The 115343-nt window shown below is 63.4% G+C and carries 102 protein-coding genes, 3 tRNA genes and 3 pseudogenes (2 of these 108 running past the window's edge); 83 read left to right on the top strand and 25 right to left on the bottom strand.

The annotated features are described in order from the left end of the window. From MMB49_RS05685 to MMB49_RS05645, 9 genes and pseudogenes are all read left to right on the top strand, one after another. Positions 1 to 1364: pseudogene (locus MMB49_RS05685) on the top strand (type I restriction endonuclease subunit R, EcoR124 family); it begins 1905 nt to the left of the window's first position. Positions 1365 to 1517: 153 nt separating this feature from the next. Continuing rightward, positions 1518 to 3005 (top strand): argininosuccinate lyase, encoded by a 1488-nt coding sequence (gene argH / locus MMB49_RS05680; RefSeq protein ID WP_013363574.1) that lies wholly within the window; start codon positions 1518 to 1520, stop codon positions 3003 to 3005. A 133-nt stretch (positions 3006 to 3138) separates the two neighbouring features. Next, positions 3139 to 3726: an HD domain-containing protein gene (locus tag MMB49_RS05675; RefSeq protein WP_047272337.1), complete on the top strand. Its 588-nt coding sequence runs from the start codon at positions 3139 to 3141 to the stop codon at positions 3724 to 3726. Then, on the top strand, positions 3726 to 4505 hold the full coding sequence (locus tag MMB49_RS05670; RefSeq protein ID WP_047272335.1) for a putative ABC transporter permease: 780 nt from the start codon (positions 3726 to 3728) through the stop codon (positions 4503 to 4505). The genes MMB49_RS05675 and MMB49_RS05670 overlap by 1 nt, the downstream gene beginning before the upstream one ends. Before the next feature lie 136 nt (positions 4506 to 4641). After that, positions 4642 to 5964, top strand: coding sequence for a tyrosine--tRNA ligase (gene tyrS, locus MMB49_RS05665; RefSeq protein WP_003818368.1), 1323 nt, complete (start codon positions 4642 to 4644; stop codon positions 5962 to 5964). A gap of 134 nt (positions 5965 to 6098) precedes the next feature. After that, positions 6099 to 7910 carry a tetratricopeptide repeat protein gene (locus MMB49_RS05660; RefSeq protein ID WP_047272334.1) on the top strand — a complete coding sequence of 604 codons (1812 nt, stop codon included), beginning with the start codon at positions 6099 to 6101 and terminating at the stop codon, positions 7908 to 7910. Positions 7911 to 7915: 5 nt separating this feature from the next. Next, positions 7916 to 8950: an HAD-IIA family hydrolase gene (locus MMB49_RS05655; RefSeq protein WP_080829331.1), complete on the top strand. Its 1035-nt coding sequence runs from the start codon at positions 7916 to 7918 to the stop codon at positions 8948 to 8950. A gap of 80 nt (positions 8951 to 9030) precedes the next feature. Continuing rightward, entirely contained in the window at positions 9031 to 9159 is a 129-nt protein-coding gene (locus MMB49_RS05650; RefSeq protein ID WP_003813489.1) for a hypothetical protein, read from the top strand. A 48-nt stretch (positions 9160 to 9207) separates the two neighbouring features. Further along, a complete protein-coding gene (locus MMB49_RS05645) occupies positions 9208 to 9966 on the top strand; it encodes a TlyA family RNA methyltransferase (RefSeq protein WP_047272332.1) in 759 nt (252 codons plus the stop codon). Positions 9967 to 10001: 35 nt separating this feature from the next. Here the strand turns inward: MMB49_RS05645 and MMB49_RS05640 are convergent, their stop codons facing one another. The 3 genes from MMB49_RS05640 to MMB49_RS05630 all read right to left on the bottom strand — a co-directional run bounded on the left by MMB49_RS05640 (position 10002) and on the right by MMB49_RS05630 (position 13121). Continuing rightward, positions 10002 to 10676, bottom strand: coding sequence for a hypothetical protein (locus tag MMB49_RS05640; RefSeq protein WP_047272330.1), 675 nt, complete (start codon positions 10674 to 10676; stop codon positions 10002 to 10004). Between the two features lie 147 nt (positions 10677 to 10823). Next, positions 10824 to 11477: a potassium channel family protein gene (locus tag MMB49_RS05635; protein ID WP_003818088.1), complete on the bottom strand. Its 654-nt coding sequence runs from the start codon at positions 11475 to 11477 to the stop codon at positions 10824 to 10826. A 180-nt stretch (positions 11478 to 11657) separates the two neighbouring features. Then, complete coding sequence (locus tag MMB49_RS05630; RefSeq protein ID WP_047272328.1) at positions 11658 to 13121, bottom strand: TrkH family potassium uptake protein; 1464 nt, start codon at positions 13119 to 13121, stop codon at positions 11658 to 11660. 248 nt (positions 13122 to 13369) lie between these two features. Here MMB49_RS05630 and MMB49_RS05625 point away from each other — a divergent pair, with 248 nt between their 5' ends. From MMB49_RS05625 to MMB49_RS05595, 7 genes are all read left to right on the top strand, one after another. Beyond that, positions 13370 to 14356 (top strand): NAD kinase, encoded by a 987-nt coding sequence (locus tag MMB49_RS05625; RefSeq protein WP_003813479.1) that lies wholly within the window; start codon positions 13370 to 13372, stop codon positions 14354 to 14356. Further along, the gene (gene recN / locus MMB49_RS05620) at positions 14349 to 16115 is read left to right on the top strand and encodes a DNA repair protein RecN (protein ID WP_021648511.1); all 1767 of its coding nucleotides are present in this window, start codon (positions 14349 to 14351) and stop codon (positions 16113 to 16115) included. The genes MMB49_RS05625 and recN overlap by 8 nt, the downstream gene beginning before the upstream one ends. A 58-nt stretch (positions 16116 to 16173) precedes the next feature. After that, a complete protein-coding gene (locus tag MMB49_RS05615) occupies positions 16174 to 16833 on the top strand; it encodes an HAD family hydrolase (RefSeq protein ID WP_013363566.1) in 660 nt (219 codons plus the stop codon). Between the two features lie 120 nt (positions 16834 to 16953). Further along, the gene (locus MMB49_RS05610; protein WP_003813473.1) at positions 16954 to 17328 is read left to right on the top strand and encodes a GntR family transcriptional regulator; all 375 of its coding nucleotides are present in this window, start codon (positions 16954 to 16956) and stop codon (positions 17326 to 17328) included. A gap of 95 nt (positions 17329 to 17423) precedes the next feature. Beyond that, on the top strand, positions 17424 to 18383 hold the full coding sequence (locus MMB49_RS05605) for an ABC transporter ATP-binding protein (RefSeq protein ID WP_047272325.1): 960 nt from the start codon (positions 17424 to 17426) through the stop codon (positions 18381 to 18383). Then, entirely contained in the window at positions 18367 to 19107 is a 741-nt protein-coding gene (locus tag MMB49_RS05600; protein ID WP_047272323.1) for an ABC-2 transporter permease, read from the top strand. The genes MMB49_RS05605 and MMB49_RS05600 overlap by 17 nt, the downstream gene beginning before the upstream one ends. Position 19108: 1 nt before the next feature. Continuing rightward, positions 19109 to 19819 (top strand): ABC-2 transporter permease, encoded by a 711-nt coding sequence (locus MMB49_RS05595; RefSeq protein ID WP_022174071.1) that lies wholly within the window; start codon positions 19109 to 19111, stop codon positions 19817 to 19819. A gap of 33 nt (positions 19820 to 19852) precedes the next feature. Here MMB49_RS05595 and thrC read toward each other — a convergent pair whose 3' ends face one another. Then, on the bottom strand, positions 19853 to 21340 hold the full coding sequence (gene thrC, locus MMB49_RS05590; protein ID WP_003821592.1) for a threonine synthase: 1488 nt from the start codon (positions 21338 to 21340) through the stop codon (positions 19853 to 19855). A gap of 195 nt (positions 21341 to 21535) precedes the next feature. Here thrC and MMB49_RS05585 point away from each other — a divergent pair, with 195 nt between their 5' ends. From MMB49_RS05585 to MMB49_RS05540, 10 genes are all read left to right on the top strand, one after another. Next, positions 21536 to 22834 carry a glutamate-5-semialdehyde dehydrogenase gene (locus MMB49_RS05585; protein WP_047272320.1) on the top strand — a complete coding sequence of 433 codons (1299 nt, stop codon included), beginning with the start codon at positions 21536 to 21538 and terminating at the stop codon, positions 22832 to 22834. Next, positions 22831 to 23382 (top strand): hypothetical protein, encoded by a 552-nt coding sequence (locus MMB49_RS05580; protein ID WP_047272318.1) that lies wholly within the window; start codon positions 22831 to 22833, stop codon positions 23380 to 23382. The genes MMB49_RS05585 and MMB49_RS05580 overlap by 4 nt, the downstream gene beginning before the upstream one ends. A gap of 92 nt (positions 23383 to 23474) precedes the next feature. Then, a complete protein-coding gene (gene nadD, locus MMB49_RS05575; protein WP_225840986.1) occupies positions 23475 to 24137 on the top strand; it encodes a nicotinate-nucleotide adenylyltransferase in 663 nt (220 codons plus the stop codon). Between the two features lie 134 nt (positions 24138 to 24271). Beyond that, on the top strand, positions 24272 to 25294 hold the full coding sequence (locus MMB49_RS05570) for a ribose-phosphate diphosphokinase (protein ID WP_013390004.1): 1023 nt from the start codon (positions 24272 to 24274) through the stop codon (positions 25292 to 25294). A gap of 61 nt (positions 25295 to 25355) precedes the next feature. Further along, positions 25356 to 25426, top strand: a tRNA-Gln gene (locus tag MMB49_RS05565). 77 nt (positions 25427 to 25503) lie between these two features. Continuing rightward, positions 25504 to 26886 carry a bifunctional UDP-N-acetylglucosamine diphosphorylase/glucosamine-1-phosphate N-acetyltransferase GlmU gene (glmU, locus tag MMB49_RS05560; protein ID WP_047272314.1) on the top strand — a complete coding sequence of 461 codons (1383 nt, stop codon included), beginning with the start codon at positions 25504 to 25506 and terminating at the stop codon, positions 26884 to 26886. A 4-nt stretch (positions 26887 to 26890) separates the two neighbouring features. Continuing rightward, positions 26891 to 27328 carry a ribosome silencing factor gene (gene rsfS, locus MMB49_RS05555; RefSeq protein WP_047272312.1) on the top strand — a complete coding sequence of 146 codons (438 nt, stop codon included), beginning with the start codon at positions 26891 to 26893 and terminating at the stop codon, positions 27326 to 27328. Positions 27329 to 27347: 19 nt separating this feature from the next. Next, positions 27348 to 28043 carry a histidine phosphatase family protein gene (locus tag MMB49_RS05550; RefSeq protein WP_003821339.1) on the top strand — a complete coding sequence of 232 codons (696 nt, stop codon included), beginning with the start codon at positions 27348 to 27350 and terminating at the stop codon, positions 28041 to 28043. A 136-nt stretch (positions 28044 to 28179) separates the two neighbouring features. Continuing rightward, positions 28180 to 28623, top strand: coding sequence for a PH domain-containing protein (locus MMB49_RS05545; protein WP_003813451.1), 444 nt, complete (start codon positions 28180 to 28182; stop codon positions 28621 to 28623). Between the two features lie 60 nt (positions 28624 to 28683). Then, positions 28684 to 29946, top strand: coding sequence for an alpha-amylase family protein (locus tag MMB49_RS05540; protein WP_003818123.1), 1263 nt, complete (start codon positions 28684 to 28686; stop codon positions 29944 to 29946). Between the two features lie 319 nt (positions 29947 to 30265). Here MMB49_RS05540 and MMB49_RS05535 read toward each other — a convergent pair. The 3 genes from MMB49_RS05535 to MMB49_RS05525 all read right to left on the bottom strand — a co-directional run bounded on the left by MMB49_RS05535 (position 30266) and on the right by MMB49_RS05525 (position 32687). After that, positions 30266 to 30338 (bottom strand) — tRNA-Ala (locus tag MMB49_RS05535). 284 nt (positions 30339 to 30622) lie between these two features. Next, a complete protein-coding gene (locus tag MMB49_RS05530; RefSeq protein WP_047272310.1) occupies positions 30623 to 31855 on the bottom strand; it encodes a hypothetical protein in 1233 nt (410 codons plus the stop codon). Between the two features lie 136 nt (positions 31856 to 31991). Beyond that, positions 31992 to 32687, bottom strand: coding sequence for a nitroreductase family protein (locus MMB49_RS05525; protein ID WP_047272308.1), 696 nt, complete (start codon positions 32685 to 32687; stop codon positions 31992 to 31994). A 252-nt stretch (positions 32688 to 32939) separates the two neighbouring features. On the opposite strand from MMB49_RS05525, the gene MMB49_RS05520 reads away from it, so the two are divergent. After that, complete coding sequence (locus MMB49_RS05520) at positions 32940 to 33833, top strand: DUF1287 domain-containing protein (protein WP_047272306.1); 894 nt, start codon at positions 32940 to 32942, stop codon at positions 33831 to 33833. A 127-nt stretch (positions 33834 to 33960) separates the two neighbouring features. Further along, positions 33961 to 34365, top strand: coding sequence for a pyridoxamine 5'-phosphate oxidase family protein (locus MMB49_RS05515; RefSeq protein ID WP_003813438.1), 405 nt, complete (start codon positions 33961 to 33963; stop codon positions 34363 to 34365). Positions 34366 to 34531: 166 nt separating this feature from the next. Here MMB49_RS05515 and MMB49_RS05510 read toward each other — a convergent pair whose 3' ends face one another. Continuing rightward, positions 34532 to 35353: a winged-helix domain-containing protein gene (locus tag MMB49_RS05510; protein ID WP_047272304.1), complete on the bottom strand. Its 822-nt coding sequence runs from the start codon at positions 35351 to 35353 to the stop codon at positions 34532 to 34534. Positions 35354 to 35646: 293 nt separating this feature from the next. On the opposite strand from MMB49_RS05510, the gene MMB49_RS05505 reads away from it, so the two are divergent. Both MMB49_RS05505 and MMB49_RS05500 read left to right on the top strand, forming a co-directional pair. Then, positions 35647 to 36666, top strand: coding sequence for a VanZ family protein (locus MMB49_RS05505; protein ID WP_047272302.1), 1020 nt, complete (start codon positions 35647 to 35649; stop codon positions 36664 to 36666). A 46-nt stretch (positions 36667 to 36712) separates the two neighbouring features. Beyond that, the gene (locus MMB49_RS05500; protein WP_003813432.1) at positions 36713 to 37315 is read left to right on the top strand and encodes an NAD(P)H-dependent oxidoreductase; all 603 of its coding nucleotides are present in this window, start codon (positions 36713 to 36715) and stop codon (positions 37313 to 37315) included. Here MMB49_RS05500 and MMB49_RS05495 read toward each other — a convergent pair. From MMB49_RS05495 to MMB49_RS05485, 3 genes are all read right to left on the bottom strand, one after another. Continuing rightward, on the bottom strand, positions 37291 to 37842 hold the full coding sequence (locus tag MMB49_RS05495; protein WP_047272301.1) for a putative ABC transporter permease: 552 nt from the start codon (positions 37840 to 37842) through the stop codon (positions 37291 to 37293). The two genes, MMB49_RS05500 and MMB49_RS05495, sit on opposite strands and share 25 nt — an antisense overlap. Positions 37843 to 38144: 302 nt before the next feature. Further along, positions 38145 to 39038 carry a hypothetical protein gene (locus tag MMB49_RS05490; protein ID WP_047272299.1) on the bottom strand — a complete coding sequence of 298 codons (894 nt, stop codon included), beginning with the start codon at positions 39036 to 39038 and terminating at the stop codon, positions 38145 to 38147. After that, positions 39023 to 39499, bottom strand: a complete 477-nt coding sequence (locus MMB49_RS05485; RefSeq protein WP_047297685.1) for a hypothetical protein — start codon at positions 39497 to 39499, stop codon at positions 39023 to 39025. Before MMB49_RS05485 ends, MMB49_RS05490 begins: the two co-directional genes overlap by 16 nt. 17 nt (positions 39500 to 39516) lie before the next feature. On the opposite strand from MMB49_RS05485, the gene MMB49_RS05480 reads away from it, so the two are divergent. Further along, positions 39517 to 40389 (top strand): MFS transporter, encoded by an 873-nt coding sequence (locus tag MMB49_RS05480; protein WP_229940982.1) that lies wholly within the window; start codon positions 39517 to 39519, stop codon positions 40387 to 40389. Between the two features lie 284 nt (positions 40390 to 40673). Here the strand turns inward: MMB49_RS05480 and MMB49_RS05475 are convergent, their stop codons facing one another. Beyond that, entirely contained in the window at positions 40674 to 41636 is a 963-nt protein-coding gene (locus MMB49_RS05475) for a hypothetical protein (RefSeq protein WP_047272297.1), read from the bottom strand. A 484-nt stretch (positions 41637 to 42120) separates the two neighbouring features. On the opposite strand from MMB49_RS05475, the gene MMB49_RS05470 reads away from it, so the two are divergent. After that, on the top strand, positions 42121 to 42519 hold the full coding sequence (locus tag MMB49_RS05470) for a VOC family protein (protein WP_041775380.1): 399 nt from the start codon (positions 42121 to 42123) through the stop codon (positions 42517 to 42519). On the opposite strand, the gene MMB49_RS05465 is transcribed toward MMB49_RS05470, so the two are convergent. From MMB49_RS05465 to MMB49_RS05455, 3 genes are all read right to left on the bottom strand, one after another. Beyond that, positions 42435 to 43133: a hypothetical protein gene (locus MMB49_RS05465; RefSeq protein WP_003821602.1), complete on the bottom strand. Its 699-nt coding sequence runs from the start codon at positions 43131 to 43133 to the stop codon at positions 42435 to 42437. The genes MMB49_RS05470 and MMB49_RS05465 overlap by 85 nt on opposite strands. Positions 43134 to 43533: 400 nt before the next feature. After that, positions 43534 to 44229, bottom strand: a complete 696-nt coding sequence (locus tag MMB49_RS05460) for an SOS response-associated peptidase (RefSeq protein ID WP_047272296.1) — start codon at positions 44227 to 44229, stop codon at positions 43534 to 43536. A gap of 104 nt (positions 44230 to 44333) precedes the next feature. Continuing rightward, positions 44334 to 44906 (bottom strand): ATP-binding protein, encoded by a 573-nt coding sequence (locus MMB49_RS05455; protein ID WP_229940966.1) that lies wholly within the window; start codon positions 44904 to 44906, stop codon positions 44334 to 44336. 104 nt (positions 44907 to 45010) lie between these two features. Here MMB49_RS05455 and MMB49_RS05450 point away from each other — a divergent pair, with 104 nt between their 5' ends. From MMB49_RS05450 to MMB49_RS05440, 3 genes are all read left to right on the top strand, one after another. Then, a complete protein-coding gene (locus MMB49_RS05450) occupies positions 45011 to 45973 on the top strand; it encodes a GNAT family N-acetyltransferase (RefSeq protein WP_080829344.1) in 963 nt (320 codons plus the stop codon). Further along, positions 45957 to 46142 carry a hypothetical protein gene (locus MMB49_RS05445; protein ID WP_003820255.1) on the top strand — a complete coding sequence of 62 codons (186 nt, stop codon included), beginning with the start codon at positions 45957 to 45959 and terminating at the stop codon, positions 46140 to 46142. Before MMB49_RS05450 ends, MMB49_RS05445 begins: the two co-directional genes overlap by 17 nt. A gap of 110 nt (positions 46143 to 46252) precedes the next feature. Continuing rightward, a complete protein-coding gene (locus MMB49_RS05440; RefSeq protein ID WP_047272292.1) occupies positions 46253 to 46681 on the top strand; it encodes a hypothetical protein in 429 nt (142 codons plus the stop codon). Positions 46682 to 46765: 84 nt separating this feature from the next. Here the strand turns inward: MMB49_RS05440 and MMB49_RS05435 are convergent, their stop codons facing one another. Further along, entirely contained in the window at positions 46766 to 46966 is a 201-nt protein-coding gene (locus MMB49_RS05435; RefSeq protein WP_229940967.1) for a hypothetical protein, read from the bottom strand. Further along, positions 46953 to 47027: pseudogene (locus MMB49_RS09660) on the bottom strand (virulence protein); the annotation flags it as partial. The pseudogene MMB49_RS09660 and the gene MMB49_RS05435, both read right to left, overlap by 14 nt. A 568-nt stretch (positions 47028 to 47595) precedes the next feature. Between MMB49_RS09660 and MMB49_RS05430 the strand changes: the two are divergent. Together MMB49_RS05430 and MMB49_RS05425 are read left to right on the top strand one after the other, a co-directional pair. Continuing rightward, positions 47596 to 47838 (top strand): annotated as a pseudogene (locus MMB49_RS05430) (NUDIX hydrolase N-terminal domain-containing protein); the annotation flags it as partial. A gap of 533 nt (positions 47839 to 48371) precedes the next feature. Then, the gene (locus MMB49_RS05425; RefSeq protein WP_229940969.1) at positions 48372 to 48515 is read left to right on the top strand and encodes a hypothetical protein; all 144 of its coding nucleotides are present in this window, start codon (positions 48372 to 48374) and stop codon (positions 48513 to 48515) included. 193 nt (positions 48516 to 48708) lie between these two features. On the opposite strand, the gene MMB49_RS05420 is transcribed toward MMB49_RS05425, so the two are convergent. Both MMB49_RS05420 and MMB49_RS05415 read right to left on the bottom strand, forming a co-directional pair. Then, on the bottom strand, positions 48709 to 49206 hold the full coding sequence (locus MMB49_RS05420; RefSeq protein ID WP_014760290.1) for a GNAT family N-acetyltransferase: 498 nt from the start codon (positions 49204 to 49206) through the stop codon (positions 48709 to 48711). A gap of 35 nt (positions 49207 to 49241) precedes the next feature. After that, on the bottom strand, positions 49242 to 49880 hold the full coding sequence (locus MMB49_RS05415) for a GNAT family N-acetyltransferase (RefSeq protein ID WP_047272289.1): 639 nt from the start codon (positions 49878 to 49880) through the stop codon (positions 49242 to 49244). A 206-nt stretch (positions 49881 to 50086) separates the two neighbouring features. Here MMB49_RS05415 and MMB49_RS05410 point away from each other — a divergent pair, with 206 nt between their 5' ends. From MMB49_RS05410 to MMB49_RS05315, 20 genes are all read left to right on the top strand, one after another. Beyond that, entirely contained in the window at positions 50087 to 50446 is a 360-nt protein-coding gene (locus tag MMB49_RS05410; protein WP_047272287.1) for a DUF488 domain-containing protein, read from the top strand. 71 nt (positions 50447 to 50517) lie between these two features. Continuing rightward, on the top strand, positions 50518 to 51369 hold the full coding sequence (locus tag MMB49_RS05405; protein ID WP_003820246.1) for a deoxyribonuclease IV: 852 nt from the start codon (positions 50518 to 50520) through the stop codon (positions 51367 to 51369). A 138-nt stretch (positions 51370 to 51507) separates the two neighbouring features. Further along, positions 51508 to 53028, top strand: a complete 1521-nt coding sequence (locus MMB49_RS05400; protein WP_013389981.1) for a DUF3375 domain-containing protein — start codon at positions 51508 to 51510, stop codon at positions 53026 to 53028. A gap of 1 nt (position 53029) precedes the next feature. Then, complete coding sequence (locus MMB49_RS05395; RefSeq protein WP_013389980.1) at positions 53030 to 54073, top strand: DUF4194 domain-containing protein; 1044 nt, start codon at positions 53030 to 53032, stop codon at positions 54071 to 54073. Positions 54074 to 54075: 2 nt separating this feature from the next. Then, positions 54076 to 57666, top strand: coding sequence for an ATP-binding protein (locus tag MMB49_RS05390; protein WP_013389979.1), 3591 nt, complete (start codon positions 54076 to 54078; stop codon positions 57664 to 57666). 92 nt (positions 57667 to 57758) lie between these two features. Then, positions 57759 to 59333, top strand: coding sequence for a S10 family peptidase (locus MMB49_RS05385; protein WP_047272281.1), 1575 nt, complete (start codon positions 57759 to 57761; stop codon positions 59331 to 59333). A gap of 120 nt (positions 59334 to 59453) precedes the next feature. Next, entirely contained in the window at positions 59454 to 60290 is an 837-nt protein-coding gene (locus MMB49_RS05380) for a histidine phosphatase family protein (RefSeq protein WP_014760283.1), read from the top strand. 163 nt (positions 60291 to 60453) lie between these two features. After that, positions 60454 to 61404: a magnesium transporter CorA family protein gene (locus MMB49_RS05375; protein ID WP_003813378.1), complete on the top strand. Its 951-nt coding sequence runs from the start codon at positions 60454 to 60456 to the stop codon at positions 61402 to 61404. A gap of 10 nt (positions 61405 to 61414) precedes the next feature. Further along, on the top strand, positions 61415 to 62344 hold the full coding sequence (locus MMB49_RS05370) for a transporter substrate-binding domain-containing protein (RefSeq protein ID WP_047272279.1): 930 nt from the start codon (positions 61415 to 61417) through the stop codon (positions 62342 to 62344). A 124-nt stretch (positions 62345 to 62468) separates the two neighbouring features. Next, positions 62469 to 65447, top strand: coding sequence for a leucine--tRNA ligase (leuS, locus tag MMB49_RS05365; RefSeq protein ID WP_047272278.1), 2979 nt, complete (start codon positions 62469 to 62471; stop codon positions 65445 to 65447). 185 nt (positions 65448 to 65632) lie between these two features. Beyond that, positions 65633 to 66448: a ComEA family DNA-binding protein gene (locus MMB49_RS05360; RefSeq protein ID WP_047272448.1), complete on the top strand. Its 816-nt coding sequence runs from the start codon at positions 65633 to 65635 to the stop codon at positions 66446 to 66448. A gap of 179 nt (positions 66449 to 66627) precedes the next feature. Beyond that, positions 66628 to 68541, top strand: coding sequence for a ComEC/Rec2 family competence protein (locus tag MMB49_RS05355; protein ID WP_229940971.1), 1914 nt, complete (start codon positions 66628 to 66630; stop codon positions 68539 to 68541). After that, the gene (holA, locus tag MMB49_RS05350; protein ID WP_047272274.1) at positions 68489 to 69466 is read left to right on the top strand and encodes a DNA polymerase III subunit delta; all 978 of its coding nucleotides are present in this window, start codon (positions 68489 to 68491) and stop codon (positions 69464 to 69466) included. The genes MMB49_RS05355 and holA overlap by 53 nt, the downstream gene beginning before the upstream one ends. A gap of 219 nt (positions 69467 to 69685) precedes the next feature. Continuing rightward, the gene (gene tsaE, locus MMB49_RS05345) at positions 69686 to 70231 is read left to right on the top strand and encodes a tRNA (adenosine(37)-N6)-threonylcarbamoyltransferase complex ATPase subunit type 1 TsaE (protein ID WP_047289290.1); all 546 of its coding nucleotides are present in this window, start codon (positions 69686 to 69688) and stop codon (positions 70229 to 70231) included. A 59-nt stretch (positions 70232 to 70290) separates the two neighbouring features. Further along, positions 70291 to 71157, top strand: a complete 867-nt coding sequence (tsaB, locus tag MMB49_RS05340) for a tRNA (adenosine(37)-N6)-threonylcarbamoyltransferase complex dimerization subunit type 1 TsaB (protein ID WP_013389971.1) — start codon at positions 70291 to 70293, stop codon at positions 71155 to 71157. After that, on the top strand, positions 71157 to 71738 hold the full coding sequence (gene rimI / locus MMB49_RS05335; protein ID WP_047272272.1) for a ribosomal protein S18-alanine N-acetyltransferase: 582 nt from the start codon (positions 71157 to 71159) through the stop codon (positions 71736 to 71738). The genes tsaB and rimI overlap by 1 nt, the downstream gene beginning before the upstream one ends. Next, positions 71735 to 72778 carry a tRNA (adenosine(37)-N6)-threonylcarbamoyltransferase complex transferase subunit TsaD gene (tsaD, locus tag MMB49_RS05330; protein ID WP_047272271.1) on the top strand — a complete coding sequence of 348 codons (1044 nt, stop codon included), beginning with the start codon at positions 71735 to 71737 and terminating at the stop codon, positions 72776 to 72778. Before rimI ends, tsaD begins: the two co-directional genes overlap by 4 nt. A gap of 233 nt (positions 72779 to 73011) precedes the next feature. Further along, positions 73012 to 73087: transfer RNA gene (locus MMB49_RS05325), tRNA-Asn, on the top strand. A gap of 923 nt (positions 73088 to 74010) precedes the next feature. Continuing rightward, positions 74011 to 74415: a M23 family metallopeptidase gene (locus MMB49_RS05320; RefSeq protein ID WP_225840983.1), complete on the top strand. Its 405-nt coding sequence runs from the start codon at positions 74011 to 74013 to the stop codon at positions 74413 to 74415. A 110-nt stretch (positions 74416 to 74525) separates the two neighbouring features. Next, positions 74526 to 76340 (top strand): AMP-dependent synthetase/ligase, encoded by a 1815-nt coding sequence (locus MMB49_RS05315; protein ID WP_047272267.1) that lies wholly within the window; start codon positions 74526 to 74528, stop codon positions 76338 to 76340. 146 nt (positions 76341 to 76486) lie between these two features. On the opposite strand, the gene MMB49_RS05310 is transcribed toward MMB49_RS05315, so the two are convergent. Beyond that, entirely contained in the window at positions 76487 to 78085 is a 1599-nt protein-coding gene (locus tag MMB49_RS05310; RefSeq protein WP_047272265.1) for a substrate-binding domain-containing protein, read from the bottom strand. A 182-nt stretch (positions 78086 to 78267) separates the two neighbouring features. Further along, complete coding sequence (locus tag MMB49_RS05305) at positions 78268 to 79488, bottom strand: NADP-dependent isocitrate dehydrogenase (protein ID WP_003813356.1); 1221 nt, start codon at positions 79486 to 79488, stop codon at positions 78268 to 78270. A 159-nt stretch (positions 79489 to 79647) separates the two neighbouring features. Between MMB49_RS05305 and MMB49_RS05300 the strand changes: the two genes are divergently transcribed. From MMB49_RS05300 to MMB49_RS05210, 19 genes are all read left to right on the top strand, one after another. Then, positions 79648 to 80769, top strand: a complete 1122-nt coding sequence (locus MMB49_RS05300; protein WP_003813354.1) for a GuaB3 family IMP dehydrogenase-related protein — start codon at positions 79648 to 79650, stop codon at positions 80767 to 80769. Positions 80770 to 80924: 155 nt separating this feature from the next. Continuing rightward, positions 80925 to 81419, top strand: coding sequence for a hypothetical protein (locus MMB49_RS05295; protein WP_013363520.1), 495 nt, complete (start codon positions 80925 to 80927; stop codon positions 81417 to 81419). A gap of 75 nt (positions 81420 to 81494) precedes the next feature. Then, positions 81495 to 83519, top strand: a complete 2025-nt coding sequence (locus MMB49_RS05290; RefSeq protein ID WP_041775377.1) for an AMP-dependent synthetase/ligase — start codon at positions 81495 to 81497, stop codon at positions 83517 to 83519. Next, complete coding sequence (locus MMB49_RS05285) at positions 83520 to 84008, top strand: peptide deformylase (RefSeq protein WP_003816508.1); 489 nt, start codon at positions 83520 to 83522, stop codon at positions 84006 to 84008. A gap of 200 nt (positions 84009 to 84208) precedes the next feature. Then, positions 84209 to 85033 carry a 30S ribosomal protein S2 gene (gene rpsB / locus MMB49_RS05280; protein WP_003816510.1) on the top strand — a complete coding sequence of 275 codons (825 nt, stop codon included), beginning with the start codon at positions 84209 to 84211 and terminating at the stop codon, positions 85031 to 85033. Between the two features lie 76 nt (positions 85034 to 85109). Beyond that, entirely contained in the window at positions 85110 to 85961 is an 852-nt protein-coding gene (gene tsf, locus MMB49_RS05275; RefSeq protein ID WP_003813341.1) for a translation elongation factor Ts, read from the top strand. 280 nt (positions 85962 to 86241) lie between these two features. After that, on the top strand, positions 86242 to 86844 hold the full coding sequence (locus tag MMB49_RS05270; RefSeq protein ID WP_047272260.1) for a hypothetical protein: 603 nt from the start codon (positions 86242 to 86244) through the stop codon (positions 86842 to 86844). 112 nt (positions 86845 to 86956) lie between these two features. Then, entirely contained in the window at positions 86957 to 87703 is a 747-nt protein-coding gene (gene pyrH / locus MMB49_RS05265) for a UMP kinase (RefSeq protein WP_003813336.1), read from the top strand. A gap of 80 nt (positions 87704 to 87783) precedes the next feature. Continuing rightward, entirely contained in the window at positions 87784 to 88338 is a 555-nt protein-coding gene (frr, locus tag MMB49_RS05260; RefSeq protein ID WP_003813334.1) for a ribosome recycling factor, read from the top strand. A 116-nt stretch (positions 88339 to 88454) separates the two neighbouring features. Then, positions 88455 to 89441: a phosphatidate cytidylyltransferase gene (locus tag MMB49_RS05255; protein WP_003813332.1), complete on the top strand. Its 987-nt coding sequence runs from the start codon at positions 88455 to 88457 to the stop codon at positions 89439 to 89441. 70 nt (positions 89442 to 89511) lie between these two features. Continuing rightward, the gene (gene rlmN, locus MMB49_RS05250; protein ID WP_013363517.1) at positions 89512 to 90702 is read left to right on the top strand and encodes a 23S rRNA (adenine(2503)-C(2))-methyltransferase RlmN; all 1191 of its coding nucleotides are present in this window, start codon (positions 89512 to 89514) and stop codon (positions 90700 to 90702) included. Positions 90703 to 90851: 149 nt separating this feature from the next. After that, positions 90852 to 91625 (top strand): imidazole glycerol phosphate synthase subunit HisF, encoded by a 774-nt coding sequence (hisF, locus tag MMB49_RS05245; protein ID WP_003813327.1) that lies wholly within the window; start codon positions 90852 to 90854, stop codon positions 91623 to 91625. A gap of 81 nt (positions 91626 to 91706) precedes the next feature. Further along, entirely contained in the window at positions 91707 to 92123 is a 417-nt protein-coding gene (hisI, locus tag MMB49_RS05240) for a phosphoribosyl-AMP cyclohydrolase (RefSeq protein WP_003819257.1), read from the top strand. Beyond that, on the top strand, positions 92123 to 93736 hold the full coding sequence (gene trpE / locus MMB49_RS05235; RefSeq protein ID WP_022174122.1) for an anthranilate synthase component I: 1614 nt from the start codon (positions 92123 to 92125) through the stop codon (positions 93734 to 93736). The genes hisI and trpE overlap by 1 nt, the downstream gene beginning before the upstream one ends. A 492-nt stretch (positions 93737 to 94228) precedes the next feature. Then, positions 94229 to 95536 carry an ABC transporter substrate-binding protein gene (locus tag MMB49_RS05230; RefSeq protein WP_047272258.1) on the top strand — a complete coding sequence of 436 codons (1308 nt, stop codon included), beginning with the start codon at positions 94229 to 94231 and terminating at the stop codon, positions 95534 to 95536. Positions 95537 to 95712: 176 nt separating this feature from the next. Beyond that, complete coding sequence (locus tag MMB49_RS05225) at positions 95713 to 96684, top strand: carbohydrate ABC transporter permease (RefSeq protein WP_013363513.1); 972 nt, start codon at positions 95713 to 95715, stop codon at positions 96682 to 96684. Next, complete coding sequence (locus MMB49_RS05220; RefSeq protein WP_047272256.1) at positions 96684 to 97634, top strand: carbohydrate ABC transporter permease; 951 nt, start codon at positions 96684 to 96686, stop codon at positions 97632 to 97634. The genes MMB49_RS05225 and MMB49_RS05220 overlap by 1 nt, the downstream gene beginning before the upstream one ends. Positions 97635 to 97885: 251 nt before the next feature. Next, the gene (gnpA, locus tag MMB49_RS05215; RefSeq protein WP_047272254.1) at positions 97886 to 100141 is read left to right on the top strand and encodes a 1,3-beta-galactosyl-N-acetylhexosamine phosphorylase; all 2256 of its coding nucleotides are present in this window, start codon (positions 97886 to 97888) and stop codon (positions 100139 to 100141) included. A gap of 228 nt (positions 100142 to 100369) precedes the next feature. Then, complete coding sequence (locus tag MMB49_RS05210; protein ID WP_017143424.1) at positions 100370 to 101311, top strand: ROK family protein; 942 nt, start codon at positions 100370 to 100372, stop codon at positions 101309 to 101311. A 142-nt stretch (positions 101312 to 101453) separates the two neighbouring features. On the opposite strand, the gene MMB49_RS05205 is transcribed toward MMB49_RS05210, so the two are convergent. Next, on the bottom strand, positions 101454 to 102608 hold the full coding sequence (locus MMB49_RS05205; RefSeq protein WP_047272251.1) for an ROK family protein: 1155 nt from the start codon (positions 102606 to 102608) through the stop codon (positions 101454 to 101456). Positions 102609 to 102897: 289 nt separating this feature from the next. Between MMB49_RS05205 and MMB49_RS05200 the strand changes: the two genes are divergently transcribed. The 3 genes from MMB49_RS05200 to galE are packed head-to-tail and all read left to right on the top strand — an operon-like array spanning position 102898 to position 106568. Further along, positions 102898 to 103986: a phosphotransferase enzyme family protein gene (locus MMB49_RS05200; protein WP_003813305.1), complete on the top strand. Its 1089-nt coding sequence runs from the start codon at positions 102898 to 102900 to the stop codon at positions 103984 to 103986. Further along, positions 103986 to 105500 (top strand): UDP-glucose--hexose-1-phosphate uridylyltransferase, encoded by a 1515-nt coding sequence (locus MMB49_RS05195; protein ID WP_047272249.1) that lies wholly within the window; start codon positions 103986 to 103988, stop codon positions 105498 to 105500. Before MMB49_RS05200 ends, MMB49_RS05195 begins: the two co-directional genes overlap by 1 nt. Positions 105501 to 105545: 45 nt before the next feature. Beyond that, entirely contained in the window at positions 105546 to 106568 is a 1023-nt protein-coding gene (gene galE / locus MMB49_RS05190; RefSeq protein ID WP_003817513.1) for a UDP-glucose 4-epimerase GalE, read from the top strand. A gap of 410 nt (positions 106569 to 106978) precedes the next feature. Here the strand turns inward: galE and MMB49_RS05185 are convergent, their stop codons facing one another. After that, positions 106979 to 108580, bottom strand: a complete 1602-nt coding sequence (locus MMB49_RS05185; RefSeq protein ID WP_003813299.1) for an ABC-F family ATP-binding cassette domain-containing protein — start codon at positions 108578 to 108580, stop codon at positions 106979 to 106981. A 231-nt stretch (positions 108581 to 108811) separates the two neighbouring features. Between MMB49_RS05185 and MMB49_RS05180 the strand changes: the two genes are divergently transcribed. Next, entirely contained in the window at positions 108812 to 109561 is a 750-nt protein-coding gene (locus MMB49_RS05180) for a M15 family metallopeptidase (RefSeq protein ID WP_047272246.1), read from the top strand. 28 nt (positions 109562 to 109589) lie between these two features. On the opposite strand, the gene MMB49_RS05175 is transcribed toward MMB49_RS05180, so the two are convergent. Beyond that, on the bottom strand, positions 109590 to 111029 hold the full coding sequence (locus tag MMB49_RS05175) for a sensor histidine kinase (protein ID WP_047272244.1): 1440 nt from the start codon (positions 111027 to 111029) through the stop codon (positions 109590 to 109592). Next, positions 111026 to 111691, bottom strand: coding sequence for a response regulator transcription factor (locus tag MMB49_RS05170; protein WP_003813292.1), 666 nt, complete (start codon positions 111689 to 111691; stop codon positions 111026 to 111028). Before MMB49_RS05170 ends, MMB49_RS05175 begins: the two co-directional genes overlap by 4 nt. A gap of 617 nt (positions 111692 to 112308) precedes the next feature. Between MMB49_RS05170 and MMB49_RS05165 the strand changes: the two genes are divergently transcribed. The 3 genes from MMB49_RS05165 to uvrA all read left to right on the top strand — a co-directional run. Then, the gene (locus MMB49_RS05165) at positions 112309 to 112536 is read left to right on the top strand and encodes an ABC transporter permease (protein WP_226800939.1); all 228 of its coding nucleotides are present in this window, start codon (positions 112309 to 112311) and stop codon (positions 112534 to 112536) included. Positions 112537 to 112589: 53 nt separating this feature from the next. Further along, positions 112590 to 113231 carry a hypothetical protein gene (locus tag MMB49_RS05160; RefSeq protein WP_013389956.1) on the top strand — a complete coding sequence of 214 codons (642 nt, stop codon included), beginning with the start codon at positions 112590 to 112592 and terminating at the stop codon, positions 113229 to 113231. Positions 113232 to 113534: 303 nt separating this feature from the next. Beyond that, a protein-coding gene (uvrA, locus tag MMB49_RS05155) for an excinuclease ABC subunit UvrA (RefSeq protein WP_165442597.1) crosses the window boundary here: on the top strand, positions 113535 to 115343 show its 5' portion. The gene runs 1125 nt beyond the window's last position; only the first 1809 of its 2934 coding nucleotides appear in the window; its start codon is at positions 113535 to 113537; the stop codon falls past the right edge of the window.

Here is a 115343-nt window from a genome sequence, read left to right as displayed (position 1 = left end):
AAGAAGATGCGCTGACTGAAATCATCACCGATTACAACGAGGCGTTCGGCAAAGAGTTCATCATCCCCACATGGCCGGCGATGAAGAAGGACATTTCATCGCGTTTGTCGCACAAAAGCCCATATGGCAGCATATCGACGAACCGCAGCCAGCAGCTCGATTTGCTCATCGTCGTGGACCAGATGCTCACCGGATTTGACTCAAAATGGGTGAATACGCTGTATCTCGACAAGATCATCGACTACGAAAGCATCATCCAGGCGTTCAGCCGCACGAACCGCCTGTTCGGGCCGGACAAGCCGTTCGGAGTCATCCGCTACTACCGCAAGCCGCACACCATGTACGGCTTCATCGAAGCGGCGGTGAAACTGTACTCCGGCGACAGGCCGCTTGATTTGTTTGTGCAGAAACTGCCCGCGAACGTGAAATCCATGGATACACGGTACTTGGAGATTCTCGACGTGTTCACGGATAACGGGGAATCGGACCTCATGCAGCTGCCGGAATCGGTGGAGGCCAGACGCAAGTTCGCCAAGGAGTTCGTAGAGCTGAATCGTTACCTTGAAGCGGCGAAAGTGCAGGGTTTCGACTGGAACACCACGGAATACAAGGTCGATGGCACGGATGCCGACGATGCGGATGAGAACGATGGCGGGAACGGCGAACCTGATATCGTGCGTCCCCAAATTGACGAACGCACATATCTGATTCTCGCCCAGCGGTATAAGGAGCTGTTCGATGATGACAGCTGCACCGGAGAACCGGACGATGACGGGAGATGTGACCCCGAAGCGCCTTATGAGCTGGAAGGGTATCTCACCGAAATCGACACCGGACTGATCGACACCGACTACATGAATGCCAACTTCGTCAAATGGCTCAAGGCACTCAAGGAGGACAGTCCGGAGTTGGCGGAGATGTCCGCACAGCTGCACCGATCCTTCGCTGCGCTTTCGAGGGACGAACAACGACTTGCTGAGCTGTTCCTGCATGATGTGGAGCGTGGCGATGTGGAAGTCGAGGAAGGCATGACGCTGCGGGACTATATCACGCGCTATGCCAAACGAGAGAAAGATGAGCAGATCGACAAGCTCGTGGATCATCTCGGCGTTGACAGGTCGTTGCTTGAAGAACTTACCGTCAGATATATCAATGAGAAAAGTCTGAACGCATTCGGCCGATTCGACGCCCTGCGTGACACCATCGACGTGCCACGGGCGAAATCGTTCTTCGAGCGATGCATGAATGTGACGCTGCCGAATTTCAAAGTGAAAGTACAGGCATCGAAACTGTTGAAACAGTTCGTGCTCGAAGGCGGGTTCGACATCGACGAGGAGGTCTCGCACTGGCGATTCGCCCTCTGACGGTTTTGTAACGCTGTACGGTGCCATTCCTGCTGGTGCTTGTGTATATCTGGCCGCTCGACCGGAGAGCCGCCACGGGAATGTATCACAACGCTGATAGTCTGGCAGACAGTCGAAACCGCACGAATATGCCCATTCTCCAAGGAGTATCGCATGGCTGAAAACACCGAATACCTCGCCCTGTGGGGCGGCCGCTTCACTTCCGGACCGTCGCCCGAGCTGGCCCGTCTGTCGAAATCCACGCAGTTCGACTGGCGACTCGCCGATGACGACATCGCCGGTTCCCGCGCCCACGCGCGCGCCCTCGGCCGCGCAGGCCTGCTGACCGCCGATGAGCTCAGCCGCATGGAAGCCTCGCTTGACGAGCTGCAGCGCCGCGTCGACTCCGGTGCGTTTGCGCCCATCGAAGACGACGAGGACGAGGCCACCGCGCTGGAGCGCGGCCTGCTGGAGATCGCAGGCGACGAGCTCGGCGGCAAACTGCGCGCCGGCCGTTCCCGCAACGATCAGATCGCCTGCCTGATCCGCATGTGGCTGCGCCGCCACTCCCGCGTCATCGCAGGTCAGCTGCTTTCCCTCGCATCCGCGCTGATCGACCAGTCGGTCAAGGCCGGTGGCACCGTCATGCCTGGCCGCACCCACATGCAGCACGCCCAGCCCGTGCTGCTCGCGCATCAGCTCATGGCACACGTGTGGCCGCTGCTGCGTGACGTGCAGCGACTCGTGGATTGGGACAAGCGCATCGACGCCAGCCCGTACGGCTCCGGGGCGCTCGCCGGCAACACGCTCGGACTGGAGCCGGTCGCGGTCGCCCGAGAACTCGGTTTCGGCAAGGTTACCGAGAACTCCATCGACGGCACCGCCTCGCGCGATCTGGTGGCCGAATTCGCGTTCGTCGCCGCCATGGCCGGCGTCGACATCTCGCGTCTGAGCGAGGAGATCATCATCTGGAACACCCAGGAATTCGCGTTCGTGCGTCTCGATGACGCCTACTCCACCGGCTCCTCGATCATGCCGCAGAAGAAGAACCCCGACATCGCCGAGCTCGCCCGCGGCAAGTCCGGCCGTCTCATCGGCGACCTGACAGGCCTGCTCGCCACGCTCAAGGGCCTGCCCACCGCGTACGCCCGCGACCTGCAGGAAGACAAGGAGGCGGTCTTCGACCAGGTCGATACGCTGGAGGTGCTGCTGCCCGCCTTCACCGGTATGATCGCCACCATGAGCTTCGACCACGACCGTCTTGCGGCCGAAGCGCCGACCGGATTCGCGCTCGCCACGGACATCGCCGAATGGCTCGTCAAGAATGGTGTGCCGTTCCGTCACGCGCATGAGCTTTCCGGTGCATGCGTCAAGCTCGCCGAAGGCCGTGGCCAGGAGCTGTGGGATCTCACGGATGACGATTTCATCGGGATCTTCCGTGACTTCCTGCCCGCCGACAAGGCCCCGCAGGTGCGTGAGGTGCTGTCCACCGAAGGCTCTGTGTCCGCCCGCAACGGCAAGGGCGGCACGTCGCCGGCCCGTGTACGTGAACAGATCGCCTGCGCCAAGGCCACCGTCGACGCGCTGCGCGTGTTCGCCAACTCCGTGAGCGATGGTCCGGCCTACAAGTCCCCGAAGTCCCTGCGTTCCGTCACCGACTGACCGCCTCCACGTCCCCGCCAGCGCGCGCGGGCTCATCCTGAAGGATGAACCCGCGTGACAGGAGTCTGACCTAGAATCATGACTGGAAGAGACACAGGCATACGGAAGACGGATTCGGGCGAAGGGAAACAGTGTGCTGACGCGCAATCAGATTCGGTCGTTGGTCAACGAGCATGGGCACGACATCATCGTCCATGATCATATGCAGCATATCGAGCGCGGATGCTACCAGCATGGAGCGGTGACGACATTCGCGCATTCTATCCGCGTGGCGTGCCTCGCCGTGTGGATGGCCGACCGCCTGCATCTGTGGGACAAGGTCGATCTGCATTCGCTGGTCCGCGCGGCTCTGCTGCACGATTACTTCCTGTATGACTGGCATGACTGGGATGACGGCGCCCATAGGCTGCACGGGTTCACGCACGGGCAGGCTGCATTGCGCAACGCAGTGCGTGACTTCCGCCTCAACGCGATCGAACGTGACAGCATCGCATGCCACATGTTCCCCATGACGCTCAAGCCGCCGAGCTACATCGAAGGCTATCTGGTCACCATGGCCGACAAGATCAGTGCCACGCGGGAGACCTTCTCCCTGGAGCGGTTCTCCAAGCCGCAACTGGAGTCCGGTAAATCCCTCGCCGCAATCGAAAGCGGAGCATCCGCAGCGTCCGCGCACGACGGGCGGCACAAGCCCTCACGGAGCCGGGAGGTGCTGGCCTGATGCTGTTCGTGGAAAAACTGTTCCTGTGGTTCCTGTTCTACAGCTTCTGCGGATGGGTGTACGAGTCCATTCTCGTGTCCATCCTGGAGCGCCGGCCAGTCAACCGCGGATTCCTCAACGGCCCGTTGTGCCCGATTTACGGTGTGGGCGCGGTCGGCGCCGTCGTGGTGCTGGGACAGGTGCACAATCCCCTGGTGGTGTTCCTGCTTTCGATGGTCGGTGCCAGCATACTGGAATACGTCACATCCTGGGTCATGGAGGCGCTGTTTCATGCCCGCTGGTGGGACTACTCCGACTACAAATTCAATCTTAACGGGCGCATCTGCCTGCTGGGGGCGTTCGTGTTCGGCGTGGGCGGCGTGCTCATCACGTCGGTGATCCAGCCGCAGGTTGCAGGTGTCACCGACCGGCTGCCGCTGCCCGCCATCCACTGGCTGTGCGGGGTGCTGTTCGTGCTCACGCTGATCGACCTCGTCGTCACGGTGTGCGGCATCATGCATTTCGAGAACAGTCTCGACAATCTCATGGCCGCCATGACGCATTACGGAGACGCCATGAAGGTCGCCGTCAGCGATGTCACCGGCAAGATGAGCGAATCGTGGAAATCCGGCAAGGAGATGTCGTTCGACTTCATGATGCGGGTCAGGGACGCGGCGATGTCCATCTTCAACCGTCAGCAGCGTCGAATGATCGCCTCGTTCCCGAAACTGCGCACCGAACGCAACAACGATGTGCTGGAGCAGCTGCGCCGGATTCTCGAAAGCTTGTACCGTCACTGACGGCCGGATTCAAGCGACGAACCGGGGAGCATTCCCCGACGTTTCGCGGGCAGCCGTCCTGGCGCATGCTGTCGATATGTTCTGCGAGACTGATAGATGCACAATGCCCAGAATTTGATAGGGAGTACCAATATCCATGGCTCACGTCACCGATTTCAAAGAGGCCGGATTCGATTCCGTCCTTGAAGAACTGGAATGGCGCGGGTTGATTTCCCAGTCCACCGACAGGAAACAACTCGCCGAAGCGTTGAACGGGGAGCCGGTCACCTATTATTGCGGCTTCGACCCGACCGCGGCGTCGCTGCATATCGGCAATCTCGTGCAGCTGATCAACATGCGTCACCTTCAGGCCGCCGGGCATCATCCGATCGCCTTGGTCGGCGGCGCGACCGGTCTGATTGGCGACCCCCGCCAGTCGGGCGAGCGCACCCTCAACCCGAAGGACGTCGTCGCCGGCTGGGCCGAACGGCTCAAGCGGCAGATCGGCGGCATTCTGGAAACCTACGGCGACAATCCGGTGCGTTTCGTCTCCAATTACGACTGGACCGCGCAGATGTCCGTCATCGACTTCCTGCGCGACGTCGGCAAGAACTTCCGACTCGGCACCATGCTGGCCAAGGACACGGTCGCGCGTCGTCTGAACTCCGAGGAGGGCATCTCCTTCACGGAATTCAGCTACCAGGTGCTGCAGGGCAACGACTTCCTTCACCTGTTCGACGAGTACGGCTGCACGCTGGAAATCGGCGGATCCGACCAGTGGGGCAACCTGACCTCCGGCATGGACCTGATTCGCAAGGTGCGCGGCGTCACGGTGAACGTGTTCACCAGCCCGATCATCACCGACGCCACCGGAAAGAAATTCGGCAAATCCGAAGGCAACGCGGTGTGGCTCGATGCCACCATGCTCAGCCCGTACCGGTTCTACCAGTTCTGGTTCAACCGCCCCGATGTCGAGATGGAAGGCCTGCTCAAGGCGTTCACGTTCCTGCCAAAGGCCGAGATCGAACGACTCGCCGAAGAATCGCGCACCAATCCCGGCGCACGCGAAGCCCAGCGCACCCTCGCATGGGAAGTGACCAGCTTCGTGCATGGCGAGGCCGCGACGCAGGCGGCGATCGACGCGTCCGCAGCCCTGTTCGGGCGCGGCGGCGACCTTGCCTCCATCGACGAGGACACGCTTGAAGCCGCCATCGACGGACTCAAGATAGAGGACGAGTCCGGTGCCAAGACGTTCGCGTCCGTCGGCATCGACGACCGCATCACCGAGGCCGGGGTGAAGGCAGGCCTGTTCAAGTCTATTTCCGAGGCCCGCAAGACCATCAAGTCCGGTGGCGTGTATCTGAACAACAACCGTGTGACCGACGAAGAGCAGACGTTGGGCCAGGACGATTTCCTGCACGGTCGTTTCGCGCTCATCCGCCGCGGCAAGAAGGCGCTCGGCGTCGTCGAGAAGCACTGATTCATTCCTGCTCCCACTGGCGGGGAGCTGCCGGCTAGGGCCGGCTGGGGTGGTTGCGCCGGCATGGAGACCATCCCGCTCATCGTGGCATCGCATCGCAACAACAGACTTTGTATTAAGAAAGGCATACACGTATGGCAGAAGAACAGGGTCGCTCCGGCGGCAAATCATACGGCAACCGCGGTTACGGCTCCGGACGTTCCGGCGGTTACCGCAAGTCGGGCGGTTACCGCAAGGACGGCGACCGCGGCGGATTCCGGCGCGACGGCGAGCATGGCGGATACCGCGGCAAGGGCGGTTTCCACAAGGATGGGGAGCGCCGTGACTTCCACAAGGGTGGTTTCCGCAAGGATGGTGATCGTGGTGGTTTCCGTCGCGATGACCGTCGTGATGGTGACCGTCCGTTCCGTCGTGATGGTGAGCGCGGCGGTTTCCGTCGTGACGACCGTCGTGATGGTGATCGTCGTGATTTCCATCGCGGTCCGCGTCGTGATGGTGATCAGGGCGGGTTCCGCCGGGATGGCGGTTTCCACAAGGATGGGGAGCGCCGTGACTTCCACAAGGGTGGTTTCCGCAAGGATGGTGATCGTGGTGGTTTCCGTCGCGATGACCGCCGCGGCGGCGACAACCCGCGTTACCGTCGCGATGACCGCCGTGACTTCCATCGTGATGGCGATCGCCCGCGCTATCAGCGCGATGACCGCCGCGACGGCGAGCGTCGCGAGTTCTCCGACGAGGAGAAGCGCGAATATCGGGAGCAGAAGCGTCAGGACTATATGAACGGTCCCCGTCGCAATTCCGACGGCACGGTAAGCTACCCTTCGCAGAACCCCTATACGGATCGTCGTCCGAACGAGCCGAAGATGCCCAAGGGCATGGAATGGTCCATGCTGTCCAAGGAAGAGCGTGAACGCCTGCGCGGCCTGTCCAAGGAGCACGCCGAGAACATCGGCCTGCACATCCTCGCCGCCTATGCGCTGGAGGAGAAGGATCCCGAACTGGCCCTCGCCCACGCCAAGTGGGCTGCTCATCAGGCGTCGCGCATCGATTTCTCCCGTGAGACGCTTGCCTTCATCGCATACCGTCAGGGCGATTACAAGCTCGCCCTGCGTGAGTTCCGCACCGCGTACCGCATGAACGGCTTCCTCGACTACCTGCCGTTCATCGCCGACTGCGAACGCGGCAACGGCGATCCCAAGAAGGCCATCGAAGTGGTGCGCTCCGACGATGCCAAGGCGTTGCATGGCGAGGCGAAGGCCGAGATGTTCCTGGTCTATGCCGGTGCCCTCGCCGACCTCAAGATGTGGGACAAGGCCATCGAGATCGTCCACACGCTCGGACGTTCCAAAGGGCTGCCGGGCGAATACCGCATGCGTGCCGTGCAGGCCGAGCAGTACTTCCTCGACGAGTGCGGCCGTACCGAGCAGGCCGCCGCATTGGACGACCTGCTCGACCGTCTCGAAACCCAGTACGCCGAAGCCGATGAGGACGAGACCGTGGACGACGTGATTATCGATCACGACATGGAGCACTTCACCGATGACGAGCTCGACATGCTCGGCATCAGCGAGGACGACGCCCAGTTCGCGCCCGACGACTACGACGACATGTACGGCGGCTCCGAAGACGGATACGGCGACGAGTCGGACGATGCCGAATCGGATGACTCCGATGACTCAGCCGATGCCGAAGCCGGCCAGAACTCCGATGCCGAAGACGAGGCGTCCCTTGACGGCCCGCTGGCCGACGAGGAGGAGCTGACGGCCAAGGAGACCGAAGAAGGCGCCGAATCCTTCACCGACCCCGCCGACCAGAACGCCGATGACACCGGCGAAGCCGCTGATGAAGCCGAGGACGCGGAACCCGCCGAAGCCGACGATGCGCAGACGGACGAAGCGGAAGCTTTGGATGCCGCCGAACCGGCTGCGGAAGCGCAGGACGAGTGACGTGCATGAACGCCATGCTCAAATCCACCGACCGTCCCATATCTCAGACGTACCGGCTGGCGCTGCTCGATCTGGACGGCGTCGTCTACCGGGGCAAGAACCCGGTGGAACACGCCGCCGATTCCATCAGGGCGGCGCAGCGTGCGGGAATGCAGGTGGAATACACCACCAACAACTCCTCCCGTTTCCAGCGCGTCGTCGCCGAGCAGCTTCGAGGCTTCGGCCTTGACGTCGAACCGCGGCAGGTCATCACCTCGTCCGTGGTGGCCGCCCGCATGGTGGCCCGGCACGTTCCGGCCGGAGCGCGCATCCTCGTGCTGGGTGCCGAGCATCTGCGCGAGGAAGTGGCCGGTCAGGGACTCACCGTGGTAGACCATGCCGAGGACACCCCGGAGGCGGTCATCCAGGGATGGTATCCGGACATGACGTGGCAGCAGATGGCGGAGGTCTCGTACGCGGTGGAGCGGGGCGCGCTGTATCTCGTCACCAACCGCGACCTGACCATTCCCCGCGAGCTCGGCATCGCGCCGGGATGCGGTTCCATGATCCAGGCGGTCATCAACGCGACCGGCGCCGAGCCGATCGCATCCGCGGGCAAGCCCGAGTCTGCCATGTACGACGAGGCCCGACTGCTGGCCGCGGGAAACGAGACGGAGCCGGTCAGTCGTGAATCGTGCCTGGCGATAGGCGACCGTCTCGATACGGACATCGAGGCCGGCAACCGCGGCGGATACGATTCCCTCGCGGTGCTGACCGGCGTCACCAACCCGCATGAGCTGATGACGGCGCCGGCGCATCTGCGCCCGTCCTATATCGTCCGCGACCTGCGCGGACTGCAGGAGGCCCAGCCATCCACCGATGCGAGCGACGGCAACGTCTGGACGTGCGCCGACGCGACCGCCCGGCTGGAAGACGGCTCACTGACGGTGAGCGACGCGACCGACATCAACGCCCTGCGCGCGGCCTGCGCCGCTGCATGGACGTACGCCGACAACGGCGGGGACATCGGTTCGGTCTCATTGCCGGAATTCTCACTGTGATCATCGCCGCCCGCCGCAAGGCCGGCGGCGTTTTCCGTGACGTGCAGGGGCACATGAAACACTGGGCATAAGGAGCGGTCATGCCGGACGATATCACCGAACGTTACCCACAGCTCGCCGACCTTGACGGCAAAGACGACGACCAGCGCATCGAGGTCTTCCGCGACGTGCTCGGCCAACTGCAGCGCGAGCTCGACGAGAACCACTGAAAGACAAGGCCGATGGCAGGGAAACCACCGGATGTGAAAGGTGCAGGAATGGAACGTCTTGACGCGCTCATCGTCGGTCTGGGATTGGTGCCGAGCCGCTCCAAGGCACAGCGGCTGATCCGTGACGGCCATGTGCTGGTCGACGGGGTCGCCGTCACCAAACCGGCCGCGAACGTGGCCACCGCGTCCTCGATCACCGTCGACAAGGGCGACGACTACGTGTCTCGCGGCGCGTACAAGCTGATCGGCGCCTTCGACGAGTTCTCCGGTCGAGGCCTGCCTTCGCCGCGCGGCCTGCGCTGCCTGGACATCGGCGCCTCGACCGGCGGCTTCTGCGACGTGCTGCTGCGCAGGGGAGCCGCTCAGGTCATCGCCCTGGATGTGGGGCATGGTCAGCTCGATAGTCGTATCGCGCGCGACCCGCGCATCATCGAGATGAGCGGGGTCAACATCCGCGACGTGACCGCCGCGAATCTGCCGTATCGGCCGGACATGATCGTGTCGGACGTGTCCTTCATCTCCCTGACATACGTCATCCCGGTCATTGCGCGCATCGCCGCGCCCGGAGCCTCAGTGGTGCTGCTCGTCAAACCGCAGTTCGAAGTGGGCAAGGGCAATCTCGGCAAGAGCGGTATCGTGGAGGACCGGCATCTGCGCGATCAGGCGCTGGAGACGGTCGTCGATTGCGCGAACCAGCATGGGTTGACGGTTGCGGGAACCGCCCCGTCACCGATCGAGGGCACCCACGGGAACACGGAGTTCCTGCTGTTCGCCCGCATGGATGACATCGCTGCAAAGGCCGACTGAAAAACGCCGCATCGCGCGCGGATTCGTCGTTCGTGTCACGTATTGCGCAGATACACACGCTTGGCGGCGCCGGATACCAGCAATACGCTGGACGTGCTGTCCATGGCGAGCTTCGTGATGCACGAGGCGCGTTCCACATGCGATTCGTCAGTCAACCGTATGAAGACGCCCTGCATCAGGGTGCAGATGAGCCTGCTGACACGCAAATCGCCGCCGATGATTCGTCCGGCGTTGCTCGTCCGGGTGAATTCCGTCATGCCGCTGCGCCCGAACATGGCGCTTGACAGGGGAGTCATCCGCAGCCGTTCGGTGCGCAGCTCGTCCGCGTCCAACGTGCCCTGCATATCCAGGTATCTCGTGACGATGCATGAACGGTTGCGCAGCAGTCCGCGAACGGTCATGCCGCCAGGGCACATGACATCGCCCTGCACGATGATCTTGCCGGTGAAATCCAGAGCGGAGCAACGCAGGTCGCCTCCGACATGCAGTTCGCCATGCCCGCTGATTCTGTTGACATGCATGTCGCCGCGGCAGACCAGACGCCCCTCGCAATGCACGTTCCCGCCGTCGAGCCCCATCGCATCGAACGAGCCGCGGGCACGCAAACCGTCGAATCGCATGCCGGCATCGCAGGAGCAGCTGCCGTTCGCCGTCACGTTTTGATACGAGCCGTCGGGCACATGCCCGTCAACCATCGTGATATTGCCCATTGCGCCACCCTCGCCGCCGCCATGTCGTTACGTTGCGACGACTGTGCCGCAACACCTTTTTGACTGTACCAATTGGATGGCGCTGCGGCACGTGCCTGCGTTCAGTATGTGGTCATACGGGGGTATGGAGGGGGTGCCTGGCGTCGGTCAGCCGCGAATGAACTTGTCGATGTTGTCCTGCTTGCCCATGATGACGAGTTCGTCGTTGCGGTGCATGACCAGTTCCTTGGAACCGTACTGGAACTCGCTGCCGGGCGCCTTGATGCCGACGACGGTGACGCCGTAGCGTTCGTTGACCTTCGCGTCCGCGATGGAATAGCCGACCACGTGCGAAGGCGTGTGGATCTTGACGACGGTGTGCGAGCCCTCGATCTCGATGTAATCCAGATAGTTGCCGGACACCAGATGCCCGACGCGCTTGCCTGCATCCGTTTCGGCGTTGATGATGTGACGCGCTCCGATGCGCTGCAGGATGCGCGCGTGCTCCTTCGACACCGATTTCGCCCAGATGTCGCTGATGCCGGCGTCCAGCAGGTTTCCGGCGGTGATCACCGACGCCTCGACGCTGTCTCCGATGGCGACGACGGCGGTGTCGAAATCGGACGCGTTGAGCTGCTCGACGGCGAGCACGTCGGTCATGTCGGCCTGAACGGTGGGAACCTGCGCGGACCACCTGTTGACCAGTTCGGGATCCTTGTCGACGGCGAGCACGTCCTGCCCCATGGAATCCAACGTGGTCGCCACCGAACTGCCGAATCGTCCCAGTCCGACGACCAGAATGCTCCTGTTGTTGCGCGCCATGCCATCATCCTTTCCGCCGCCGTGCGCGGCGATGCGCCGGTGCCGCCGTCATGGACGCCGCCGATTCTCCGGGCGGCGGTGAACAGTACCGCTTCTACGTCATGATATGGCCATCCCTGGCCGTCCGACAAAGGCGGAGTCGGCGTCATCCGTCGGATGCAGACGGTATCGGCGGCGCCCTCAGCCGACCACGATGGGCTCGTTGGGGTATCGTATCGATTCTAAGGCATGGGGCCTGTTGATCGCGTATGCGATCGTCATCGGACCGAGACGACCCACCACCATCGCCGTGGCGAGGATGAACAACGCCGCTGGATTGTCCTCGCGCGCCACGCCGACCGAATAGCCGCCGAGCCCGAACGACGAACAGGCATCGAACAGGGCATCGGTGAGCGAGCAGTCCGAGGCGAGCATCAACGCCAGCGACGCGCTCAGCACTAGGAACAGGCAGGCGGCGGTGATGCTCACCGCGGTCATCGCCACGCGCGTCGGAATCCGGCGCCGGAAGGCGTTGATGTCGGTGTGTCCGGTGAACGCGGCACGGCAGATCAGTAGGATGACCGCGAACGTCGTGACGCGGATGCCGCCGGCCGTGGAGGTGCTGCCGCCGCCGATGAACATGATGACGCTCATGAACACCTTCGTCGGCTCGCTCACCTGCGGCACCCAGCTCAGGTCGAAGCCGGAGCTGCGCGGCATTACCGCCGCGACGACCCCGTAACGCAGCCGCGTCTCCACGTCGGCGCCCTTGAACAGGAACGGGTTGTCCCATTCCACCAGCAGGAACCACGCCAGCGACAGCAGCACCAGCGAGAACGTCGTCACCAAGGTGATCTTGGTGTGCAGGCTCCAACGGCGTGGGGGAGTGCGGTGGCGGGCGCAGCGCATGAGGTTGAGCAGCACGGGAAATCCCAGCGTGCCGCAGAACGCGCTGGCCATGATCGGCATGCCGACCGCCCAGTTGTTGACGTGCAGGCCGGCGCCGTCCGGCGTGAAGCCGGCGTTGTTGTACGACATGACCGCGAAGAACAGCGCCTCCCGGGCGGTATGGCGGACATTGCCCCTGTTGATGCCGTACAGGCCGGGGAACAGGGCGAGGAACGTGACGGACTCGATGATGAACGTGGTGGTGATGACCACGGTGAGCACGCCGCGGATCTCGTTGAGTTTCGTGGTGCCGAGCTCGTTGGCGGTGAGCAGCCTCTGCGTGGCTTTCATGTGATGGTTGGCGGCCAGGGCGATCAGCGATGCGAACGTCATGACGCCCAAGCCGCCCATCTGCACCGACACCAGCAGCACCACCTGGCCGAACGCGGTCCAGTGCGTGGTCGCGTTCACGATGGAGATGCCGCATGTCGACAGTGCGGACACGGCGGTGAAGAACGCGGTGGAGAAGCTGGTCGGCTCCTCTTCGTGTGAGGAGACCGGCAGCAGCAACAGACTGGTGGACAGGGCCACCAGCAGCAGGAAGTAGATGATGGTCAGACGGCCGGGATGCGAGGTGAGATGGTGAATGAAGCTGCGTTTCCTGCGGATGCGCTCCTCGGCGGCGGCCTTCTCGAACGTGTCGCCGGAGAACCACCACGCGTAGCCGTGCGATGCCTCGCGGTTCGCTGAGGACTCGTCAAAAACGAGATTTGACATGGTCCCCGCTCCTTCGTATGCGTCGGCGCGCGTCAAGCGCGGCAACAGACTGGTTGCACTCGCCATTTTAGTATTCTTTGGCGCTGATGCCGCCGTCGTCCGCATCGCGGGCGCGGGCCCGCCCGGCCCCGGATCGGTCTTCATGGACGCGCCGCCGGCGGCGCTTGCGTTTCGTTTTCGGCGGATAAACGGTTCGTGGCGCCTTATGGGATATTGTGGATGACAGTACGTGGTCGTTTCGGATGATGATGAGGTGTGCGATGGTCTGCGCTCGGCATGCAGTGGTGGTGACGCATTCGCGTCTGCGTGAAAGCGGCACGGTGGTGTCTGAGGCGGTCGACCGGCTGCGCAACGTCGGGTTCGAGGTGTCGATCATCGACAACGTCGAGGCGCCGCAGTTCGGCGGCGTGACCCACAAGGTCGACGAGGACACCGAGATCGTCGTGGTGCTTGGCGGCGACGGCACGATACTGCGGGCCGCTGAACTGGTGCATTGCACGCAGGTGCCGATTCTCGGCGTGAACATGGGTCATGTCGGTTTTCTGGCCGAATTCGAGAGTTTCCAGATGAGCGAGGCGATCCGGCGCGTCGCCGACCATGACTATTCGATTGACGAGCGCATGATCGCCCATGTAGATGTGTGGCTGCCGGGTGCGCATGAGCCGCTGCAGGACTGGGCGCTGAACGACATCACCTTGGAGCGCGCCGACCGTGGCAAGATGGTCGAGCTGTCGGTCCGGGTGGACGATGTGGAGATGAGTTCGTTCGGCTGTGACGGCGTCATCGTGTCGACGCCGACCGGATCCACCGCATACGCGTTCTCCGCGGGAGGGCCGATCATGTGGCCGAACGTCAAGGCGCTGCAGCTGGTGCCGCTGGCGGCGCATGCTCTGTTCGCCCGCCCGCTGATCATCGGCGCCGGCTCGACGTTCACTCTGGACATTCTCGACGATTCGTCATCCGAAGGCTGGATCTGTTGCGACGGACGACGGCAGTGCGCCCTGCCGAAGGGGACCCGCGTCGAGGTGCGCGAGTCGAAGAGCACGTTGCGGCTGGCCCGGCTGTCCGGTGTGCCGTTCACGAACCGTCTGGTCACCAAATTCGATCTGCCGGTGGTCGGATGGCGCGAGCACGCGAGGAACGGTGGTTCCTCGGCGCAGCGCACGCGTGCAAGGGGTGCGGCGGACACGGCCGCGGTGCCTTCTTCCGGCGAGCAGGGGGTCGACCATGCTTGAGGAACTGGAAATTCATGACCTCGGCCCGATTCATCGTGCCCTGCTCACGCCGGCCGGGGGAATGACCGCGATCACCGGCGAGACCGGAGCGGGCAAGTCCATGCTGTTGAGCGCCATCCGGCTGATTTCCGGCGGACCGGCCAGCAGCGGGCGCGTGTCCCCGGGCGCTTCGGAGGCATGGGCGCAAGGCGTGTTCGCCGTGGATGACCGCGGCGGCGTGGCGCAGGAGGCCCGCGATGCCGGTGCCGTGCTGGAGGACGGGGAGTTGTACTTGTCGCGCACGGTGCCGGTGTCGGGCCGGTCCCGTGCCGTGCTGAACGGCAAGAGCGCCCCCCGCTCGGTCTTGGAATCACTGGCGTCGCAGTTGGTGACGATTCACGGGCAGGCCGACCAGTTGCGCATCGCCGCCGCATCCAGGCAGCGGGAGTTCCTTGACATGGTCGCCGGCGATGATGATCTGCTGGCGCGGTACCGTCATTCATGGGATGCTCTGCGCGATCTTGATGACCGTCTGGAACGGCTGCGCCATCAGGAGTCGTCCGCCAGACAGCGTGCGGACTATCTGCGCGAATCCATCCAGCGCATCAACCGCGCCGACCCCCAGCCCGGCGAGGACGAGGAGCTCAAAGGCCGTCGCGCCCGCATCGAGAACGCCGCCGATATCGCGCAGGGTGTCAGCCGGGCGCTTGCGGCGCTTGACGCCTCCCAGGTGGATGTCGACGCCGATTCATCGAGCGCGTCTGATCTGCTGAATCAGGCGATCTCCTCATTGCGCGACATCCGTGTCGACGGTGATTTCGGCGAATTGGCTGACCGTCTGGAATCCCTGAACGCGGATCTGTCGGATATCGTGTTCTCGCTGTCGCGTGAGCTTGACGGCGAGGAGAGCGTCGAGGATCTGGATGCCATCAACGCGCGCATCCACGAGCTGGGCGAGCTGACCCGGCGCTGGGGGCCGACGCTGCAGGACGTGATTGCATGGCGCGACAAGGCGACGTTCGAGGTCGAGGATCTGGACGCGTCTCCTGAGAAGGTCGCCCAGCTGCAGGACGAGCGCGAAGCCGCATTCGACCGGGCCCTGCAGGATGCCGGGGCGCTGAGCGAGGCGCGACGGGCCGCGGCGCAGTCGCTGGCCGCCACCGTCACCGACGAGCTGTCGTCGCTGGCCATGGCCGGGGCGCGGCTCGATATCCGCGTCACGGATCGCGGGGAAGAGGCGGTACTCGTATCCGATTCCGCCGGCGAGGCCTCGACATGGCCGCTGGACGCGAACGGCCGCGATGACATCGAATTCCTGTTCACGCCGTTCCCTGGATCCCCGCAGCTGCCGATGGGCAAAAGCGCTTCCGGCGGTGAGCTGAGCCGCCTGATGCTCGCATTGGAGCTCGCCGCCGCGGATCGGCGTTCGAGTGCGGCTCCCGCGGGCGAGGGCGGGCCGATGACGTTCATCTTCGACGAGGTCGACGCCGGTGTCGGCGGCAAGGCCGCAGTGGAGCTGGGGCGGCGTCTCGCCCGTCTCGCGCGGACCTCGCAGGTCATCGTTGTCACGCACCTGGCTCAGGTGGCCTCATGGGCGGACGCGCAGTTCGTCGTGACCAAGGGCGCCTCGGACGGCGGGCAGTCCGCGGTGACGACCACGGTCGCCGAGGTATGCGGCGACGCGCGCGCCCATGAGATCGCCCGGATGCTGTCCGGCAGCGAATCCGAGGCGTCGCTCGACCACGCGCGCGAGCTGTTGGCATCATCGTCGCTGACATAGCCGGGACGGCCAGCGCGCACATACGGACCGGATAACCGGCAATAGCGGAAGGAACATCATGGACGACAACCACGGCAAGGCGGCAATCTTCGATCTTGACGGAACGTTGCTGGATTCCATGGGCGTATGGGATCAGGTCGACATCGATTTCCTCGCCAAACGGGGCATCGAGGTCCCTGCCGACTACATGGGCAAGGTGGCGGCGATGCAGTTCCGGCAGATCGCCGAATACACGATCGCCCGATTTGGCCTGCCTGACACGCCCGAGGCGCTGATGCAGGAGTGGGATGACATGGCGCGCGTCGCCTATTCGACGGTGGTGGAGGCCAAGCCGCATGCGGTCGAATACCTGTCGTATCTCAGGCGGTCGGGTGCGAAGCTGGCCGTCGCCACGTCCCTGCCGCCGGCGTTGCGCGAGCCGGCGATGAAGCACGTCGGCATTTTCGACTATTTCGACCAGATTGTCAGCGTCGACGATGCGAACAATGTCGGCAAGGACCGTCCCGACGTGTTCCTTCTGGCCGCCGGCCGTCTGGGCGTGGTGCCGGAGCAGTGCACGGTGTTCGAGGATCTGCTGGTGGCGATGCGGTCCGCCAAGTCCGTCGGCATGCGGGTATGGGCGATCCATGATGATTCTTCTGACGGGGACTGGCCGGATATCTGCGGTCTCGCCGACGGCGTGCTGTTTGATTTCAGCGAGGCTCCGCGCAGTCTGTGAACCGACGCGCAACTGTTATGCTCTCGACCTTGACAGTTGTCCATAAGTGTTCTACTGTTATATGTAACAGTAGAACAGTAATCCGGCTGTGATACTGGAGACACATGGAAAGGGGCATAGATGAAACTGATCATCTCATCCGTGTCCGGAGAACCCATCTACGAGCAAATCAAGAACCAGATTCGCAGCGCCGTGATGAGCGGCGAGCTTGAGGCAGGGGAGGCCTTGCCCTCGCTGCGCAAACTCGCCAAGGAACTGCGCGTCTCCGTGCTCACCGTCACCAGGGCGTACAACGAACTGGCCGATGAGGGCGTGGTGCAGAACCTCCAGGGCAAAGGCACCTTCGTGATGGACAAGGGCAACGAGCTGATGCGACGTCAGCTCGAAACCCAGGTCCGCGAAAACCTGGCCGAGGCGATACGCGCGGCCAAAGCCGCCGACATCGCGCTGAGTGAACTGGGCCGCATGCTCGAAGACGAGTACCGCAAGCAGTGAGTGCCGGCATTGGCCGGCAACCTGCGAACACCGTGGCGTCGCTGTGATACGCGAGGCCACGGGACGAGAGAGTTTCCCAAAAAAGGACCATAGCCATGACCACCATATCCGAACCCGACACGATGGCCCTTGCGGTCACCGGCGTCACCAAGCACTACGACTCCGGCTTCGCGCTGGACGACGTGACCTTCGACCTGCCCAAGGGCTACATCATGGGGCTGATCGGCCCGAACGGCGCCGGAAAATCCACGCTGATCAAGCTGATCCTCAACATGATCCGACGGGACCACGGCAGCATCCAGGTGCTCGGCCTCGACAACATCATTGACGAGGAGGCCGTCAAGGAACGGCTGGGCGTCGTGTTCGACTCCAGCTACCTGTACGAACAGTGGAAGGTCTCGAAGGTCGAGCGCATCGTCGCCCCGCTCTACCCGGCATGGAACGGGGATCGGTATCGGCGGTACCTGGACGATTTCGGTCTCGGGGGAGCTCAGAACGGCAAGAAGAAGATCAAGGACCTTTCGAGGGGCATGCAGATGAAGCTGATGCTCGCCATCGCGTTGAGCCATGACGCCAAACTGCTCATCCTCGACGAGCCGACCAGCGGACTCGACGTGCTCGCCCGCGACGAACTCATGGACATGCTGCATGCCTACATCGAGGACGGCGAGCATTCGGTGCTGTTCAGCACCCATATCACCGTCGACCTCGAACGTGCGGCCGACTTCATCGCCTACATCACTGGTGGAAGGCTCTACTACACCGGGCCGAAGGACGAATTCGAGGAATCGTTCCGTATAGTCAAGGGCGGGCCGGACGAGTTGGCCCAGCTGCCTGCCGGCGTGGTGCTTGGCTCGCACACATACCAGACCGGTTTCGATGCGCTGGTGCGCTCCGACAGCCTCGGCACCGTCAGCGCAGCCGTCGCCGATATCGTCGTCGAGCCGGCCTCCATCGACGATATCATCCGCCTGACCAACGTCCGTGATTCCGTCGCGTCTTCGCCCGAGGCCGCGTCTGCACTCAAGGAGGTCGGCCATGGGAACGTTGACTGAGACCGTGCCATCCCGTGCCGTACGGGCACGGCGGGGAAATCGTGGGCTGGCGACCGCATTGCATCTGGACCTGGCGTATCTGCTGGGCGACGGCGCCATGCAATCATTCGCCTCGGTGCTGCTCGCACCGGTGTTTTCGATCATGTTCAACGGCGGGGCGTTCGTCGACGGCTTCGGTTTCCGGTTGGGCGTCGTCATGGCGGTGTTCTCGCCCGCCATGATGGTGCTGACCGTGCCGCTCATCGACATGCAGAGCGGGTATCGGCTGCGCGGGTTGGCGCCCGCATCGCGGCGGAACCAGATGGCCTCGCGGTACTTGATGGGACTGGCTCTGGCCGTGTACGGGGCCGTGGTGATTGCATTGATCGATGGGGTGCAGCCGCTTGTCCGCCGTGATTGGTCATTCACGGGCAATCTGTGGGTGGCCGGCGTGGGCGGTCTGGCCATCGTGCTGATTATTGCGGTGATCATGCCCGTTTCCTGTTTGTGGGACAACATCATCGGACTGCAGATCACGGTGGGGGTGTTCTATGTCGTCACGTTGATCGGGACGTTCATCCCGTCAGTCCTCCCCGTATCGATGATCGCCAAGGTGATGGGCGTGGTGGACGCCGTCGTCTCGCATCGTTTCTGGCTGTCCGCGATGCTGGTCGCGGTCTCCGCCGCGGCGTATGCGGTCTCGTATGCGATCGCCGTGCGCGTGTACAAGGCAAAGGAGTGGTGAGATGCGCTGGAGTTCCGTAGTGAGGCAGTGCAGGTTCGATTGCGTGCGAGTGGATTTGTTCGGGTTGTCCAACATGCTGTTCATGTTGCTGTTTCCCGTGCTGTCCTGCGTGGCCGCGCTGGTGCTGACCGTGACCGGCGCACCCGGACAGGTCGCCGTCAGCGTCTACGGCGGCGTATGCGGCATGGCTGCGGTGATGTCGTGGATGTCCGCCTTGAGCGTGAATGTTGCGGAGGAGAGCGGCGGTCATCGGGCCATGAACGGGATGATTCCCATCGCCCGTACGTCGCAGGTGGCCGGACGGTTCCTGTTTCTGCTGGTGACCTGCGCGATGTGGACCGTGGACGTGATGGCATGCAGCGTCTTCTTCGCCTTCGGCGACATGATGGATTCCGGCTGGGCCGGTGCCATGATACCGAGCGCCGTCATCATCGCGTTCTCCCTGATCGTCGGATCGATTCTGATGGCGTTTTCGTACCGGTTCACGTTCCGGGCGATGATGCGGATATTCGTTGTGGTCATAGTCGGGCTGTATGCACTCGTCGCGTTGCTGTCCAGATTGCCGTTTGATTGGCAGGGCTTGCTGCAAGGCGTCGCGGATTTCATGAGCGTATGGTGGCGTGCCGCTCTGATTGCCGTCGTGCTGTGCGTGGGCGTCTACTGCATCTCCGCCGCTCTGGCCATCCGCTTCTACCGCGCCAAAGAGCTGTAAGCCCCTTTATGCCCCTGCCGGCGGGCTGAGCTGTTACAGCGCTTGGGCGGCCTTTTCGACGTAATCCTCCATGCCGTCGATGGGCACGACGTCCTTGAAACGTACATCGGCGGTCTCAAGTCCACGCAGGGCGGCCGGAGCGGTGGTGCCGGTCTCGCGAGACAGCACATCCATGCATTCGAAATCGGTGCCGTCGGCATCCAGGCCCAGTGCCTCGTTGACCACGCGCGGGAACTTGTAGGGGCTCGCAGTCGACAGGATCACGCGCGGGGTCAACGGGTCGCGCGGCATTTGCTGAGCCACGAAGTACGCGCACGCCGTGTGCGGGTCGATCACGTAGCGGTTCTTCTTCCAGCAGTCGGCGATCATCTCACGCACCTGGTTCTCGTCGGCCCAGCCGCAGCCGAACAGCTGGCGGATCTTCGCGAGCAGCGGCTCCGGAACCTCGTACGTGCCCCACTGGCTGAGGTCATTCATCAGCATGGAGATCAGACGGGTGTCGCCCTCGGACATGTAGTACAGCATGCGCTCCAGGTTCGAGGAGATGAGGATATCCATCGACGGGCTGATCGTCTGGAAGAACGGACGCTGACGGTTGTACGTGCCGGTGGTCAGGAAGTCGAACAGCACGTTGTTCTTATCGGAGGCGACCACGAGGTGCTTGACCGGCAGACCGAGCATCTTCGCGTAGTAGCCGGCGAGGATGTCGCCGAAGTTGCCGGTCGGAACGACGAACTCGACCTCGTCGCCCACGTTGATGACTTGGTTCTCCAGCAGCTGCGCGTAAGCGGAGAAGTAGTAGACGACCTGCGGTACGAGACGGCCCACGTTGATGGAGTTCGCGGAGGAGAGCACGACGTGCGAGTCGGCGGCGAGCTTCGCGGCGAGCTCCTTGTCGCCGAAGATGCGCTTGACGGCGGACTGCGCGTCGTCGAAGTTGCCCTCGACCGCGCACACGTTCACGTTCGCGCCGGCCTGCGTGCTCATCTGCAGCTCCTGAACCTGGCTCACCTTGCCCTGCGGGTAGAAGACGGTGATCGCGGTGCCGGGCGCGTCTGCGAATCCGGCCAGCGCGGCCTTGCCGGTGTCGCCGGAGGTGGCGGTCAGGATCATGATCTTCTCGTCGGTGTCGCCGTCCGCCGGCGTCGTGTGCGCCATGAAACGGGGGAGGATCTGCAGCGCAACGTCCTTGAACGCGGAGGTCGGGCCGTTGAACAGTTCGAGGATGTAGTCGTCGCCGAGCGGCTTCAGGGGCGTGATGCGCCTGTCGGACCACTGCTCGCCGTAAGCGTCGGCGATGCACTGCGCGAGCTCGGCCTCGGTGAAGTCCGGCAGCAGCGCACCGAGCACCTCGGCGGCGATCTGCTGATACGGCTTGCCTGTCAGGGAAGCGATGTCCACCTTCGTCTCGCCCAGGGAATCGGTCACGAACAGGCCGCCGTCGTCGGCGATGCCCTTGCGGATGGCCTGCTTGGAGGTAAGTGAGTCGGTGGTGCTGCGCGTGCTGTGGAACGTGGTCACTGGTAATCCTTGCGTTGCTGCTGAATGGGATGAAGTTCGGCTCAAGTCTACCGTCAGGCGTGGGCATGGCGGCGGCGGGTACCGCATACTGGCATGGACCCCGGCGTGCGTCGCGGCCGCAGGACACGTGCCCCCATATTGACATGATGACACGAATGCCCCGCAAAGCTCGCAATCTGCGTTATTCTGGGCTTTATGACGAAAGATGAATTGAACGGCGAGGTGTTCTCCGGCGTCTGCGCGAAAGCCGACGCCGCCGCACGCGCCCAATCTGATCTGGCGCAGGCCGACACCCAGATGAAAAACGCCCTGCTGCACGCGATCGCCGATGCGCTGGACGCCGACGCCTCGACCATCGCCGCCGCCAACGGGCAGGACATGCAGGCCGCAGCCGCTTGCGGCATGGACGCCGGAAAGCTCGACCGTCTCCGGTTCGACGAGCCGCGCATCGCCGCCGGCGCCGAAGGCGTTCGCCACGTGGCCTCGCTGCCCGATCCGGTCGGCGAGATCGAGCGCGGATACACGCTGGAGAACGGGCTGCGGCTCAATCAGGTGCACGTGCCCATCGGCGTTATCGGCATGATCTACGAAGCCCGGCCGAACGTGACCGTGGATGTGGCCAGCCTGTGCCTCAAATCCGGCAACGCCGCCATACTGCGCGGAGGGCACGACGCAGAGCGCACGAACGCGGCGACAATGGCGGTGATCCACGACGCGCTCGCCGCGAACGGATTCGACCCGGCGCTGATCGACACCGTCGACGAATACGGACGCGAGGGCGCCACGGCGATGATGGAGGCACGCGGCCACATCGACGTGCTGATCCCGCGCGGCGGAGCCGGACTCATCCAGGCCGTCGTACGCAATTCCAAAGTGCCGGTCATCGAGACCGGAGCCGGCAACGTCCATATCTATGTCGACCGCAGCGGCGACCTCGACAAGGCGATCCCCATCATCATCAACGCGAAGACGCAGCGCGTCGGCGTATGCAACGCCGCCGAAAAGCTGCTGGTCCACCGCGACGTGGCCGAACGGTTCCTGCCGGCCGCGGCGAAGGCGCTCGCCGACAAGGGTGTCGAGCTGCACGCCGACGAGCGGGCGTTCGCCATCATCGAGGCGGCCGGCATCCCAAGCCTCGCCATGAAGCACGCCACGGACCAGGATTGGGACACCGAATATCTGGCGCTCACCATGGGGGTCAAGGTCGTCGATTCGCTCGACGAGGCCATCGATAGCATCAACATGCATTCCACCGGCCACACCGAGTCGATCATCTCCGAGGACTACTCCGCGATAGAAACGTTCGCCAAGCGCATCGACTCGGCCGTCGTCATGGTCAACGCCTCCACCCGTTTCACCGACGGAGGGGTGTTCGGCTTCGGCGCGGAGCTCGGCATCTCCACGCAGAAGATGCACGCCCGCGGCCCGATGGGACTCAAAGAGATGACCACCACGAAGTGGATCGGCTACGGAACGGGGCAGGTGCGAGCATGAGCGAGGAACGACCGGTGATTTCCACCATCCGGGACGATATCGATCTCAACGATCAGACATTGGGCCTGAAGATTGCCGCGGAACGGCTCAGCATCGTCCGCTACGTGTTCCTGGTGCAGATCGAGGATGGCATCGCCTCGGCCAGCCAGCGGGCATCGCTGGAATACGCCGACGCCGTGCTCATCGGCTGGCCGGAGACCGACTCCCCGGACGTCGTGGAACTGGACGCGGTGAAGCTGAAGACGGTGCGCGAACAGATGGGCATGATGGAGCAGTACATCCGCCGCTTCAGCGCCATGGAACGCAAGGGCGACGTCGACGGCATGACCGACACGCTGATCCGTATCACCGAGCGCGTCGCCGAAGTGCGCAGGCTGTACCAGCCCGGCTTCCCCCTGCCCACGTTCGCCGAGATCCGCCGCGTCGTGCAGGACGAATGGGACGAGGACATGGGCAAGATCGACCCGCAGGAGGCCAACACCACCGCGGACCAGGGCGAGCGCGAGACGGACGAGGCGGACAGCCAGCCGGAGGTCTCGGAGGCATGACGACGCGAAGGCCGCCGCAGGAGGCAAGCCCATTGGCCGCAGAAGCCGACCCCTCGCCCGAAATCCAATATCTCGTCGAGCCGGAGCGCCGCATGTCGGACCTGTCATCCGAAAAACCGGACGGAGCCAAGCGGTTCTCCACGCGCGGCAACTGGCACATGCGCCCGCGCGTCGGCATCATGGGCGGAACCTTCGACCCGATCCACAACGGCCACCTGGTCGCCGCCTCGGAGGTGGCCTGGGTGTATGACCTCGACGAGGTGATTTTCGTGCCGACCGGCCGGCCGGTCTTCAAGCTCGACAAGCAGGTCACCAACGCCGAGGACCGTTATCTGATGACGGTGATCGCCACCGCGTCGAACCCGAAATTCACCGTGTCCCGCGTCGACATCGACCGGCCGGGCGTCACCTACACCATCGATACGCTGCGCGACCTGCGCTTGCAGCATCCCGACGCCGAGCTGTTCTTCATCACTGGCGCCGACGCGGTGGCGGAGATCATGGAGTGGAAGGACGCCGACCAGATGTGGGATCTGGCGCATTTCGTAGCGGTCACACGGCCCGGCTACTCGTCGCCACAGGGGGTGCGGCTGCCCGACGGCAAGGTGGACACGCTGGAGATCCCGGCGCTGGCCATATCCTCCACCGATGTGCGCCGGCGCGCGACGCACGGCGAGCCGGTATGGTACCTCGTCCCTGACGGCGTCGTGCAGTACATCGGCAAGCACGGCCTGTACCGCAGGCGTTCCGGCTGACCGGGACACGCCGGCGAGTCGTGCCGGGAACGCTAACGGAACATGAACCGGGGCTGGCCTGCATGTGACATGCGGTCGGTGTGCACGGTTACTATGACATTGTCCACTTCAGCGAAACACAAACGTTTGGAGACATGGTGAGTGCAATCCTCGAAGGAAAGCCCGATAAAAACCTCATCCTCGTGACCGGCCGTACGCATCCGAAGCTTGCCTCGGACGTCGCCGAACAGCTTGGCATCGACATACTGGAGACCACCGCATACGATTTCGCCAACGGCGAGATGTACGTGCGCTACACCGAATCGGTGCGCGGCGCGGACGTGTTCGTGCTGCAGACCCACGCGGATCTGGTCAACAAGTCGATAATGGAACAGCTCATCATGATCGATGCGTTGAAGCGTGCCTCCGCGCGTTCCATCACCGCGGTATGCCCGCTGCTGGGCTACTCCCGTCAGGACAAGAAGCATCGCGGACGCGAGCCCATCTCCTGCCGTCTGATCTTCGACCTGCTCAAGACCGCCGGTGCCGACCGCATTATGAGCGTCGACCTGCACGCCGCGCAGTCCCAGGGCTTCTTCGACGGCCCGGTCGACCACCTGATCGCTATGCCGGTGCTGGTGGACTACATCCGCGATCGGTTCTCCAACGAGCTGGGCAACGTCGCGGTCGTCTCCCCGGATGCCGGCCGCATCCGCGTGGCCGAGCAGTGGGCGCAACGCCTCGGCGGCGGCCCGCTCGCCTTCGTGCACAAGACGCGTGACATCACGCGCCCGAACAAGGCGGTCGCCAACCGTGTGGTCGGCGATGTCAAGGGCAAGGACTGCGTGCTCGTCGACGACCTGATCGACACCGCCGGCACCATCGCCGGAGCCTGCCACGTGCTGCGTGACGCGGGCGCCAAGTCCGTGACCGTGGTCGCTACGCACGGCGTGCTGTCCGGTCCGGCCGTGGACCGTCTCAAGAACTGCGGCGCCAGCGAGATCGTGCTCACCGACACGGTGCCGATTCCCGAAGAGAAGCGCTGGGACGGCCTGACCGTGCTGTCGATCGCGCCTCTGCTCGCCAGCGCCATCCGCGCGGTGTTCGAGGACGGTTCCGTCGCGGAGCTCTTCGACACGTACCCCGAGCACCACGGGCAGGGCTTCCTGTTCGCATGAGCTTCGATTTGACGAAGTCGCGAGGTATGGCATAATAAAAACTTGGCGGGTTCACCGCCATTCCCCCATGGTGTAATGGCAGCACACGGGTCTTTGGAACCCTTTGTCTTGGTTCGAGTCCAGGTGGGGGAACTTTCGCGCCCGGTTCCGCGGCAATCCGCGGCCGGGCAGCAATCCTGCAGTCGGCAGAGAACTGGAGTCGCACCGAAATGGCACTATCCGCCGCAATCATCCTCGCCGCAGGTGAGGGAACACGCATGCGTTCGTCCAAGCCGAAGGTCCTGCACGAATTCGCGGGCAAGACCTTCCTCCAGCGCGTCATGGCATCAGTCGGACATCTGGAGCCCGAGACGCTGGCCGTCGTCGTGCACTATCAGGCCGACCGCGTCTCCGAGGCGGCACGGTCCTACGACGCGAACGTCGACATCGTCAACCAGGACGACATCCCCGGCACCGGCCGCGCGGTCCAGTGCGCGATGGCGCAGCTGACCCAGGAACGCAACCTGCATGGCTCGGTGCTGATCGCCGCGTCCGACATGCCACTGCTCGACTCCGTCACGTTGAAGAAGCTCGTGGCGTTCCACGAGCAGAGCGGCGACGGCGCCACCGTGCTGACCACGATCCTCGATAACCCGACCGGATACGGCCGCATCATCCGCGACCGTGACGGCCACGTGCTGCGCATCGTCGAGCAGAAGGACGCCAACCGGAGCGAACTCGCGGTGCAGGAGGTGAACACGTCCGTGTACGTGTTCGACGCCGATCTGCTTGCCGAGGCCATCGCGAACCTCGACAACCACAACGCGCAGGGCGAGTTCTATCTCACCGACGCGCTGGAGACCGCGAAGACGCGCGGCACGGTCGGGGCGTTCGCCGCGCCCGACCCGCTGAGCGTCGAAGGCGTGAACGACCGCCTGCAGCTCGCTGCGCTGTCGAAGGCGCACAACCGTCGCGTATGCGAGCACTGGATGCTCAACGGCGTGACGATCCTTGACCCCGACACCACGTGGATCGAAGACGATGTCGAACTCGCGCAGGACGTGACCGTACTGCCCGGATCGTTCCTCAAAGGCCACACCGTGATCGGTCAGAACGCGGTCGTGGGCCCATACACAACGTTGATCGACGCGACCGTGGACGCCGAGGCCGTCGTCGAACGCTCCCGCGTGCAGGGCTCGCATATCGGGCGTGCCGCGAACATCGGCCCGTGGACCTACATGCGGCCGGGCAACGAGCTGGGCGAGGAGACCAAGGCCGGCGCGTTCGTCGAGATGAAGAAGGCACACATCGGCAACGGCACCAAGGTGCCGCATCTGAGTTATGTGGGCGACGCCGAACTCGGCGAGCACACCAACATCGGCGGTGGCACGATCACCGCCAACTATGACGGCGTGCACAAGAACCACACGCATATCGGCTCGAACGTGCACGTCGGCGCCGGCAACCTGTTCGTCGCGCCGGTTGAGGTCGGCGACGGCGTCACCACCGGTGCCGGTTCGGTCATCCGCCACGCCGTGCCGGACGATTCGATGGTCTATTCCGAAAACACACAACACATCGTCGAGGGCTGGAAGCCCGCTTGGGAGCGTTGATCCAATGACAGCAGTCCAGAGTTCCATTGATTCCGTGCGCGTCGCCGCAGTCGCGGCCGACCGCATGAAAGCCGCCGACATCGAGGCGTTCGATGTCAGCGACCTGCTCGCCATCACCGACATCATGATGGTCGCCACCGCCATGAACGAGCGCCAGGTGATCGGCGTCGCGGAAGAGGTCGAGAAGGACGTGTACCTCAAGTGCGGGCATCTGTCCCCGCGCTCGCGCGAAGGCGTCGACGAAGGACAGTGGGTGCTGCTGGACTACGGCGATTTCATTATCCACATCATGCATCAGGACGCGCGAGAGTACTATCGCCTCGAACGGCTGTGGCGTGACTGCCCCGTCGTCGAGCTGCCTCTCGAACACCCCGAGACGACGGGCGACGAATCCGCCGACAACGGCAGTGACGGTGACGATGCCGGCGAAGCTGATGAGTGATGTCTCCTCGCCGCAGGCGATGCCGGAGCACGTCCGCTCCATCACGCTGATACGGCATGGGCGCACCTCATACAACGCCCGGCATTGCTTCCAGGGGCAGATTGACATCCCCTTGGATGAGATCGGCGAATGGCAGGTCAGGCAAACCGCGCAGGCACTGCGCTCCCTATACGTCGAATCGCACCCGGAACGCCGGCAGCTCGTCGTGGCATCCGACCTCAGTCGTGCCATGGCCACGGCGCACGCCTTCGCCGACCCGCTCGGACTGGTCGTGCACCCCGACGCCCGCGTGCGGGAGCGCAACTTCGGCGAATGGGAAGGCAAGGAGCTGGCCGAACTGGAGCGCGAATGCCCTGAGGACTACCGTGCATGGGCGGAATATCGCGGTGGCGAACTGCGGCATGGTGCCGAGACGAAGGCCGCCGTCGGCGAGCGAGGCCGCGCGGCATTGGAGGAATGGTCGTTCAGCGCCGGAGCCGACACAGATCTGTACGTGTTCTCGCATGGCTCATGGATCGCGCAGACCGTGCAGACCGTGCTGGGATTGGGGGCTATCCACCCCGATTTCGCCGACGTGGTCAGCATGGGCAACGCGCACTGGGTGCGGTTCGTCGCAGCCGACATGCCCGACGGCACGTTGCGATGGCGGCTCGTCGACTACAATCATGGTCCGGCGCTCGCCGACACCGACCAGTGGGAGCATCCGTCCCTATAGCAGGCTCCTGATGCTGCGTTCTCCCCGTCCGTCCCTCTATCCGCCGTTCCCTGTACGCTGGCAGAGGACACATCGCGTCCCGAATGACGGGCTACGATGGGAGCATACCGTCATCGACAGCAGGAGGAGACCGATCATGGCCAAGAACATCGCAGACGGCGACATCATCTGGACGCAGCGCAAGCGCAACTGGTGCCGCACCCCGTTCACGTTCACCACGTACACTCTGACGGCCGACGAGCTGGCCACGCAGAGCGGTCTGCTGCATCAGAGCTTCGACACCGTCAAGCTGTTCCGCATCGTCGACATCACGATCTCGCGCACGCTGCTGCAGCGCATCTTCGGCTTGAGCACGATTCTCATCGACGCGATGGACCAGTCCACCGGCGGCAAGATCGTGCTGAAGAACATCATCGACGGTTTCGCCGTGCGCAAGGAACTGCAGCACGCGGTGGATGCCGCCCGCAATGTCAACCGCGTCAGCACCCGCGAGTTCATGGGCACCGGCGATGGCTACTACGGCGGCCCGGACGGACCCGACCTCGACGGGGACGGATACCCGGATTTCCCGGCCAGATGATCGCTGCGGCACACCCGGTCACGGGAAACGGGAACGGGTGTGCCGGATGAGGAGAATGCGATGAGCGGCTATGGCATGAGCGTCAACGACACGACCATCTGGTGGCAGGTGTATCCGCTGGGATTCACCGGCGCCCCGATACGCCCGTCCAACGAGGGCGAGCGGGCGTTGACGCCACGACTCGACGCCATCATCCCGTGGCTTGACTATCTCATCGACATGGGCGCGAACGGCCTACTGCTGGGGCCGGTGTTCGCGTCCGAGACCCACGGGTACGACACGGTCGACTACTATCGCATCGATTCTCGGCTCGGCGATGACGCCGCATTCGACAGGCTGATCGATGCATGCCGTAGCCGGGGCATCCGCGTGATGCTCGACGGCGTGTTCAACCATGTTGGGCGCTCGTTCCCGGCGTTTAGGGACGCGCTCGCCGGCCACGGCCACGAGTCGATGTTCCACATCACGCGAAATGCGGGCGGGGGAGTGGACTATCGCCGGTTCGAGGGGCACCCCGAACTGCCGGAACTCAATCATGACTCGGAAGAGGTCGTGCGGCTCGTCACCGATGTGATGCTGCATTGGCTGCGGCGTGGAGCCTCCGCATGGCGGCTGGACGCCGCCTACGCCGTGTCGCCGGCGTTCTGGACGCGTGTTCTGCCCGCCGTGCGGCGCGAATTCCCCGACGTGTGGATCATGGGCGAGGTGATTCATGGCGATTACCCCGCGATTGTCCGGCAATCCGGCATGGATTCACTCACCCAGTACGAGCTGTGGAAGGCGATTTGGAGTTCGCTCGAATCCGCGAACTTCTATGAACTGGATTGGAGCCTCAAACGGCACAATGAGTTTCTGGAGTCGTTCGCGCCGCAGACGTTCGTCGGCAACCATGACGTGACACGCATTGCCAGTCGTGTAGGAGATGCCGGAGCCTCCCTTGCGATGACCGTGCTGTTCACCGTCGGCGGCGTGCCGAGCATCTATTACGGCGACGAGCAGGCGTTTCGCGGCGTCAAGGAGGACCGCATGGGCGGCGATGACGCGGTGCGGCCGGCGTTCCCCGCATCGCCGGATGATTTGCCTGGCACGGGGGAGTGGATGTATCGCCTGATCCAAGGGCTGATCGGCATCCGCCGGCGCAATCCGTGGCTCACCCACGCCATGACGACGCCGGTGACGGTCGACAACAGGCGGTACGCCTATGATGCGGTCGGCCATGGCGGAGAGCGTTTGCATGTCGAGCTGTCGCTCGACCCGGCACCTCATGCGGTCGTCAGCGGCTCGGACGGCACGGTGCTCATGCGCGTGCAGCACGGCGACTGACGGTCATCCGCCGATTCCTCGGTGAATGGATGCCTATCTCGCTTTCAAGGGGTTGATTCGGTGACGCTGAAACATCTATCTGCGTTTCAAGGGGTTGCCGGCCAAGTATCCAAGCTCCAGGAACCGCATGACTTCAATGGCAATCCGGCCGAAATACTCCGGATATCGCAATCTGGCAACCCCCTGAAACGCAGATAGATGTTCCTTGAGTGTGGAATCAACCCCTCGAAAGCGAGAAAGCGGAGCGTTTTCTTTTGGTTGCCTGCCGGAGAGCGTGCGTAGACGAAAAAACCGGTCGAAATCGACCGGTTTCAATCTGTGGAGCTAAGGGGATTCGAACCCCTGACCCTCTCCATGCCATGGAGATGCGCTACCAGCTGCGCCATAGCCCCAAATTCAATTATCGGCTGCTTTTTGAGCCGATTGATAATTTACCTCAAGTCGGTATGAAAACCAAACTGGGCGTGTCGTACAGCCTCCGTCACCCGCGTCATCCGTCTCACCCGCCCAAAGTCCCATCTGAGGATGGCTAAATGGGACTTTCGTCGGATAAGGGGCGACATAGGGGTGTGGGGAACGTGGCCGGTGGGCCGCTTATCCGGCGAAAGTCCCATATGTGGCTGTCTGGTGGGACTTCCGCGGGATAAGCGGCCGGATACGAGTGGGCTGCTTGATGTCACGCCTGGTTGCCGGACTTGCCGGTGCCGGTGGAGCCGCCACCGGAGGAAGAACCCGATCCGGATCCCGACGACGATCCGCTCGACGAGGAGCCGGAGTCGGAACCGGAACCATTGGAACCGGAGTTGGAGCTTGATCCGTCGGAGCCGGAGTAGCCCGATCCGTCGCCGGTTCCGTTGCTGCCTGAGCCCGATCCGGAGGAGTCGGAGCCTGAGGAGTTTCCGTTGCCGGTTCCGGTGGAGTCGGAGCCGTTGCTCCCGTTCGAGCCATTTGATCCGTTGGAGCTGGAAGACCCGTTCGACGAGGAGGAGTCAGAACCGTTGCCCTGAGTGGAATCGGTCGATCCATTGCCACTGTTGGTCGAGCTGTTGCTGTCGCCGGTCGAGTCCTTGCCGGTCGAATCGGTGCCGTCCTTCGTTGTCGAATCCTTGGTGTCGCTGTTGCCGTCGGTCGTGTCGTCCTGCGGTGCCTGCTGCTTGGGTTCGGTCGGGGTGTTCGACTGGCGCACCCAGTCGCGGACCACAGTATCGGTTCCCTGACCTTGGGTGATGGCGAGGATGACGCCGGCGGTCGCGCCTACCGCCACCAGGGCGCTGACGACGGCGACGATGATGGCGGTGCGCTTGTTGCGCTTCGCCCGATCGGCCTCTGACCTGAAGGTAGCGGACCTGGAGGCCGTGAATCTGGCTGCGGCAGGCCGGGCGGACGTGCGCATGCCGCTTGGCGTGGCGGCGCGGGCCGAGGACGGTGGCGCCGGCACGGGGGGCATCCCGCTCGCAATCGTCGCATTGGCGTCCACCGGGGCGTTGCCGATCAGTTGCGTCTCATCGCCGTGCGACAGCCGCCGTGCGGCGTCCGAGGCGACGGTCCGCGGACCGTGACCGAGCTCGTGTGATGCGGGGGCCGGCAGCGCCACCGGATTGGCGATGATCGCTGTATGGTCCTGCGCATTGGCGTCGGTGGAAGCGGTTGTATCCGTATCAGCCGTCGTCTCCGTAGCGCCGTCGTCCCCGTCGCCCGTCGTCCCCGCGACATCCTGCAGTTTCCGGCCGGATTCGTGTAGTACGTTCTGATAGATCTGTGACGAGACCGCCGACACAATCGAACCGATCGCCACGCCGATCACCGAACCGGCGATGCCGATTTTCGCCGATAACAGGAACGAGGTGACCGCCGCCAACGCGCCTGCCGCGATAGACGACAGCGAAATTCCCTTGAAAAAGTTCTTCATGTTGAACGACGCTAGCGGTTCCTTCTCGAACTTGACTTATCTTGCGGCGAAAAATGCTGAAAAATCACACGGTTATAGCTGAATCTGCACAATCGTGCGACTGATTCGGGAGAACGGCCATGCCGGCCCGGTCGAATCAGCGGACGACGATATCAGTATGGCCGGAGCCGACCTCGAAATGATACCGTGCGATGCCCAGGCAGATATCGGCCTGAACGCCCTCCAAAGGCTGCGCGAGAACCGTCTTGCCGTCCTCCAGCAGGGTGAAGCGCACCGGCTGCTTACCCAATGCGCTCGGAGCCAGCGCCACCGCGCGAAGCCCCGACAGGAACCAATCCGGAGCGCCGGAGAGGTCGCCGTTCTCCACGGCCCCGAGCTCTTCCAAAGGCTTGCTGCGATGTGCCCGGCCCGGTCTGTTGCCATACCCCAAGGCCAGGGCGGCGGGCATGCGCTCGCCCTCGCCTAGCCGCCAGCGTCCGTCATGGTCGTGCGTCTCGTGCAACACCACCCAACTTGAGTCCATCCCCAGCTGCGTCGCCGTCAGGGCAAGGCGCTCGCCGTAATAGCCGACCTTGCGGTCCAGCTGTGCCGGGTCCTCGTCGTCGGAGCCGATCAGGGCGATGCAATAGCGGACGTTCTTGAAGCGACCATAATGGGTCGGGCATCCCCCGAACGCATCCGTGTCGTCCTGCACCAGCTGGACGTCGAGCCCGCCGTCGGCGTTCGCCGCGTCCACGGCCTCATTCAGCGCGCGAAGCGTATCGTCATCGATGGGCCGGTCGCTGAAATCGCGGACCGCGTGGCGCCGCTCCATTGCCTCGACGATGTTCATACATATTCTCCTTATACAGGCTTGCGCTGCCGCTCGACGCCGTCCATAATGAAGACGATGACGGGCCGCGATGAGGACGGTGGCTTCAACCCAACATATTCCATCCAATATCCTAGCCACGGCGCGGGCCTGCGTGCATCGTGTCGTCCGTCGTTTGCCCGGATTCCCGGGCCGGGGGCCGCGCGCGGCCATCCGCCCGCGACGCCGGGCGCGGGATATGCGGGACGCGCGACTATGGAGGGCGGAACGATTATGATTCGGCGATATCGTGTTTCGAACGGGAATGCCGCGGGCGGAAGCGGCGGAAACGGCCGCGAGGAAGGCCGAGAGGACGGTCGCGATGATGGCCGCAAGGCCAGTCGCGTGGTTGGCCGCTCGGTGGCCGCCGCGATGGTGGCGCTCCTGATCGTGTCCGCCGTTTTGGCGGGTTCATGGCTATGGTCGCGCCGCGACGGCATCATCAGCGGGGTGAAGGCGTTCGGCGTGAAGGCCTCGTCCATGTACTCGCACGCGCGAGAGCCCGACACGACGGTGATGCCGCCCGACGTGTCGCGGCGCAGGTATCCCATGTTGACCAGCCCGGTGGATTTCAACGGCAACGGTGTGGACGACTATACGGACATCATGCGCGGGGCCCGCAAGGATGCGCTGGCGCACCCGGCATACGACGACGGCTACTACCAGGGCGGATACCCGCCCGCCGACCGCGGCGCCTGCGTCGATGTGGTGTGGCGCGCCTTCCGGAACGCGGGATACGACCTCAAGGCCATGGTCGATGCGGACATCGCCGCGGACCGCGCGTCCTATGCGTCGGTGGCCGCCAAACCCGACCCCAACATCGACTTTCGCCGTACCGGGGTGCTCGACGTGTTCTTCGGCAAATACGGGATCACCCTCACCAACGATGTCAACGATCATGCGCAATGGCAGCAGGGCGACATCGTCGTGTTCGACCGTGTCAAGCATATCGGCGTGATCTCCGACAAGCGTGACGCTGACGGGTTCTCCTACGTGCTGCACAATATGAATCAGCGGCGGCGTGAGAACGATTATCTTGCGTTCTCGCGCCGCATGGGCGTCACCGGCCACTACCGCTGGGACGCGTCTCGCGTGCCGAAATCCGTGTTGCGCGCGTGGAAGGGCTGAGATGCCGCGCGGCGCGGGTGAGATTATTCACAGTCGGCTGATTTCGCTATGAGGCCACAGGAGTTTGAAGTAGGCTGATATGTGGAATAACTAGTGTGACCATCACCAAACGAAAGGATCGTGCACTATGGCAACGCTCACCGCCGACATGAAGACGTTCATCGAAAACAACCTCGCGTGGATCACCACCGTCGACAAGGACGGCAACCTCGATCTCGGCCCGAAGATGTCGATGTTCGTGCTCGACGACAACCACCTCGCCTACCACGAGCGCACCGCCGGCCAGCACTACCGCAACCTGCAGGACGGCAGCCCGCTGGTCGTCGCCGTCGCCAACCTGGCCGAGAAGAAGGGCTACCGCTTCCGCGGCACCGTGACCCTGCACACCGACGACGACATCTATGACGCCCAGGTCAAGGTCGCCGAGGAGAAGGGCACCAAGAAGCCCGCCGCCATCCCGGTGCTTGAGATCACCGAGATCCAGGACCTGTCCTCCGGCGCCACCGCAGGCAAGACCATCGACAAGGACTGACCGTCGACAGGTGCCGGTCGTCGACGAGAACCGATGACCGGCATGTGACCAGAAAGGCGCGGCTCGGGCGATGCATGCCCGAACCGCGCCTTTTCTTGTCTTTCGATACCGGCTTTCGTGCAACGCTGTCGGCTGCGGCCGGCAGCGGAACGGCGACGGCTCGATGTCAGCGGATGCGGTAACGATGCCCCCGCTGCGTGATGAAGAACCCCATGCGCCGCATCTTGCGCGTCAATGAGTAGAGCGTGCCGTCCATGATGTCACGCTGCTCGAAGATGCCCGTGCCGCAGACCTTCTCCAGCAGCTCGTCGAAGCTGAGGAATTCGCCGTTCGCCCGGATCAGCGTCTCCAGTGTCGTGTATTCGCGCGCAGACAGCGCCAGCGGCTGCTTGCCGCTGCGATAGAACGCCTGCCGATTGCGCGTGTCGAGCATGAGGTCGCCGTGGATGAGCGTGGTCTCGTCCGCGGCTCCGCCGGATTCCAGCGCGCGCACGTAAGACAGCAGTTCGGCGTCCGAGAACGGCTTGACGATCGTTTCATCCGCGTGAATGGACGGGACGCTGGAAGCGCCGTCCAGAGACGATGGTGGCGCGGCCGGCCGGGCGGCCTGCCCGTCGGCCTTGTCCCGGCCTGTTTTGCGGATCGTCGGCAACGGGGTCTGCCGTCTGACCTGCGGCGTGTCGTCCGGGTTCGCCTTCGGCGTGCGCGGGGGAGTGGAAAGCAGCAGCGTGCGCGGCCGCACGGCCGTGCCGGTGCCGTCGCCGGCCTTGCCGTCCATGAGCCGGGACAGGCTCCGTCTGGTCTCATCCAACAGATCATGCGCAGACAGGTCGTCGATGATGACCAGATCCATTGGTGTGCCGTGCGGCCATGCGCCGGCGAGCGAATCGACATCCGACGCGGCAGACACCGTGTGCCGGGCGGATTCCAGCGTGCCTTTCACCGCGGAAGCCAACGCCGGATCGCTGGTCACGAAAAGAATGTCCATTGCGCCTCCTGCCTATGTAGCTACTCCCCACTGTAGCCCGTCGCCGTGTGTTCGGGTGACCGGTCGTCACAATATGGGGCGCCGGGGGGGGGCGAGGAGGACACCCGCTCGGGCCCCGTCCGGCCCTCGCCGCGTTTCCCGTGCTTCCCTTTTCTGCGGTTCTCTTCTCCTTCCTGAGGATGAATGCCGCCCGTCGTGGCCGAAGCGCTCGTCGTCCATATCGGTCTCATGGCGGATGGCCCGGCGGCCTGCGACTCGGCTACAGTGAAACCAACAGGGGAGGAGCAGACGATATGGGATTCTTCGAGAGCTTTTCGGCGCCGTTCATGATGTCGGTGGCGTTATGGCCGCTGGTGTCGTTCATCGTGACCGTGCCCGTGCTGGCCATGCTGTACCACCGGGACAACCGGCTCGGCTTCGGTGCGGCGCTGTCGGAGTACGCGACGGTGCTGTATCTGATCGGCCTGCTGTGCTTCACGCTGTATCCGATGCCGGACGATCCCGCAGCGTACTGCGCCACCCACCATCTGCATCCGCAGCTCAATCCGCTGCAGTTCATCGGTGATATCCGCGCCGACGGGCTGACGGCGATCCTGCAGATCGTGATGAACGTGGTGTTCTTCGTCCCTCTCGGCTTCATCATGAAACGGGTGTTCCGCTGGAAATTCGCGGTCGCCCTGCCGGTCGGCTTTCTCGCGTCGCTGCTTGTCGAGACGATGCAGCTGACGGGGGTGATGGGTGTGTTTCCTTGCTCGTATCGTCTGTTTGACGTGGACGATCTGATATGGAACACGTCGGGCGCCGTGATCGGATACGGTTGCGCCATGCTGTTCGACCGGCTGTTTCCGCCGCGGCGCACGGATATGCAGACGGTCACCCGGCCGGGGTTCGTGCGTCGTTTCGTGGCATTCCTCATCGACATGGGACTGGTCGTGGTGTGCGCGACCCCTGTGGGCGTCGCCGCGATGGTGCTGGTCACGATGGTTTCGGGCCGTCCTGGCGCCGACGTGCAGCGGATGCGGCTGCTCGGCCCGCTCGGGTTTGGGGACATCGCGATGCTGGTTATGCTGGTGCTGTTCGAATGGGTGATTCCGTGGTTCAGACAAGGCCGCACTCTCGGCGGCAGCTACACGCATATGACCTGCGAGACCACGCCGAGGAGCGGCGCTCGCCGCGTGGCGTTCTATACGGCGCGGTTCACCGCGATATGCTGCGTGGTGTTCTGCGGGCGCGTGCCGTGGGCGGGCGCGGTGATATTGGTCATGGGCGTGTTCTGGCTGGTCCGCAGACAGATGCCGTACGACTTGATCTGACGTCGCTCGCCGCGTCGTCGGTCCAGCTTTCCGGGACAATGGAATCATGAGCAACAACATACTTGTTATCACCAGCAACCCCGAAAAGGACAGCATGACGGATGCCGTGGGTGCGGCATTCGCGGCGGGCGCCGTCGAGCGCGGCGCGTCGGCGGACGTGCTGGACCTGTACGATGAAGGATTCAATCCCGTGTATTCTGCGGCCGACCGGGCCCATTATCTCGGCCATGCCCCGATGCCCGAGGACGTCGTGCCTATCCAGCGCCGGCTCGCTCAGGCGGATGTAATCGCCTTGGTGTTCCCGATCTACTGGTATACGATGCCGGCGATGGTCAAGGGACTGTTCGACCGCGTGATCTGCCGCGGGTTCGCCTATCATCCGGACGGCACCCCCGGCGCGCTCGCGGACAAGACGGTGCGGGTCATCATGCTGACCGGCGGCTCGCGGCAATGGTATGAGTCCGATGGCATCGGCGAGTCATTGGACAATCAGATCTGCCGGCAGACCTTCGCCAAGTACTGCGGGGTGAAGGACGTCGAGCTGGTGTACGTCGACAACCTGTCCATGGGCGACGATTCGTCCGACAAGCGTAAGGCCGCCGCGGCCCAACTCGAAGGCATCCGTCAACTGGGCGCCAGCCTGGCGTGACGCCCATAAGCCATCACCGCCGAACGAGCCGGCGGCCGATATATGGTGCCGCTCGACCCGCGGTGGCTCTCACACGCGCATGTTCGGGAAATGCAGGCGCATGAAGTCGTCATCGAAAGCCGCCTGATATGCTGCGCGAACCAGTTGTCGAACACCACGCCGTTGGCGCGCTGCCCGTACAGGAAGATCGCGGGCGGCGTGACCACGGAGTCGATGAGAATCCACGCCAGCAGTATGGTCGCGAGCCGCGTGTGCCACGTGTCGTCGATGAGATGCACGAGCCACAGGACGAGCGGCAGGATGAAACGGACGATCAGATAGCACAACAGCCCCCAGAACAGCATGAACGGGACGGTGGTGCGCCCGCCGATATTCAGCGGCTCGTTCGCATAGTTCCATGACCGGCTGCCCAGCAGATACTGTTGGATCAGACTCATCGCGAACTCCAGCATGCCGCCGGCGAGACCGCCGACCAGCACGACCTTCCACCCCAGGTCGATACGGCGCAGCGCGATGACGATGGCCAACGCGGAGACCGTACACGTAGTTGAAGGGGGTGAGGATCGATCCGTTGCGGTACTCGAACATGCCTTTGTCCTGGTATGCCCAGATGATCTTGTGCACGGTGCCGATCAGACCTGCGAGCGCGTAGACGAACACACAATCCGCCCAGTCGCGAGGGCGGGGCTACCTGCCCAAGAGCTTCGCGTCCATCGACCGCAAGACCGGCAAGCCGAAGACGGCGAACATCGTGCTCGCCATCGCGGCCGAGCTCGTCATCATCGGATTGCAGGTGCTGTCGTTCTCCCCGGCCGCGCTCAAACCCGCATCATGGGTGATCGTGGTGGTGTGGATCGTGCTGGGACTGGCGTTGCGCCTGATGAGCCTGCGCTCCCGGCGCGAGTGGCGCATCGCCGTCGCCGCCCGCAAGCCGCAGGTAATCGCGGTCGTGGGATTTGCGTCGGGGTACGAACCGGCTGATGACGGAAACGCCCTTGCCGCGGTTCTTCACATAGATGAACCCGATGACGGAGAACACGACCGCGCCGATGAAATTGACGATGAGATCCTCCATCGTGTCGATCAGGCCGATGTCAAGATAGCCGCCAAGGCCGAGGTCGCGCCCATTGACCGCCACCTGTGTGATGTCGTTGATATGAATGGCGTGATTGGCGTGGGCCGGATCGAGCATCACCGAGCTGATCGAATGCACGACGGCGTCCTTCTGCATGTCGAATCCGAACAGCATGTCCATCGAGAATTCGAAGAACTCCCAGACCACGCCGATCGTCATCGAGAAGCAGAACGACACAATCGCCAGGTACAGCGGCGACAGCTCGAACTTCACACGGTCCGAACGGTTGAGCAGGTCGACCAGCGAAAAGCCGATGGCGGCCGCGAGGAAGCCGTTCATCGTGTGCAGCACCGTGTCCCAGAACGGGAAGATCTCATAGAACGAGCTGATCTCGCCCAGGATCTCAGCCGCGAACACGAACACCAATACGATGACCTCAAGCGCGGACGGCAGTTCGATGCGGAACCGTACTTGGACGAATGCGGGCGCCAGTAGCAACAGCAACGTCAGGATGCACAGGAACACGGCCTCATAGTCGCCGTTGAAGAATTCCAGCACCGCGACAGCGATCACCAGCACGCGCAACACAACATACACCGCGAACGAGCTTTTGTGCTCCCGGATCTCCATGCCTATGGCGGCTTCCATGGTCTTCCAGCGTGCGCGCAACGGCGGTTTGTTCTTCGATTCGCCCATCGCTCCAGTCTATCGGCGACGGGCTGCGCCCGGTGGCGGGCGGCGTGTCGGTGCTCATCGAGCAGCTGGACATACCGTGGCCTGCGGGCATGGGCGGCATGGAAGAATGCGCTGGTGAACAGTCGCAGGATGGTTCTGCTCGAACCGTAATTGAGCGGCGAACGGATCCAGCCGTGCAGGCCTACCGTGGACCACTGGTCGAGTAGCCAGAACTCGCCGAGATCACGGGGGATCATGTCGAACGGCGTGGCGCATCGGGCCTTGTCCTCCCAAGAGAGCACGACCTTGTACATCAGATGGGCGTTGACGCGCACGTCGATCGGCACGTCCCTGTCGACGCACGTGATGCGCAGCGGCCCGTAGCGGTAGACATGCCGTGATCCAGGATCGCGGTGTCGGAACAAGAACGACATGGACGGCTCTCCCTGTGATGCATTGTATCGGACGGCAGACCGTCGAACAGACGCTGTCGCTGTTCGGCTCCAGCGTCGTGCAATACGCTATTTTCTGGTACCTGGTCTTGCGGTCGAACTCCGGCATGGTCATGACCGTAGCGATGGTCGCCGCCGCCCTGCTGCAGGCAATCGTCTCCGTGTTCGGGGGTGTCTGGGCTGACAGATGGAACCGCAAACTGTCGGTCATGCTTCCCGATGCCGTCATCGCGGCCGTGACCATATGCCTGTCGGCAAGTATGGCCGTCGGCTGGGGTGATACCGGGCTGATTCTTGTCGTTCTGGTCATACGTTCGGCAGGCGGCGGAATCCAGACCCCGGCCGTGCAATCGTTCATCCCGCAGATCGTTCCGGAGGCGTGGTTGCTGCGCGTCAACGCGGTTAACGGCACGTTGCAGACGGCGATCAGCATCGCCTCTCCTGCAATCGCCGCAGCCCTCGTCAACCTGATGCCATTGTGGATGATCATGCTCGTCGACGTGTCCACGGCGATTGTCGGCATAGGCTTCGTCGCGCTGATTCGTTTGGATGATGCCCGTCTTCGTCGTCCGGGGGAGAGCTCGGATGACGCCCTGCGCACCACATCGATTTCGGTTTCGTCGTGCTCTCCAATTCCGCTGACAGGCTTGCCGCGCCCATGTACACGCTCATGCAAAAGGAGAGCGACGTGTCCCGCAGGGGCGGGTATTGCTGACCTCGGTCTCGGCATTCGGAGTGCCTGCGGGCATGCTCGTGTTCGGCCCGCTCGCCGATGTGGTCGATGTACGTCTGCTGTTCGTGGTCGGCGGTCTGATGACCGTTCCGATCGGTGCCTATGTGATGAGATCCGCGCGGCGAAATCGGGTCGCTGAGTGAGTGACTGACGGGGTTCATCGTGCGACACGCCCGAATTGTGTAGCAGGACTGTCTTACATGTTCTGCGGGAATGACGGAACAAGGCCGTTTTCCGGGATGCGTGCTCGCAGTTCTGCTACGCAATTCGGGCGTGTCGCGCAGCGTCTCGCTTTGCCGGGCTCGCCGGCGATGTGCGAATGAGCTGCACGCACGGGTTGACTGTGCGCGCTGTCCGTGAGATGGAACCAGGCGTCTTATACCAGCCGGGCGGCGGGTGCGGATGTTATGACAGCGGCCGGAATCAGGCCAGCGTCGCCGTGATGGTGAGATCTCCGGTCTCGGTGCCGGCCCACACGCCGTCCGTGCGGTTCCAGCGCATGCCGTTCGCGCGCAACGAATCGATGCCGTAGCGCCGTGCATGGACCACCAGCCAGGCCGTCGCTTGGCGGCATAGCCTTTTCCCGTTTTCGGTGTCGGTTCCGGCCGACATTGTGAACGTCAGTGTCTTGGACGTGGTCTTGCCCGAGCCGTCATTGGCCGCGGAATTGTCGGCGGCCTTGTCGCCGCCGTCGTCCTGCGTCTTCGAGGAAGGCTCCAGACTCGACGGCGGCGATACCATGACGGTCGGGAATTCGTTGCGGAAATCACTGGTCAGACCATCCATGTCCGCGTCCGAAGGCTGCGCCGGCTCCAGCGCGCACGCAACACCCGCGCCGGTCTCGCCGGTCAGACCCGCCGCCCATGTCCGCGCAAGATTGGTCCAGTCGGCGTACCTATCCGGATATTGCGAACGCTGCACCGACTGCGCCGCGTCCTCGACGGGGACGGACTGCCAGTTCGGCACCTTGACCAGCTCGTCGTAGAACCTGTTCGCCGCATACGTCTCGTCCATCAGCTGCTCTTTCGCGCCCCACCCCTGACTGGGACGCTGCTGGAACAATCCCACGGAATCCCGGTCGCCGTAGCTCAGGTTCATCAGCCGCGTCTCCTGCATCGCCGTGGCGATGGCGACGGTCGCGGCATGATCGGGCAGGCCCCGTTTGACTGCCGCTCTCGTGATGATTTCGGCGTTCAATGCCTGTTCAACGGACAGCATTTCCTTGTTGTCGCCGGAAGACAGCGTCGCGGAGCAGTAGGCGTCCGACGCCCGGCGTGGTTCAGGGCCGGAAGCGGGCCATACGAAGCGCATCAGTCGTGGAATCGAGGCGAACAAGGCGATGGCCGCGCACAGCATCACCGCGACGATGATCACGGTCCGTCGCATGCCGTGACGCGGCCGTTCCCGACGCGCAACGGGTCGTGCGTGCCATGTCGGCGACAGCTCATGCCGGATCGGCGGTTGCCCATCACGAGGCGAGACTGATCGCGTTCGCCGTGTCGTTCGTCGTCCGGCCATCTGCTCACCTCCAGAGTCGTTTCCGCGCAGTGTATCTGTTTTGCGTGTCGTTACGTGTCTATCGTGCCATATGATGCTGCGATGCCATGGCATCCCGCAGGATGATTTGTGCGTGGCGTGGCGAGAAGCATGTTCCGTGGCTGCCGCGTGTCTGCCTGCCGTGGCCGTTTGCCGTGCCCGTTGCCATGGCCGTCGTGTCTTCCGCCGTTTCGGCCATCCCGCGAAGCGCCCCATCATCCGCCCAAAGTCCCATTTGCTCCGCCCGAGATGGGACTTTGGGCGGATGATATCGGATAACAAGCGGATAGAATGCTGCTGTCATGTGGCTTATGCTGCGCGTACAGTGGCAGGTATGTTGGATCACATCACATTGCATGTGCGGGACGTCGGACGCAGCATCGCTTTCTACGAGCATGCGCTCGCGCCACTCGGCTACATCGTCAAGGCCCACCACGAGCCCACGTTGGGTTTCGGCGTGGATGACGGGACGCCGCACTCCGACTTCTACGTGTCCCCGCTGGATGATGCCGCGCTCGCGCCGCCGCCCACGCATATCGCGTTCCTCGCCCCGAACCGTGAGGCCGTGCGGGGTTTCCATGCCGCGGCGCTCGCCGTCGGCGGCCGAGACAACGGCACTCCGGGACCGCGCCCGTATCATCCGGGGTACTATTCCGCATTCGTGCTGGATCCGGACGGCAACAACATCGAGGCCGTCGTCGACTGGGCGGGATGGTTCGAAAACCATCGCTGACAGGCGGTGCGAACGATTGTTGTACGACTGTACAACAGCGTCGGGCTGATGCTGGTACGTTCGTACATCAGGTGTTTCGGATATCTTCGACGGTCCCGAGCCTGATCGGCAGGTATCCATGCCGATCGGCGGCACACCGCATGACCGACCATACGCCTGCGCGACAGGATGACGGCCATCCACCCGTGGTACGCGCCGGTCGTGCGTTGGATGACAATCGGCTGCATGCCGGACGCGAACCGGGCCGTAAACGTCTGCGACATCAACGGGCAGCAGAACCACCAGACGAGAATCAGCATCGACCATTCCGCCAGATGGCGGTCGCGGCTCAGCCACAACCACAGCCATGAGAAGTTCGTGAACCCATAACTTACGCTCATCCACAGCAGCACCCAGAACATGCTGCCGCCGCTGATCGAACGTGAATGCGTCAGCAGATTGAACGCGCCATAGCCCACGGCGAAATACACGCCGCCCATCACCAGCCCGACCAGCAGCGTCATGTATTTGCGGCGCCACACCAGCAACGCCGCGAAACCAATCAGAAACGCCACATCCAGCCAGATGTACGTCGGCATGAACTCCCGCCGCGCGATGACGTCCGACACGTCCATGACCCCCTCCGTTGGCTTTCGCCGAATGTTCCTGTGCTCAGGGTATATGCCCACCGTTGGTCGGGCCGGTGTAAGATGACGGATTGGTTGGGCCGGCTGGGCCGGTGAAAATGGCGGAGTCGGCTTGGGCTGTCGACGATGAGTCGCGGTTTCCGTGCGTTTGCGTTCCTAAGTGCGCGCCGAACCGGCAAGTGCGCGCACATAGCAACGCAAATGGCCCTGTTTGCGTTCCTAAGTGCGCGCGGTCGTCGTTTCGGCGCGCACTTAAGGACGCAAACGCCTGTTGCGTTCGTCTACACGCGGCTCCGTCGTCCGCCGCGGCTCAGCCTGTCGGCGGAGGCTGCCCGTGCCGGCCGTGCGCTCAACCGTATCGGGGAAGAAGCGCCGATCTGCGGCAGAACTAGAACAGCCGCATGGGCTCCTCGCGGTTGATTGGACGGATCAGGCTCGGCCCGTCGCCCTCCGGCGGAGCGACCTCATGGAAATGCAGCCGCGCGGACAGCTCGGCACCGGCCTTGCGCATCGGCGCGAGCAGACGGGCGCCGTCGATTGAAGGATCCAGCCACTCGGACGTCATACCGGCCGGCACCAGCAGCGGCATACGGTCATGCACCGTCGCCGGCCCATCCACCGCAGGGCACGTGAGAATCGTCGCCGTCAGCTGCCATAGGGATGCCGCGGAAGGCCGCCGCCACGAATACAGCCCGGCCATCGCAAGCGCCGTCGATTCCATTTCCGGGCTAAAATAGAACGGGCGCCGCCCCTTCCACTCGTAATACCCCGACGCCGGAATGATCGTGCGCCGGGAGCGGGTCGATTCCGCGAAGGTGGATTTGACGTGAGCGGATTCCACTCGCGCGTTGTAGGTGGGGTAGGGCAGGGTCTTGCCAGAACTCCAGCTGGGAATCAGCGACCAGTATGCGCCGGTCAGGTGTCGATGCCCGTCTTTGCCCTGCGCGATGACGGCGATGTTCTGCGTTGGGGTGATGTTGTACGAGGGGCGGGGGAGAACGTCGCCGCGCACGTCTTCCTTGGCCACCGAGAATTGCGCCGCGATGGCGTCCCAATCCAGGTCGAGCGCGAATCTTTTACACATTCGTCCAGTCTATGATAAGAATCTGTGCACCGAGAATGTCTAATTGCGACCGCCACACACGTCGCGGGGAAGATGCAAACGGGGCTGAATGAGGAGGATTATGCCTATTGCCTGGCATGAGGGCGGTGTCCATGTTCCTTCTGCTGCGGGCAATAGCGCTGCGTCGGCCTGTTCGGTAGCTTGATTTCGGCTCGGAAGGTGCCGGGTGCGGGCCTGCTGACGGCGAGCGTGGCCTGCATGGCGTCGGTGCATGCCTTGGCGATGGACAGGCCGAGTCCGTGCCCGGGCCTGTTGGCCATGCGGGTGTCGTCGCCGCGGTGGAACGGCTGGATCAGGTCCTCTGCGTCCGCGGCGTTTTCTGGAGGTCTGGTGGTGTTATCGATGGTGATGATGGTGTGGTTTTCGCCGGCTTGGACGGTGCAGGTTATGGCATGGGGCTGCGGAGCACCTTCTCCGAGACGCGGGTTCGGAGCATGGCCTTGACCCTTCGGTACCCGTACCCGCCCTCGGAGGCGGCGAACGCCCCGGCCGCCCGGCGCGATGCCGGGCAAGCATGTCATCGAGCCGAGCGAACACGCCGGCCTCAACCGGTCGATCAACAGGGTCTTCTCCCTGTCCGACAGGCGCCGCAGGCCGGCGCCCGCGCCGAACAGTTCGGCGGCCCGCTTCCGCCGCATGCCGCCCGGCAACGGACATATGATATCCTTTCGCCCAGTCTCCAAGAAAACGTCCGCACCCTGGTACCCGGGTGGGCTAGTATGGCGGAAACGAAAGGGCGAGAATGCGGTTGACGGAAGTGTGGCGGGCGGATCCGGAGCGGACGTTTGAGCTGTTCTCTGAGTTTCCGGCGGACGAGAACGGGTTCGAGAACCAGGCGGCCGGCATGGACCGCGAGCGGTTCGCCGTGTATGTGCATGAGCTTGAAGAACAATCGCGTGGCATCGGTCTGCAGCCTGGCTGGGTGCCGAGCAGCAAGTACGTTCTCATCAATGATGAGGGTGCGTATGTGGGAATCTTCAATTTGCGGCATCGCCTGAACGACAATCTGCGTGTCGGAGCCGGGCATATAGGCTATGGCATCGCCCCTCAATATCGCGGCCGTGGATATGCCACAGTCGGCTTGCGGCTCACGCTCGACAAGGCGCGTGAGCTCGGCATTGACGAGGCGTACCTGAGCGTTCATAAGGACAACCGGGCGAGTCTTGCGGTGCAGCAGCATTGCGGGGCTCGCATCGATCACGAGGATGGGCTGGAATACTATACGCGCATCAGCACGGCACCCGAACCAGGGAACCTGCCCAAGGCGGAATTCATGTTCCCCGGACCTGAACGTGACCGTCTGGTAGGGCTCATTCTTGCCGGAACGAAGACCGCGACCGCCGCATTGATGATTGAATACGAAGAGGATGACGAACCGCTGCCGCAGGTCGGCGAACGCTCGGCACTGGTGGATTCCAGTGAACGGCCGGTGGCCATACTCGTCACCACCGCGGTTGATGTTATTCCGCTTGGGAAGATCACCGACCGGCACGCCATCGATGAGGGCGAGGGCGACACCACGGCTGCCGCATGGAGGCATACCCACGAGTCCTTCTGGAACGCGCCGGAATACCGCAACGAGTTCGCTGACCCGGATTTTTCGCTGAACGATGACTCTCTTGTGGTGTTCGAGCATTTCAAGGTCGTGCGACTGTTGGACTCAATGGCAAACAAGACGGCAGACGGCTATGAACAGCAAGTATGAGGTGATCAGGCAATTTGTCGCCGCGCATGGCGGTCGCGCCGAGCTCATCGAGCATGAGACGGCGATCGAAGATTCATATCATACGCTCGCCATCGATCCGCGACTCGTCGTCGAATGCAACGCCATCGCCGGCTGTTTCAACGGCGAGGATTTCGTCAAGCCGCTGTGATTTAAGAACCGAAGCTGATGTCCAGCTGCTCAATCACCTTACAGTCAGTCCGGGCCTGCTGTTTTCGACGATAATGGTATGGGTGGGTGAAACGAAAGGAACGGTAGCTGATGACTCCGATTGAATTGTCGACCCGACGCCGGGTCACAGGACTGACCTCGGATGAGTTCGCCAGGCTGTTCGTCTCATTGCAGCGTGAAGTGGAAGGCGAGGCTGCGCGTTGGAGCGCGACGGACGTCGAAGCCTGGGAGTTGGTCGGCCCGCCGGTGACCGCCGAACAGCATCTCATCGATACGTTCGCGATGGCCAATGAATTCGTGGCGACGCTGGCGGATCGTTTGTATCACACGATCATGCCCGTCACGGAGGGGTCGGTCATCACCGCATACGTCGATGACCTCACGTTCTGGGGAGCGCACCCGGACCTAGGCGGAGTGCCGTGCGCATTATGGAACATCGCCGCGTTGCAAGCAGCCGAATGGGTGCGCAAGGAGACCGGCACCATCTGCGAACTGCGTGCACGCGAACCGTTGGTGTGATGGCCGGGTTCGTGCCTCGGCGCTTGTGCGGCAGCGTGGCCTCGGTGACGCACAAGCGCAGGAGACTGTCATGGTCACGGTGGTCTAGAATGTCGCCGAACTTGCTGATGCGTGGTGTGCTCTCTCCTTTGCCTCATGGCGTATGAGGAAGTTCTCGACCAACGCGATCATCGTGTCCTTCTCGGCGGGCGCGGATAGCGCGATCATCAGCGCCATTGCCGTCAAGGCGTTACCTTCCACGAGCAGGGCGTCGTCGTCGCCCTTGGGAGGCATTGCCCGTGTCATAGTCATTGAGCAGCTCGAGACTCGGCAGATAGCGTTCCAGAATCTCGGCAGTACCGGCAATCTATCAATATGCTCAAACATTTGTTCGATGGCGTGTCGGCAGTATGTTTCGGCGGCATCGCTCGCATCGATAGGCGACGCGTTGCAACAGTTCGACTCGCGACAAATACAGGTGACGGGCGCACGATTGACATGATGGGTGGCAAGGCGTGATCAGAACGTAGTTCTCGAATCTCATCCAAGCCGTCACGGCTATCGCACTTTTCGAAGGCTCAGCACGAAGCCGGCCGCGCACGGGGCCATGACGATGGATATGGCAAATGCCGCCGTAAAGGTGCCGGTCACGGTCTTGACCGCCGAGGTGATGGAGGGCCCCACCGCCTGGCCGAGCGTGGTGGCCAGGTTGAGGATGCCGAGATCCTTGCCGGCCTCCTCCTTTCATTGCCGACATCGATCTCTCAGACCGCGGTGGCCCGCAAACGGCGTCCGTTTCTGGGACTGAGACGGCCCGAGTGGTACGCATGATGGAAACTGAGTCGGGAATCGGCATGCTGACGGTCAATTACGTCGTAATGGAATGGCTGAGCTTAGGCGGATATGAGACCTTGCGATGGGAGGACGGACGGACCATGATCGCCGCAGACCGCACGTTGCTGGAGCAGGCCAGAGAGCTGCAGGCACTGGCCCAGACCGGATTGGCGTACTGCAAGGATCCCCTCGATCGGGAGCGTTACGAGCGCATCCGCGCGATAGCGGTCGACATGCTCGCCATGCAGGCCGACGTGCCGGCAGAAGAGATGCGCCGGCCGCTCGGCGCCGGATACCCGACGCCGAAACTCGATACTCGCGCGGCCATCGCGACCCCGACTGGGTGACGCTGTTCGAGTGAATCCCATCACTGTGCGCGGGTATTGTCACGCTGAGACCTGAATGAGGAGCGCATGGCCACACCAGCGCGAAAATGACCCAGATCGGCATTGTGTGGCAACGGTTCTGCCACACAATGCGATGTTTTCCTTAACATTCGCTGGTGTGGCCAGCGTTGATTTATCGGAACCGCCATTTTGCAACGTTTTGTCATTCGCCGTCATTCGCCGTTATTCCGCCGCGTGCCACACCACGTCATATTCGGGTGAAAATGGCCTGGTGTGGCACAGTCCGCATGATCTGATTGTCGGTCATGCCGGGAGGGGAATGATATTTGTTCGGTGTTCTCGTCCCGGATCGGGGGAGAACGGCGAAATCTTTCGACTCGTCGCGTGTCACGTCTTGCGGTTGACGCCGCGTAAAGATCTATCCTGTTGGCAGCGTCGCGGCCGCTGAGCGATGGGTGCGGCTGGATGCGGAGGAGCGCAGTCGGCTCTCACGGATTCGCGAAAGCCGACTGAGGCAGTCGCAGGATTCCATGCTCGCCGATGCCGAGCAATGGAGGCGGTTGTTCGATACGGGAGTCACGTCGGATTCGCCGGAAGTGCAACGGCTGGCCGCGCAGATTATGGACAAGAACATCAAGGCCGCCAAGGCCCAAGTGCCGCAGGATGCGGAATAACAGGCCGCCATGCCGTTGTCAGACACGCTCGGCGTCGTCCGCTCTGCTCTGTGCGGCGACCCACGCTTTGCCGATCCGTGTGGAGCGGCGCTGTACGGCAGCAAGGCGTGCGCAGACTTCGCCAACGAGGCCACTCGCATTCACGTTCAGCGTCTTGCGCAGCAGCTTGAACGACAGCTGGACCAGCGGCCGGCTAGTAGTTGATCATTTCGAGTTCCGGCCCCATATCCTCGGTCTGGGTCAGTCCGGTCTCGTGGAATCCGATGTGTCGGTAGAATCCCTGAGCGTTGGTGTTGAAACCGACGACCCACAAGACGAGCCGGTCGTTGCCGACTGCCTGCCGTCCGGCTTCGACCAGAGCGCGGCCGACTCCGTGGCGATGCTCGGATTCCAACACGTACAATGACGCCAGTTCCGCGGCCTCGGGCCGATTGATCGGGGGCCGCGGAGTGCGCAGCAGTTCGATGAATCCGACCACACGGTCGTCAGCCAACGCGATCAGCACAACCTGGTTGGGGTCGGCGGCGTGGCCACGGGTCAGCTTGAGTGCGAATGCCGGGGTGATCGCATCCACGATGTCCTGCGGGATATGCCCCTGATTGAGCTCGCGCCATGTACGCGATTGGACTTCGGCCTTCTGCATGAACCACTGCGGCTCGATGGGAACAATGCGGGTCGTCATGTCTTGCATTATATGCCGTTGCCGCAGAGACGCCCGTTCGTGAATCAGGCGATCATCCTCGCCATCTGCCGGTGTTCGGCATCGCGCCATTCGCCCGCGGTGATGATGCGGTAGACGCAGTCATAGTGACGGTCGATGAGCGGGAAATAATCCTGTTTCGACTCGGCGACGACGTGCAGGCCGCACTTGGCCTGAACTCGCCCGGATTGCGTGTTCTCGGCGAAGTGGCCGCCCCATACCGCGTCCTTGCGCAGCGTGTCGAAGGCGTAGCCGAGCACGGCGGTCAATGCTTCGGGCATGTATCCCTTGCCCCAGAACGGCCGGCCGATCCAGTATCCGAGTTCCAGCGCGCTGTCGCCAAGGTACTTGCCGTAGCGTTTGGTGAGTTCAGGATCGGCGGCAACGGCGTCGGCGGTGCGGTGGCTGACGGGCTTGAGCGCGATGCTGCCCACAGGCGCGTTGCTGTTCGGCGCGCCGCCCTTGATGGTAATGGCCCAGTTGTTTTCGACCGCGAGGATATTGCGTATGTCATGCATGCTGCCTTCGACGCTGGTGTGTGGCGGCCAGCCGCATCTCAGCCCGATTTCCGGATCGCTGGCATACCGGAACAGCGATGCCGCCTCAGCCGCGTCATCGACCTTCCAAGGGCGCAGCAGCAGTCGTTCGGTCTCGATGGTGTCCATGGCGATTCCTCTCGTTCGTTTGCCCGTCGGGTACGGGCAAGGATAACACCTAACACCGTATCAGGGGGGGCGGGTCGTGCGGCAGGATGCCAAAACTCGCAGATAGGGGGCCTTTCCCACCGAAAACGGTCGTATCTCCAAGTTTTGGCATCCCGTTGCGTTATGTACGCTTGACATCCCGCGGGCGCAAGCCAATCATGGGACGCATGGGCATCGCAATCAAACGGATATATGAGTCGCCGGAGGCTCCGGACGGGTATCGCGTGCTGGTTGACCGTCTGTGGCCTCGCGGCATGACGAAGGAGCGCGCGGCATTGGACCTGTGGATGAAGGACGTCGCCCCCTCTCCCCAGCTGCGCAAGTGGTTCGGGCACGATCCCGCCAGATTCGCGGAATTTCGCGCCCAATACATCACGGAGCTCGATGCCAACGCTGCTGCCGAGGAACTGCTGCGCATCTGCGCGGAGTATCCCGACGTGACCTTGCTGTACGCCGCCAAGGACCCTCAGGTCAATCATGCCCTGGTGCTGCGCGATTATCTTGAGGATGCGACTGCGGCGAAATGAAAACGGCGCCGACCCGCCACGACAGCCGGGAACCATCGCCGGGAAACGATACGAATGAAGGGACAACACGGATGAAGGAACTGTATATCGGATCGCACCTGTCCACGGCAGGCGGGTGGAGCGCGCTGCTGAAACGCTCGCATGAGGAACACGGCACCACATTCGCGTTCTTCCCGCGCTCGCCGTACGGGCGGCCATCCAAGGCGCTCAACCCGTCCGGGGCCGTCGCATTCGCGCGGCAGTTGACGGCCGAGCATTACGGCCCGCTCGTCGTCCACGCTCCCTACGTCTACAACCTCGCCGGCAAGGATCCCGACAAGCGCGAGTTCGCCATACGGGCGCTCGCCGAGGACATCCGACTGCTGACGCCGATCCGTGAGACCGGGCAGGAGATATACATCAACATCCATCCTGGCGCGCACGTGGGGCAAGGGCCCGATCGCGGATGCTCTCTGATCAGCGACGGCCTCAACCGCGTGTTCGGGCTGGAGCCGGGCATCATGGTGCTGCTGGAGACGATGGCGGGCAAGGGCACCGAATGCGGGCGAAACTTCGAGGAGCTGGCGACCATCATCGACGGCGTCGATGACAAGGCGAACGTGGGCGTCACCGTCGACACGTGCCATGTGCTGGACGCCGGTTATGATCTGGTGAACGACTTCGACGGCGTGATGCGGCAGCTGGACGACGTCATCGGGCTCGAACGCGTCAAGGCGGTGCACGTCAACGACTCCCAGTTCGGCCTGTCATCGCACAAGGACCGCCACGCCAACATCGGCGACGGCCACCTCGGCATTCCGTTCTTCACCAGAATGGTCAACGACCCGCGTCTGTCACGGTTGCCGATGATCCTCGAAACCAAGGAACTGACCGAGACCACGCATCGCGAGGAGATCGCCCTGCTGCGCGGTCTCGTGCAGTGAACGCACCAGTGGCCGCGGCCGCGTTCTCCGTGGCGGTGACGCGACGGGAGACGCCGATAGCGCCGTCTTGTGCTAGCGTGGTTTGTCCGGCGAACGTGACGTGCGCCGAGCCAGGACGAGTGGAAAGCGAGGCCTTTCGTGGGTGATATCCGACGGGAGATGGAACGGCTGAGGCCGGTCTATGAAACCGGCGTGCTGAGACTGCTGCTCCGTCAGAATTCGATGATGTACGTGGCGCTGCTCCGCGCGGCCTTCGACCCGTTGACCGGCGAGCTGCCCCGTGAGACCCTGGAGGAAAGCTTCTCGCAAAGCCTGTCCCGGCTCGTCGACTCCGGCGAATACCAGCTCAGGGAGGATCAGACCATCGCGGACGCCTCCCGGCGCATCCTCGCCGACCTGACCCGTGAGGGCGATGACGATTACGCATGGCTCGCCAACTCGCATGACGCCGCATCGCACCGGTTCCTGTACCGTCTCACCGCCCGCGCCCATCGTGCGATCGAGGCGCTGTCGCGGCTTGAGGATGACTCCCGCACGCTGTCGGGCGCGCAGGCGAACTCGATCATCATGGAGATCGAGCATGCGCGCATGCAGCTTACCGCCGACCCCGGCGAGCGCGTGGCGTTGCTCAACCGGGAGATCAAGGCGCGCAAACACGAGATACGTCAGATACGCCACGGTCAGCGGCAGGCGGCGCTCACCGAATCGCAGGTCGAGGACGTGATTGCAGTGATTCACAACACGCTGCGCGGCGTGCCCATAGACCTGCGTGAACTCGTGTTGAACGAACGGGACAACGGTGACGCGCTCCGCCGCCGCATGCAGGCGGGCGACATGAGCGTCGACGACATCCTGACCTCGTACCACGACGAATACCGCAGGTCCTTCAGCGAGTCCGACAGCGGAAGACGCTTCGAGGACGCGTTCCAGGTGATCATCACCGACGAAGGACGGCAGCAGATCGACGCGGCCTTGCGCGACATTGCCCACACGCCGTATCTGGCCGGCGAGTCTGGCGTCCTGCTCGATCAGGTGCGTGCCGAGCTTTCGCGCATCTATGACGGCATCGAGGCGGTGCGTTGCCAGATGCGCGTATCCGACGAGGCGATCAGCCGTCTGGTGCGACAGCAGACCGATACCCGATACCGCACGATGCTCGGCAAGCTCAACCGTCTGTATGCCCACGTCAACGCCGACGCGAAGGCGCATCAGGGCGACGATGCGAGACCGTACCGGACCGATACCGCGGCCGGCAGGTTCCCTCCGCTGCCGTCGCGCCCCGCGCGCCCGATGGTACGAACGACCACCCCAGGATTGTCCGTACCGCAGACACCGGGCGATGCGACCGCGCCCGACCTGCGTTCGATGATCGACAACGGGGGGCCGCGGCTGCGGCGCATGGCCGCGCTCATCCTCGAATCGCCCGTCTACGCGGACGACGGGAACGGCGCCATCGACATCGTCGCCAGCTTCAACGGGCTGCCGAAAGCCGAGCGGAAGGAAAGCGAGCTCGTCGGTTTCCTGGGAGAGCTCGGCTGCGGGGACGGAGCCGGTGTCGCATGGCATTGCATATCGGCAGACGGAAGCCCGAGGGACTGGATCACCGGCCCAGTGCTCGCACAAGAGGATGAATTGCACGACATCGTGAAGGAGGACTGACATGAGCGACCTGACGAACGACGCCGCCCAGCCGGACGCGGACATGGACATGGACATGATTGGCGACGACATGACCGGCACCGGCAGTGCCGATACCGACAGTGCCGATACCGACAGTGCCAGTACCGGCGCGGATGACATGGATGCGGTGGACGTCGAATACGATGGCGCGGACGCGGAAGGCGCGGTCAACCCATACGCCCTGTTCGAGGGCGACACGGGCGACATGACCGCCGACTCGCGCATGGTGGCGATCATGCTCAAACGCGAGCGCTACATCAGCGGACGGTTCTATGACCTGGCGCTCGACAACCGCGCGGCGGTCGTCCGTTCGCTCAACAACGACCTGCTCGATCTGGTCGTCAACGAGCACTACCGCGTCATGTACGCCACCGCGGTGAGCGGGCCGGACATGACGCTGCGCGCGCTCAAGACCCGTGCGAGCCTCAAACGTGAGGAGGCGGCGCTGCTGGCGTTCCTGCGCATCCGCGTGCTCGAATACGAGAACGCCCACGTCGCGCCGGACGAATGGCTGGTCAGCTTCGAGGAGATCCGAGCGGCGCTCGCCACCGGCGCCGGGTACCTCGCCTCGCGCAACGACGAGGAGGGCGTGCTCAGGCAGGTGGGCGCGATCGTGTCCGTCATGTGCACATACGGCTATCTCAGGCAGCTCGACGATGACGAGACGATGTACTGCATCACGCCGCTGGTGCCGGTGGTGCTGGACCGTCAGCTGGCGGACAGCTGGCTCGCAGTCGCGGACCGGGACGACGATGGCGAGCCGGCCGGTGACATGGCCCCGGCCGGCTCGCGGTCTGCAGCCGGCGATACGTCGAATGCCGATGCGAGCGGCGCCGATGACGATGGCGATTCGGACGATGCGGGACCCGACGCCGAACTGTTCGAGGCTCCGCTGTTCGATGATGACGCCGATGCGGACGCCGCCGAGGACATCAGGGGCGCCGATGATGCCAATGGCGCGAACGACAGCGACATTGACGACGAGACCGCCTCGGACGGCGGCACTGCACGGGAAGGGGAGTGACGATGAGCGGCAAGGACATGCAGATGATCGCCGACCGATGGATGATGGAAAGCAGGAGGCTTGTCAACTGGGGATCCTATGAGGGCTACCATGAGTTCCGTCCCTCCACGGACTCGCAACTGCCGGTGACGTTGCTCGCCGGCGCGAGCGAATCCGGCAAGTCGACGCTGGTCGACGCGCAGATATCGCTGCTCTACCCGACCGGCACGCCCTTCAACAAGGCGTCGAATTCGGGGCGTTCGGAACGAAGCGACTACACCTACCTGCGCGGCATGATCGGCGTGGGAGGCTCCGGCGGCGTCGACGAACCGATGTACCTGCGCGGCCGGGACGAGTCCGGCGCGCCCCGGTCCATATGGGGCGCGATCGTCGACACCTACCGCAACTTCACCACCGGTCAGATACTGTCCTGCGGCAAGTTCCTCTATCTGATGCCCGGCGACGGGCGCGGCGACGTCCGACGGCTGTACCTGGCATGGGACAAGCCGATCGACCCGCGCCGCATGGACGTGTTCCGCGAGTCGTCGTTCACGCCCACGCAGCTGAAATCCACGTATCCGGGGTGCGTCACCTTCCCGAACGCCGAGGCGTTCCACACCCACATTTGGGATGTCATGGGCCTGAGCGCGGAGGCATGCCGTCTGCTGGCCCGCATCCAGTCGGCCGACGCCCCCTCCCGCCTTGACGACATCTTCAAACAGGGCGTGCTGGGCGTGCCCGAGGCGCTGGACCTGGCCCGTGCGACCGTGGAGGATTACGAGCGTTACGACGCGAACTTCCGAAGCATGGAGGAAAAGACCAGACGCATGGGCAAGTTGCGTGCCATCACTGCCAGCTATGGCGACTACGAGTCGGCCCGTGACGCGGTCCACTCGTTCGACGCGGTGAACCCGGCCACGAAGTCCGGCTCGGCGACGATCCGAGCATGGGCGATCCGCCGCATGATCGGCGAGGTCAGCGAACGGCAGCCGCTCGACAGGCGTCTGCGTGACGAGCGACGCAGTGAGGCGCGGGCTGCCGGCAAGCGCATCGAAAGCCTGCGCACCCGCATCGACGCGGTGCGCGAGCGCATGCGAGGCCTCGACGGCGGCGACCTGACACGGCTCGACGCGGAAATGCGGCAGGCGGAACGCGCGCTGGCGGACATCACCGCCGGCAGACAGCGCATCGGGCGCATGTTCGAGGCGGCCGGCGAGGAGTTCCCCAAAGACGAGCACGCGTGGGACGAGCGGCGCATCGAGGCCGTGACGTTCATGCGCTCATATGAGCAGCGCAAGGGACTGCTGGACGACATGCGCAACCAGACGTACGCCGCGCACGCGTCCGTCAAGCAGACGCTGCAGCGGCTGAACGACGATTACGAACGCCAGAAATCGCAGCGCACCCGCATCTCCCGCCAGATGGACGAGACCCGCGCCATGCTGTGCCGGGCCACCGGGCTGGGCCCGAGCGAACTGCCGTACGTCGCGGAGCTCATGGACGTGCGCGAGGATCAGGAGCATTGGCGCCTCGCCATGAACGCCGCATACGGATCCATGGCCCAGACCATCCTCGTCGACAAGCGCCATGAGCGTGGATTCGCAGCCAAGGTCAGCGCCATCGACCCGCACGCCATGGCGCGGCGCACCTGGCAGTTCGTCGACACCGAACGCGGGGGAGCCGGGAACGGGCCCGGCGGCGCGAACACGGGTGCGACCGGCGGGACGGACGGAGAGGTGTGGCTGTCCTCGAAGCTGCGCTACCGCGAGGATTCCCCGTTCGCCGGCTGGCTGCGCGAGCAGACCAGCTCCGAGCGTCTCGACGCCTTGTGCGTCGACGGCATCGACGACTCCGACCATGCCGTGCGGCAGGTGCAGGCCGACGGGCAGATCAAATCCGGCAAACGCGGCCAGCATGGCATCAAGGACCGTCAGCAGGTCATCGGATTCGTCAACGAAAGCTATTTGGCGCAACTGCGCACGCGCATCCAGGACGCGCAACGCCAATGCGACGAGACCGCGCAATCGTACGCGAGCGCGAAGGAACAGGCCGACCGCCTGCAGCGAGAGCGCGAACTCGCCGACCAGCTCGCATACACCGCATGGGAGAAGATCGACGAGAACAGCGCGAAGGCGGCGATCGCCGACATCGAACGCACCATCGCCTCGGTCAGGAACAATCCCAAGCTCGCCGAACTCGACACGTTGCAGGAGTCGCTGTCCAAGGAGCTCGACCGCTCGCAGCGCCAGCGCATCGACATCGAACGGCAGGCCGAGCTCGCCGATCAGGCGGTGAACGCAGCGCAGGCATGGCTCGACGAGCATGCCGCGCAGCCGCAGCCTCAACCGCAGACGCGGCCGCTCGACGGGGAAGCGGCGGACGTTTCGCCAAAAGCCGTCACGAACGGACGGACTCTCCTGACGGACGAGGTGGAGGCGGCGCTCGCCGAATCATATGAGCAGCGTCTCTCCGGTCTGGGGGATGCGACGACCCGCGCCCACATGATCATCGGCGCGGGGGCGCCGCAGCGTATGGCTCAGGGGGATACCTTCGCCGACCGTGTCATCGCCGGCATCGGCAAGGACCTGGAGGCGCGCGTCTCCATGCTCGAAGGTCGTGCGGCGTCGGCCCGCACCGCCGTCGAGGCGCGGATGGGCGCCTATATCGAGATGTATGCGGGCGGTGACGATACGATCGCCGCCAGCGTGGACGACTACCGGTATTACCAGGACGAGTTGGAAAGCCTTTCGAAGCTCGCCACCGTCGAAGCCACCGCCGTCGAGTACCACAACTGCCTCGACAAGCTGCTGATGAGCTTCCTGACCATCAAACGCGCGATAGACACCGACGCCGGAGACATCCACGACCAGCTGGAACGCATCAACGCGATGCTGGACGGCCAGCAGTTCGGCCCGCGCCACGGCAGCCTGTCCCTGCACGCGGACGTGCGGCGCCCCGAGCGCGCGTTCTGGTCGGCCCTGACCCGCGTGATCGGCACCCTCAACGACCGCAAGGCGGCACAGACGGACGACGATCTTGACGGGGCCCGGTGCGCGTTCGCGTCCTGCGCCGCGATGATCGACATGCTGCGCCGCGAGATCGGGCAGATCAGGGACGTCAACGGCGTGAAAAGCTACGGCGCCCGCAACCTCGACCCGCGGTGCCGATCCTCGTTCTACGCGCTCGTGCGCCACTCGGACGGGCAGGTCGAACGCATCACCTCGACCGGCGGACGGTCCGGCGGCGCCCTGCAGGAGCTGACCTCGTTCGTGTACGGCGCGGCGCTGATCTACCTGCTCGGCGGCGGCATGGACAACAAGCTCAAGCCTTCCTACACGACGCTCTTCCTTGACGAGGCGCTCATCAAGGCCGACGGCCGGTATACGCGGCGCGCGCTGTCCGTACTGCCGAGACTGGGTTTCCAGGTCATCGTCTCCGCCCCTGAAAGCAAGACGGGCGAGATACTGGAGGTCTCCACCAAGGCATACGTGACCCGCAAGGACCCCGACACCGGCTACACCACGCTGCACGAAGCAAGACTGGACGGCATCGATGAGATGGACGGCGCAGATGAGCCGGAAGGTACCGTCGAGTCGGATGACGCCGCCGAATAGGCGGCGCCGATGACGCGGCAAACCATGGCCAGGATCCAGGACGGCCTGCCCGGCCGGCGTATAGTTGCACTGACATCCAAGGAGCGACAGATATGAGCGACACGAACACCCAGAACACCCAGAATGCCGGCAACGCCGGACCCGTCGCGGCGGCACCCGCCCAGGGCAAGCAGCTGCCGGAGGCATGCGAGCACACCACCAGACACAGCATCACCGTCAATGGCGTCGAACTCGACTATGCGGCGACCGTCGGCACGATACTCATCGACACGCCGAAGGTACCCAAGGCCGCGAGCATCTTCTTCACCGCGTTCGACCTCGTGAACGGCGAAGGCAAGACAGACCCGGCCCGACCGGTCACGTTCATCTTCAACGGAGGCCCGGGCTCATCCACCACGTTCCTGCTCATGGGCTCGATCGCCCCGAAGCGCATCAACGTCCCCGACGCCGCTCCGGTGCCGGCCGCCCCCTACGCGCTCGTGGACAACGCGCACACGCTGCTGCCCGTCTCCGACCTCGTGTTCATCGACGCGGCCGGCGCCGGATTCTCCGAGATCCTCGACGCGGCCAAGCCGGAACTGTGGTCGGTGGACGGCGACGTCGCCGGCTTCAGCGCGTTCATCAGGGCGTACCTGAGCAAACACCACCGCTGGGACTCGCCCAAATACGTGCTCGGCGAATCCTACGGCACCACGCGCGGCGCGGCGCTCGCATACCGGCTGCAGCAGGACGGTGTGGCGCTGAACGGACTGACGCTCATCTCCAACGTGCTCGACTACACGTTCACGTCCGACCTGATCGACGAATTCTACGTCGGATATTTCCCGACCTATGCGTCCGTGGCGAAATATCACGGCCGAGCCGCGTCGGACGTCAAGCTCGACGAGCATCTGAAGGCCGCCCGTGCCTTCGCCGCGGGGCCGCTGCGTCTCGCCCTGGCCGCCGGGGACTCGCTTGACGACGAGACCCGGCATAAGGTCGCACGCCGATACGCCGAGCTGACCGGACTGGACGAGCGGTATGTCTACGACTCCAATCTGCGCGTGTCCGATCCGAGGTTCCGCAAGGCGCTGCTGCATGACGAGGACAAGATCGTCGGACGCTACGATGGCCGCGTCGCCGGCTACGACCTCGACCGCATGAACGACGAGGAGACGTTCGTCGTCGACGACGCCTGGCTCGACCCCGCGTATTCGAGCCTGTGCAACGCCTATCTGCGCGACGAGCTCGGCTGGGACCGCATGCCGGAGCGCAAGGGCTTCGCCGACTTCGACTGGAACGCCACCGAGCCGGGCAAGGGCTGGATGTGGTGGCACCGGATGCCCGGCGAATCGGGCTGGGTCATGACCCAACCGAACGTGTTGCCCGATCTGGCCGCGGCCATCGCGCACCAGCCGACCATGAAGGTGCTGCTCGGCAACGGCGTCTACGACCTGTGCACGCCGTTCTTCCAGACCGAATACGACATCGATCACCTGATGCTGCCGAAGCCGCTGCGCCGCAACGTGGCCTTCGCCTACTACCCGGCCGGGCACATGCTCTACAGCAGCGAGGCGAGCCTCGCCAAGTTCACCGCCGACCTCACGCGGTTCTACGCGTCCGATGTGAGCGGACTGTCCGCGATCGACGAGCGCCCGGCGGCCGTGGTCCCGTCGATATCCCTGTAGTCGCGGGTGCATCGTGACGCCGGACGCATTCCGCCATCGGTGTTACAGCCGATCGGATATAGGTCGATGCCTGTAGGATGTGTGATGGCACGGATTCATGCGGCGACGGTAAGGACGAACATGATTGACGAAGTGGTGTTTCTGCGGCACGGACGGACCGCCTTCAATGTGGCGAGGCGGTTGCAGGGGCAGATCGACGTGCCCCTCGACGTCATCGGCCAGTGGCAGGCCGACCAGAGCGCGTCGGAGCTTGCGCGACGCTACTACTGGGCGAAGGTGGCCAACATCGCCCGGCATCCGGATACGCTGGCCCAGCCGGGGCCGGGGGCGGCGAAATCCAGCGACATCGAGGACTACCGGCAGGTCCCCGCATCCTCGCGACGCATGGTCGTCGTCTCGTCCGACCTGTTCCGTGCGTTGCAGACCGCGCACGCGTTCGCCGATATGCTGGGACTGGACGTGACCGCGGACGCGCGCCTGCGCGAACGCAGCTTCGGGCAGTGGGAGGGCATGACCCGCGACGAGATTCGAGCGGAGCATGCCGACGCCTATGATTCGTGGCGGATCCACACCGGCGGCGAGCTCGCGTTCGGCGTGGAGAGCCGCATCGCCACAGGACTGCGCGGCGCCGATGCGGTGCTCGACCTGGTGCGCGGCATCAACGCGGAGCATGCCGATGAGCCGACCACCCTGATGCTCGTCGGGCACGGCTCATGGCATGTGGCCACGATCGAGACCCTGCTCGGCATGGACCCCGACAACCTGAGCAACCTGGATGGCATGCGCAACGCGTTCTGGTCGACGCTCAGACCGGTATACCGGCCTTCGGGCGGCGTCGAATGGATGATGACGGCGTTCAACCAGGGGCCGGCGGTCGCTGCTCTGTGCGATTGGGAGAACGGCCCGCAGTCCCTGCACGGCCCGCACATGCCGATGTGGAAGCCGATCGAGGGATGAGACCGGCGGCGGGGCCGGCCGCGGCGGATTTGCAAGTCGTGGCATAGGGGCTATCCTTGTTGAGGCTTCCAGACGACGTGGCATGCCGCCCGCGGTCCGGTCATGTTCGACTGTGCCCGGTCATGTTCGGTAGTGTTCGGTTATGAGAGGTGGGTGAGACTACATGTTGAGGATGTTCAGCACGATTAACGGCCAAGTGGAGCAGATCGAAAAACCTGAGAACGGCTCCTGGCTGTGTCTGTCCGAACCCACCGACGTGGAGCTCGCCACGGTCTCCCAACAGACCGGCGTCGACCTCGCCGACCTGCGCGCCCCGTTGGATGACGAGGAACGTTCGCGCATCGACGTCGAGGACGATTACACGATGATCATCGTGGACATCCCGACCGTCGAGGAGCGCGGGGGCCGTGACTGGTACGAGACCATCCCTCTGTCGATCATCGTCACCGAAGACCTCATCATCACCGTATGCATGCAGGACACGCCGGTGCTGCACCCGTTCATGGAGGGAACGATCCGAGGGTTCAACACGTTCATGCGTTCGCGCTTCATCCTCCAGATCCTCTACCGCAACGCCAGCACATACCTGAGGTACCTGCGCATCATCGACCGCGAAAGCGACAAGCTCGAATTCAAGCTGCGTCACGCCATGCAGAACCGCGAGATCATGATGCTGCTTGAGCTGAGCAAGACCTTGGTCTATTTCACCACGTCGCTCAAATCGAACGAGATCGTCATGGAGAAGCTGACCACGCTCGCGCGCATCCAGCAGTACCCGGACGACGAGGACCTGCTCGACGACGTCATCATCGAGAACAAGCAGGCCATCGAGATGGCGAACATCTACAGCGGCGTTCTCGCGAACATGACCGACGCCTTCGCCTCGATCGTCTCCAACAACCTGAACAACGTGATGCGCATCTTCACGATCATCTCCATCACGCTGTCGATCCCGACGCTGATCTTCTCCATGTACGGCATGAACTTCGTGCCGGGGCAGCTGGGCATGCCGTTCACCGGCAAGACATGGGGCTTCACGCTGATCATCGCGATATCCGTCGTGCTCTCCGCCGTCGTCGCGTGGTTCCTGACCCGTTCGCGCATGTTCAAATGACGGGAACGGCATGACAGGGCTGCAACACACGAAGGCGGGGCACCGGCGCATCATGCGTCGCTTTTCGGCGGCGCTGGCTGCGGTGCTGTGGGCTGCGGGATCCCTGACCGCCTGCGGCTCCTTGAGTTCCCGGGATGATGCGAACGGCGTGTCGATACGGCAGCCGGAGGGGCCCATGGTGTCGATCGGCGTCGCCTCCGACCAGCCCGGTCTGGGCGTATGGCACAACGGCGGGTATTCGGGCTTCGACGTGGATGTGGCCCGTTACGTCGCCAAGGCGCTGGGATACGCGGACAAGCAGATCGTCTTCAAGCCGGTGACGCCCCGTTCCCGAGTCTCCATGCTGGAAAGCGCGCAGGTCGACATGGTGGTGTCCAGCTTCGGCATCACCGAACGGCATGAGTCGGCGGTGACGATGACCGGCCCGTATCTAATCGTCCGGCAGGATCTGCTGGTGAGGGCCGCCGACGCGGGCGACATCACCGGCATCAAGGACATGAACGGGCGCAAGGCGTGCGTGGTTGCCGGCAGCGACGTGACCGATGCCGTGCGCAGCCAGGCGCCCAAGGCGTCCATCGAGGAGCGTGACGACTACGGGCAGTGCCTGACGTCACTGCTCATCGGTGACGTCGACGCCGTAGCCGCGGGCGACGCCATCCTCACCGGCCTCGCGACCGTGAAAGGCAACGGGTACGTGCAGGTGGTCGGGGCTCCGTTCGGCGAGGAGCGATACGGCATCGCGGTCAAGCACGGGAACACGCAGCTCGCCGACAGCATCGGTGACATACTGAGCGACATGATCGACGACGGCACGTGGCGGCAGGCCGTGCGGGGCATGCGCCGGCAGATCAGCTACACTGTCGACTCCAAGCTCAATCCGCCGGATCCCGCGGCATCGTCGGACACGGCGTCATCGGACCCGGAGCAGGGCGACGAATGATGAAGGCCGGCGGGCTGCGCGCGGCTCGCCCCGTCGGCGTCGCACGTCGATTATCGACCGGATGCGCGGCATGCCATGACCTGCGTGAGGATGGTGTCCAGTTGCGTGGCGATAATCCTTGTCTATGAGTGACAACGAGAAGACCACGCAACCCGCGTCCACCGATTCCACCGAACCCGCATACCGTTACAACGCGGCACTCGCGCAGGACATCGAAGGCAAATGGCAGAAGATCTGGGATGACAAGGGCACGTTCTGGGCCGCCAACGTCAACGGCGACCTCAAGGACGGCAAGGGCCGCAATGCAGACGGCCGCCCGGCATACTTCGCGATGGACATGTTCCCATACCCGTCAGGCAAGGGCCTGCACGTGGGCCACCCGCTGGGCTACCTCGCCTCCGACGTAGTCTCCCGCTACCACCGCATGAAGGGCGAGAACGTGCTGCACGCCATGGGTTATGACGCCTTCGGCCTGCCCGCGGAACAGTACGCCGTGCAGACCGGGCAGCACCCGCGCGTCACCACGCTTGCCAACATCGCCAACATGTCCCGCCAGCTGCACCGCATGGGACTGAGTTTCGATGACCGTCGCTCCTTCGCGACGATTGACCCCGGCTATGTGCGCTGGACCCAGTGGATCTTCTCGCGCATCTACGATTCCTGGTACGACGAGGACGCCGTGAACCCCTCCGGCTCCAAGGGCTCCGCCCGCCCGGTCAGCGAGCTCGTCGCCAAGTTCGAATCCGGCGAGAAGGCCATCCCCGGCCATGAGTCCGACGGCAAGGCATGGGCCGACCTCGACCAGGCCGAACAGCAGGACATCCTCAACGACTTCCGCCTCGCCTACATCTCCAAGTCCCCGGTCAACTGGTGCCCGGGGCTGGGCACCGTGCTCGCCAACGAGGAGGTCACCGCCGAAGGCAAGTCCGAACGCGGCAACTTCCCGGTCTTCCAGCGCGAGCTGCGCCAGTGGTCGATGCGCATCACCAAGTACGGCCACCGCCTCATCGAGGACCTTGACGGCATCGACTGGCCCGAGAAGGTCAAGCTCATGCAGCGCAACTGGATCGGCGAATCCCACGGCGCCTCCGTGCACTTCACCGTGGACACCGCCGACGGCAGCAAGGACATGGAGATCTACACCACCCGTCCCGACACCCTGTTCGGCACCACGTTCGCCGTCGTCTCCCCGGAGCATCACCTGCTGGAGAACGTGCCCGCCGAATGGCCGGCCGACGTTCCCGAGGATTGGAAGGGCGGCTATGCCACCCCGGTCGAGGCAGTGAAGGCCTACAGGCTCGCTGCCGAGGCCAAGACCGCCAAGGATCGTGTGGATGAGGGCGGCGAGAAGACCGGCCTGTTCACCGGCCTGTACGCCACCAACCCGATTACCGGAGCCAAGCTGCCGCTGTTCACCGCCGACTACGTGCTCATGGATTACGGCACCGGCGCCATCATGGCCGTGCCGGGCGGCGACCAGCGCGATTACGATTTCGCCGTCAAGTTCGGTCTGCCGGTCATCTACACCGTCAAGCCCCTGCCCGAATCCGGCGACGACCTGGCCAATTACGAAGGCAAGGCCCCGTTCGTCTCCCACGACGGCATCGTGATCAACTCCTCCGTCGAGGCCACCGCCGCCAAGGGCGACGCGCTGAGCCTTAACGGCCTGCGCGTCGATGACGCCATCGCCAAGGTCAACGCCTGGCTCGAATCCGCCGGCGTGGGCAAGGGCACGGTCAGCTACCGTCTGCGCGACTGGCTGTTCTCCCGCCAGCGCTATTGGGGCGAGCCCTTCCCGATCGTCTATGGCGAGGACGGCACCCCGCACCTGCTGCCGGACTCGGCTTTGCCGATCAACCTGCCCGACGTGCCCAACTACGAGCCGCGCACCTTCGACCCGATGGACGCCGAGTCCAACCCGGAGGCGCCGCTGAGCCGCAACGAGGACTGGGTCAAGGTCGAGCTCGACTTGGGCGACGGCAAGAAGACCTACTATCGCGACACCAACACCATGCCGAACTGGGCCGGCTCCTGCTGGTACTACATGCGCTACATCGACCCGTCCGACACCGAGCACATGGTCGAGAAGGACGAGTTCGACTACTGGATGGGCCCGAACCACAACAAGTACTCGGGCGACGAGGGCGGCGTGGACCTGTACATCGGCGGCGTCGAGCACGCCGTGCTCCACCTGCTCTACTCCCGCTTCTGGCACAAGGTGCTCTTCGACCTCGGCTACGTGGATTCGGCCGAGCCGTTCCACAAGCTGTTCAACCAGGGCATGATCCAGGCGTACGCCTACACCGATGACCGTGGCCAGTACGTGCCGGCCGACGAGGTCGTGGAAGGCCCCGCCGGGGCTGACGGCGAGCCGACGTTCACGTGGAACGGCGAGCACGCCAACCGCGAGTTCGGCAAGATGGGCAAGAGCCTGAAGAACATCGTCACCCCGGACTACATGTACGAGAACTACGGTGCGGACACGTTCCGCCTGTACGAGATGAGCATGGGCCCGCTGGACGAGTCCCGCCCGTGGAACACGCGCAACGTGGTCGGCGGCATGCGCTTCCTGCAGCGACTGTGGCGCAACGTGGTCGACGAGACCTCCGGCGAGGCGCACGTGACCGAGGACACCCCGGATGTCAAGACCCTGAAGCTGCTCAACAACACGATCGCCGAGGTGACCGTGGAGATGGAGGGCATGCGTCCGAACACCGCCATCGCCAAGCTCATCGTGCTCAACAACCACCTGACCTCACTGCCCGCTGTGCCGCGCGCCGCCGTCGAGCCTCTGATCCTCATGCTTGCACCGATCGCGCCGCACATCTGCGAGGAGATGTGGTCCAAGCTCGGGCATGACGAATCCCTGTCCGCCGAGCCGTGGCCCGTCGCCGACGAGAAGTACGTCGGCCATGACACCGTCACCGCCGTGGTGCAGATCAAGGGCAAGGTGCGTGCCAAGCTTGAGGTGCCGGTTGACATCGACCCGGCCGACCTCGAAAAGCAGGCGCTTGAGGCGGTCGCCGACCGGTTGGGCGGCAAGACGCCGCACAAGGTGATCGTCAAGGCCCCGAAGATCGTCTCCATCGTCCCCGCCGAGTGATTCCGCCGGCGACACGCCGAAAATGTGGATAACTCCCGAGCCTTCGACCACATAGGCCGATTCGGCTGGACTTCATGCCCATGTTCCCTCACGCTGGAAGCATGGGCATTTCTCATTCAGGGGATCAAACGGCGACTCGGCGGTTGCGCGGCATGGACGATGGCCGCCACGCCGGGATTCCTGCCATGCCTGACGTAATCGGGATCGGAACATCTGTCGCGACGGATGCCGGAACGGGCGTGCCTTCTCCTCCGGCGCCGGCACCGGGGGATTTTTCCAGACCGGTGCCGTCGCATGGCGAGAGTCATACCGAGAAACATGCCGACGTGGCCGATTCCACCGCGCCTGCCGTCGAGCCAATAAGCCGTCTGATGGGTGTGCGCCCTGACGACGGCATGCGGGGCCAGTCCGCGAAGCGGGACGTGCCGCGGCTGAGATTCCGCCCGTTCCACGCGGTGACGGTGATGCTGGTGCTGACCACGGCCCTGTGCGCGAGCCTGACGATGCTGCTGCAGCAGTCCCTGCGGTACGTGTCGGCTCAATCCCATAACGCCGCGATGCAGAACGCGGGAGGGAAGGAAACGGGTATCGCCGAAACGGTACCCGGTGGAAGTGACGGCAGCGACTCCGTGAATGGCGACGGGTCGAACTCTGGTGGAACGGGCTCCGATCAGGAGAATTCCGGTGGGGCGGGCGACGCCGAATCGCAAGGAGACGGCGTGGAGTCCTCCGCGGGCAGTCAGGCTGCGCAGAACGGGCGATCATCGCAGCGGGGGAGTGACGGTTCGGACGATGGGGCCACCGCAGATACGAGGATCGATCTCAATACCGCGACCGCAGAGCAGCTGGATTCCATTCCCGGCGTGGGGCCGGTGACCGCGCAGCGCATTCTCGATCACCGGCGCAGCATCGGGAGGTTCACCAGCGTCGACCAGCTGCTGGATGTCTCCGGCATCGGCGCGAAGACGCTCACCAAGATACGGCCGTGGGTGCGTGTGTGAGGTGGGGGATGAGGAGACGGTACATGCGGGACGACGGGCATATGCAGGGTGGCGGCTGCCACGACCGCCGTCGGAGGAACCATACCGGAAGGCGTCGCGACTCGACCGATGGGCATCGGGAACGCCCGTCATCGCGGGCCTTCGCCATCCGCCGCGAAAACGGCGGTAGGGACTTCAGGATGCTGCCGGCGGCTCTCGCCGCGTGGATGGCTTCGGCGGCGGCTCACCAATGGTGGCGATGGCTGACCTTGATGGATGATGACCCGATGTCGGTCACGGGGTATGCGATTGGTGCGCTGGCTGTGATGCTGCTGCCGGTGGCCCTCGTTGTACCGTCGCTGGCGGCACACGGTCTGATACGCCCGTTGCGAGCCTCGCTCGGGGATGCCGTGGCCGTGATGGCCGTGGCCGGACTGCTGTCGGCCGCCGCGGCGGTGACCGCGGACAGTGTGCGCTGGCATGATGCGGCGCATGTCCAGGCCCGTGACGGGCCCGCCGACGTGGTGGCCGTGGTGCGGGTGCGCTCCCCGGCCGTATCGTCGACGGTGAGGGGTTCCGATTGCCAGGTTGACGGGCGCGTGGTGTCGCTGTCCATACGGCGATCCCCGGCGAATCCGCTGTCGGAACGCTCGACGGTGCCTTCGCGCGCCGATATCCGCGTGCTGTTGTCGGGAGACGTCTGTTCGGCGCTGACCGACACGGCGGTCTACCGTTTTCCCGGCACGCTGAGCACGGCGTCGTATGGCCGTCAGCCGCTGTGGCTGACCTGTGACGATATGCGCGTGCCGGATGTGGTTTCTGCGCCTTCCGGAACGGCCCGCATCGTCAAGGCCATGCAGCAGGGGCTACTGCGCGCCTGCGACCGCCTGTCGGATCAGGCGCGCGTGCTGGTGCCGGGGCTGACCGTCGGCGTGCTCGGGCAGGATGTGGTCCGGGTGCGCGATACCGCATCCGGTGCGGCGTCACATGGGTCTGAAGAAGGCCTGTTATCGGGGACGGAACGTGTCGGCGGCGTCGATGCCGCGTATGCGGCGCTACTCGAGGAGCAGTTCCGGCGCAGCGGCATCATGCACCTGATGGCGGTGTCGGGAGGGCATTTCATGGTCATCGCGGGGCTGGTGCACAGGCTGTGCTCCCGCGTGCTCGCCCCTCGATGGGCGACAGGACTGGTGATGGCGGTGTCGGACGTGATGCTGGCGATAGTCGTGTTCCCGTCCGATTCGGTGCTGCGCGCATTGCTCATGGGACTGTTCGGCGCTGCCGCGGTGGCGGCCGGCCGTCGAGGGCAGTCGGTGAGTTCGCTGAGCTGGACGGTGATCATCGTCCTTCTCATCGCTCCCTCGATGTCGGTCAGCTACGGTTTCGCGTTGTCCTGCGCGGCCGTATTGGGCATCGTGCTGTTCGCCGGCCCCTTGACCGATTGGCTGGCGTGCATGCTGCCCCGATTGCTGTCGGCTCCGCTCGCCATGACCATCGCCGCGCAGTCGCTCACCCTGCCGATACAGATCCTGATGGATCCGCAACTGCCTCTCGCCTCAGTGCCGGCGAATCTGCTCGTCGGCCCGGTCGTGGGATTCGCCACCATGGCAGGGCTCGTCGCGCTGTTCATATCCTGGCTGATGCCGCAATGCGGATACGTCTTGGCCTGGATTGCGGGATGCGGCACGTCCGTCATGGAACGTGTAGCCGCGATGGTGTCGGACAACGAGTTCGCGACCATGCCGTGGGCCGGTGACATACCGGGTGCATTGCTGATGGTGTTGGTCGAATCGGCGTGCGCCACGGTGCTGATACTGGCCACCCGATGGTTGCGTCTGCTGAGATCCGACGGATCCGGCGACGGCGGCCAGTCGTTCCGTCCCCGTCTGCGTGACCGGATACGGATATGGTGGTCGCAGACCGTAACGATGTTCGACGGCGACACCGACGGAGGAGACCGGCCGGTGCCGCACACGAAAGTCGCGGCGGGAGCCATTCCCGTCGCATCGATGACGGGAGCGCATGACGGCTCTTGTCCAGCTGTATGGGAAGATGGAGACCATGGCAAACAAGGCAGGCTCGCAAGCCCCGTTCATCATCGTGTTCGGCGGTGACGCATATCTCAATAAGCGAACCGGGCGCGATCTCATCCGCCGTGCGCTGCACGATCGGCCCGACGCCGAGCGCATCGACCTGGATGCGACCGGCTGCGACCAGTACGCATTCGATGAGGCCGTCAGCCCTTCCCTGCTCGCCGATGTTGCCGTGGTCGTCGTCGACAATCTGCAGAACGCCGACGACAAGCTGGGCGAATCCATGGTGCGCTACTGCCGTCAGGCATGCGCCGATCCGGGTGCATCCAGCATCGTCATCTGCCGGCATGAAGGAGGGGTCAAGGGCAAACGACTGCTCGACCAACTCGTCAAGGCGGGCGCGTGCAAGGAGACGGTCGCCGACCTGAAGAAACCGGAGGCGAAACTCAACTTCGTGCTGCAGATATTCGAGGGGGAGCACCGCCGCGTCGAACCATTGGCCGCCCAGCAGCTCGTCGCGGTGCTCGGCGAGCGGACCGGAGAAATGGCCGCCATGTGCTCCCAACTGTGCTTCGATTTCGATGACGATCCCATCACTCTGGATCTCGTCAACCGGTACCTGACCTCGAACCCGCAGGTGACCGGTTTCTCCGTGGCGGACAAGGCCATAGCCGGTCGCACGGCCGAGGCCATCATCGCCATGCGTTCCGCCGTCGAACAGGGAACGGACCCCATCGCGCTGATCGGCGCGCTCGCGATGAAACTGCGTACCATCGCCAAGGCATCCGCAGTCAAGGCCGGCACCATCACGCAGGCTCAGGCGAAAACGAACCCGTGGGTGCTGAAAAACGCCATGAGACAGCTTTCGGGTTGGACCTCGGCGGGACTCGGGCGGTGCATCCGCATGCTCGCCTGGGCGGACGAACAGAGCAAAACCAACGGGGGCGACCCCGTATACGCGCTGGAGAGGTGCATCGAACTGATCAGCCACAAAGGAAGGGACTGACCGCGCCGGAGAACGGCGCCCTGCGGCGAGGCGACCACGGCCGGGTGCCCGCAGAGCATGCATGACATGAACGACGACATCGAAATTGAAACAGGAACGGCAGGGACGGGAATGAAAGAAACGATGGAAACAACAGAAACGGGCAACGCCGGCGTGACACGGAACCAGGGAGCCGACGCCGCGCATCCCGTCGTTGTGCGCGTGCCCACCGACGACGACATGCGCGAACTGGGCCGGCGTGTGGCCTTGCTGCTGCACGGCGGCGACGTACTGTTGCTGTCGGGCCCGCTGGGCGCAGGCAAGACGACGTTCGCGCAGGGCATCGGCGCCGGATTGGGCATAACGGAACCCATCGTGTCGCCGACGTTCACCATCGCCCGCGAACTTGACGGACGATTCGCCGACGGGTCGCACGCCCACCTGGTGCATGTCGATGCGTACCGCCTCGGCGGCGACGCCTATGCGCCCGGACAGGACGTCGAGGAAAGACTGCTGGACGAGTTGGAATCGCTCGGTCTCGACGAGGAGCTGGAGGACCCCGGAGCCAACACCGTGATCCTGATGGAATGGGGCGAGCAGATGGCCTCCACGTTGGCTCCGGAACGTCTGGAAGTCCATATCGACCGCCCGCTCGATGACGGGCAGGACGACAAAACCGCGGAGAGGCAGCCGACAAGCGATGGCACCAGAGTCGTCACGCTGGTACCGGTCGGCCCGGCGTGGGATGGGGCGCGCATCTCGCGATTCACGACCCCGACCGCCTGATGATGGTGACTGACGGACGATGTAGACTCGTACAGGTTGCATATGAACGGGAGGAACAAATGCAGGCGACTGATGGTTGCACGTTGGTGATCGACACCTCGTACGGTTCGACCGTGGGAGTCGTGGGGCATGAGCCCATCGTGGAGACCGATTCGCGCACCCACGTCGAGAAACTGCAGGTCAACATCGCCCGTGCGATGGATGCCGCCGGGCTCGGTCCCGCGGACATCAGCTGCATCGTCGTCGGCGTCGGCCCGGCCCCGTTCACCGGACTGAGGGCGGGGCTGGTCACAGCCAAGGCGCTCGCCTTCGCCACGGGGGCCCGGCTGATCGGTCAGAACATCCTCGACCCGCAGGACGCCATGTTGCGCGCCGCCCTGCGCGGCGATACCGTCATAGCGGACGCGGCCGGATTCCTCGCGGATGTGTCGCATACGGCGCAAAATGGCCAGGTGGACGGGAGACCGGAGCCGGAACATCACATCACTCTGTGCGTGAATGATGCCCGTCGCAAACAGTTGTACTTCTCCCTGAACCATGAGGCTGGCGTGACGGGCTCAGAGACGGATTCCTGCCATTGGATCGCTATGGACATCGACTACCCCGGCCATATCGTGGAGCGGGTCAACGCCGAGGTACGCCGTCGCGCGGAGATTGGCGGCATGCGATATATCGTGGACGTGGTCGGTCACGGGGCGGCCCGATACGCCGACGCATGGCAAAGCCTGGATGCTCTCGGCTCGGTGGTCGAGGGATCCATTCTGGATGCGGGGGCGGCCGGCCTGGCGATGTTCGCCGAGATGGCGCTGAAACATGCGGACGACGAAGCGCCCGTCGAACCGCTGTATCTGCGCCGGCCCGATGCCGAAGTACCCAGCCCGCTCAAACACGTGCTGAACCATGCTGGCGCGCAGAGGGCGGACTGATGCTGCGCGAACTGGACGATATCGGGCGGGAGACGGCCGTCGGCGCGATAAGGGCGCTGGAAGTCGAGCTGTTCGGCAACCATGCGTGGAGCGAGGCCTCGATCAGGCAGGAGCTCGACGCGCCGGCACGCGTATACGTCTTCGACGTGGACGAGGCGGATGGACGCGACACGGACCGTGAACCCGCCATCCGCGGATTCGCCGGGTACTGGTATGACGGCGACGACGCGGAGATCATGGACATAGGCGTCAGCAAGACCCATCAGAGGCAGGGCATCGCGGTCGCGATGATGAATCACCTGATATCTCGCGCACGTCGACAGGGAGCCAGACGGATGCTGCTCGAAGTCAGCGTCGTCAACGACCCGGCCATCGCGTTGTACCACCGGTTCGGATTCCAGCGCATCGGACTGCGCAAACGGTACTACCAGCCGGAAGGCATCGACGCGTATGTGATGGCGCTTGACATTGAACCGCGCATCGTCGGGTTCAGCGGCAATGGCGGTGTGGCTGGTGCCGCCGGTGATACGTCCGCCGCCGGCGACATGACGAAACAAACAGGACAGGAGACGCAACTATGAGCGAACCGATCGTACTGGGCATCGAATCGACATGCGACGAAACCGCCGCTGCAATCGTACAGGGGCGCACGCTACGTTCCAACGTCGTCGCCTCGTCGATGGAGGAGCACGCTCGTTATGGCGGCGTGATTCCGGAAATCGCCTCTCGCGCGCACGCCGAGGCGTTCGTGCCGTGCGTGTCCCAGGCGCTCTCCGACGCTGGGTTGGGACTCGGCGACGTGGATGCCATAGCGGTGTCGGCGGGCCCCGGCCTCGCCGGATGTCTCGCCGTGGGCGTTTCAGGTGCCAAAGCGCTTGCCTGGGCGGCGAACAAGCCGTTGTACGGCATCAATCATGTCATCGGGCATATCGCCGTCACGCAGCTGCAATTCGGGCCGTTTCCTAAGGATACGCTGGCGTTGATCGTGTCCGGTGGACACACGTCGCTGCTGCATGTGCGCGATGTCGCGCGGCATGTCGACGTGGTCGGCACCACGTTGGATGACGCTGCGGGGGAGTGCTTCGACAAGGTCGCGCGTTTGCTAGGCTTCCCGTACCCCGGCGGCCCGCATATCGACCGTCACGCTCAGCTGGGTGATCCCAAGGCCATCAAGGTGCCGCAGGGCCTGACTCAGGGGAAGGCCGGTGCGGCGCATCCGTATGATTTCAGCTTCTCCGGCGTCAAGACCGCCGTCGCACGGTGGATTGAGGAACAGCAGGCGGCGGGGCGGGACGTTCCCATTGACGACGTGTGCGCTTCGCTGGCGGACTCCGTGGCCACGGTTCTGGCCCGTAAGGCCATGCGCGGGTGCGAGCAGTATGATTCCAAGACTCTGATCGTAGGCGGAGGGTTCTCCGCCAACTCGCAGCTGCGTGCGAAGCTGCTCGAATACGGCGAGCGGGCCGGAGTCGAGGTACGCATCCCTCGGCTCAAGCTGTGCACCGACAATGGCGCGATGGTCGCCATGCTCGGCGTGAACCTCGTAGAGGCCGGCGAGGCCCCTTCCGCACCCGATTGCCCCATCGATTCCGCCATGCCCATGAACAAAATCTGCATGTAGCCCCTCCGCCTCGCGGATTGCACTCGCCTACAAACAGCGGGAATTCGCGGGCGAAACCGTCGATAAACCGATAATTTGCTTGCGTCCACGGCATCCGACTGTCAGTTCTCGTCATCAATCAACCATTGGAATTACAGGCGACACGCCGAGGCGAGCACTCAAGTTGCATCCATGCGATTTGTGTGTAATATATTCATCTTGTGCACAGCAGTTAGCTCAGCACAGGAAAACATTCCTGCGTAGCTCAGTTGGCAGAGCATCCGACTGTTAATCGGACGGTCGCTGGTTCAAGCCCAGCCGCAGGAGCCATAGAAAAACCCTCAACGGAAATGTTGAGGGTTTTTGCTTTCCCGCGCTCATCCCGCACCTGCGCACCGATGCATCGCATGCGCCGTCGTATGCGCGCCTCTGCGTGCCACACTATGCGAATTCTGATGGTTTTTAAGATGGTGTGGCAAGGGACGGAGACGAGAACAATCCCGAATCATTGCAAAATGGCCGTCCTATGATTCGAATGTCGGCCATACCACGCGATGTGAAGGCTCACATCGCGTTGTGTGGCCGATGGAAAGCCACACAATGCGATTTTGACGCGAAATATCGATGGTGTGGCAATGCGGGGACGCAAGTGGCTATCCGCCGCATTGCTGCGGATGACCGCCCCCAGTCGTTTCGCGACAGCTCTCCGGGCCCTGCAAGTGGGGATGGCCTGCGGCCACGGGCCTCCCGGATTGCACTCGCCTACAAACAGCTCCCGGGCATTGTCAGGCGATTCCAGCAGCAAGTGCCGTGCAGTATCGGCGCGACACGCCGAAATGTGGATAACTCCCGAGCCTTCGACCACATCGGTTGTTTTTCGCCCTCCGCCGTGCATCGGTGTGCGATGCTGGGGATGCCGGGGCGCGGGGACGTTCCGGCGACAGACGACGGAATGGGGGAAGAGACTGATGCTGAATGATGATTTAGATGGGCAGCGGGGAGCGTGGCACCATCCTCAGGTGCGGTATGACCGCCATGCCATACGGCGCAGGCAATTCGCGCTTCACCGCAGGGAGCGTTGCAAACGGACCATGATCCGGCTGTGCTGCATGTCCGTTGCCGTGATGTTCGCTGCGATGATGAACTGGGCGCTATTGCGGGTGCCCTCCGCATCCGCCGGGGAAGAGGTCTTCGCCGCGGTGACGTTATGCGCAGGACGACAGGCGGCGTGTCGGGCGGTATGGCTTTGGCCTGTGGGTCAGCCGGCCGTCATCGCGGATTTCGACCCACCTGACCGGCCATGGCTTTCCGGGCATCGCGGCGTGGATCTGCAGGCATCCGACGGCGATGAACTGTATGCCCCTGCGGATGGCATCATATCGTTCGCCGGGAGTGTCGGCGGCAAGTCGGTCGTCAGCGTCAACCACGGTGACCTTGTGTCGACGTTCGAGCCGGCGCATACCGAGGGCGTTGCCGGAACAGCCGTGAGACGCGGCGACGTCATCGGCGAAGTGGGAGGGGCGTCCGACCATTGCGACGGCCGATGCCTCCATTGGGGAGTCAGGAGGGTCCGACTGCAAAACGAGGGGACGGCGACGACATATCTTGATCCGCTCGCCCGTGTGAGACCCATGCGCATCGGCCTGAAACCCGATTGACGGCGATGCTGCCCCGAATTCGTATGGAAAAGCCGTACAATTGAACGGTGGCGATGCAGATGCCACCCGTTCGCCGGAACGACCGGCCCACAGTCGAGGGGAGTGCTGAAATGCTCAAGGAATATACGCAACCGGTCGCCAAGCCCATTGACGGCGACAAAAACGTGTTCTCGGTGCTGGTCGAACGCGCTGAACGCAAGCCCAACGAGCCGCTGGTCTCGTACAAGGACGGTACTGGCTCATGGCGCTCGTTCACGGCCGCCGAATTCCGCGACAAGGTCATCGCACTGGCCAAGGGCCTGATCGCCCGTGGCGTCATGCCGGGGGACGCGGTGTCGATCATCTCTTCCACCTCATGGCAATGGGCTGCGCTGGACATGGCCATCATGTCCATCGGCTCCCTCACCGTGCCCGTCTACGAGACCAACTCGCCGGCTCAGGTCGCCACGATCTTCAATGACTCCCAGGTGACGATGGCGTTCGCCGAGAACGATGCGCAGCGTGACAAGATCGAGTCCGTCCGCTCGCGCTGCAGCACGCTGAAAGACGTGTACGTCATCGATTTCGGTGCGCTGAACACGCTGGAGGAATACGGGCGCGGAGTGAGTGACGAGGAGTTCTGGGAGCGCGAGCGTCTGGTGAAGGGTGACGACCTGGCAACCATCGTGTACACGTCGGGCTCTACCGGCATGCCGAAGGGCATTGAACTGTCACACGGCAACTTCGTGTACGTCACCTATGCCGGTACGCAATCCATGCCCGACATCGCCTATGGGCGTGACCGCCGTCTACTGCTGTTCCTTCCGCTGGCTCACGCATTCGCGCGGTACATGGTGCTGTACTGCTTTGCCGGTGACGTGGAGCTGGGGCTGTCCAACAACCTCAAGACCATTCTGTCTGATTTCGGCGAGTTCAAGCCGTCCTTCATACTGGCCGTGCCGCGCATCTTCGAGAAGGTGTACAACGCCGCCTCGCAGAAGGCGGGTGCCGGCATGAAGGGGCGCATCTTCGCCAAGGCCGCGGCCACCGCACGCGAATGGTCGCACGCGCAGCAGGAGGGCAACGGGTTCTCGGCCTCGCTGCGGATGCGCCACGCCATGTACGACCGCCTGATCTATCGCACGATCATGGGCGTGTTCGGCGGCCACTGCGAATATGCGGTGTCCGGAGGCGCTCCTCTGGACGGGGCCATCGCACACTTCTTCAACGGTGTCGGACTGCCGCTGCTTGAGGGGTATGGCATGACGGAGACCTGCGCCCCGGCCATGGTGAATCCAACCAAGGGATATCGCATCGGCACGGTCGGCATGCCGCTGCAGGGGGTGTCGGTAGGGCTCGGCGAGGACGGCGAACTATGCATCAAGAGCCGTGCGGTCTGCGTCGGATACCATAACCATCCTGAAATCACCCAGAGCCAGATCGTTGACGGATGGTTGCACACGGGGGACCTCGGCGACATCGACGACGACGGGTTTGTCACCATCACCGGACGCAAGAAGGACCTGATCATCACGGCAGGCGGCAAGAACGTGTCTCCGGGCATATTGGAGGCCAGCGTGATGACATCGCCGGTGGTGGACCAGTGCGTCGTCATCGGTGACCGTAAGCCGTTCATCGCGGCGATCGTCTCCCTGGATCTCGATGAGACCAACGCCTGGCTGGCCGCGCAGGGTGTGGAGCAGGTCTCCGACCTCGCCGAAGTCGTGCGCAACCCGATCGTCTACGCCGAGGTCGAGCGCGCGGTCAACGCCGCCAACGATCTGGTGTCGCGGGCAGAGTCGATTCGCAAATTCGAGATCGTGCCGGAGCCGTTCACCGAGGAGAACGGACTGCTGACCGCCAGCATGAAGGCACGCCGTCAAGCGGTGATCGACCACTTCGGCGAACTCATCGACACGCGCATTTACGCCCCGAAGGGCCGCTGAGCGGAAGTCCAGCCGGGCAACGAGTCGGCCGTCACCTCAACCGGTTCCCGTCATCATGACGGATGGTTGGGGTGACGGCCGACTCGCGTATATCTCGGTATTGCCGCGCCTGCTACATTCCCTGTGACGCGCAATCCCTGCGGCTGTCACATCCCCGCGTCGGCCAGAGTGATGTAGCCGGGGTCGATCAGCGTGCTCTTGAGGTTCGACGCGCTGATCGCGACCAGGTCGGGGCGCAGCGTCGGCATGTTCTTCCCCGCGACGCCCGGATACGTCCCCTTGGTCAGGTTCTGCGGCGATTTCACCGCCGTGCCCTGATTGATTTTTAGGCACATCTGCGCGAGCTGCGTCGCGGCGCCCTTGCGGTCCTCGACGGCGGTCATCCATTGATGGCCGCTGACGAGTTGCGGCAGTTCGTCGACGTACGCGCCATATCCGGTGATGATGGGCCACTGCGTGTCCCTGGCCTTTTCCGAGGCCGACCCGTCGTTGGTGGCGTCGCCGTCGTTTTCCGGCGCCTTGATCGGATCCGGCACCTTCTTGCGGTGGAGATCCTGCTTTCCGGTGATGTTGCCGACGATTCCGGGCAGTGTGATGGAGGGGTTGATGTCGGCCGCCGAACCGGTGTATCCGAGATGGTCGAGCGCGTCGACCACTCCGGAAGCCACGTAATCGTTCATGGCGATGATGCCGTCGATTCGGGTGTGCGAGGCCGAATTCTTCTGTTTGAGACGATTGGTGATCTCGTCGGTGATGCGCGAATCCTTGTCGATTTTGAAGGCGACCGACTCCCACTGCCCGTCGGTCGTGTCGGCCGTCAGCAGTCCGGACGGACTGTATGCCGTGCCCTTCTTGAAATACGGCTGCAGCACGGACCAGGCGCCTGCGAAGGCCTCCTTGGCGAATTCGTCGTCACTGCCGTCAGCGGATGCGGTGTAGGGCAGCAGGATCTCCACGGCCTTCGGATTGTCCTTGCTGATGGTGTCGAGTTGCAGTTTGTCGGCAAGCTTGCTCGCCTGGATCTGCCCGATGCGTTCGGCTGTCGACAGTTCGACGAAAGCGTCGGGGGTGAAGTCCTTCACCGGATTGGCCACGAGCACCACGTGCATGCCCGAGTCCTTGGCCAGCTGCAATGCGTTCGCCATACGGGGCATCGATTCCGTGTCCGTCGAGTCGGATGCGTTATCCGAGCTGGATGCATTCGCCGATTCGGGTGTGTCAGTCGATTCCGATGCATCCGTTGAACCGGCCTCGTCTGAACCGGTCCTATCCGTCGCCGTGCCGCTCGTCTGGCTGACGTAATCGCCGTATTGCCGGGTGGATGTCTGCGTTTCGGCTGCGGGCGCGACGATCAGCGTTATTGCCTTCTCGTCAGCACCGTCTTTCTTGTTGGCGCTGTCTTTCCCGCTTTGCGCCGACACCGCATGATTGACGACGTAATCCTGAATGTCCTGGCTCTGCTTGGCGAGGTCACTGGATGTGGTCGTGGTGATGTTCGCGGATTTGAATCCTTGCTTCTTGAGCTCGGAGGTGATGTCGGGCACCAGTTTCGCCCACTTGTTCAACGGCGTGTGCTGGGAGAGGGTGATGCCGTCCGATGGGGTGAATATCGCCACCGCCCCGGTGGATTGCGTGACGGTGCCGCCGTCCGGAGTGTTGGTATCGTCCGTTGACGCGCATCCCGCCGTCGTGAGCAGAAGACCCGTCGCCATCGCGGCGGCGATGAGTTTCAGACAAGACACCATGCGTCGTCCTGACATGGTCACGCCCTTTCAGTCATGCGAATACTGTAACTTTCGATTGTAGCCTCACCATACGCACAAGGCCCGCATCTCGTGTGGGGACATGGGATGCGGGCCTTGATGGCGATGGATTGCCGGCGGCGATCACCGGTGGCGGGAGCCGCCGGAGAACCCCGCCCGGCCGGTCACGCGGTCAGCGCCTTGGAAAGGTTCTCGTCCAGCGCGTTCATGAAGCCCTCGGTGTCGAGCCACGCCTGATCCGGTCCCACCAGCATGGCCAGATCCTTGGTCATCTGACCGCCTTCGACGGTGTCGACGATGACCTTCTCCAGCGTCTCGGCGAAGTGGCGGACCTCGGGCGTGCCGTCCAGGTCGGCGCGGTGCTTGAGTCCGCCGGTCCATGCGAAGATCGAGGCGATCGGGTTGGTGGAGGTCTTCTCGCCCTTGAGCCAGCGGCGGTAATGGCGGGTCACGGTACCGTGCGCGGCCTCGGCTTCGACGGTCTGGCCGTCCGGGGTCATCAGCACGGAGGTCATCAGGCCCAGCGAGCCGAAGCCCTGAGCCACGGAGTCGGACTGCACGTCGCCGTCGTAGTTCTTGCACGCCCAGATGTAGCCGCCGTGCCACTTGAGGGAGCTGGCGACCATGTCGTCGATCAGGCGGTGCTCGTAGGTCAGTCCAGCCTCGGCGAACTTGTCCTTGTAGTCGGTCTCGAACACTTCGGCGAAGATGTCCTTGAACTGGCCGTCGTAGGCCTTCAAAATCGTGTTCTTGGTGGACAGGTACACCGGGTAGTGGCGCATCAGGCCATAGTTGAAGCAGGCGCGAGCGAAGCCGCGGATCGAATCGTTGACGTTGTACTGCACCTGGGCCACGCCGCCGTCCTGGCCGTAGTCATAGACCACGTGCTCAATCGGCTCGGAGCCGTCCTCGGGAGTGAAGGTGACGGTCAGGCGTCCGGCGCCCGGCACCTTGAAGTCGGTGGCCTTGTACTGGTCGCCGAAGGCGTGGCGGGCCACGACGATCGGCTTGGTCCAGCCGGGCACCAGACGAGGCACGTTGCTCATCACGATGGGCTCGCGGAAGATCGTGCCGCCGAGGATGTTACGGATTGTGCCGTTGGGGGACTTCCACATCTTCTTGAGACCGAATTCCTTGACGCGGGCCTCGTCCGGAGTGATGGTGGCGCACTTGACGCCCACGTGCTCGCGCTGGATTGCCTTTGCCGCGTCGATGGTGACTTGGTCGTCGGTGGCGTCACGGTTCTCGATGCCCAGGTCGTAATAGTCCAGATCGACGTCCAGATAGGGCAGGATCAGACGGTCCTTGATGTCCTTCCAGATGACGCGGGTCATCTCGTCGCCGTCGAGCTCGACGACCTTTCCCTCGACCTTGATTTTGGCCATGCGTTTCCTCCTAGCGTGATTGGCGTATGTGCACCAGTCTTAGCGCATCGATGTTACCGCGCGTTGTCCGCCGCTCGGTATTCGCCACAATGTGAGACGGCGGGTGATGCGCGTGTGCGGCCGCGTCCGGTGTCACAGCCCGGCATTAGCCTTGAAACCATGTCTCAGGAAATTGAAATCGGTTTGGGCAAGAAGGCCCGCATGGCCTACGCGCTGGATGATGTCTCCATCGTTCCCTCTCGTCGCACCCGCGATTCGCAGGACGTGTCGACGTCGTGGCAGGTGGATGCCTATGAGTTCGACGTACCGGTCATCGGAGCCCCGATGGATTCGGTCACCAGCCCCGCCACGGCGATAGCGATGGGCCGGCTGGGCGCTCTTGGCGTGCTGGATCTGGAGGGTCTGTGGACGCGGTATGACGATCCGCAGCCGCTGCTCGACGAAATTGCCCAGCTGCCCGATGACGTCGCGACCGAGCGGATCCAGGAGATCTACCGTGAGCCGGTGAAGCCCGAGCTCATCACCCGCCGGTTGCATGAGATCCGCGATGCGGGCGTCACCGTGGCGGGCGCGCTTTCCCCGCAGCGCACCCAGCAGTTCTACTCCACGGTGGTCGAAGCCGGCGTCGACCTGTTCGTCATCCGCGGCACGGTGGTGTCCGCCGAGCATGTGTCCCTCGGCCATGAGCCGCTGAACCTCAAGAAGTTCATCTACGACCTCGATGTTCCGGTCATCGTCGGCGGCGCCGCGAACTACACGGCGGCCCTGCACCTGATGCGCACTGGTGCGGCGGGCGTGTTGGTCGGCTTCGGCGGCGGTGCGGTCACCGCTACGCGCACGACGATCGGCGTCCACGCCCCGATGGCGACCGCGATCGCCGACGTGGCTGAGGCGCGCCGCGATTACATGGACGAGTCCGGCGGCCGCTATGTGCAGGTCATCGCCGATGGCGGCATGGGGGATTCGGGCAGCTTCGTCAAGGCCCTCGCCATGGGCGCCGACGCCGTCATGCTCGGCGCTCCGCTCGCCCGCGCCACCGAGGCTCCCGGTGGCGGCAAGCATTGGGGTGCGGAGGCCCGTCACCAGACCCTGCCGCGCGGTTCCCGCACCGATGTCGGCACGGTCGGCTCGCTGGAGCAGATCCTGTTCGGGCCCAGCCACCGCGCTGATGGCCAGGTGAACTACATCGGCGCGCTGCGCCGAGCCATGGCGTCCACGGGCTATGTCGACGTCAAGAGCTTCCAGCGTTGCTCGGTGGTCGTCAACCCCTACCACGTCTGATCCGTGATGCTTCGCCTCCGCGTCGGAGGCTCGAATCGCGGCACGATTGCACAAAAAGGCACCCTCGTCCATTGCGGGGGTGCCTTTGTTGTGTTGTGCTGGGATTATCCCCTTTCATCGTGGATGGGGGCGAGAGAGAAGACGGAGAAACGGACATGGAGCAACCCACTTATCATTACGCGCGCGAAAACCCGCCCTGCCCGGTGCCGAGCCTCGACGGGTACGTCATCGTAGAATCGTCCGACGTTCCGGTGCCGTATCACATCACCAGCTGCGGCGCGGGAAGCATCAACGCCGCACAGGGCCATTCGCTGGCGGTATCGTCCGCCCGCATAGCATGCATGTCCGCCGACATCATGCGCGGACAGCTGCATGCGGGCAAGCTCAGACGGGCGGTGACCGGCCCGTGTCTCAAGAAGCTGGAGACCATGGCGTACCTGCTCGACAACCACATGCAGTCGAATCCCGAGCTGAAGGCCAAACTCCGGTATCTGCCGGTGGTGCCCCGGATGATGTCGGGGATGTTCATCAATCCGACGACGTTCGAGATATCGACGCATCTGACCATCGGCGTGCAGAACTACTGGTCGAACATCGTGCTGCGCCAGATGGGATGCCGCTGGCTGTGCACGATGACGGACATCGGGTGATACACGCCGCGCAAGCCGGATGATATGTTCCGCATGGCCGCGTGCCGGTACGCGGCCATGCTTATAGTGGAGCCTATGTTGCGTGAATACACCGTCGATACGATCTATCAGACCACAGACCTGGACACCATCTATTCACTGCTCGCCAAGCGTTGCGAACGCGACCCCGATGACCTCGTCGCCCAATGGCAGGACGATGAGACGAGGCAGTGGCATGACGTGTCCGCCGGCCAGATGAACGACCGCGTCCGTGAGGTGGCCAAAGGGCTTCTCGGCCTCGGGGTCAAGCCCGGCAGCATGGTCGTGATATACGCCGCCACCTGCTATGAGTGGGGCGTCGTGGACTTCGCCTGCGCCTCCATCGGCGCGGTGAGCGTCCCCGTATACGAGACCGATTCGCCCAAACAGACGGGTGATATCGTCGCAGAGGTCGAACCGGTCATCGCCTTCGCCGGCGACGACTCCCATGCGCAGATCCTTGAGCAGATTCGCGCGCACAGCGAGAGCCTGCGCTACGTGTTCAACTTCAAGGCGAACGGCCTCGACGCGGTCGCCGATTTCGGCGAGTCCGTCAGCGACGAGGAACTGGACAAGGCGATCGGCCGCGTCCGCGCCGACGACCTGTTCACCATCGTGTACACGTCGGGCTCCACCGGCAAACCGAAGGGCGTGATGCTGTCTCACCGCAACTTCAACCACACGGTCTACAACGGCTATGAGGTACTCAACGACATGCTGTACCAGCCGAGCCGTCTGCTGCTGTTCCTTCCGCTGGCGCACTGCTTCGCGCGGTACATCCAGTACGTGGCCATCGGCTCGCATGGCGTGGTCGGCTATATCTCCAGCGCCAAGCGGCTGCTCGCCGACCTGCGCGGCTTCAAGCCCACGTATCTGCTGGGCGTGCCCCGCGTGTTCGAGAAGGTGTACAACGCCGCCTCGCAGAAGGCCGGAGCCGGTCTCAAGGGGCGCCTGTTCGCCAAGGCGTTCGATCATTTCGTGCAGTGGTCGAAGGACGAGATGGCCGGCGGCCATCATTCCCTGGGCGCCCGCATCCAGCACAGCTTCTACATGCAGACCGTGGGCTCGTCGATCCGTTCCGCCCTGGGCCCCAACATGAAGTGGCTCGCCTGCGGCGGCGCCCCGCTCAATGCCGATCTCGCGCACTTCTTCAACGGATTCGATGGTATCACCTTCATCCAGGGGTATGGCATGACCGAGACGGCCGCGCCCTGCCTGGTGAATTTCCAGGACGCGAACGAGGTCGGCTCCGTCGGCCGGCCCGGCTGCATCTCCATCAGGCTCGCGGATGACGACGAGCTGATGATCAAGGGGGCGAACGTGTTCCTTGGCTACTACAAGCAGCCTCAGCGGACCGCCGAGGCCCTGACCTCCGATGGCTGGCTGCACACGGGTGACCTCGCCACGATCGACGATCGGGGATTCGTGTTCATCACGGGCCGCAAGAAGGACATCATCATCACGGCCGGCGGCAAGAACATCAGCCCGGCGCCGATGGAGGATGTCATCAACACATGCCCGATCGTCGCCCATGCCGTCGTCATCGGCGACGGACGCCCGTTCATCGCCGCGCTCATCGAACTCGACGCGGAGATGACCCGATCGTGGCTTGCCTCGCAGAACCTCGACATCGACGCGCCGATGAGCGAGATCGCGACCAACGACGCGGTCCGAGCGTTGGTGCAGCAGTACATCGACAAGGCCAACGGCAACGTCTCCCGCGCCGAGTCGGTGCGCAAGTTCGTTATTCTGGACGAGGAGTTCAACCAGGAGGACGGCACTCTGACACCCAGCATGAAGGTGGTCCGCCCGAAGGTGCTGCAGCGTTACGCCGACGTGATCGACAACATGATCTATGCTCCGAAGAACGCCGCAAAGCCGCTGCCCGCCACCGTCAAGATCCTCGACATGACCGCCGAGACCGTGAAGCAGTCTTCGGAAAGCGTCAAGCAGGCCTTCGACCAGGCGAAGGGAAAGATTCGCTTCATGAAGGACGACGAAGCCAAATCCGGCAGCCCCGAGCAGGAGGACAGCGTGGGCGACGCGGCATCTGACGGCAACGACACCAGTGAGGAGAAGTAATTGGCCATCCGCGAAATCAGAACAGTTCCCGATCCGGTGCTGCGCACCCCGTGCGAGACGATCAGGGAGATCACGCCCGCCGTACGCCGCCTTGTGCAGGATCTGCTGGACACCGTCGACGATCCGGGTCGTGCCGGGCTCTCGGCGAACCAGATCGGTGTCGGGCTGCGCGCCTTCTCGTACAACATCAACGGGAAGATCGGATACGTGCTCAACCCGGTGCTGGAGGAGAAGAGCGGCGAACAGTACGGTGACGAAGGATGCCTGTCCGTTCCCGGCCTGTGGTACAAGACCCGTCGCGCCGATTACGCCCGCGTGCGCGGCATCGACCTGGACGGCAACGAGGTCGTGCTGGAGGGCAGCGGCCTGATGGGTCGCATGCTGCAGCATGAGACCGATCACCTCGACGGTCACGTGTACCTCGACCGGCTGGAGAAGACGGAGCGCCGCGAGGCGTTGCGGTACATGCGTGAGCACGCCGCCAAGTAGGCACGTGGTGGTATTCTGAATATTTGTGCGCCAACCCGGCCGTCACCGCAGTCGCAGGTGGCGACGGCCAACCGTTATCGTCAACCGGTGCACACCATATCGCGTCATGTCCGCGACGGCCTGTGTCGGTCGGCCACGCTTCGGCGGGGCTGCACTCAGGTACGCATGACCAGGCAAGAACCGACAAGAAAGGTAGTGCTATGGCACAGATCACGATGAGCGAAATGCTCAAGGCCGGCGTCCACTTCGGTCACCAGACCCGTCGTTGGAACCCCAAGATGAAGCAGTACATCTTGATGGAGCGCAACGGCATCCACATCATCAACCTGTTCAAGTCGCTGGAGCTGATCGACAAGGCCTATGACTTCATCAAGGCCACCGTCGCCCACAACGGCACCGTGCTGTTCGTCGGCACCAAGAAGCAGGCCCAGGAAGCCGTGCAGACCCAGGCCACGCGCGTGAACATGCCCTACGTGTCCGAGCGTTGGCTCGGCGGCATGCTGACCAACTTCCAGACCGTCTCCAAGCGTGTGAGCCGTCTGAAGGAACTTGAGGAGATGGACTTCTCCGACGTGCACGGCTCCGGTCTGACCAAGAAGGAACTGCTGCTGCTGGAGCGCGAGAAGGATAAGCTGGAGAAGCAGCTTGGCGGTATCCGCAACATGGTCCGCACCCCCTCCGCGATGTTCGTCGTGGACATCAACAAGGAATCGCTCGCCGTCGAGGAAGCCCACAAGCTGGGCATCCCGGTCGTGGCCCTCGTCGACACCAACACCGACCCGGAGTCCGTCGATTACCCGATTCCGGCCAACGATGACGCCATCCGCGGCATCGAGCTGCTGACCAGCCTGATGGCCGACGCAGTGGCCGATGGCCTGCTGGAGCGTTCCGGCCGGGCCGCCAAGGCCGAGGGCGAGACCGAAGCCGAGCAGCCGATGGCCGCTTGGGAGAAGGAACTGCTGACCGAGGGCGCTTCCGCTGAAGCTGCTCCGGCCGCCGAGGCCGAGGAAGCCAAGGCCGAGTGACCTACCTCCTGTAGTATGGGAGGTGCAACAGCCTCCCATCACTATGGGGACACATTTTTAACGAGGAGACAAATCAATGGCAGCAATCACTGCAGCTTTGATCAAGCAGGTGCGCGAAGACACCGGCGCCGGCATGATGGACGTCAAGAAGGCTCTCACCGAGGCCGAGGGTGATGTCGCCCGCGCCAAGGAGATCATCCGCGCCAAGGGCATCCAGGCCGCTGGCAAGCGCGAAGGCCGCAAGGCCCAGGAAGGCACCATCGCCTCCAAGGTGATCGAGTCCGCCGAAGGCCAGACCGGTTACGCCGTCGAGCTCAATTCCGAGACCGACTTCGTGGCCAAGACCCCGAAGTTCGTCGAATTCGCCGACACCGTGCTCGGCTACGCCGTGGCCGCCGACGCGAACAACGCCGACGAGCTCCTGGCGTCCAACGCCGAGGACGGCACCGTCAAGGTCGCCGTCGAAGAGGCGGCCGCCCTGTTCGGCGAGCACGTCAAGGTCGGCCAGTTCGCCAAGATCTCCGGCCCGCACGTCGAGATCTACGCGCACAAGAAGTCCGTCGAGATGCCCCCGAGCATCGTCGCGATGATCGCCACCGACGAAGCCGGTGCCAAGGTCGCTCACGAGGCCGCTCTGCAGATTTCCGCCATGGGCGCCAAGTGGCTCAGCCGTGAGGACGTTCCGGCCGATGTCGTCGAGTCCGAGCGTCGCGTCGCCACCGAGAAGTCCCTGGCCGAAGGCAAGCCCGAGAAGATCGTTCCGAAGATCGTCGAAGGCCGTCTCAACGCCTTCTACAAGGAAGTCGTCCTGCTTGAGCAGCCGTTCGTCAAGGATCCGTCCAAGACCGTCGGCAAGCTGTTCGAGGAAGTCGGCGGCAAGGCCGTGGCCTTCGCCCGTATCGAGGTCGGCAAGGGCGAAGAGGAGTGAATCGAACCGCGAAGGTTTGATTCGTCCCGCTCCGGTCCGCATCATCGGGCCGGGGAGCAGACTGTGAGCTGAGATGAACCTCAACAAAGGCGGTCCGCGCTTTCATGCGTCGGCCGCCTTTGTCATACCTGGCATGGCCGGCGCGGCCATGCCAGCCGACAGCATGCAATCACACGAATAACGAAAAATCATATGGGGGATCATGACGATGATTTCATCGTTGATGGGGAGCGGAACGGCGCAGCCCACCTGCCGCAGAAACGAATGGCCGAAGAACCGCATGGCATCGGATAGGACCGACCGGCATGCGCTGATCATGCCGGGCACCGGATACAACTGCGATCGGCCGCTGCTGTATTACTGCGCGATGGCGTTGGCCGATGCCGGCTGGTTCGTGGAACGGCTCGACGTCGATGCGGACCTGTCGAAGACCCTCGCGCCGAGAATATTCTCGATGCTGTCCGGAGCTGTCGACGACTGGCTGGATGGCATCCCTCGCCGGTCGAGTCCGGCATCGCAGCCGCGCACCCTGGTGGTGGCGAAATCGCTGTCGACGTTCATCTACCCGCATGTGTCCCGGCTCGGCGTCCCGATGGCCTTGCTGACGCCCGTGCTGTCGCCGGCCGACTTCGATCCGACACGGTCCGTCATCCCCGTGCCGGGCGATGACGATTACGAGCCCGGCTCGGCTCCCGAACCGCTGATCTGCGCAGGAACCGCGGACCCGCTGTACCGCAGCGACCGGGCCCATCGTCTCAGTGGCCTCGTGCATGAGTACCCGCAGGCCAATCATTCGATAGAGGTTCCCGGCCGGTGGCGCACTTCTGCGTCGTATCTCGACGACGTGGTGGCCCGGGTCGAGGAATTCGCCGAATCGCTGTGATCGCGCGAGTCGCTACCGGGCACTGTCGCAGTTTGCGGATACGCTGATAGGCAGTATGTCGGGCGGTTCCGGCTCACGAAGCATCAGGGAACCGATATCAGAAAGGCTATGCATGGCAGATGGAGTAGCGGCGGATCAGCCACGAAGGGTATTGCTGAAACTGTCTGGTGAGGCGTTCGGCGGCGGAAAGGTCGGCATCGATACGCAGGTGATTCGTCGCATCGCCGAGGAGATCGTCCCCGCCGTGCGGCAGGGCGTTCAGGTCGCCATCGTCGTCGGCGGAGGCAACTTCTTCCGCGGCGCGGAATTGCAGCAGGCCGGCATCGACCGTTCCCGCGGCGATTACATGGGCATGCTGGGCACGGTGATGAACTGCCTCGCGCTGCAGGATTTCCTGGAGCAGGAGGGGCAGGCCACCCGCGTGCAGACGGCCATCACCATGGGTCAGGTCGCCGAGCCGTACATTCCGCTCAAGGCCATCCGCCACTTGGAGAAGGGCCGCGTCGTGATCTTCGGCGCCGGTGCGGGCATGCCGTATTTCTCCACCGATACGGTGTCCATCCAGCGTTCGCTGGAGATTCATTGCGATGAGGTCGTTATGGGCAAGAACGGCGTCGACGGCGTCTACACCTCCGACCCCCGCAAGGACGCAGATGCCAAGCGTTTCGCAACGCTGAGCTACAACCGCGCCCTTGTCGACAACCTGGCGGTCATGGATGCCGCCGCGCTGTCCATGGCCCGCGACAACAGGAAGCGCATCCGCGTGTTCGGTCTCGAAGAGGCCGGCAACGTGACCCGCGCGCTGCTCGGCGAGGAGATCGGCACGCTGGTGTCCACCGCCGAATCCACGCTCGCGTGAGCGACGCGCATCGGTGATCGCGCGTCTGCATCCAACCCGGGAAACCAACTTCAACGAAGAACAACAACAAGGAGCACAAAATGGCCAATCCTGTCGAACAAGCCAAGGAACAGATGAACAAGTCCGTAGAGAACACCAAGGAGAACTTCGCGGGCATCCGCACTGGCCGCGCCAACCCCGCGCTGCTCAATGGCATCGTCGTTGACTACTACGGTGCTCCGACTCCACTGAAGGCCGTCGCGTCCATCGGCGTGCCGGAGCCCCGCACCCTTTCCGTCACCCCGTTCGACGTGTCCCAGGCCAGCAAGGTCGAGAAGGCCCTGCGCGACTCCGATCTCGGCGTCAACCCGAACCGCGATGGCAACGTCATCCGCATCACCATGCCGGAGCTGACCAGCGAGCGTCGCAAGGAATACGTCAAGCTCGCCAAGTCGAAGGCCGAGGACGGCAAGGTCGCCGTGCGCAACATCCGCCGCAAGGCCAAGGAGACCATCGACAAGTCCGTCAAGGACGGCGAGATGGGCGAGGACGAGGGCGATCGTCTGCTCAAGGAGCTCGACAAGGTCACCAAGCAGGTCACCGACCAGCTCGACGCGCTGTTCGAGACCAAGCAGAAGGAGATCATGGAGGTCTGACCTTCATGACGAAATCGTTGAACCGGACGCGGCATGTGACCATCGCCTCGTCCGGTTCGCTATGATGAAGGCAGAATCATCATGGCACCATCGACTTACGGAGGCGGTTGAACATCATGGAACACAACGACCAGCTTCATGTGGAGGCCGAGGAGGCCCTGGCGAACATCAACAAGAAGACCGGGCGCAACATGCCGCAGGCGGTCGCGACCGGCGCGGTGCTCGTCATCATCATATTGGCGAGCCTGCTGATCCGCATCGACGTGTTCGTGCTGCTGATCGTCGTGTTCATGGTGCTTGCGCTGTGGGAGCTCCGTGTCGATTTCGCCACGGTCGGTCTGCATATCCCGGTCGTCGCGCTGTGGCTGTGTTCGGCGGCCATCCTGCTCGGCACCTATTACAGCCCGTACCATTTCGGCACGATGGCGCTGCTGACGATGGCGACGCTGATGCTGGTGGCCATTCTCGCCACCGCCCGGTTCAGCTTCGGCAACTGGCTTTCGCTCGCCGTCGCATCCAAGCTGTCGAGCTCCGACGCCGCCGCGCGCGAGCAGTCGTCGTTCAATCATGAGAAAGGCGAACTGCATCACAGTCGGCTGTCGCATGTCGCTGTCTCGATACTCACCGTGCTGTACATCCCTACGCTGGCCAGCTGCATCGTGCTGTCGCTGGTGTTCAACGGGCATCCGGTCGCGCACGCGATCACGCTGGTGTTCCTGCCGGCCCTGAGCGATACCGGCGGCCTGTTCTTCGGCGCATGGTTCGGCAAGCACAAGCTGTCGCCGCGCATCTCCCCCAAGAAATCGGTCGAGGGACTGTTCGGTTCGATCCTGTTCGCGATGATCGGCGCGTTCGCGGTGTTCTTCTGCACGTATGACGGCGCGGTGTGGGCGTCGCGCTGGTGGGTTCCGATCGTCATGGGAGTACTGACCGGCGTCGCAGGCACGTTCGGCGACCTGTGCGCGTCCATGCTCAAGCGCGATATCGGCATCAAGGATATGGGACACCTGCTCAAGGGTCATGGAGGCGTGATGGATCGTGTGGATTCCATCCTCATGTGCGCGCCGTTCCTGGCCGGACTGCTGTGGATTGTCGGCATGTGACGGTCGTCTCGACGATCGGACATGACGATGCGGGAAGCGACGACAAGATACGAACGATGATGGAGGAGCAATGACGACCGGGCATGCGCAGGATGCGGAACAGCCGGAGACCGGAATCACCCCCGGCGACAAGGGGGCTTTCCGCGACGTGCTGTCCAAGGACCATGCCCGACGGGGCAAGCCGCCGGTGCATCTGGTGGACATGACGCCTGACGAGCGCATCGCCAGGGCGAAGGATCTGGGATTGCCGAAGTTCCGTGTCAAGCAGCTGGCGAACCATTACTTCGGCCGGCTGGAGACCGAGTCCGAGGCGTTCACCGACCTGCCTGCCGCCACACGCGGCGATATCGTCGAGGCGTTCTTCCCGCCTCTGATCGACGAGGTGACCCATCAGGTGGCCGATCAGGGCACCACCATCAAGACGCTGTGGCGCCTTTTCGATGGCTCTCACATCGAATCCGTACTCATGCGTTACCCGAACCGCACCACGTTATGCATCTCCAGCCAGGTCGGCTGCGGCATGGGCTGTCCGTTCTGCGCGACCGGTAAGCTTGGACTCACCCGCAACATGTCGACCGGCGAGATTCTGGAACAGGTGCGCGTCGCCGCTCGTATGATGCGCGACGGCGAAGTGGCCGGAGGCCCCGGCCGGCTCAGCAACATCGTGTTCATGGGCATGGGCGAGCCGATGGGCAACTACCGGTCCGTGCTATCCGCCGTGCGCCAGATCAGCGCGATGCCTCCCGAAGGGTTCGGCATCTCCGCGCGTAACATCACCGTATCGACCGTCGGCGTCGTGCCCGGCATCAGGAAGCTCACGGCCGAGGGCATCCCGGTGCGTCTGGCCGTGTCGCTGCACGCGCCCAGTGATGCGCTTCGCGACGAGCTCGTGCCGATGAACAAGCGTTTCAACACCACTCAGGTGCTCGACGCCGCCCACGATTACTTCCTGTCGTCCAAGCGCCGCGTCAGCATCGAATACGCGTTGATGCGCGGCATCAACGACCAGGCCGAGCACGCGCGACTGCTGGCCAAGCGGCTCAACCATTACGGCGACGATTGGGCGCATGTTAACCCAATCCCGCTCAACCCGATCGAGGGATCTCGCTGGACCGCATCCAAGCCCGAGGATGAGCAGCAGTTCCTCGATATCCTGCACCATGCCGGAATCACGGCCACCCTGCGTGACACCCGAGGCTCCGATATCGACGGCGCCTGCGGCCAGCTCGCCGCCAAGACCAAAGAGGCCTTCGCGGCCTAACCGCGCTCTCACTGCTGCAGGCCGCGAATCTCGAACCGCAGAGGGCGCGGCCTTCCCGTCCCATGTAGCGGAACGCCGCGGCACTGCTGTAACGGGCGGACGCTACCCTTGGTGTCCGTACAACAACCGAGCTTGATAAGGGAGCAATCATGTCGTTGGCCGTCCGAGTCATTCCATGCCTAGATGTCGATGCGGGACGAGTGGTCAAGGGCGTGCATTTCGAGAACCTGCGTGATGCCGGCGACCCGGTCGAGCTGGCGGGGGAGTACTACCGTCAGGGTGCCGACGAGCTGACCTTTTTGGACGTGACCGCCTCCAGCTCGCACCGCCAGACCATGATCGACGTGGTCAGCCACACCGCAGAGCAGGTGTTCATCCCGATGACCGTCGGCGGAGGCGTGCGTACTCCCGAGGACGTCGACTCGCTGCTGCGTTGCGGCGCCGACAAGGTGGGCGTCAACACCGCAGCCATCAACGACCCGACGCTGATCAGCCGCGTCGCCGACCGATTCGGCAATCAGGTGCTGGTGCTGTCGGTCGATGCCCGCCGCGAGCAGGGCGAACAGCATACGCAGTCCGGGTTCGAGGTGACCACGATGGGTGGGCGCAAGTCCACCGGCATCGACGCGATCTGGTGGGTCAAGCGGGCCGAGGAACTGGGCGCTGGCGAGATCCTGCTCAACTCGATGGACGCGGACGGCACCCGTGAGGGCTTCGATTTGGAGATGATCAAGGCAGTGCGCCGCGAGGTCAAGATACCGATCATCGCCTCCGGTGGCGCGGGCAAGGCCGCTGATTTTCCCCCGGCCATCGCCGCCGGTGCGGATGCGGTGCTCGCCGCGTCGATCTTCCATTACGGTCTGGTGACCATCCGCGAGGTCAAGCAGGCGCTTCGGTCCGCGGGATACACGGTTCGCCTATGAATCGCGGCGGAACCGGACGGCGATGATTCGCCGCATGCATGAACACGACTCCATAGGGACATGAACAGGAATATGAAGGACATGACAGATACGCAATCCACCATCGACTATGACAACACCGACGAACTCGACCCGCGCATCGCTGCGCGGCTCAAGCGTGACGCGCGCGGGCTGGTCGCCGCGGTCATCCAGCAGTATGACACGCACGAGGTGCTGATGGTCGGCTACATGAACGACGAGGCGCTGCGGCGCACGTTGACGACCGGTCGCGTGACGTTCTGGTCTCGCTCCCGTCAGGAATACTGGCGCAAGGGGGACACGTCCGGCCATGTGCAGTATGTGAAGTCCCTGGCGCTGGATTGTGACGGCGATGCGATTCTGGTTCAGGTCGACCAGGTGGGTGCCGCCTGCCATACCGGCAAGCGCTCGTGCTTCGAGGAGGGCGGCCCGTTGCCGGTCGTCGTCGGAAACCGTACCGCGGAACAGGAGAATGCGTGATGAGCGAGCGGCGTATTGACGATGCCGGTGTGGCCGGCGGCCTGCACGATGATGGGGCCGCGTGCAGCGTCGAGCCTCTCGAATGGGGCGGCACATGGCCGGACCGCGCCCAGTTCCATCGGCTTGCCGACGCCGGATACCGTGTGGTTCCCATCGTGCGGCGACTGCTCGCCGATTCGTTGACGCCCGTGGGCTTTTACGAGCGTCTCGCCGGGGGCCGTTCGGGAACGTTCATTCTGGAATCGGCGGAATACGGTGGTTCCTGGAGCCGATACAGCTTCATCGGCGTCAATTCGATGGCTCAACTGCGCTCCGATCACGGCAAGGCGAACTGGCTCGGCCAGGTGCCGGCCGGAGTGCCCACTGAGGGTGACGTGATTGAGGTGGCCCATGCCGCGCTCAAGGTGCTCAAGGCGCCGCACGTGGCCGGACTGCCGAACCTGACCAGCGGACTGGTCGGCTCCGTCGGCTGGGATGCCATCCGCCATTGGGAGCCCAAACTGCGCGCCGAGGCGCCGGATGAGACCGGCCAGCCGGAGGTGACGCTGGCCTTGGCCACCGACATCGCAGTGGTCGATCATGTGTCCGGCTCGGTGTGGCTGATAGCCAATGCGGTGAACGTCGACGACCGGCCGACCCGCGCCGATGCCGCGTATGACGAGGCCATCGAACGGCTGGATGCCATGCAGCGCAAGGCCGCCACGCCGGTGGCGGGGGAGGCCCGCGTGAGCGTGCTTGACCGAAGCATGCCCCAGCCCCAGCTGCGGTTCCGCACCGCCAAGGCCGAGTATGAGCGCTGGGTGGAGGAGACGAAGCGGCACATCGTCGACGGCGATGTGTTCCAGACGGTGATATCCCAGCGTCTGGATCTGGATTCGCCAGCTGACCCGTTCGACGTGTACCGTGTGCTGCGCACGCTCAACCCCAGTCCGTACATGTATTTCATGACGCTCACCGACGCCGAGGGACGCGATTTCAACGTGATCGGTTCCAGCCCCGAGACGCTGATCAAGGTCGACAACGGGCATGCGATGACCTTCCCGATCGCCGGTTCCCGTCCGCGCGGCGCCACTCCGGAAGAGGATGAGCGCCTTGCCAAGGAATTGCTCGCCGATCCAAAGGAGCGTAGCGAGCACATCATGCTCGTCGACCTGTCGCGCAACGACTTGAGCAAGGTCTGCCTGCCCAGCAGCGTCGAGGTCGTGCAGCTGATGGACATCAAGCGTTTCAGCCACATCATGCACATCTGCTCGACGGTTACTGGCACGGTCGATCCGAACCTGACCACGTTCGACGTGTTCATGTCGGCGTTCCCGGCGGGCACGCTGTCCGGAGCTCCCAAGCCCCGCGCGATCGAGATCATCGACGAGCTGGAGGCGGCCGACCGAGGCATCTACGGCGGGACAGTTGGCTATTTCGACTTCTCCGGCAATATGGACATGGCCATCGCCATCCGCACCGCCTTCCTGCGCGATCATCAGGCCAGCGTGCAGGCCGGTGCCGGTCTCGTGCTCGATTCGGTGCCCGCCACCGAATGGCAGGAGACGCGAAGCAAGGCCGAAGCCAGTGTCGAGGCCATCCAGATAGCAGCGCAGCTGCGTAGCGTCGAGTAGACGCCCCGCGGTACCGATCGCCTTTGCGCCCCGCCCCGGCGTGTCCTTGATGACACGCCGGGGCGTTTTCCGTATCGTGCCCGGCATTGCGGTCGTCGCGTGAGCAGGATGAAGATGGCTGCGTGACCAGAATGACTCTGGTAATGTGAGGAGTGTCACATTATGAGGATGAGCTTGATTCGAGCGTCGAAGGAATGGACGACACGCCGTATAGGCCGGTGTTCCGTAAGGTTTTTCGCGGGGGACTCCGTTGTTGTCGATGGGGATGGCCTTGACGACTAGAAGAGAAAAAAAATAAATTGTAAACTTTATATACATAAATCTGTCATGCTTACTGGCGGGCGGTGTTGCACGCCGTGGGTTACCATCTGTGTGACCGGTGACACGACACAAATGTTAATGTAGTTGACATTTCCTTGGCATGCCTTTACACTAACTAATTAGTTGCCACGACGAGGAGGCAACATCCATCTCAATGGAGGAGTTAGGAATATGGTAGCTAAGAAACGACTGCTTGCTGGTCTGGCGTCGCTGACTGTCATGGGCATCGCCCTTGCCGGTTGCGGTTCATCCACGAACAACAGCAGCAATACCCCCAAAGACGAAAAGGTGACGATCACCTACATGCATCGCCTGCCGGATAACAAGGGCATGACGCTGGTCAATGACATCGTGGCCAAGTGGAACAAGGACAACCCGAACATCCAGGTCAAGGCCACCAAGTTCGATGGTGCGGCTCAGGACATGATCAAGAAGCTGGCGACCGACGTCAAGGCCGGCGCCGCTCCTGATCTGGCTCAGGTCGGATACGCCGAGTTGCCTGAGGTCTTCAATCAGGGCCTGTTGCAGGACGTCACCGAAGAGGCCGCAAAGTACAAGGACCACTTCGCTGAGGGTCCGTTCTCCATGATGCAGATCGGTGGCAAGGCCTACGGTCTGCCGCAGGACACCGGCCCCCTGACGTACTTCTACAACGCCAAGGAGTTCGAGAAGCTCGGCATCACCGTGCCGAAGACCGCTGACGAGCTTATCGCGACCGCCAAGAAGACCGCCGCCCAGGGTAAGTACATCATGACGTTCCAGCCCGATGAGGGCATGATGACGATGTCCGGCACTTCCGGCGCTTCCGGCGCGTGGTACAAGACTGAGGGTAATGCCTGGAAGGTCGACACCCAGACTGCAGGCTCCAAGGCCGTGGCCAAGGTGTACCAGCAGCTGCTCGACGACAAGTCCGCGCTCACCAACCCGCGTTGGGATCCGTCCTTCGACGCCTCCATTAACAAGGGTCAGCTGATCGGCACTGTGGCTGCCGCTTGGGAAGCCCCGCTGTTCATCAGCTCCGCCGGTGGCACCGGCAAGGGGGAGTGGAAGGTCGCCCAGCTGCCCGATTGGTTCGGCAACGGCACCAAGACCGGCTCCGACGGTGGTTCCGGCGTGGCTGTGCTCAAGGGCTCGAAGCACCCGGCCGAGGCCATGAAGTTCCTCGACTGGTTCAACACCCAGGTTCCGGATCTGGTCTCCCAGGGTCTGGTCGTGGCCGCCACCACTGAGGCTGCCAAGACTCCGGCTGCGTGGTCCGAGTTCTTCAGCAACCAGGACATCATGGCTGAGTTCAAGAAAGCGAACGACAACATGGCTTCGTTCAACTACATCCCGGGCTTCTCCGCCGTGGGTTCAGCGATGAACGAGACTGCTGCCAAGGCCGCCACTGGTGACGCCAAGGTCTCCGACATCTTCGACACCGCTCAGAAGACTTCCGTCGAAGCGCTGAAGAACGCCAAGCTCCCTGTCAAGGAGTGAACATAACCCGGTCCGGTGATGGATAAGCTGAAAAGTTCCGTCCATCACCCAAGACCCCCGATGCCTCAGGCATCATAAAATGAAAGGCCGGGGATTCGGACTCCGGCCTTTCATATGTCCAAGAGTACATGCTCGTGGAATCGTTTTTCTGTTTTTCGAAAAGACAGGTTTGTATTATGACTGCATCCATTACTCAGGCCAAGGGTGCCGCGCCGAAACGCGCCGCCGCAAAGCCAAAGCGCTCGAAGGCATTCAAGCGCGAGAACCGAACCGGCTGGGCGTTCATGGCGCCGTTCGCAATCTTGTTCGCCTTCGTGTTCCTCCTGCCCATCATCTGGGCCGTCTATTCCAGCTTCTTCCGTCAGGTCAGCCAAGGCGGCGGCCTCTATGGCGGCGGCGAACTGGTCAACGAGTTCGTCGGATTCCAGAACTTCCAATACGTCATCACTTCCGGCAAATTCTGGACTGGTGTCGGCCATGTGCTGCTCTACACCGTCATCCAGGTGCCGATCATGATCATCGCCGCCCTTGCGCTGGCTATGGTCATCGATTCGTTTGTCGTCAAGCACGTTACCGGTTTCCGTCTGGGCTACTTCCTGCCCTACGCCATCCCCGGCGTCGTCGCCTCCATCATCTGGGTCTACCTGTACAACGGTCAGATTTCCCCAATCGTCAAGGGTCTGGAGTCCATCGGCATCCATGTCGACTTCTTTGCCAACAACGTTGTCCTCGGTTCCATGGCCAACATCACGACCTGGACGTTCACCGGTTACAACATGCTGATCTTCCTCGCCGCGCTGCAGGCCATCCCGCACGACCTGTATGAGGCCGCCCGCATCGATGGTGCCAACGGCTTCCAGGTCGCCATGAAGATCAAGCTGCCGAACGTGCGTGGCGCGGCGCTGCTCGCCATGCTGCTGTCCATCGTCGGCACCATCCAGCTGTTCAACGAGCCGCAGATCATGTCCACCGCGGATCCGGGCATCTCCAAGGCGTACACGCCGATGATGATGGCCATGAATACTTCGCAGGGAACGCTTACCCCGTCAGGTGACGGCCCCGCATCAGCCATCGCCATCGTCATGGCACTGATCGCAGGTCTGCTTGCCGTCGTGTACACCCTTGCTGAAAGGAAGGTGAACGAGTAATGAGCTCTGCAACCGCTGAAGCGCGCGCGAACAAGAAGCGCGAACGTCGTTTGGAGAAGCAGCGCGAGGCTGCACAGCACGATCTGCCCCGTTCCATGAGGCCGTCGCCTGCAGTCAAGACACTTACGGTCATCGTACTGGTGTTGGCGCTGATCTACTTCCTGTTCCCGATTTACTGGGCCATCATTGCGTCCACCAAGACGCCCTCCCAGATGACCAGCGGCAATGGCCTGTGGTTCTCCGTGTCGCTCGACCAGATCCCCAACGCCGTGGCCACCAACTACTCCAAGCTGCTCGGCTGGACCCGTGGCAACTTCTGGCGCTGGGTGCTGAACTCGCTGATCTACTCGGGCGTCTCCGCACTCATCGGCACCATCGTGTCCGTCATGGCTGGCTACGCCACCGCGAAGTTCAACTTCCGCGGCAAGAACGTCGCCATCGGCATCATCATGGCCTGCATGCTGATGCCTGCCGCCCTGCTCACCATCCCCCAGTACTCGATCTTCCACGCTCTGAAGCTGACCAACACGATGGCGTCCATCATCATCCCGTGCTGTGTCTCGCCGTTCGGCTTCTTCCTGGGCCGTACGTACGCCCAGAGCTCTGTGCCTGATGAACTGCTTGAAGCCGCCCGCATCGACGGCGCGAGCGAAGCCAGGATTTTCTTCACCATCGTGCTGCGACTTCTCGCCCCGGCAATGGTGACGATCTTCCTGTTCCTGTTCGTCGCCACGTGGAACAACTTCCTGCTGCCGTTGATGATGGTGTCCTCCGACACCCTCAAGCCGGTGACCCTGGGTCTGTACGGTATGGTGTCGTTGGCCACATTCACCGATCGCGGCGCCCTGATGATGGGCGCACTGCTCGGCGTGCTGCCGGTGATCGTGATCTTCCTCGGTCTCCAGCGCTACTGGCAGTCCGGCCTGGCCGCCGGCGCCGTCAAGGGCTGATGTTTTCTCCCGCCATGTGCGGGAGAAAACCACGAACCGCCGCCCGGCATGATGTGTCACTGAGTGCCGGGCGGTACGGCCATCACCTCGATCAGTGACACGATTACCATCGTCCAGCGTCATCGTAGGCGTCAAGGATTTGCGCAGTCAGGATCCAGCGGGCCTGCGATGATGCCGGCCATTTCATCGGCCTTCGTGATTTCATCACCCATATATCTTTCCCCGATGACTGTTCCCAAGAAGGAGAACCCATGACCAGCACTGGCCGCTTCACATTGCCCAGTGAAGAGAACTTCGCTGAAAAAACCAAGGAACTTGCCGAATTGTGGGGCGCTGATGCCATCCGTAATTCCGATGGCACACACCTTGACGAGTCCGTGCTCGCACTCGGCAAGAAGATCTACAGCGCCTACTTCCCGACCCGTGCACACAACGAGTGGATCACGCTGCACATGGACGAGACCCCGCAGGTGTACCTGCTCACCGGGCGCGTCCTGGCGGAAGCGGACATCGTGGATGTTCCCCTGATGGACGGCTTCTTCGAGGAGCAGCTCAAGCCGAACCGTGATGCCGACCCGCACAAGTACTGGGAAGTCGTGGACCGCACCACCAATGAGGTCGTGGATGCCTCCCTGTGGACGCTTGATGAGGACACCGATACCGTGCATGTCTCCGGCGCGACGCCGATGCACGAGTACACGGTCTCGTTCCTCGCGTACATCATCTGGGATCCGGTCGAGATGTACAACCACCTGACGAACGGGTGGGGCGACAAGGAGCACGAGATTCCGTTCGATATCTACCACCCGGCGACGCGCAAGTTCGTGTTCGACACGTTCGAGCAGTGGCTCAAGGACAACCCGCAGGTGGATGTCGTGCGTTTCACGACGTTCTTCTACCAGTTCACGCTGCTGTTCGACCAGAAGCAGCGCGAGAAGGTCGTGGATTGGTTCGGATGCGCCTGCACCGTGAGCCCGGCCGCGCTCGACGACTTCGAGAAGGAGTACGGCTACCGCCTGCGCCCCGAAGACTTCGTAGATGGCGGCGCCTATAACTCCGCGTGGCGCGTGCCGCGCAAGGCCCAACGCGACTGGATCGACTTCCTCTCCGGTTTCGTTCGCGCCAATGTCAAGAAGCTCGCCGACATGTCCCACGAGGCCGGCAAGGAAGCGATGATGTTCCTGGGTGACCAGTGGATCGGTACCGAGCCGTACAAGGATGGTTTCGAGGATCTGGGTCTGGATGCTGTCGTCGGTTCGATCGGTGACGGCACCACGACCCGCATGATCGCGGACATCCCGGGCGTGAAGTACACGGAGGGTCGTTTCCTGCCGTACTTCTTCCCCGACACGTTCTACGAGGGCAACGATCCGAGCATCGAAGGTCTCGACAACTGGCGTAAAGCGCGTCGTGCCATCCTGCGTTCCCCGATTTCGCGTATGGGCTACGGCGGATACCTGTCGCTGGCCGCGAAGTTCCCGAAGTTCGTCGATACCGTCACCCACATCGCCGACGAGTTCCGCGACATCCATGACCGTACCGGTGGAGTCGCCGCCGAAGGCGAGCTCAACGTGGCGATTCTGAACTCGTGGGGCAAGATGCGTTCGTGGATGGCGTTCACGGTCGCCCACGCGCTGCCGAACAAGCAGACGTATTCGTATTACGGCATTCTGGAGTCGCTGTCGGGCATGCGCGTGAACGTGCGGTTCATCAGCTTCGATGACGTGCTGGAGCATGGCGTCGCCGACGACATCGACGTGATCATCAACGGTGGCCCGGTCGACACCGCGTTCACCGGTGGAGACGTGTGGAAGAACCCGAAGCTGACCGAGACCCTGCGCGCCTGGGTGCGCGGCGGCGGAGCATTCGTCGGCGTCGGAGAGCCCAGTTCGCTGGCCCGTTTCCAGGCTGGTCGTTTCTTCCAGCTGGCCGACGTGCTGGGCGTGGACGAGGAACGCTACCAGACGCTGTCGGTGGACAAGTACTTCCCAACCGTCACGCCGGAGCACTTCATCACCGCCGACGTGCATGTCGATCCCGCCGCCCGCGAAGCGTGGGAGAAGGCCGGATACCGCATCCCGCTGTCGGGCTGCGGCGGTGGCCAGGGCATCAAGCCGCTTGGCGGCATCGACTTCGGCGAGCCGGTCGCGAACACGTTCCCGGTCAACGAGGACGTGACGCTGCTGCGCGCCGACGGTGGTCAGGTGCAGCTCGCGGTCAACGAGTACGGCAAGGGCCGCGGCGTATACATCTCCGGTCTGCCCTACTCGGCCGCGAACGCCCGTCTGCTGGAGCGTGCCCTGTTCTGGGCCTCCCACAACGAGGACAAGTACACGGCATACAGCTCCACCAACCCCGAGTGCGAGGTCGCGGTGTTCCCCGATGCCGGCCAGTACTGCGTGATCAACAACACCGACCGTCCGCAGTCCACGGATGTGGCTCTGCCTGACGGTTCGGTCGAGCATTTCGACCTCGACCAGAGCGCCATCGCTTGGCGCAACCTCTGATCTGTGCAGTCCCCGTCCGTCCCGCGGCATGATGCGGGACGGACGGGGACAGATGGATCGGACAGCAAGACTTGAGGATCAGGGCTTCCGTGCTTTCCTTCTCCTTCCTCCGGAGGCCCTGGCACTCAGACCCATCGGTGGGGCAAGGCATGACGATATGCCTTGCCCCACATATTCGTCAAGGATGTGCGAACCGCGCATATCCGCTGTTACGTAAGGACACAACACATGACAGTGCAGGATACAGCACAGCAGACACCTGCCGACCGCTTCCGCGTCGGCATCGACATCGGCGGCACCAAGATCGAGGCCGTTCTCGTCGATCCGCAGGATAATGTTCGCAACGACGTGCGCATTCCCGCACGACGCGGCAACGCGCAGGTCATCGACGACGTCGTATCGATCACCCATGAGGTGGCCGGTGATCTGTTCGATCAGGTCGCCACGGTCGGCATCGGCATCCCCGGACAGGTCAATCCAGAAACCGGTCGTGTCGACAACGTCGTCAACCTCGACATCGATACGCTGGAGCTTGGTACCGAAGCGGGCAAGCGCCTCGGTATTCCCGTGCACGTCGAGAACGACGTCAATGCGGCCGCGGTCGGCGCCGCGCGTATGGTCGGCGGATCCCACCCCGAAGGAACCATCGTGTTCCTCAACTTCGGCACCGGACTCGCCGCGGGCATCGTCGTCGACGGCGTCGTCCAGCACGGTTTCAGCGGCGCCGCCGGCGAGATCGGCCATATCCCGATCGACCCGAACCGCTTCCCGTGCCCCTGCGGGCAGAGCGGCTGTCTTGAGACCGTGTGCTCCGGTGCGTCGGTCGGCCGTCACTGGCCGGTCGAAGGCAAGCCTCCGATGCCGGATCTCATCGAGTGCGCCCGTCGCGGCGAGCCTGACGCCCAGCGCATACTCGTCATGGTCACCCACGCCATCGTCGACGCCGTGCAGATCGTCGCACAATCCTATGACCCGCGCATGATTATCTTCGGCGGTGGCATGGCGAAGACCGGCCAGCCGCTCATCGACGTCACCCTGGACGAACTGCGCGTGCGCGAGCGCACCTGCCCGTTCCTGACGGGCCTGCATCTCGGCGAACGCATCAAGCTTGCGCAACTCGACCAGCCGGTCGGAGCGCTGGGCGCCGCGTGGGCCGCGCCGGAGGCCTGATAGGCACACCGGTACCGGCGACGGAGTTTCCAAAACCACCCGGGCCGCACGGCCGGATGTGAGCAGAACATGAATCGAGGGCCGCTCCCTGAACGGGGGAGCGGCCCTCGATTCATATCGCAAGGACCTTTCGGTGGTTCTCTCAGTGACCGTTCTCGATGTAATGATGAACCACGTCGATGGCGGATCCGCGCAGCGCGATATCCGAACCCACCTGGCACCGTCGCACGGAGGTATGCTTGTGGAACTTCGACGACGACACCATGTCCACACGGCGCTGCGTCGCCTCCAGGAATGCCGCGTTCACGATGTCCGGCGGGCCGTACACGCATATGTCGTTGATGTCGAGCAGGCCGATTGGCATGGCGAGCGCCGCGGCGAGCTGCTCGCCGCAGGATCGGATGATGTCCAGCTGCTCCTCGGGCGTCGACGCGCGGCGAATCCGCTCGCGAATCACCGGCGATGTGACCATCGTCTCCAGGCACCCGCGCTTGCCGCACGGGCACAACACCCCCGACTCCGGGTCGAGGGAGATATGCCCGATCTCGCCTCCGGCATGGTTCTGCCCGATCACAGTCACATCGTCGATCAGCGTCGCGGCACCGATGCCACGGTCGATCTTGATGAACAGCATGCTCTTGTCGCCATGCCCGAAGAATCGCTCCGCGAGCATGGAGCAGACGACGTCGTTGCTGATGGTGACGGGGAATCCGAAACGACGTTCCAGCATGCCTCTCAGATCAAGGTCCCGCCATCCCAACACCGTCGATTCGCGAATGACACCGTCCTCGACGACACCAGTCGCCGCTATGCCGATGCCGATGATCGTGTCGGCGTCGATGTCGGTGCGCAGCTGGTCGACCAGCTGCACGATCATGTCCGCGTTGATGTCGTTATCCGGTCCGAGCGCCATTTCCATGCGCTGCTGTGGCGTGCCCAGCAGGTCGGTCACGGCTCCCTGCACCAGATGCTCCTGGGACAGGTCGACGCTGATGATGTGCAGACGCGACGTGTCGATGCTCAGCAGCGTGCCGCGCTTGCCCTTGCCGGAGGCGTTGACGTCGAAACCGCTCTCGCAGATCAGCCCTTCGTCGAGCATGCTGTTGGCGACTCCCGATATCGCCACGCGCGAGAGTCCGGTCTGCCGCCCGAGGTCGGCGCGGGATAGCTGCCCGTTCGGGAACAGCAGCCCGAACACCAGGGAACGGTTGTTGCGGCGCACGTCGGCGGGACTTGCCTTCGTCGTCTTGCCGGGCGTGTGCAGGGGGAACGAGATGGTGTTGGCGTACGAGGTCATTGGTTCAGTCGTTTCTTGTCAGAGCGCTCATGATTCGGATCATGCGAGCTGCGGTGTGGTCATGTTCAAATCCACAGTCTTTATATTATAGCAATAGAAAAGGGGATTCAGGAACTATAAACGCCGAAGAATGGCGGTTTGTCATTTATGTAACTATAATTAACAAATAACGGTGCGTATGCGCCAACAGCTGCTGCGTCGCAGTGGCACAGCAGCTTCAGATAGGGGGTCGTTGTGGCGGTGAAGACCGGCGGCAACCTGCGGCACAACAAGGAAAAGAGGGTTCCACATGACTGACATTGATCCGAAACTGGCGGCCATCGTCGATCAGTTCGCCATCGACGGCGACGTCAAGGGCATCACCGCATACGGTGACGGCCACATCAACGTCACCTTCCTGATCAACACGGATCAGCACCGGTACATCCTGCAGAAGATGAACACGGACATCTTCCCGGACACCGTGCACCTGATGCGCAACATCGAACTCGTCACCGCCTACCTGCGCTCCAAGAACCAGGAGACGCTCGACATCGTCCCCACCAAGGACGGCGCGAGCTACATCGAAAACGAGGAGGTGGACGGCGCCTGGAGGATATACAAGTTCATCGAAGGCACCATCTCCTACAACCTCGTCCCCAACGCCGACGTGTTCCGCGAGTCCGGCGCCGCGTTCGGCGAGTTCCAGAACTTCCTGGCCGGCTTCGACGCCTCCCAGCTGACCGAGACCATCGCCCACTTCCACGACACGCCGAGCCGCTTCCGCGACTTCAAGGCTGCGCTGGAAGCCGACAAGATGGGCCGCGCCGAAACCTGCAAGCCGGAGGTCGACTTCTTCCTCGCCCACGAAGACCAGTACTCCCGCATCATGGACGGGCTGGCCGACGGCTCCGTTCCGCTGCGCGTCACCCACAACGACACCAAACTCAACAACATCCTGATGGACGCGAAGACCGGCAAGGCCCGTGCCATCATCGACCTCGACACCATCATGCCGGGTTCCATGCTGTTCGACTTCGGCGATTCCATCCGCTTCGGCGCGTCCACCGCGCTTGAGGACGAGAAGGATCTCGACAAGGTCCACTTCAGCACCGAACTGTTCCGCGCCTACGCGGAGGGCTTCGTCGGCAAGGTGCGCGACAGCATCACCGACAAGGAGGCCGAGCTGCTCGCGTTCGCCGGCAACATGATGACGATGGAATGCGGCATGCGCTTCCTCGCCGACTACCTCGCCGGTGACACGTACTTCGCCACCAAGTACCCCGAGCACAACCTCGTGCGCGCTCGCACCCAGATCAAGCTCGTGCAGGAGATGGAGCAGAAGGCCGACGAGATTCGCGCCATCGTCGACGACGTCATGGAAAGGACCGCCCGCTGATGACCACGGAAGAGAAGAAGGACGACTGCGCCTGCGGCGGACTCGATGCCGTCTACGCGAGCATCGACGCGCTCGTCGACTTCGCGCGCAAGCGGCTTGAACTCGACCCGCGCGACGCCGACTGGACGCGCAACCGCATCTTCGAGCTGTTCTCGCTCGACTCGTACCGTCCTACCGACGCGACCAGCGACGACACGCTGCCAGACGACCTGCTGACGCGGTTCCGCGCCGCGGCCGTCGCGGCGGGGCTGTTCGACGCCGACGAAGGACCCGTGTACGCGGACATCGTGATGGGCATGCTCTCCGGCACGCCGTCCGCCGTGCAGGACCGGTTCGAGGCAGTGGAACGCGAACATGGCGGCATGGAGGCCATGCGCTGGTTCTACGACTACTGCGTCGCCAACAACTATGTCAAGAAGGGCGTGCTCGACAAGAACCCGCGCTTCGACTCCCACGGCCTGGTCATCACCATCAACCTCGCCAAGCCCGAATTCAAGAACATGAAGAAGGCCGCCGCGGGCAACTCGGTGGCCGGCGGATACCCCGCATGCACGATCTGCCATGAGAACGAGGGCTTCGCGGGGCGCAACAAGCGCACGCTGCGCACCATCCCCGCCACGCTCGGCGACGAACCGTGGTTCTGGCAGTTCTCCCCGTACGGGTACTTCTACCAGCACGGCATCTGCGTGAACGACGAGCACACGCCCATGCACGTGAGCCGCTCCACGTTCGGGCACCTGCTTGACTTCGTCGACCGGTTCCCCGGATACTTCCTCGGGTGCAACGCCGCGCTGCCGCGCATCGGCGGCTCCGTGCTCGCCCACGACCATTACCAGGGCGGCGGCGAACTGCTGCCGATGCACAAGGCGGCCGCCTGGGCGACGATGACGCTGCCGGAATACCCGGACGCGACCATCGAGATCCTCGACTGGCCCGGCACCGCCGTGCGCGTGGTCGCCAAATCGCGCGACACGATCATCGAGGTGTGCGACAAGATCCGCGAAGGCTGGATCAACTACTCCAACCCCGAGCTGGACATCATCTGCGAAGGCGAGGACGGCAAGCGCTCCGCGGTGTCGCCCAGCGCGATCATCACCGAGCGCGGCTACGAAATGAGCCTGATCTTCCGCAACAACTCGGTCAGCGAGGAACTGCCGGAAGGCATCTTCCATGCGCATCCCGAGTTCTGGCCGGTCAAGCAGGAGCCCATCGGCCTGATCGAGGCGCAGGGGCTGTTCATCCTGCCCGGCCGTCTCATCAACCAGCTCGGCCTGATCGAGGACGCCCTCGCCGAGGGCAATCCGCTGCCGGAAGAGGTCGGCGAGTTCACGCTCGAATGGGACGAACTCACCGCGACACTGAACGGCGAACGCGACCGCGACGCCATCCACGCCGCGGTGCAGGACGAACTCGGCAGCGTATGCGAGCGCATCCTGGGCAACACGGCCGTGTTCAAGCACAAGGAACTCACCCGGGACTTCATGGAAGGCCTCGGATTCCATACTCAGCATTAGAATGACTGTTGGAGTCATCCACAGTTGTTTTTCAAGGAGGAACACATGACTACCATTCTGGTAACGGGCGGCGCGGGCTACATCGGTACGCACACCGATGTCGAGCTGCTGAACAAGGGGTACGACGTTGTCTGCGTGGACAACTACAGCAACTCGTCGCCCAAGGCGCTCGATCGCGTCGAGGAGATCACCGGCAAGACCGTCAAGCGCTACGAGGGCGATGTCCGCGATGAGGCGCTGATGGACCGCATCTTCACCGAGAACGACATCGACTGGGTGATTCATTTCGCCTCGCTCAAGTCCGTCGGCGAGTCGGTCGCCAAGCCGATCGAATACTACGACAACAACCTCAACAGCACCATCGTGCTGCTCAAGGCCATGCGCGCCCACGACGTCAAGAAGGTCATCTTCTCGTCGTCCGCCACCGTCTATGGCACGCCCAAGGAGCTGCCGCTGACTGAGGAGAGCCAGACCGGCGGCACCACGAACCCGTACGGCACGACCAAATTCTTCGAGGAGCAGATCCTGCGCGACGTGCACGTCGCCGACGACTCCTGGACCGTCGTCATCCTGCGCTACTTCAACCCGGTCGGCGCCCACGAGTCCGGCCTGATCGGCGAGGATCCGAAGGGCATCCCGGCAAACCTGACCCCCTACATCGCCAAGGTTGCACTCGGCGAGCTCAAGGAGGTTCAGGTGTTCGGTGACGACTACGACACGCCCGACGGAACCGGCGTGCGCGACTACATCCACGTTGTCGATCTGGCCAAGGGCCACGTCGCCGTCATCGACAAGGTCGAGGGCCCCGGCGTGTTCACCTACAACCTGGGTACCGGTCACGGATACTCGGTACTTGAGGTCATCAAGGCGTACGAGAAGGCTGCCGGCCACGCGATTCCGTTCGCGATCAAGCCGCGTCGCCCCGGCGACATCGCCGCCTGCTACGCCGACTCCTCCAAGGCCGAGCGTGAACTCGGCTGGAAGGCCGAGCTCGGCATCGACGACATGGCTGCGTCGTCGATGAATTGGCAGACCAAGAACCCGAGCGGTTACCGCGACGCCGAGTGACATCGGCCCGTGCGATCGGCCGATCGGCGTGATTTGATCGTCTGGCCGTCTTACGAATGATGCCCGGTGGCTCCTGAGATTCAGGAACCACCGGGCATCATTCGTTTTTTGCCGTTGATATTCGCCGGAACGTTGGCAAGGTCATGGGTCAAGTCGCGTTTGCGTGCTTAAGTGCGCGTCGGAACGACGAGTGCGCGAACATAGGAACGCAAAACCGGTGGTTTGCGTGCTTAAGTGCGCACGGTCGTCGTTCCGGCGCGCACTTAAGCACGCAAAAGGGTGCGGACAGGCCCGATATGTGTGGTGTTCGTTCAGTGGATTGCCGTGAAGTGATGCGTGTGTCGGCAAGGCGTACCGAAGGAAGCGGTACGAGGGTACCGCGACTGAGGAACAACGCAGCCGACACTCCATCACTCCTCGGCAACGAGGTCGAGATATGAATCGTTCCACAGATCCTCGTCCCCGTCGGGCATCAGCAGGACGCGTTCGGGGTTCAGGGCCTGGACTGCGCCCTCGTCGTGGGTGACGAGGACGATGGCGCCTTCGTATTTGGCGATGGCCTTGAGGATTTCGTCGCGGGAGGCGGGGTCGAGGTTGTTGGTGGGCTCGTCGAGGAGGAGGACGTTGGCGCGGGAGGTGACGAGCGTGGCGAGGGCGAGACGGGTCTTTTCGCCGCCGGAGAGGACCCGGGCGGGTTTGAAGGCGTCGTCGCCGGAGAAGAGGAAGGAGCCGAGGATGGAACGAGCCTGAGTGTCGTTGAGCTCAGGGGCGACGTGGGTGAGGTTCTCAAGCACGGTGGCGTTGAGATCGAGGGTGTCGTGCTCCTGGGCGAAGTAGCCGATCTTGCAGCCGTGGCCGTATTCGACGACGCCGGTGTCGGGGTCTTCGATGTGGGCGAGCAGGCGCAGGGTGGTGGTTTTTCCGGCGCCGTTGTAGCCGAGGATGACGACGCGGGAGCCTTTGTCGACGGCGAGGTTGACGCCGGCGAAGACGATGTTGGAGCCGTATGCCTTGGAGATGTCCTTGGCCATGATGGGGGTGCGGCCGCAGGGTGCCGGTTCGGGGAAGCGGATGTCGGCGACCTTGTCCTGCTTCTGGGCATCGGAGGTCTCGGACAGGAGCCGTTCGGCGCGGCGCATCATGTTCTGGGCGGCGACGGCCTTGGTGGCTTTGGCGTGCAGGCGGATGCCCTGCTTCATGAGCCGGTCGGCTTTTTTCTCGGCGACCTCGCGTTCGCGGCGACGACGCTCCTCGTCGACGACGCGCTGGTGGAGGTAGGCTTTCCAGCCGAGGGAGTACATGTCGATCTGGCCGGTCTGCGCGTCGAGATGCCAGACCTTGTTGACGACTTCGTCGAGCAGCTCGGTGGAGTGGGAGATGACGAGGAATCCGCCTTCGTATTTCTTGAGGAATCCGCGCAGCCATTCGATGGAGTCGGCGTCCAAGTGGTTGGTGGGCTCGTCGAGAATGAGGGTGTCGGCATCGGAGAAAAGGATGCGGGCGAGTTCGATGCGGCGGCGTTGGCCACCGGAGAGGGTGCCGAGGGGACGCTGCATGACGTCCTGGGGGAGGCCGAGGCTGTCGGCCATGGCGATGGCCTCGGATTGTGCGGCATAGCCGCCGGCCTTGTCGAAGTCCTGCATGGCTTTGTCGTACCGGTTCATGGCTTTGGTCATGATGTCCGGGTCCGGGTTGGTCATGTCTTTTTCGGCTTTGCGGATGCGGCTGATGATGGAGGCGATGTCGCGTGCGCTCATCATGCGGTCGAGCGCGGTCTGCTCCTGGTCGGCGGCATGCGTGTCCTGGGGGAGGTAGCCGAGCTTGCCGGATACGCGCACCTTGCCGCTGGTGGGGAGCATGTCGCCGGTGATGACGCGGGTGAGTGTGGTTTTGCCGGCACCGTTGCGACCGACCAGACCGATCTTGTCGCCTTTGGCGACGTGGAAATCGGTGGGATGGAGCAAGGTGCGCGCGCCGATCTGAATCTCAAGTCCCTGCGCCTCAATAGCCATGTGTCCCGCTCGTCTTTCTGTTGTTGTCCGTATTCGTTGAAGTCCAACCGTCCATCATAGCGAACACGTGCCGACTGGCGGTCAGGGTACTGACTCAGGGGTGTCTCGGGGTTGTCATCCCCGCGGATCATAAGCCGTTTCGTCCCCGTGGTCGATGGCCGGGAAACCTTACGAATCCTAATGTTTATGGTGATGTTGCGATGACGGCAGACCAGTGAAGGAGCGACAGGCATGGAACGGATGATGACGGGAGACGGGCGCGTTCGGACGTTCGCCGAGTGCCGGAACAGAAGGAACCGCAGGACGCTGCTGCGCGTGTCAGTCGTGCTGGGCGTCCTGCTCGCCGCCATACTGGCGCTGCTGTTCTGCCTGGGGCGTTTCGCGGGCCGGGGACCGTTTGCGCCCGGCGCCGCGCAGGCGAAATACTCTCCGTCGAGCTGGAGTCTGATTGTCGTCAACCGGTGGAACAGGATTCCCGACGACTATCCGGCACCGAAACTGACCAGGCTCAGCAACGGCGAGAGCGTGGATTCGCGCATCTATCCCGATCTGCAGCGCATGTTCGATGACATGCGTGCCGCGGGGCTTCACCCGGAGGTCACGTCGGCGTACCGTACGGAGGCCGTGCAGCGGCAGCTGCTGGACGAGAAGATATTCCTGTATCAGAACGAGGGCGCGTCGAAGGAGGAGGCGAGAAGACAGGCGTCGCAATGGGTGGCCGAGCCGGGGACCAGCGAGCACGAGCTGGGCCTGGCGGTGGACATCAACGCGAGCGGGGCCACCGGCACCAAGGACAGCGTCAACGAGCACCAGTGGCTTGCAGACAACGCGTGGCGGTACGGATTCATCCTGCGCTATCCGCGAGGGAAGACCGACGTGACCGGCAACGCGTATGAATCATGGCATTACCGGTATGTGGGAGCCGAGGCGGCGAAGGCGATGCATGAGTCCGGCCAGACGCTTGAGGAGTACGCGAAGTAGCTGGACGGGCCGTTGCCGCAGTATCAATCTATGCCGACGCGATGGTGATGGTGGCGCGGAACGATTGCTCGTCCGGCCTGTCCAATTCCAGCGTCGCGCCCATGGCCTCGCATGCGGCGTCGGCGATCGACAGGCCTAGGCCGACGCCGGGCTCGGCGCTGATGCGTGAGTGTTCGCCGCGGTGGAACGGCTGCTTCAGATTCATCAGATCGTCCGGCAGCGTTTCGTCGGTGCTGTTGGTGATGGTCACGATGATGGCGCAGTGCTCCTGCCTCGCGGCGATGTCGAGTGTGCCCGAGCTGATGTTGTGCATGATGGCGTTACGCAGCAGGTTGCCGATGGCCAAGTCCATCAGCGATTTGCTGGCCTGGACCTGCACGTCGCTTGCGACATCGCGCGTGGTGACGAGGATGTTGCGCTTATCGGCCTGCTCCTCCACCTCGGCCAGCTCGTCGTCGATGAAATCGGCGAGCTGCAGGGCGGTGACGTCCTCGGCATCGATGACGCCGCTCTGGATGCGCGAGAGCGTGAGCAGTGCCTGCACGAGGTCGCTGCCGCGACGGTTCGCGGCGAGCGCCCGCCTGATGGCGGGCTCCACGTCGGCCGGGAAACGGCCTTGGGACAGTGGGGCGTCCAGATTGGTCGCGACAGCGGCGATGGGTGTTCGCAGCTCGTGGGAGGCGTTCGACACGAACCGACGCTCCGCTTCCGTGGCGTTTTGCAGTCGGCCGAGCATGCCGTTGATGGATTCGATGAGCTTGCCGATCTCGTCATCGCTGCCGTCGGGGGCGATGCGAGCGTCGAGATCGCCGGGCTTCAACGCCTCCACCTGCTTGCTGATCTTGGCCACGCGTTTGGACAGGCGAGAGCCGACGAGCCAGGACACGATGAGCGAGAGCACGGCGAAAATGATGAACGTGCCGATGGAGATGAACTGCATCATCGTGATGAAGGAGTCGGTCAGGGCGCTCGCCGTCTTGCCGATATGCGTCACCTCGATCTTGGTGACGGTGGACTCCGGGTCGGAGGTCTCGACGGTATCCTCCTGTACCGAGAGCATCGGGGAGCAGACGGCGGTGGCGGAGCTGCCGACGGCGTCCGGCGCATCCTCCAGATCGAGGTCGTAGCTGGTCTGGTTCTTGTCGAAGTACACCGTGATCAGTTCGCCGGTGTCCTTGTCGGTGCACATGACGATGTTGTTCTTCTGCTGCCGTGCCGCCTGTGAGACGATGATGTTCTGCGTGATGATGACGGTGGCCAGCATCGCCAGGGCGGCGATGGATATGGTGGCGATGAGCCGGCCTCGGAACGTCGACGGCCAGGGGAATCGGCGGCGACGGCGTGTATGGCCATTGCCGCCGGCGGTGTCTTTGGCGGCGGCAATGGCCGCGGCCGTGTCGGTGACCGGGGCCGCCTCCGAGGTTGCGTCTGAGTCTGTTGCGGCGTCTGCTGCGTGTGATGCGGTCATGACAGACGGTACCCCTTTCCTCTGGTGGAGGTGATGCCGTTGCCCTCGCCGAGTTTGCGTCGCAGCGAGTATACGGTGGTTTTGATGGCGTCCGTGAGGTCGGTGGCTGATGCGCCCGCCCACACGGTGTCGAACAGTTCCTCGGCGTTGACGTAGCTGCCGTCCGCCTTCATGATCTCCAGCAGCACGCCGTATTCCTTCGGCGACAGGTTGACGGGCTTGCCGTCACGGGTCACGGTGTGACGGACCGTGTCGAGGACGATGCCGTTGTGTGAGAATTCGGTGCCGGAGAAGTCGCCCTTACCGGCACGGCGTTGCAGCGCCCGTATGCGCGCGAGTAGCTCGGGATAGGCGAACGGCTTGATCAGGTAGTCGTCGGCGCCGAGTTCGAGACCGTTGATGCGGTCCCTGACCTGCGCTGCCGCGGTGAGCATCAGCACGGACACGGGGATGTCGTTCGAGGCGATCGTCTCCATCACCGCGTCGCCGGACATGATCGGCAGGTCGCGGTCGAGCAGCACGATGTCGATGGATTGCTCGGCGAGCATGCGCACCGCTTCCAGCCCGTTGTATGCGACGCGGGTCGCATACCCCTCGAACCGCAGCGCGTCGTCCAGCGCGGCGGCGAGGTCACGGTCATCTTCGACGATCAGTATGCGCATGGGAACCTCCTCGGATACGTAGGTTGCGTGAGAGCCAATCCGTTTCCATTATTGTCGCGGTTTTCAGAGCTGAGTGAGCATCCGGCGGCTGGTCATGGAACACTCAAACGTTATTAAGAGGATACGATGAAAGTTGTATAGGAACCATGGTCGGCATGCAATGAATGGTATCGTATTCCGCCATCGGAGTATGAAGGTGGGCACGGTCGCCCATCCGGCTTGTTCAACGGATCTCTTACTGGAAAGAAAACGCTTATGAGTGGTAAACGGTTGATGGGGGAGCTGACATGCGGCGTTGTGCTATGTGAGGGAATGTCGCGCCAAGGGATTCACCTTGGTCAAGGATCCCGCCCGTACCGGAAGGAGCGACAAGCCTGGCAAAGGCTCTGTCATCGTCGGCGACGAATGGGCGTTCTCGCAATACTTGGACTAGGAGGAGATGATACGCCGGATTAGTGCGATCTACGTGCGCACGAAATCAGGCAACGACGAAAGGATTCGCCGTATCCTCGCCCACGCGGCGAACATCGGCGGCTCCGGCGTGTAACGTCACCGCGTCGGCTGACCTGTCACAGGCGAGAAACACCGAGGACGACTCGCTAACGACGCTGGGCCTGATGATCGGCGTGATAGCGCTGATCGTGGGTGGCATGAGCATCGCCAACATGATGATCGTCACGGTCATGGAACGACGAGACGAAATCGGCTTGCGACGGGCACTGGGCGCTGCGCAGCGAATAGATGACGGCGCGTGCCGGATTCGTGCGTCGCCTTGCAGCGAATATTGTGGCATCGCACAACGAATACCCGTCAAATATGTGGAGTATTTCGTCAGCCGGACATGAAATGGCGGTATATTGAAACCATCATATTGGACTGACATAGAAAGAAGTTAGCCATGACATATCCGCAGCAGCCCGGCCCGCAGCAGCCGCAAGCCCCGCAGCAGCCCGCATATCAGGCGCCTTATGGTGCTCCTCAGGCTCCTCAGGCTCCGCAGCAGCCCGCCGGATACCAGTATCCGCAGGGGTACCCGCAGCAGCCGGGGTATCCCCAGCAGCCCGGCTACGCTCCCCAGCCGCAGGGGCCGAGCTTCCTCGACACGATGAACGTGCGCGCGGTCACCAAGATCTCCGCCATTCTCATGGTCGTGTTCATCGGCATCGAGACGTTCCTGTCGTTCCTCAGACTTGTCGATGCCGGCAACAACATGAGCGGATTCGGCTACAAGTTCCTCTTCGGCTCGACTCCGTGGCTCATGCTCACCGCAATCCTGGCGGTGTGGGTCATAGGTCTCAACGTCGTGCAGCACGGACCGCAGTGGTTCAAGATGGCCGCGTTCGTCGCCATGGTCGCGGCCGCCGGCCTGAGGGTGCTCGCGTGGCTCATCTACCTGTTCTCCGGCAATTCCGGATATTACGGCTACGGTTACTCGGACGGTGCCGCCACCGCGATTGCGTGGATTGGCTTCTTCGCGCTGCTCGGCCTGCTTGCTCAGGTGATTGTTCTGCTCGTCGGCTGGCTGCAGCAGCGGGTGTGAGGGCGTGTGCATGATCGTGTGACGGTCGCGGAACGGCCGTGATGCGGTTTCGCCGTGCAAAGCCGGATGGTCTGATGGCCGTCCGGCTTTTGCGTATTCGGGGGCGTCACGGATCGGACGGTGTATAGTCCATGTGTTTGAATATGGGACACGCCATCGAACTGATGTTCGACATTTGTCTTGAAGTCGGGTATTGTTGAGCATGATCTACCGTTGATGATGGGATGTGCGAGGAAAGGCGGGGTTGTGACTGGACGCAAGACGTCGAAATCGGGCGGCGGGGACGTCGTGATCGAACGTGTGATGAGCAGCGACACATTCCTGTCGCGCGAGATCCGCAAGGCGCCGATGCGCAAGACCGACTCCTCATTGGTGGCGGACATCTCACATATCCCGAACGATCTGAAGATCACCATCCAGGGTGCGCGTGAACACAATCTGAAGAACGTGGATCTCGCCGTGCCGCGCAACAGGATGGTCGTGTTCACCGGACTGTCCGGCTCCGGCAAGTCATCACTCGCGTTCGATACGCTGTTCGCGGAGGGGCAGCGCCGGTATGTGGAGTCGTTGTCCGCGTATGCGCGTCAGTTCCTCGGGCAAATGGACAAGCCGGATGTGGATTTCATCGAGGGATTGAGCCCTGCGGTGTCGATCGACCAGAAGACCACAAACCGCAATCCGCGTTCGACCGTGGGCACGATCACCGAGATTTATGACTATCTGCGACTGCTGTTCGCCCGCACAGGCGTACCGCATTGCCCCGAATGCGGCGAGCTGGTCAGCGCGCAGACCCCTCAGCAGATGGTGGACACGCTGCTGAAGAACCCGGAACGCACGAGATTCCAGATTCTCGCGCCCGTTGTACGCGGCCGCAAGGGGGAGTTCGCCGATCTTCTGGAGCTGCTGCGCGGCGACGGCTATGCCCGCGCGCTGATCGACGGTGAGGGGCGCCAGCTGTCCGACGACATCAAGCTCACCAAGCAGAAAAAGCACACCATCGAGGTCGTGGTGGATCGTCTGATGATCCGCGACGGCATCCGACAGCGGCTTACTGATTCGATCGAGACCGCGCTGCGGCTGTCCAAAGGTGTCATCGTCGCCGATTTCGTGGACTTGGACGAGAAGGACCCGAATCGGCGTCAGCCGTTCTCGGAGCACAGGGCCTGTCCGAACGGGCATCAGCTGCAGTTGGACGAGATCGAGCCCCGCACGTTCTCGTTCAATGCGCCATACGGGGCCTGCCCTGTGTGCGATGGCATCGGCTACAAGCTGGAGATCGACCCCGATCTGGTCATCGCCGATGATTCCAAGTCGCTGTCCGACGGCGTGATCGAGCCGTGGGGAGGCGGCAAGACCACGACCGAATACTACGGGCATGTGCTGCAGGGCCTGGCCGACGAACTCGGGTTCTCCATGGACACCCCATGGCGTGATTTGCCTGAGGACGTGCGGCATTCGATCCTGTACGGGCATGATTTCAAGGTCAACGTCTCATATCGCAACCGGTGGGGGCGGCTGCGCGAGTATTCGACCGGATTCGAGGGTGTCGTGCGCACGCTGATGCGCCGGTATCACGAGACCGACTCGGACCAGATGAAGCAGTACTACGAGTCGTACATGCGCGAGGTTCCCTGCCAGGCGTGCAATGGCAGGAGGCTGCGCCCCGAAGTGTTGGCGGTCACCGTAGACGGCGAATCCATCGCCGATGTATGCGACATGCCCGTCGAACGCGGGCTAGCGTGGATCAATGGGCTGAAACTGGAGGGAGCGGCGGCGACGATCGCCGGCGAAGTGGTCAAGGAGATCCGGGCCCGGCTGGGATTCCTCAACGATGTCGGCCTGAACTACCTGACGCTGTCGCGCGCGGCCAAGACGCTGTCCGGCGGCGAGGCCCAGCGCATCAGGCTTGCCACGCAGATCGGCTCCGGACTGGTCGGCGTCATGTACGTGCTCGACGAGCCATCGATCGGACTGCACCAGCGTGACAACGCGCGTCTCATCGAGACGCTGCACCATCTGCGCGACCTCGGCAACACGCTGATTGTCGTCGAACACGATCAGGAAACCATCGAGAGGGCGGATTGGGTGGTCGACATCGGCCCCGGTGCCGGC

This window comes from Bifidobacterium sp. SKU, from assembly GCF_026016405.1.
Lineage (GTDB): Bacteria > Actinomycetota > Actinomycetes > Actinomycetales > Bifidobacteriaceae > Bifidobacterium > Bifidobacterium bifidum.
The sequence above is the reverse complement of the archived record's forward strand: the minus strand, read 5'-3'. Positions and strand labels throughout refer to the sequence as shown.

What these genes read in the sequence shown, in the direction of transcription:
- argH (WP_013363574.1), top strand. Translation starts at nt 1,518, where the DNA reads ATGGCTGAAAACACCGAATACCTCGCCCTGTGGGGCGGCCGCTTCACT.
- MMB49_RS05670 (WP_047272335.1), top strand. Translation starts at nt 3,726, where the DNA reads ATGCTGTTCGTGGAAAAACTGTTCCTGTGGTTCCTGTTCTACAGCTTC.
- tyrS (WP_003818368.1), top strand. Translation starts at nt 4,642, where the DNA reads ATGGCTCACGTCACCGATTTCAAAGAGGCCGGATTCGATTCCGTCCTT.
- MMB49_RS05660 (WP_047272334.1), top strand. Translation starts at nt 6,099, where the DNA reads ATGGCAGAAGAACAGGGTCGCTCCGGCGGCAAATCATACGGCAACCGC.
- MMB49_RS05655 (WP_080829331.1), top strand. Translation starts at nt 7,916, where the DNA reads ATGAACGCCATGCTCAAATCCACCGACCGTCCCATATCTCAGACGTAC.
- MMB49_RS05650 (WP_003813489.1), top strand. Translation starts at nt 9,031, where the DNA reads ATGCCGGACGATATCACCGAACGTTACCCACAGCTCGCCGACCTTGAC.
- MMB49_RS05645 (WP_047272332.1), top strand. Translation starts at nt 9,208, where the DNA reads ATGGAACGTCTTGACGCGCTCATCGTCGGTCTGGGATTGGTGCCGAGC.
- MMB49_RS05640 (WP_047272330.1), bottom strand. Translation starts at nt 10,676, where the DNA reads ATGGGCAATATCACGATGGTTGACGGGCATGTGCCCGACGGCTCGTAT.
- MMB49_RS05635 (WP_003818088.1), bottom strand. Translation starts at nt 11,477, where the DNA reads ATGGCGCGCAACAACAGGAGCATTCTGGTCGTCGGACTGGGACGATTC.
- MMB49_RS05630 (WP_047272328.1), bottom strand. Translation starts at nt 13,121, where the DNA reads ATGTCAAATCTCGTTTTTGACGAGTCCTCAGCGAACCGCGAGGCATCG.
- MMB49_RS05625 (WP_003813479.1), top strand. Translation starts at nt 13,370, where the DNA reads ATGAGGTGTGCGATGGTCTGCGCTCGGCATGCAGTGGTGGTGACGCAT.
- recN (WP_021648511.1), top strand. Translation starts at nt 14,349, where the DNA reads ATGCTTGAGGAACTGGAAATTCATGACCTCGGCCCGATTCATCGTGCC.
- MMB49_RS05615 (WP_013363566.1), top strand. Translation starts at nt 16,174, where the DNA reads ATGGACGACAACCACGGCAAGGCGGCAATCTTCGATCTTGACGGAACG.
- MMB49_RS05610 (WP_003813473.1), top strand. Translation starts at nt 16,954, where the DNA reads ATGAAACTGATCATCTCATCCGTGTCCGGAGAACCCATCTACGAGCAA.
- MMB49_RS05605 (WP_047272325.1), top strand. Translation starts at nt 17,424, where the DNA reads ATGACCACCATATCCGAACCCGACACGATGGCCCTTGCGGTCACCGGC.
- MMB49_RS05600 (WP_047272323.1), top strand. Translation starts at nt 18,367, where the DNA reads ATGGGAACGTTGACTGAGACCGTGCCATCCCGTGCCGTACGGGCACGG.
- MMB49_RS05595 (WP_022174071.1), top strand. Translation starts at nt 19,109, where the DNA reads ATGCGCTGGAGTTCCGTAGTGAGGCAGTGCAGGTTCGATTGCGTGCGA.
- MMB49_RS05585 (WP_047272320.1), top strand. Translation starts at nt 21,536, where the DNA reads ATGACGAAAGATGAATTGAACGGCGAGGTGTTCTCCGGCGTCTGCGCG.
- MMB49_RS05580 (WP_047272318.1), top strand. Translation starts at nt 22,831, where the DNA reads ATGAGCGAGGAACGACCGGTGATTTCCACCATCCGGGACGATATCGAT.
- nadD (WP_225840986.1), top strand. Translation starts at nt 23,475, where the DNA reads ATGTCGGACCTGTCATCCGAAAAACCGGACGGAGCCAAGCGGTTCTCC.
- MMB49_RS05570 (WP_013390004.1), top strand. Translation starts at nt 24,272, where the DNA reads ATGGTGAGTGCAATCCTCGAAGGAAAGCCCGATAAAAACCTCATCCTC.
- glmU (WP_047272314.1), top strand. Translation starts at nt 25,504, where the DNA reads ATGGCACTATCCGCCGCAATCATCCTCGCCGCAGGTGAGGGAACACGC.
- rsfS (WP_047272312.1), top strand. Translation starts at nt 26,891, where the DNA reads ATGACAGCAGTCCAGAGTTCCATTGATTCCGTGCGCGTCGCCGCAGTC.
- MMB49_RS05550 (WP_003821339.1), top strand. Translation starts at nt 27,348, where the DNA reads ATGCCGGAGCACGTCCGCTCCATCACGCTGATACGGCATGGGCGCACC.
- MMB49_RS05545 (WP_003813451.1), top strand. Translation starts at nt 28,180, where the DNA reads ATGGCCAAGAACATCGCAGACGGCGACATCATCTGGACGCAGCGCAAG.
- MMB49_RS05540 (WP_003818123.1), top strand. Translation starts at nt 28,684, where the DNA reads ATGAGCGGCTATGGCATGAGCGTCAACGACACGACCATCTGGTGGCAG.
- MMB49_RS05530 (WP_047272310.1), bottom strand. Translation starts at nt 31,855, where the DNA reads ATGAAGAACTTTTTCAAGGGAATTTCGCTGTCGTCTATCGCGGCAGGC.
- MMB49_RS05525 (WP_047272308.1), bottom strand. Translation starts at nt 32,687, where the DNA reads ATGAACATCGTCGAGGCAATGGAGCGGCGCCACGCGGTCCGCGATTTC.
- MMB49_RS05520 (WP_047272306.1), top strand. Translation starts at nt 32,940, where the DNA reads ATGATTCGGCGATATCGTGTTTCGAACGGGAATGCCGCGGGCGGAAGC.
- MMB49_RS05515 (WP_003813438.1), top strand. Translation starts at nt 33,961, where the DNA reads ATGGCAACGCTCACCGCCGACATGAAGACGTTCATCGAAAACAACCTC.
- MMB49_RS05510 (WP_047272304.1), bottom strand. Translation starts at nt 35,353, where the DNA reads ATGGACATTCTTTTCGTGACCAGCGATCCGGCGTTGGCTTCCGCGGTG.
- MMB49_RS05505 (WP_047272302.1), top strand. Translation starts at nt 35,647, where the DNA reads ATGGGATTCTTCGAGAGCTTTTCGGCGCCGTTCATGATGTCGGTGGCG.
- MMB49_RS05500 (WP_003813432.1), top strand. Translation starts at nt 36,713, where the DNA reads ATGAGCAACAACATACTTGTTATCACCAGCAACCCCGAAAAGGACAGC.
- MMB49_RS05490 (WP_047272299.1), bottom strand. Translation starts at nt 39,038, where the DNA reads ATGGAAGCCGCCATAGGCATGGAGATCCGGGAGCACAAAAGCTCGTTC.
- MMB49_RS05485 (WP_047297685.1), bottom strand. Translation starts at nt 39,499, where the DNA reads ATGTCGTTCTTGTTCCGACACCGCGATCCTGGATCACGGCATGTCTAC.
- MMB49_RS05480 (WP_229940982.1), top strand. Translation starts at nt 39,517, where the DNA reads ATGCATTGTATCGGACGGCAGACCGTCGAACAGACGCTGTCGCTGTTC.
- MMB49_RS05475 (WP_047272297.1), bottom strand. Translation starts at nt 41,636, where the DNA reads ATGCGACGGACCGTGATCATCGTCGCGGTGATGCTGTGCGCGGCCATC.
- MMB49_RS05470 (WP_041775380.1), top strand. Translation starts at nt 42,121, where the DNA reads ATGTTGGATCACATCACATTGCATGTGCGGGACGTCGGACGCAGCATC.
- MMB49_RS05465 (WP_003821602.1), bottom strand. Translation starts at nt 43,133, where the DNA reads ATGGACGTGTCGGACGTCATCGCGCGGCGGGAGTTCATGCCGACGTAC.
- MMB49_RS05460 (WP_047272296.1), bottom strand. Translation starts at nt 44,229, where the DNA reads ATGTGTAAAAGATTCGCGCTCGACCTGGATTGGGACGCCATCGCGGCG.
- MMB49_RS05455 (WP_229940966.1), bottom strand. Translation starts at nt 44,906, where the DNA reads ATGCGGCGGAAGCGGGCCGCCGAACTGTTCGGCGCGGGCGCCGGCCTG.
- MMB49_RS05450 (WP_080829344.1), top strand. Translation starts at nt 45,011, where the DNA reads ATGCGGTTGACGGAAGTGTGGCGGGCGGATCCGGAGCGGACGTTTGAG.
- MMB49_RS05445 (WP_003820255.1), top strand. Translation starts at nt 45,957, where the DNA reads ATGAACAGCAAGTATGAGGTGATCAGGCAATTTGTCGCCGCGCATGGC.
- MMB49_RS05440 (WP_047272292.1), top strand. Translation starts at nt 46,253, where the DNA reads ATGACTCCGATTGAATTGTCGACCCGACGCCGGGTCACAGGACTGACC.
- MMB49_RS05435 (WP_229940967.1), bottom strand. Translation starts at nt 46,966, where the DNA reads ATGACACGGGCAATGCCTCCCAAGGGCGACGACGACGCCCTGCTCGTG.
- MMB49_RS05425 (WP_229940969.1), top strand. Translation starts at nt 48,372, where the DNA reads ATGCTCGCCGATGCCGAGCAATGGAGGCGGTTGTTCGATACGGGAGTC.
- MMB49_RS05420 (WP_014760290.1), bottom strand. Translation starts at nt 49,206, where the DNA reads ATGCAAGACATGACGACCCGCATTGTTCCCATCGAGCCGCAGTGGTTC.
- MMB49_RS05415 (WP_047272289.1), bottom strand. Translation starts at nt 49,880, where the DNA reads ATGGACACCATCGAGACCGAACGACTGCTGCTGCGCCCTTGGAAGGTC.
- MMB49_RS05410 (WP_047272287.1), top strand. Translation starts at nt 50,087, where the DNA reads ATGGGCATCGCAATCAAACGGATATATGAGTCGCCGGAGGCTCCGGAC.
- MMB49_RS05405 (WP_003820246.1), top strand. Translation starts at nt 50,518, where the DNA reads ATGAAGGAACTGTATATCGGATCGCACCTGTCCACGGCAGGCGGGTGG.
- MMB49_RS05395 (WP_013389980.1), top strand. Translation starts at nt 53,030, where the DNA reads ATGAGCGACCTGACGAACGACGCCGCCCAGCCGGACGCGGACATGGAC.
- MMB49_RS05390 (WP_013389979.1), top strand. Translation starts at nt 54,076, where the DNA reads ATGAGCGGCAAGGACATGCAGATGATCGCCGACCGATGGATGATGGAA.
- MMB49_RS05385 (WP_047272281.1), top strand. Translation starts at nt 57,759, where the DNA reads ATGAGCGACACGAACACCCAGAACACCCAGAATGCCGGCAACGCCGGA.
- MMB49_RS05380 (WP_014760283.1), top strand. Translation starts at nt 59,454, where the DNA reads ATGATTGACGAAGTGGTGTTTCTGCGGCACGGACGGACCGCCTTCAAT.
- MMB49_RS05375 (WP_003813378.1), top strand. Translation starts at nt 60,454, where the DNA reads ATGTTGAGGATGTTCAGCACGATTAACGGCCAAGTGGAGCAGATCGAA.
- MMB49_RS05370 (WP_047272279.1), top strand. Translation starts at nt 61,415, where the DNA reads ATGACAGGGCTGCAACACACGAAGGCGGGGCACCGGCGCATCATGCGT.
- leuS (WP_047272278.1), top strand. Translation starts at nt 62,469, where the DNA reads ATGAGTGACAACGAGAAGACCACGCAACCCGCGTCCACCGATTCCACC.
- MMB49_RS05360 (WP_047272448.1), top strand. Translation starts at nt 65,633, where the DNA reads ATGCCTGACGTAATCGGGATCGGAACATCTGTCGCGACGGATGCCGGA.
- MMB49_RS05355 (WP_229940971.1), top strand. Translation starts at nt 66,628, where the DNA reads ATGCTGCCGGCGGCTCTCGCCGCGTGGATGGCTTCGGCGGCGGCTCAC.
- holA (WP_047272274.1), top strand. Translation starts at nt 68,489, where the DNA reads ATGGCAAACAAGGCAGGCTCGCAAGCCCCGTTCATCATCGTGTTCGGC.
- tsaE (WP_047289290.1), top strand. Translation starts at nt 69,686, where the DNA reads ATGCGCGAACTGGGCCGGCGTGTGGCCTTGCTGCTGCACGGCGGCGAC.
- tsaB (WP_013389971.1), top strand. Translation starts at nt 70,291, where the DNA reads ATGCAGGCGACTGATGGTTGCACGTTGGTGATCGACACCTCGTACGGT.
- rimI (WP_047272272.1), top strand. Translation starts at nt 71,157, where the DNA reads ATGCTGCGCGAACTGGACGATATCGGGCGGGAGACGGCCGTCGGCGCG.
- tsaD (WP_047272271.1), top strand. Translation starts at nt 71,735, where the DNA reads ATGAGCGAACCGATCGTACTGGGCATCGAATCGACATGCGACGAAACC.
- MMB49_RS05315 (WP_047272267.1), top strand. Translation starts at nt 74,526, where the DNA reads ATGCTCAAGGAATATACGCAACCGGTCGCCAAGCCCATTGACGGCGAC.
- MMB49_RS05310 (WP_047272265.1), bottom strand. Translation starts at nt 78,085, where the DNA reads ATGGTGTCTTGTCTGAAACTCATCGCCGCCGCGATGGCGACGGGTCTT.
- MMB49_RS05305 (WP_003813356.1), bottom strand. Translation starts at nt 79,488, where the DNA reads ATGGCCAAAATCAAGGTCGAGGGAAAGGTCGTCGAGCTCGACGGCGAC.
- MMB49_RS05300 (WP_003813354.1), top strand. Translation starts at nt 79,648, where the DNA reads ATGTCTCAGGAAATTGAAATCGGTTTGGGCAAGAAGGCCCGCATGGCC.
- MMB49_RS05295 (WP_013363520.1), top strand. Translation starts at nt 80,925, where the DNA reads ATGGAGCAACCCACTTATCATTACGCGCGCGAAAACCCGCCCTGCCCG.
- MMB49_RS05290 (WP_041775377.1), top strand. Translation starts at nt 81,495, where the DNA reads ATGTTGCGTGAATACACCGTCGATACGATCTATCAGACCACAGACCTG.
- rpsB (WP_003816510.1), top strand. Translation starts at nt 84,209, where the DNA reads ATGGCACAGATCACGATGAGCGAAATGCTCAAGGCCGGCGTCCACTTC.
- tsf (WP_003813341.1), top strand. Translation starts at nt 85,110, where the DNA reads ATGGCAGCAATCACTGCAGCTTTGATCAAGCAGGTGCGCGAAGACACC.
- MMB49_RS05270 (WP_047272260.1), top strand. Translation starts at nt 86,242, where the DNA reads ATGGCATCGGATAGGACCGACCGGCATGCGCTGATCATGCCGGGCACC.
- pyrH (WP_003813336.1), top strand. Translation starts at nt 86,957, where the DNA reads ATGGCAGATGGAGTAGCGGCGGATCAGCCACGAAGGGTATTGCTGAAA.
- frr (WP_003813334.1), top strand. Translation starts at nt 87,784, where the DNA reads ATGGCCAATCCTGTCGAACAAGCCAAGGAACAGATGAACAAGTCCGTA.
- MMB49_RS05255 (WP_003813332.1), top strand. Translation starts at nt 88,455, where the DNA reads ATGGAACACAACGACCAGCTTCATGTGGAGGCCGAGGAGGCCCTGGCG.
- rlmN (WP_013363517.1), top strand. Translation starts at nt 89,512, where the DNA reads ATGACGACCGGGCATGCGCAGGATGCGGAACAGCCGGAGACCGGAATC.
- hisF (WP_003813327.1), top strand. Translation starts at nt 90,852, where the DNA reads ATGTCGTTGGCCGTCCGAGTCATTCCATGCCTAGATGTCGATGCGGGA.
- hisI (WP_003819257.1), top strand. Translation starts at nt 91,707, where the DNA reads ATGACAGATACGCAATCCACCATCGACTATGACAACACCGACGAACTC.
- trpE (WP_022174122.1), top strand. Translation starts at nt 92,123, where the DNA reads ATGAGCGAGCGGCGTATTGACGATGCCGGTGTGGCCGGCGGCCTGCAC.
- MMB49_RS05230 (WP_047272258.1), top strand. Translation starts at nt 94,229, where the DNA reads ATGGTAGCTAAGAAACGACTGCTTGCTGGTCTGGCGTCGCTGACTGTC.
- MMB49_RS05225 (WP_013363513.1), top strand. Translation starts at nt 95,713, where the DNA reads ATGACTGCATCCATTACTCAGGCCAAGGGTGCCGCGCCGAAACGCGCC.
- MMB49_RS05220 (WP_047272256.1), top strand. Translation starts at nt 96,684, where the DNA reads ATGAGCTCTGCAACCGCTGAAGCGCGCGCGAACAAGAAGCGCGAACGT.
- gnpA (WP_047272254.1), top strand. Translation starts at nt 97,886, where the DNA reads ATGACCAGCACTGGCCGCTTCACATTGCCCAGTGAAGAGAACTTCGCT.
- MMB49_RS05210 (WP_017143424.1), top strand. Translation starts at nt 100,370, where the DNA reads ATGACAGTGCAGGATACAGCACAGCAGACACCTGCCGACCGCTTCCGC.
- MMB49_RS05205 (WP_047272251.1), bottom strand. Translation starts at nt 102,608, where the DNA reads ATGACCTCGTACGCCAACACCATCTCGTTCCCCCTGCACACGCCCGGC.
- MMB49_RS05200 (WP_003813305.1), top strand. Translation starts at nt 102,898, where the DNA reads ATGACTGACATTGATCCGAAACTGGCGGCCATCGTCGATCAGTTCGCC.
- MMB49_RS05195 (WP_047272249.1), top strand. Translation starts at nt 103,986, where the DNA reads ATGACCACGGAAGAGAAGAAGGACGACTGCGCCTGCGGCGGACTCGAT.
- galE (WP_003817513.1), top strand. Translation starts at nt 105,546, where the DNA reads ATGACTACCATTCTGGTAACGGGCGGCGCGGGCTACATCGGTACGCAC.
- MMB49_RS05185 (WP_003813299.1), bottom strand. Translation starts at nt 108,580, where the DNA reads ATGGCTATTGAGGCGCAGGGACTTGAGATTCAGATCGGCGCGCGCACC.
- MMB49_RS05180 (WP_047272246.1), top strand. Translation starts at nt 108,812, where the DNA reads ATGGAACGGATGATGACGGGAGACGGGCGCGTTCGGACGTTCGCCGAG.
- MMB49_RS05175 (WP_047272244.1), bottom strand. Translation starts at nt 111,029, where the DNA reads ATGACCGCATCACACGCAGCAGACGCCGCAACAGACTCAGACGCAACC.
- MMB49_RS05170 (WP_003813292.1), bottom strand. Translation starts at nt 111,691, where the DNA reads ATGCGCATACTGATCGTCGAAGATGACCGTGACCTCGCCGCCGCGCTG.
- MMB49_RS05165 (WP_226800939.1), top strand. Translation starts at nt 112,309, where the DNA reads ATGATCGGCGTGATAGCGCTGATCGTGGGTGGCATGAGCATCGCCAAC.
- MMB49_RS05160 (WP_013389956.1), top strand. Translation starts at nt 112,590, where the DNA reads ATGACATATCCGCAGCAGCCCGGCCCGCAGCAGCCGCAAGCCCCGCAG.